This is a genomic window from Haloarcula sp. CBA1115, from assembly GCF_000827835.1.
Lineage (GTDB): Archaea > Halobacteriota > Halobacteria > Halobacteriales > Haloarculaceae > Haloarcula > Haloarcula hispanica.
The window spans coordinates 57672-170852 of record NZ_CP010530.1 but is presented as its reverse complement, the minus strand read 5'-3'; the positions used below and the strand labels follow the sequence as shown (position 1 = coordinate 170852).

112 protein-coding genes, 1 rRNA gene and 3 pseudogenes (2 of these 116 running past the window's edge) are annotated in these 113181 nt (G+C 61.6%); 49 read left to right on the top strand and 67 right to left on the bottom strand.

The annotated features are described in order from the left end of the window. The 3 genes in view from SG26_RS17830 to SG26_RS17820 are tightly spaced (each overlapping or abutting the next) and all read left to right on the top strand, a layout consistent with a single transcriptional unit that may run on beyond the window. Positions 1–1455: the 3' portion of a NosD domain-containing protein gene (locus SG26_RS17830; RefSeq protein WP_050038372.1), read on the top strand. The gene continues 459 nt to the left of window position 1, outside the view; the window shows 1455 of its 1914 coding nt (coding positions 460–1914); its start codon lies off the left edge, out of view; its stop codon occupies positions 1453–1455. Beyond that, positions 1452–2177, top strand: coding sequence for an ABC transporter ATP-binding protein (locus SG26_RS17825; protein ID WP_050038371.1), 726 nt, complete (start codon positions 1452–1454; stop codon positions 2175–2177). The genes SG26_RS17830 and SG26_RS17825 overlap by 4 nt, the downstream gene beginning before the upstream one ends. Beyond that, a complete protein-coding gene (locus tag SG26_RS17820; RefSeq protein ID WP_050038370.1) occupies positions 2174–2986 on the top strand; it encodes an ABC transporter permease in 813 nt (270 codons plus the stop codon). The genes SG26_RS17825 and SG26_RS17820 overlap by 4 nt, the downstream gene beginning before the upstream one ends. 2 nt (positions 2987–2988) lie before the next feature. On the opposite strand, the gene SG26_RS17815 is transcribed toward SG26_RS17820, so the two are convergent. The 5 genes from SG26_RS17815 to SG26_RS17795 all read right to left on the bottom strand — a co-directional run bounded on the left by SG26_RS17815 (position 2989) and on the right by SG26_RS17795 (position 5741). Further along, positions 2989–3516, bottom strand: coding sequence for a helix-turn-helix domain-containing protein (locus SG26_RS17815; RefSeq protein ID WP_050038369.1), 528 nt, complete (start codon positions 3514–3516; stop codon positions 2989–2991). A 70-nt stretch (positions 3517–3586) separates the two neighbouring features. After that, positions 3587–4147 (bottom strand): nitrous oxide reductase accessory protein NosL, encoded by a 561-nt coding sequence (locus tag SG26_RS17810; protein WP_050038368.1) that lies wholly within the window; start codon positions 4145–4147, stop codon positions 3587–3589. A 58-nt stretch (positions 4148–4205) separates the two neighbouring features. After that, on the bottom strand, positions 4206–4481 hold the full coding sequence (locus tag SG26_RS17805; RefSeq protein ID WP_004595131.1) for a hypothetical protein: 276 nt from the start codon (positions 4479–4481) through the stop codon (positions 4206–4208). A 187-nt stretch (positions 4482–4668) separates the two neighbouring features. Beyond that, entirely contained in the window at positions 4669–5091 is a 423-nt protein-coding gene (locus tag SG26_RS17800; protein WP_008311793.1) for a universal stress protein, read from the bottom strand. A 170-nt stretch (positions 5092–5261) separates the two neighbouring features. Beyond that, positions 5262–5741, bottom strand: coding sequence for a pyridoxamine 5'-phosphate oxidase family protein (locus tag SG26_RS17795; RefSeq protein ID WP_014031043.1), 480 nt, complete (start codon positions 5739–5741; stop codon positions 5262–5264). Positions 5742–5964: 223 nt separating this feature from the next. Between SG26_RS17795 and SG26_RS17790 the strand changes: the two genes are divergently transcribed. From SG26_RS17790 to SG26_RS17775, 4 genes are all read left to right on the top strand, one after another. After that, a complete protein-coding gene (locus SG26_RS17790; protein WP_050038367.1) occupies positions 5965–6447 on the top strand; it encodes a DUF2267 domain-containing protein in 483 nt (160 codons plus the stop codon). A gap of 220 nt (positions 6448–6667) precedes the next feature. Continuing rightward, positions 6668–7570 carry a universal stress protein gene (locus SG26_RS17785; protein WP_050038366.1) on the top strand — a complete coding sequence of 301 codons (903 nt, stop codon included), beginning with the start codon at positions 6668–6670 and terminating at the stop codon, positions 7568–7570. A gap of 126 nt (positions 7571–7696) precedes the next feature. Next, positions 7697–8131 (top strand): pyridoxamine 5'-phosphate oxidase family protein, encoded by a 435-nt coding sequence (locus tag SG26_RS17780; protein ID WP_014031046.1) that lies wholly within the window; start codon positions 7697–7699, stop codon positions 8129–8131. Positions 8132–8220: 89 nt separating this feature from the next. Beyond that, a complete protein-coding gene (locus tag SG26_RS17775) occupies positions 8221–10806 on the top strand; it encodes a calcium-translocating P-type ATPase, PMCA-type (RefSeq protein WP_050038365.1) in 2586 nt (861 codons plus the stop codon). Positions 10807–10968: 162 nt separating this feature from the next. Here SG26_RS17775 and SG26_RS17770 read toward each other — a convergent pair whose 3' ends face one another. From SG26_RS17770 to SG26_RS17735, 8 genes are all read right to left on the bottom strand, one after another. Continuing rightward, positions 10969–12393, bottom strand: coding sequence for an FAD-dependent oxidoreductase (locus SG26_RS17770; protein ID WP_014031048.1), 1425 nt, complete (start codon positions 12391–12393; stop codon positions 10969–10971). Between the two features lie 180 nt (positions 12394–12573). Then, positions 12574–13359 (bottom strand): sulfite exporter TauE/SafE family protein, encoded by a 786-nt coding sequence (locus SG26_RS17765; RefSeq protein WP_050038364.1) that lies wholly within the window; start codon positions 13357–13359, stop codon positions 12574–12576. A gap of 150 nt (positions 13360–13509) precedes the next feature. Continuing rightward, positions 13510–13866: a DsrE family protein gene (locus SG26_RS17760; protein WP_014031050.1), complete on the bottom strand. Its 357-nt coding sequence runs from the start codon at positions 13864–13866 to the stop codon at positions 13510–13512. A gap of 141 nt (positions 13867–14007) precedes the next feature. Then, the gene (gene trxA, locus SG26_RS17755) at positions 14008–14367 is read right to left on the bottom strand and encodes a thioredoxin (protein WP_050038363.1); all 360 of its coding nucleotides are present in this window, start codon (positions 14365–14367) and stop codon (positions 14008–14010) included. A gap of 162 nt (positions 14368–14529) precedes the next feature. After that, a complete protein-coding gene (locus SG26_RS17750; protein WP_014031052.1) occupies positions 14530–14934 on the bottom strand; it encodes a helix-turn-helix domain-containing protein in 405 nt (134 codons plus the stop codon). A gap of 143 nt (positions 14935–15077) precedes the next feature. Continuing rightward, positions 15078–15539 carry a YeeE/YedE family protein gene (locus SG26_RS17745; RefSeq protein ID WP_014031053.1) on the bottom strand — a complete coding sequence of 154 codons (462 nt, stop codon included), beginning with the start codon at positions 15537–15539 and terminating at the stop codon, positions 15078–15080. Positions 15540–15606: 67 nt separating this feature from the next. Continuing rightward, complete coding sequence (locus SG26_RS17740) at positions 15607–16098, bottom strand: YeeE/YedE family protein (RefSeq protein ID WP_014031054.1); 492 nt, start codon at positions 16096–16098, stop codon at positions 15607–15609. An 8-nt stretch (positions 16099–16106) separates the two neighbouring features. Then, positions 16107–17348, bottom strand: a complete 1242-nt coding sequence (locus SG26_RS17735; RefSeq protein WP_050038362.1) for an MBL fold metallo-hydrolase — start codon at positions 17346–17348, stop codon at positions 16107–16109. A 248-nt stretch (positions 17349–17596) separates the two neighbouring features. Between SG26_RS17735 and SG26_RS17730 the strand changes: the two genes are divergently transcribed. Together SG26_RS17730 and SG26_RS17725 are read left to right on the top strand one after the other, a co-directional pair. Continuing rightward, a complete protein-coding gene (locus tag SG26_RS17730) occupies positions 17597–17842 on the top strand; it encodes a sulfurtransferase TusA family protein (RefSeq protein WP_014031056.1) in 246 nt (81 codons plus the stop codon). Positions 17843–17844: 2 nt separating this feature from the next. After that, complete coding sequence (locus tag SG26_RS17725; RefSeq protein WP_050038361.1) at positions 17845–18417, top strand: DsrE/DsrF/DrsH-like family protein; 573 nt, start codon at positions 17845–17847, stop codon at positions 18415–18417. Between the two features lie 36 nt (positions 18418–18453). On the opposite strand, the gene SG26_RS17720 is transcribed toward SG26_RS17725, so the two are convergent. The 7 genes from SG26_RS17720 to trxA (SG26_RS17690) all read right to left on the bottom strand — a co-directional run bounded on the left by SG26_RS17720 (position 18454) and on the right by trxA (SG26_RS17690) (position 23447). Next, positions 18454–19080, bottom strand: coding sequence for a DUF1641 domain-containing protein (locus SG26_RS17720; RefSeq protein ID WP_014031058.1), 627 nt, complete (start codon positions 19078–19080; stop codon positions 18454–18456). A gap of 2 nt (positions 19081–19082) precedes the next feature. After that, on the bottom strand, positions 19083–20228 hold the full coding sequence (locus SG26_RS17715; protein WP_014031059.1) for an NAD(P)/FAD-dependent oxidoreductase: 1146 nt from the start codon (positions 20226–20228) through the stop codon (positions 19083–19085). Next, positions 20225–20461 carry a sulfurtransferase TusA family protein gene (locus SG26_RS17710; protein ID WP_008311828.1) on the bottom strand — a complete coding sequence of 79 codons (237 nt, stop codon included), beginning with the start codon at positions 20459–20461 and terminating at the stop codon, positions 20225–20227. The genes SG26_RS17715 and SG26_RS17710 overlap by 4 nt, the downstream gene beginning before the upstream one ends. Before the next feature lie 147 nt (positions 20462–20608). Further along, positions 20609–21202 (bottom strand): class I SAM-dependent methyltransferase, encoded by a 594-nt coding sequence (locus tag SG26_RS17705; RefSeq protein ID WP_014031061.1) that lies wholly within the window; start codon positions 21200–21202, stop codon positions 20609–20611. 2 nt (positions 21203–21204) lie between these two features. After that, on the bottom strand, positions 21205–21423 hold the full coding sequence (locus SG26_RS17700) for a DUF2892 domain-containing protein (protein ID WP_050038360.1): 219 nt from the start codon (positions 21421–21423) through the stop codon (positions 21205–21207). 94 nt (positions 21424–21517) lie between these two features. Further along, positions 21518–22768, bottom strand: coding sequence for a M20 family metallopeptidase (locus SG26_RS17695; RefSeq protein ID WP_050038359.1), 1251 nt, complete (start codon positions 22766–22768; stop codon positions 21518–21520). Between the two features lie 265 nt (positions 22769–23033). Then, entirely contained in the window at positions 23034–23447 is a 414-nt protein-coding gene (gene trxA, locus SG26_RS17690; protein WP_014031063.1) for a thioredoxin, read from the bottom strand. Positions 23448–23902: 455 nt separating this feature from the next. Here trxA (SG26_RS17690) and SG26_RS17685 point away from each other — a divergent pair, with 455 nt between their 5' ends. Continuing rightward, on the top strand, positions 23903–24343 hold the full coding sequence (locus SG26_RS17685) for a DUF302 domain-containing protein (RefSeq protein ID WP_014031064.1): 441 nt from the start codon (positions 23903–23905) through the stop codon (positions 24341–24343). A gap of 1 nt (position 24344) precedes the next feature. Then, the gene (locus SG26_RS17680) at positions 24345–24905 is read left to right on the top strand and encodes a class I SAM-dependent methyltransferase (RefSeq protein WP_050038358.1); all 561 of its coding nucleotides are present in this window, start codon (positions 24345–24347) and stop codon (positions 24903–24905) included. A 91-nt stretch (positions 24906–24996) separates the two neighbouring features. Here SG26_RS17680 and SG26_RS17675 read toward each other — a convergent pair whose 3' ends face one another. The 7 genes and pseudogenes from SG26_RS17675 to SG26_RS17645 all read right to left on the bottom strand — a co-directional run bounded on the left by SG26_RS17675 (position 24997) and on the right by SG26_RS17645 (position 30298). Then, the gene (locus SG26_RS17675; protein WP_014031066.1) at positions 24997–25686 is read right to left on the bottom strand and encodes an urease accessory protein UreF; all 690 of its coding nucleotides are present in this window, start codon (positions 25684–25686) and stop codon (positions 24997–24999) included. Continuing rightward, positions 25683–26264 (bottom strand): urease accessory protein UreE, encoded by a 582-nt coding sequence (locus tag SG26_RS17670; RefSeq protein ID WP_050038357.1) that lies wholly within the window; start codon positions 26262–26264, stop codon positions 25683–25685. Before SG26_RS17670 ends, SG26_RS17675 begins: the two co-directional genes overlap by 4 nt. After that, positions 26264–27162, bottom strand: a pseudogene (locus tag SG26_RS17665) (urease accessory protein UreD). Before SG26_RS17665 ends, SG26_RS17670 begins: the two are co-directional and overlap by 1 nt. Further along, entirely contained in the window at positions 27162–27785 is a 624-nt protein-coding gene (gene ureG / locus SG26_RS17660; protein ID WP_050038356.1) for an urease accessory protein UreG, read from the bottom strand. Before ureG ends, SG26_RS17665 begins: the two are co-directional and overlap by 1 nt. Then, entirely contained in the window at positions 27782–28195 is a 414-nt protein-coding gene (locus SG26_RS17655; protein WP_050038355.1) for an urease subunit gamma, read from the bottom strand. Before SG26_RS17655 ends, ureG begins: the two co-directional genes overlap by 4 nt. Beyond that, positions 28192–29898: an urease subunit alpha gene (gene ureC / locus SG26_RS17650; protein WP_050038354.1), complete on the bottom strand. Its 1707-nt coding sequence runs from the start codon at positions 29896–29898 to the stop codon at positions 28192–28194. The genes SG26_RS17655 and ureC overlap by 4 nt, the downstream gene beginning before the upstream one ends. Then, the gene (locus SG26_RS17645; RefSeq protein WP_050038353.1) at positions 29840–30298 is read right to left on the bottom strand and encodes an urease subunit beta; all 459 of its coding nucleotides are present in this window, start codon (positions 30296–30298) and stop codon (positions 29840–29842) included. The genes ureC and SG26_RS17645 overlap by 59 nt, the downstream gene beginning before the upstream one ends. 633 nt (positions 30299–30931) lie before the next feature. On the opposite strand from SG26_RS17645, the gene SG26_RS17640 reads away from it, so the two are divergent. The 7 genes from SG26_RS17640 (at position 30932) to SG26_RS17610 (ending at position 38079) form a co-directional block, all read left to right on the top strand. Continuing rightward, positions 30932–32239, top strand: a complete 1308-nt coding sequence (locus SG26_RS17640) for an urea ABC transporter substrate-binding protein (RefSeq protein ID WP_050038352.1) — start codon at positions 30932–30934, stop codon at positions 32237–32239. A gap of 2 nt (positions 32240–32241) precedes the next feature. Further along, positions 32242–33180 (top strand): urea ABC transporter, permease protein UrtB, encoded by a 939-nt coding sequence (urtB, locus tag SG26_RS17635; RefSeq protein ID WP_014031074.1) that lies wholly within the window; start codon positions 32242–32244, stop codon positions 33178–33180. Continuing rightward, a complete protein-coding gene (urtC, locus tag SG26_RS17630) occupies positions 33181–34335 on the top strand; it encodes an urea ABC transporter, permease protein UrtC (RefSeq protein ID WP_050038351.1) in 1155 nt (384 codons plus the stop codon). Continuing rightward, on the top strand, positions 34335–35141 hold the full coding sequence (locus tag SG26_RS17625; RefSeq protein WP_050038350.1) for an ABC transporter ATP-binding protein: 807 nt from the start codon (positions 34335–34337) through the stop codon (positions 35139–35141). Before urtC ends, SG26_RS17625 begins: the two co-directional genes overlap by 1 nt. Next, the gene (locus SG26_RS17620) at positions 35141–35839 is read left to right on the top strand and encodes an ABC transporter ATP-binding protein (RefSeq protein WP_050038349.1); all 699 of its coding nucleotides are present in this window, start codon (positions 35141–35143) and stop codon (positions 35837–35839) included. The genes SG26_RS17625 and SG26_RS17620 overlap by 1 nt, the downstream gene beginning before the upstream one ends. A 173-nt stretch (positions 35840–36012) precedes the next feature. Continuing rightward, positions 36013–37428: a sodium-dependent transporter gene (locus SG26_RS17615; RefSeq protein ID WP_014031078.1), complete on the top strand. Its 1416-nt coding sequence runs from the start codon at positions 36013–36015 to the stop codon at positions 37426–37428. Between the two features lie 207 nt (positions 37429–37635). Then, a complete protein-coding gene (locus tag SG26_RS17610; RefSeq protein ID WP_014031079.1) occupies positions 37636–38079 on the top strand; it encodes a MaoC family dehydratase in 444 nt (147 codons plus the stop codon). A gap of 254 nt (positions 38080–38333) precedes the next feature. Here SG26_RS17610 and SG26_RS17605 read toward each other — a convergent pair whose 3' ends face one another. Both SG26_RS17605 and SG26_RS17600 read right to left on the bottom strand, forming a co-directional pair. Then, positions 38334–39092 (bottom strand): creatininase family protein, encoded by a 759-nt coding sequence (locus SG26_RS17605; protein ID WP_050038348.1) that lies wholly within the window; start codon positions 39090–39092, stop codon positions 38334–38336. A gap of 893 nt (positions 39093–39985) precedes the next feature. Further along, positions 39986–40180, bottom strand: a pseudogene (locus SG26_RS17600) (DUF393 domain-containing protein); the annotation flags it as partial. Between the two features lie 227 nt (positions 40181–40407). Between SG26_RS17600 and SG26_RS22225 the strand changes: the two are divergent. Both SG26_RS22225 and SG26_RS17590 read left to right on the top strand, forming a co-directional pair. Beyond that, positions 40408–40923 (top strand): SHOCT domain-containing protein, encoded by a 516-nt coding sequence (locus SG26_RS22225; RefSeq protein WP_023842992.1) that lies wholly within the window; start codon positions 40408–40410, stop codon positions 40921–40923. A 319-nt stretch (positions 40924–41242) separates the two neighbouring features. Then, positions 41243–42541 carry a DUF6498-containing protein gene (locus SG26_RS17590; RefSeq protein ID WP_050038347.1) on the top strand — a complete coding sequence of 433 codons (1299 nt, stop codon included), beginning with the start codon at positions 41243–41245 and terminating at the stop codon, positions 42539–42541. 41 nt (positions 42542–42582) lie between these two features. Here the strand turns inward: SG26_RS17590 and SG26_RS17585 are convergent, their stop codons facing one another. Both SG26_RS17585 and SG26_RS17580 read right to left on the bottom strand, forming a co-directional pair. Next, the gene (locus tag SG26_RS17585; protein WP_044952865.1) at positions 42583–42966 is read right to left on the bottom strand and encodes a hypothetical protein; all 384 of its coding nucleotides are present in this window, start codon (positions 42964–42966) and stop codon (positions 42583–42585) included. A gap of 249 nt (positions 42967–43215) precedes the next feature. Further along, on the bottom strand, positions 43216–44406 hold the full coding sequence (locus SG26_RS17580) for a PQQ-binding-like beta-propeller repeat protein (protein WP_014031086.1): 1191 nt from the start codon (positions 44404–44406) through the stop codon (positions 43216–43218). 228 nt (positions 44407–44634) lie between these two features. Between SG26_RS17580 and SG26_RS17575 the strand changes: the two genes are divergently transcribed. Both SG26_RS17575 and SG26_RS17570 read left to right on the top strand, forming a co-directional pair. Next, the gene (locus SG26_RS17575; RefSeq protein ID WP_014031087.1) at positions 44635–44847 is read left to right on the top strand and encodes a hypothetical protein; all 213 of its coding nucleotides are present in this window, start codon (positions 44635–44637) and stop codon (positions 44845–44847) included. A gap of 61 nt (positions 44848–44908) precedes the next feature. Further along, the gene (locus tag SG26_RS17570) at positions 44909–45172 is read left to right on the top strand and encodes an MTH865 family protein (RefSeq protein WP_014031088.1); all 264 of its coding nucleotides are present in this window, start codon (positions 44909–44911) and stop codon (positions 45170–45172) included. A gap of 109 nt (positions 45173–45281) precedes the next feature. Here SG26_RS17570 and SG26_RS17565 read toward each other — a convergent pair whose 3' ends face one another. The 3 genes from SG26_RS17565 to SG26_RS17555 all read right to left on the bottom strand — a co-directional run bounded on the left by SG26_RS17565 (position 45282) and on the right by SG26_RS17555 (position 47844). Beyond that, positions 45282–45479, bottom strand: coding sequence for a heavy-metal-associated domain-containing protein (locus SG26_RS17565; RefSeq protein WP_014031089.1), 198 nt, complete (start codon positions 45477–45479; stop codon positions 45282–45284). A 454-nt stretch (positions 45480–45933) separates the two neighbouring features. Then, positions 45934–46326 carry a universal stress protein gene (locus tag SG26_RS17560; RefSeq protein WP_228841590.1) on the bottom strand — a complete coding sequence of 131 codons (393 nt, stop codon included), beginning with the start codon at positions 46324–46326 and terminating at the stop codon, positions 45934–45936. A gap of 162 nt (positions 46327–46488) precedes the next feature. Further along, a complete protein-coding gene (locus tag SG26_RS17555; protein WP_050038345.1) occupies positions 46489–47844 on the bottom strand; it encodes a sulfatase in 1356 nt (451 codons plus the stop codon). Between the two features lie 231 nt (positions 47845–48075). Here SG26_RS17555 and SG26_RS17550 point away from each other — a divergent pair, with 231 nt between their 5' ends. Continuing rightward, the gene (locus SG26_RS17550; protein ID WP_014031092.1) at positions 48076–48501 is read left to right on the top strand and encodes a ribbon-helix-helix domain-containing protein; all 426 of its coding nucleotides are present in this window, start codon (positions 48076–48078) and stop codon (positions 48499–48501) included. A 65-nt stretch (positions 48502–48566) separates the two neighbouring features. On the opposite strand, the gene SG26_RS17545 is transcribed toward SG26_RS17550, so the two are convergent. Further along, a complete protein-coding gene (locus SG26_RS17545; RefSeq protein ID WP_050007604.1) occupies positions 48567–49640 on the bottom strand; it encodes an NAD(P)/FAD-dependent oxidoreductase in 1074 nt (357 codons plus the stop codon). A 121-nt stretch (positions 49641–49761) separates the two neighbouring features. Then, entirely contained in the window at positions 49762–50436 is a 675-nt protein-coding gene (locus SG26_RS17540; RefSeq protein ID WP_014031094.1) for a ribonuclease HI family protein, read from the bottom strand. 157 nt (positions 50437–50593) lie between these two features. Here SG26_RS17540 and SG26_RS17535 point away from each other — a divergent pair, with 157 nt between their 5' ends. Together SG26_RS17535 and SG26_RS21710 are read left to right on the top strand one after the other, a co-directional pair. Next, positions 50594–51796 (top strand): PQQ-dependent sugar dehydrogenase, encoded by a 1203-nt coding sequence (locus tag SG26_RS17535; protein WP_050038344.1) that lies wholly within the window; start codon positions 50594–50596, stop codon positions 51794–51796. A 188-nt stretch (positions 51797–51984) separates the two neighbouring features. After that, the gene (locus SG26_RS21710; RefSeq protein ID WP_014031096.1) at positions 51985–52158 is read left to right on the top strand and encodes a hypothetical protein; all 174 of its coding nucleotides are present in this window, start codon (positions 51985–51987) and stop codon (positions 52156–52158) included. Between the two features lie 66 nt (positions 52159–52224). Here SG26_RS21710 and SG26_RS22030 read toward each other — a convergent pair whose 3' ends face one another. Next, positions 52225–52347 carry a hypothetical protein gene (locus SG26_RS22030; RefSeq protein ID WP_255355560.1) on the bottom strand — a complete coding sequence of 41 codons (123 nt, stop codon included), beginning with the start codon at positions 52345–52347 and terminating at the stop codon, positions 52225–52227. Positions 52348–52449: 102 nt separating this feature from the next. Here SG26_RS22030 and SG26_RS22025 point away from each other — a divergent pair, with 102 nt between their 5' ends. Together SG26_RS22025 and SG26_RS22020 are read left to right on the top strand one after the other, a co-directional pair. Next, positions 52450–53325, top strand: coding sequence for a TrkA family potassium uptake protein (locus SG26_RS22025; RefSeq protein ID WP_228841591.1), 876 nt, complete (start codon positions 52450–52452; stop codon positions 53323–53325). Between the two features lie 57 nt (positions 53326–53382). Continuing rightward, complete coding sequence (locus tag SG26_RS22020; protein ID WP_228841592.1) at positions 53383–54075, top strand: TrkA family potassium uptake protein; 693 nt, start codon at positions 53383–53385, stop codon at positions 54073–54075. An 80-nt stretch (positions 54076–54155) separates the two neighbouring features. Here SG26_RS22020 and SG26_RS17525 read toward each other — a convergent pair. Beyond that, positions 54156–55396 (bottom strand): annotated as a pseudogene (locus tag SG26_RS17525) (inorganic phosphate transporter). A 169-nt stretch (positions 55397–55565) separates the two neighbouring features. Here SG26_RS17525 and SG26_RS17520 point away from each other — a divergent pair. The 5 genes from SG26_RS17520 to SG26_RS17500 all read left to right on the top strand — a co-directional run bounded on the left by SG26_RS17520 (position 55566) and on the right by SG26_RS17500 (position 60033). Further along, positions 55566–56993, top strand: a complete 1428-nt coding sequence (locus SG26_RS17520; RefSeq protein WP_008311883.1) for an APC family permease — start codon at positions 55566–55568, stop codon at positions 56991–56993. A 2-nt stretch (positions 56994–56995) separates the two neighbouring features. After that, the gene (locus SG26_RS17515) at positions 56996–57730 is read left to right on the top strand and encodes a universal stress protein (protein ID WP_014031100.1); all 735 of its coding nucleotides are present in this window, start codon (positions 56996–56998) and stop codon (positions 57728–57730) included. 440 nt (positions 57731–58170) lie between these two features. Next, on the top strand, positions 58171–58848 hold the full coding sequence (locus SG26_RS17510; RefSeq protein ID WP_014031101.1) for an SCO family protein: 678 nt from the start codon (positions 58171–58173) through the stop codon (positions 58846–58848). After that, positions 58845–59372 (top strand): TlpA disulfide reductase family protein, encoded by a 528-nt coding sequence (locus SG26_RS17505; protein ID WP_050007886.1) that lies wholly within the window; start codon positions 58845–58847, stop codon positions 59370–59372. Before SG26_RS17510 ends, SG26_RS17505 begins: the two co-directional genes overlap by 4 nt. A gap of 1 nt (position 59373) precedes the next feature. Continuing rightward, positions 59374–60033, top strand: coding sequence for a cytochrome c biogenesis CcdA family protein (locus SG26_RS17500; protein ID WP_050007887.1), 660 nt, complete (start codon positions 59374–59376; stop codon positions 60031–60033). Positions 60034–60062: 29 nt separating this feature from the next. Here the strand turns inward: SG26_RS17500 and SG26_RS17495 are convergent, their stop codons facing one another. The 4 genes from SG26_RS17495 to SG26_RS17480 all read right to left on the bottom strand — a co-directional run bounded on the left by SG26_RS17495 (position 60063) and on the right by SG26_RS17480 (position 63897). After that, on the bottom strand, positions 60063–61622 hold the full coding sequence (locus tag SG26_RS17495) for a TrkH family potassium uptake protein (protein ID WP_014031104.1): 1560 nt from the start codon (positions 61620–61622) through the stop codon (positions 60063–60065). Positions 61623–61732: 110 nt separating this feature from the next. Beyond that, positions 61733–62443 carry a TrkA family potassium uptake protein gene (locus SG26_RS17490; RefSeq protein ID WP_014031105.1) on the bottom strand — a complete coding sequence of 237 codons (711 nt, stop codon included), beginning with the start codon at positions 62441–62443 and terminating at the stop codon, positions 61733–61735. A 44-nt stretch (positions 62444–62487) separates the two neighbouring features. Continuing rightward, positions 62488–62847, bottom strand: a complete 360-nt coding sequence (locus SG26_RS17485; protein WP_050038343.1) for a hypothetical protein — start codon at positions 62845–62847, stop codon at positions 62488–62490. A 285-nt stretch (positions 62848–63132) separates the two neighbouring features. Beyond that, the gene (locus SG26_RS17480) at positions 63133–63897 is read right to left on the bottom strand and encodes an Lrp/AsnC family transcriptional regulator (protein WP_014031107.1); all 765 of its coding nucleotides are present in this window, start codon (positions 63895–63897) and stop codon (positions 63133–63135) included. A 401-nt stretch (positions 63898–64298) separates the two neighbouring features. On the opposite strand from SG26_RS17480, the gene SG26_RS17475 reads away from it, so the two are divergent. Further along, the gene (locus SG26_RS17475) at positions 64299–65171 is read left to right on the top strand and encodes a universal stress protein (RefSeq protein WP_014031108.1); all 873 of its coding nucleotides are present in this window, start codon (positions 64299–64301) and stop codon (positions 65169–65171) included. 113 nt (positions 65172–65284) lie between these two features. On the opposite strand, the gene rrf is transcribed toward SG26_RS17475, so the two are convergent. The 4 genes from rrf to SG26_RS17455 all read right to left on the bottom strand — a co-directional run bounded on the left by rrf (position 65285) and on the right by SG26_RS17455 (position 68779). Next, a 5S ribosomal RNA gene (gene rrf, locus SG26_RS17470) occupies positions 65285–65407 on the bottom strand. Between the two features lie 250 nt (positions 65408–65657). Continuing rightward, entirely contained in the window at positions 65658–66275 is a 618-nt protein-coding gene (locus tag SG26_RS17465; RefSeq protein WP_014031109.1) for a nitroreductase family protein, read from the bottom strand. 161 nt (positions 66276–66436) lie between these two features. After that, positions 66437–67762: a hypothetical protein gene (locus SG26_RS17460; RefSeq protein ID WP_014031110.1), complete on the bottom strand. Its 1326-nt coding sequence runs from the start codon at positions 67760–67762 to the stop codon at positions 66437–66439. Positions 67763–67909: 147 nt separating this feature from the next. Next, positions 67910–68779, bottom strand: a complete 870-nt coding sequence (locus tag SG26_RS17455; RefSeq protein WP_014031111.1) for a winged helix-turn-helix domain-containing protein — start codon at positions 68777–68779, stop codon at positions 67910–67912. Between the two features lie 165 nt (positions 68780–68944). Between SG26_RS17455 and SG26_RS17450 the strand changes: the two genes are divergently transcribed. From SG26_RS17450 to SG26_RS17430, 5 genes are all read left to right on the top strand, one after another. Further along, the gene (locus tag SG26_RS17450) at positions 68945–69694 is read left to right on the top strand and encodes an ABC transporter ATP-binding protein (RefSeq protein ID WP_014031112.1); all 750 of its coding nucleotides are present in this window, start codon (positions 68945–68947) and stop codon (positions 69692–69694) included. Further along, positions 69687–71120: a hypothetical protein gene (locus tag SG26_RS17445; RefSeq protein WP_050038342.1), complete on the top strand. Its 1434-nt coding sequence runs from the start codon at positions 69687–69689 to the stop codon at positions 71118–71120. The genes SG26_RS17450 and SG26_RS17445 overlap by 8 nt, the downstream gene beginning before the upstream one ends. A gap of 167 nt (positions 71121–71287) precedes the next feature. Beyond that, on the top strand, positions 71288–71521 hold the full coding sequence (locus SG26_RS17440) for a DUF2249 domain-containing protein (protein ID WP_014031114.1): 234 nt from the start codon (positions 71288–71290) through the stop codon (positions 71519–71521). 66 nt (positions 71522–71587) lie between these two features. After that, entirely contained in the window at positions 71588–72421 is an 834-nt protein-coding gene (locus SG26_RS17435) for a hypothetical protein (protein ID WP_050006925.1), read from the top strand. 204 nt (positions 72422–72625) lie between these two features. Further along, entirely contained in the window at positions 72626–73177 is a 552-nt protein-coding gene (locus SG26_RS17430) for a hypothetical protein (RefSeq protein ID WP_050038341.1), read from the top strand. An 8-nt stretch (positions 73178–73185) separates the two neighbouring features. On the opposite strand, the gene SG26_RS17425 is transcribed toward SG26_RS17430, so the two are convergent. Beyond that, entirely contained in the window at positions 73186–73689 is a 504-nt protein-coding gene (locus SG26_RS17425) for a GbsR/MarR family transcriptional regulator (protein ID WP_014031117.1), read from the bottom strand. Positions 73690–73835: 146 nt separating this feature from the next. Between SG26_RS17425 and SG26_RS17420 the strand changes: the two genes are divergently transcribed. Together SG26_RS17420 and SG26_RS17415 are read left to right on the top strand one after the other, a co-directional pair. Further along, positions 73836–74189 (top strand): transcriptional regulator, encoded by a 354-nt coding sequence (locus SG26_RS17420; RefSeq protein WP_014031118.1) that lies wholly within the window; start codon positions 73836–73838, stop codon positions 74187–74189. A 121-nt stretch (positions 74190–74310) separates the two neighbouring features. After that, positions 74311–75186, top strand: coding sequence for a fructosamine kinase family protein (locus tag SG26_RS17415; protein WP_050038340.1), 876 nt, complete (start codon positions 74311–74313; stop codon positions 75184–75186). A gap of 42 nt (positions 75187–75228) precedes the next feature. Here SG26_RS17415 and SG26_RS17410 read toward each other — a convergent pair whose 3' ends face one another. The 5 genes from SG26_RS17410 to SG26_RS17390 all read right to left on the bottom strand — a co-directional run bounded on the left by SG26_RS17410 (position 75229) and on the right by SG26_RS17390 (position 80994). Next, entirely contained in the window at positions 75229–76608 is a 1380-nt protein-coding gene (locus tag SG26_RS17410) for a sugar porter family MFS transporter (RefSeq protein ID WP_050038339.1), read from the bottom strand. Positions 76609–76722: 114 nt separating this feature from the next. Further along, the gene (locus SG26_RS17405; protein WP_050038338.1) at positions 76723–77202 is read right to left on the bottom strand and encodes a universal stress protein; all 480 of its coding nucleotides are present in this window, start codon (positions 77200–77202) and stop codon (positions 76723–76725) included. Between the two features lie 158 nt (positions 77203–77360). Then, positions 77361–78560 carry an ABC transporter substrate-binding protein gene (locus SG26_RS17400; protein ID WP_050038337.1) on the bottom strand — a complete coding sequence of 400 codons (1200 nt, stop codon included), beginning with the start codon at positions 78558–78560 and terminating at the stop codon, positions 77361–77363. Further along, entirely contained in the window at positions 78557–79747 is a 1191-nt protein-coding gene (locus SG26_RS17395; protein ID WP_050038336.1) for an ABC transporter substrate-binding protein, read from the bottom strand. Before SG26_RS17395 ends, SG26_RS17400 begins: the two co-directional genes overlap by 4 nt. Then, on the bottom strand, positions 79744–80994 hold the full coding sequence (locus SG26_RS17390) for an ABC transporter substrate-binding protein (protein WP_369802699.1): 1251 nt from the start codon (positions 80992–80994) through the stop codon (positions 79744–79746). The genes SG26_RS17395 and SG26_RS17390 overlap by 4 nt, the downstream gene beginning before the upstream one ends. 278 nt (positions 80995–81272) lie before the next feature. On the opposite strand from SG26_RS17390, the gene SG26_RS17385 reads away from it, so the two are divergent. From SG26_RS17385 to SG26_RS17375, 3 genes are all read left to right on the top strand, one after another. Then, on the top strand, positions 81273–81746 hold the full coding sequence (locus SG26_RS17385) for an Lrp/AsnC family transcriptional regulator (RefSeq protein WP_014031125.1): 474 nt from the start codon (positions 81273–81275) through the stop codon (positions 81744–81746). A gap of 440 nt (positions 81747–82186) precedes the next feature. Further along, positions 82187–83674 (top strand): proton-conducting transporter membrane subunit, encoded by a 1488-nt coding sequence (locus SG26_RS17380; protein WP_050038335.1) that lies wholly within the window; start codon positions 82187–82189, stop codon positions 83672–83674. Further along, complete coding sequence (locus tag SG26_RS17375; RefSeq protein WP_050038334.1) at positions 83664–86069, top strand: DUF2309 domain-containing protein; 2406 nt, start codon at positions 83664–83666, stop codon at positions 86067–86069. The genes SG26_RS17380 and SG26_RS17375 overlap by 11 nt, the downstream gene beginning before the upstream one ends. Positions 86070–86330: 261 nt before the next feature. Here SG26_RS17375 and SG26_RS17370 read toward each other — a convergent pair whose 3' ends face one another. The 3 genes from SG26_RS17370 to dgoD form a co-directional block, all read right to left on the bottom strand. Beyond that, a complete protein-coding gene (locus SG26_RS17370) occupies positions 86331–87359 on the bottom strand; it encodes an LLM class flavin-dependent oxidoreductase (RefSeq protein WP_050038333.1) in 1029 nt (342 codons plus the stop codon). A gap of 432 nt (positions 87360–87791) precedes the next feature. Then, positions 87792–88823, bottom strand: a complete 1032-nt coding sequence (locus SG26_RS17365) for an NAD(P)-dependent alcohol dehydrogenase (RefSeq protein WP_050038332.1) — start codon at positions 88821–88823, stop codon at positions 87792–87794. A gap of 69 nt (positions 88824–88892) precedes the next feature. Further along, on the bottom strand, positions 88893–90044 hold the full coding sequence (gene dgoD, locus SG26_RS17360) for a galactonate dehydratase (protein ID WP_050038331.1): 1152 nt from the start codon (positions 90042–90044) through the stop codon (positions 88893–88895). A gap of 120 nt (positions 90045–90164) precedes the next feature. On the opposite strand from dgoD, the gene SG26_RS17355 reads away from it, so the two are divergent. Beyond that, positions 90165–90938, top strand: a complete 774-nt coding sequence (locus tag SG26_RS17355; protein ID WP_014031130.1) for an SDR family NAD(P)-dependent oxidoreductase — start codon at positions 90165–90167, stop codon at positions 90936–90938. 4 nt (positions 90939–90942) lie between these two features. Here SG26_RS17355 and SG26_RS17350 read toward each other — a convergent pair whose 3' ends face one another. The 6 genes from SG26_RS17350 to SG26_RS17325 form a co-directional block, all read right to left on the bottom strand. Next, complete coding sequence (locus tag SG26_RS17350; protein WP_050038330.1) at positions 90943–92418, bottom strand: rhamnulokinase family protein; 1476 nt, start codon at positions 92416–92418, stop codon at positions 90943–90945. A 32-nt stretch (positions 92419–92450) separates the two neighbouring features. After that, positions 92451–93104: a class II aldolase/adducin family protein gene (locus tag SG26_RS17345; RefSeq protein WP_050038329.1), complete on the bottom strand. Its 654-nt coding sequence runs from the start codon at positions 93102–93104 to the stop codon at positions 92451–92453. 54 nt (positions 93105–93158) lie between these two features. Further along, positions 93159–94319, bottom strand: coding sequence for an ABC transporter ATP-binding protein (locus SG26_RS17340; protein WP_014031133.1), 1161 nt, complete (start codon positions 94317–94319; stop codon positions 93159–93161). Between the two features lie 91 nt (positions 94320–94410). Continuing rightward, positions 94411–95289, bottom strand: coding sequence for a carbohydrate ABC transporter permease (locus SG26_RS17335; protein WP_050038457.1), 879 nt, complete (start codon positions 95287–95289; stop codon positions 94411–94413). Beyond that, positions 95289–96221 (bottom strand): carbohydrate ABC transporter permease, encoded by a 933-nt coding sequence (locus SG26_RS17330; protein ID WP_014031135.1) that lies wholly within the window; start codon positions 96219–96221, stop codon positions 95289–95291. Before SG26_RS17330 ends, SG26_RS17335 begins: the two co-directional genes overlap by 1 nt. A 36-nt stretch (positions 96222–96257) precedes the next feature. Beyond that, positions 96258–97691 (bottom strand): sugar ABC transporter substrate-binding protein, encoded by a 1434-nt coding sequence (locus SG26_RS17325; protein ID WP_050038328.1) that lies wholly within the window; start codon positions 97689–97691, stop codon positions 96258–96260. A gap of 346 nt (positions 97692–98037) precedes the next feature. Between SG26_RS17325 and SG26_RS17320 the strand changes: the two genes are divergently transcribed. Next, positions 98038–99072, top strand: a complete 1035-nt coding sequence (locus tag SG26_RS17320) for a galactitol-1-phosphate 5-dehydrogenase (protein ID WP_014031137.1) — start codon at positions 98038–98040, stop codon at positions 99070–99072. Between the two features lie 298 nt (positions 99073–99370). After that, complete coding sequence (locus tag SG26_RS17315; protein ID WP_050006930.1) at positions 99371–100138, top strand: IclR family transcriptional regulator; 768 nt, start codon at positions 99371–99373, stop codon at positions 100136–100138. A 607-nt stretch (positions 100139–100745) separates the two neighbouring features. Here the strand turns inward: SG26_RS17315 and SG26_RS17310 are convergent. Beyond that, on the bottom strand, positions 100746–101750 hold the full coding sequence (locus tag SG26_RS17310; protein WP_050038327.1) for a HEAT repeat domain-containing protein: 1005 nt from the start codon (positions 101748–101750) through the stop codon (positions 100746–100748). Positions 101751–102130: 380 nt separating this feature from the next. On the opposite strand from SG26_RS17310, the gene SG26_RS17305 reads away from it, so the two are divergent. Next, entirely contained in the window at positions 102131–102652 is a 522-nt protein-coding gene (locus tag SG26_RS17305; RefSeq protein WP_014031140.1) for an LUD domain-containing protein, read from the top strand. A 2-nt stretch (positions 102653–102654) separates the two neighbouring features. Further along, positions 102655–104835 (top strand): LUD domain-containing protein, encoded by a 2181-nt coding sequence (locus SG26_RS17300; protein ID WP_050006932.1) that lies wholly within the window; start codon positions 102655–102657, stop codon positions 104833–104835. Positions 104836–105045: 210 nt separating this feature from the next. On the opposite strand, the gene SG26_RS17295 is transcribed toward SG26_RS17300, so the two are convergent. The 3 genes from SG26_RS17295 to SG26_RS17285 form a co-directional block, all read right to left on the bottom strand. Then, positions 105046–106395: a DUF362 domain-containing protein gene (locus tag SG26_RS17295; protein WP_154020807.1), complete on the bottom strand. Its 1350-nt coding sequence runs from the start codon at positions 106393–106395 to the stop codon at positions 105046–105048. 81 nt (positions 106396–106476) lie between these two features. Next, positions 106477–107808, bottom strand: a complete 1332-nt coding sequence (locus SG26_RS17290) for a glycerate kinase (RefSeq protein WP_050038325.1) — start codon at positions 107806–107808, stop codon at positions 106477–106479. Between the two features lie 50 nt (positions 107809–107858). Next, on the bottom strand, positions 107859–108929 hold the full coding sequence (locus tag SG26_RS17285; protein ID WP_014031144.1) for a glycoside hydrolase family 88 protein: 1071 nt from the start codon (positions 108927–108929) through the stop codon (positions 107859–107861). A 399-nt stretch (positions 108930–109328) separates the two neighbouring features. Here SG26_RS17285 and SG26_RS17280 point away from each other — a divergent pair, with 399 nt between their 5' ends. Next, positions 109329–110486 (top strand): VCBS repeat-containing protein, encoded by a 1158-nt coding sequence (locus SG26_RS17280; protein WP_014031145.1) that lies wholly within the window; start codon positions 109329–109331, stop codon positions 110484–110486. Between the two features lie 33 nt (positions 110487–110519). Here SG26_RS17280 and SG26_RS17275 read toward each other — a convergent pair whose 3' ends face one another. Further along, the gene (locus SG26_RS17275; RefSeq protein WP_044952871.1) at positions 110520–111800 is read right to left on the bottom strand and encodes a nucleotide sugar dehydrogenase; all 1281 of its coding nucleotides are present in this window, start codon (positions 111798–111800) and stop codon (positions 110520–110522) included. Between the two features lie 82 nt (positions 111801–111882). Next, a protein-coding gene (locus SG26_RS17270) for a lipopolysaccharide biosynthesis protein (protein WP_228841596.1) crosses the window boundary here: on the bottom strand, positions 111883–113181 show its 3' portion. It continues 219 nt past the right edge of the window; only the last 1299 of its 1518 coding nucleotides appear in the window; its start codon lies beyond the right edge, outside the window — the gene reads right to left on this strand; it ends in the stop codon at positions 111883–111885.

Here is a 113181-nt window from a genome sequence, read left to right as displayed (position 1 = left end):
GTTCCCTTCGCCGACCGGGACGACGCTGCGGCGTTCGCGGAGACGTGCGGCGGACGAATTATCGACTGGGAGACGCTCAAGACTCGTTCGTTCGACCTCAAGCAAGCGGCGGCGGTCCGAAAGCAGGTCGGCCCGCGCCGAAGCAATGCCGATGCCACTGTGCAGGCGGCGCGAGAACGCCGAAACCGGCCTGTCTCGGTCGAAGTTGGAACTGACGCTCCGACGGTTCAGGCGGCCGTCGATGCGGCCCCGCCGAACACGACGGTCGTCGTCCCGGCAGGGACCTACGACGAGCAGGTGACGATAGACAAGCCACTCACCCTCAGCGGCCCCGGAGCGACGCTCGACGGGGGTGGGAGCGGCACCGTCGTGACCGTGACTGCCGACCGGGTCGGTGTCACCGGGTTCGACATCGTCGGTGTCGGAAACACGACGGTCGGTGATCCGACGAACGCCAGCGATAGCGCCTGGGACGCAACCGTGACGACCGCCTACGGCAACAGCGACGCCGCCGTTACCGGTCGCAACGCGTCCGGACTGTACGTCGCGAACCTCAGCGCCGAGACGCCCGCAAGCGGCGTCGTTCTGCGGCGGACACCCGGTGCGGTTGTCGAGAATGTCACGGTCAACGGGACGGCAGACTGGCAAGACGGGTTCATGGGCGTTATCGGGATGCACGGCCCGATTGTCGTGCAGGACTCGGTGTTCAACGGCGGGCGTGACGGCGTCTACCTCCACCGGGCCGACGGGACCGCTGTCCGGAACAACACGTTCAGGGACAATCGCTTCGGCGTCCACCTGATGTACACCTCCCGGTCGCTCGTTGCGGACAACGTCGCCCGGGGACAGGAGTACGCTGGCGTCGTCGTCATGACGAACCCTGTGGCCAACGCCATCGTCGGCAACGACGTGCGCCACTCCGGCAGTGGCGTCATGTTAGCTGGGTCCCGGAGCTATATCGCGCACAACGTGGTAGTCGACACCGACCAGGCGATGTCGACAAACGCCGACCGGTCCCTGTACGAGCACAACGTGCTCTACGGGAACGACATCGGCGTGCGAGCATCGACGGTCGTCCCGTCGAACATCGTCACCGAGAACGATTTCATCGCCAACGACCGCCACGCCGTCTCGGGACCGGGGCCGCTGCGCGTGTACACGCACGACGGCAGGGGGAACTACTGGAGCGGCGCGTACGATCTCACTGGCGGGACTGGCCCGGTGTTGGCCCAGTCCTACTCGCCCACCGATTCTGTCGACCGCCGTCTCCACCAGACCGACGCTGCGGTCGTCCTCAGGGCGGCACCGAGTGTCCGGGGGCTCCGGGCGCTCCGCGGCACCACGCCCGGCTTTCGCCGGGGAAGCATCGTCGACAGGGCACCCCTGACAGACCCTGCTAACCCCGGGGCCGTCAGGCATCTTCGAAACGAGACCTCGATGGAGGAGGCAGCATGACCGGGGAGACGTACCTCACGGCGGACGAGGTCACGAAGAAGTACGGCGATGTCACAGCCGTCTCGGAGGTGTCACTCGACGTGCCGTCCGACGCCGTGACTGGGTTCATCGGCCCGAACGGGTCCGGGAAATCGACGCTCCTGCGCGTGCTTCTGGGCGTCGAGCGACCGACCAGCGGCACCGTCTCGTACAGCGGGCCGGAGGCCGAACGACAGTTGGGCTACCTGCCCCAGCGGCCGACCTTCCGGCCGGGCTTTAGCGTCCGGGAGACCGCCGCGTTCTACGCGGACCTCGTCGACGACGACCCGGACCGGCTCCTGGAACGTGTCGGCCTCGAAGAAGTGGCCGGCCGTCCCGTGTCCGGGCTCTCCGGGGGGATGACGCGCCTCCTGGGAATCGCACAGGCACTGGCCGGTGACCCACCCATCGTGATGCTCGACGAACCGGCAAGCGGTCTCGACCCGGCAATGAGCCGACTGATATTCGACATCATCGAGTCGATTGCCGACGCCGGTCGTGCCGTGGTTCTTTGCTCGCACGAACTGCCGCTCGTCGAGGAGACAGCTGATCGACTGGTAGTGCTCGAATCCGGCCGCCTCGTGCGGACCGGGTCGGTTGACTCTCTGCGAGAACAGACCGGCGGGCCGCTCCACGAGACGTTCACAGCGCTTCTGGAACAGGACCGAGCCACTATCGCTGCACCGGAGGGAGAGCAGGCATGACGGAGGGCAACCGGTTCTGGACCGTTTTCGTGCGGGAAGTCCGCAGTGCGGTCAGGACACGCACCTATCTTGCGCTCGGGCTGGTCACGGGGATTGTCCTGTTCGGGCTCGCTCATGCCGGTGGCGGCCCCGCCGGCGGCTACGTTCCCACCGTCGTTGATACACTCGTTGCCGTCGAAGTCCTCGTACCGACGCTTGCCTTCGCTGTCGGCTATCGCGCCATCGCCGACCCCGCCGTCCGGGGAGAACTCGACATACTTGACACCTACCCGCTTTCGACGTGGTCGTACGTCGGCGGGGTGTACGCGGGCCGTGCCCTGCTGTTGATCACTATTGTTGTCGTCCCGTTGCTGGCGCTGGGCATCAACGTAGCGACGACTGCAGGACCGGAGACGACGGTGTTTGCGAGCCACCGCGGTGTCGATTCCCCGTTCCTGTTCATCCGATTCATCGCACTGACGGTCCTGTACGCGCTCACGTCCTTGACTATCGCGTTCCTGTTGTCGGCGCTCGCCCGAAGCCGGGGCCGAGCACTCGTGCTCGCACTCGCCGGGCTGCTTGTCCTCACCGTCGGCAGTGACCTCGCGGTGTTTGCAGCGCTCGACACCGGCGTCACGACGGGCACACTCGGCGGCGCGCTCTCCATGACTCCGGCGGGTGCGTATCGCGGACTCGTGTTCGATCAGGTCCTGTACGTCGCTGTTCCGGGCCGGTCAGCGTTCGTCCCGACGTGGGTCGCCGCCCTCTCGCTCCTATTCTGGTGGGGACTCACGTTCGTGGGGGCGATGCTTGCGACGGATGCGGCCTGATTTCAGCCGTCGTCCGTTGCGGCCGCGAGTCCGCCGTCGACCAGCCGCGTGAACCGGTCGATGAGACGGTCCGTGAGCGATGGACGGACTGCAGCGAGCAGCCGCCGTGTCTCGTCAGGGTCGGTCAGGGCCACGACGACACGCCCCCGTTCGCCGTACGACTTTTCGAGTATCCCCGCGTCGGCCAGTGCCGAAACGTGCCAGGAGACCGTACTCCGGGCGACTCCCAGCCGGTCGGTCAGTTCGTCTGCCGACAGGGACTCCGCTTCAAGCAGATGCAGGAGAATCGTGCGCGCAGTCTCGCGCCGGGCAAACGCGAGCACACGTCGCTCCCAGGGGTCGTACTCCCGGCTGTAATAGTGCGTCTTGCCCTGGATTTCCTCGGCAACCACGTCGCCGGCACGACGCAGTTTCCGCAGATGATACTGTGCCTGCCCAGTCGCGATATCGAGATCTGCCGCAAGCGCGTTGAAATGGACTCCCGGTTTGGACTCGACGTGGGAACGCACTTGCTCAGTAACCGTGGACATAGTCTTCAGTACGGCTTTCCAGCCTCCGGGACAACAGGGTATCGGACGTTCTCACTGCGCGGGAACTCGCCTACATCCCGCCCACCAGTTCTCGCGTTATGTCCTCGGCAGGGAGGGTCTGGCCGCCGTACTCCTCGGCGAACGACTCGGCGTCCGTGCTGTCGCTGAACGGGACGATAGCGGGTCCCATTGCCCCCTCTATCTCCGAATTTGCGACGACTGTGAGCTCTTCAGTCGAAGCGAACGCCTCTGACTCCAAGTGCCGGGAGATGATGGTCTTGCCCCCATCAGTCCGAACATCGTAGTCGGTTGTACTGTAGTCGGTCAGGAACGTCTCCGCAGGCGTCCACCCCGACTGTTCTTTGGCGAACCGATGCCGATACGTGCAGGTCGTACTGCAGAACCGTGCTGGTGGGTCGTGCCCCTCGGGCGTGTTGTCCTGATAGTACGTTTGGCCGACTGGACCCGGGTGCTGGTCGATGACCATCCCACACTGGTCACAGTTCTGTCCGCTCTCGATGGCGACCGGTTCCAGCTCTTCACTGGTCCCCAGACACCCCGAGAGCGACACGACTGTCGCGGTCCCGACGATGAAGTGCCGGCGTGTCAGCGCTGGTGCATAGTCAGACATACTAGATAGTACACTAGACGACACCAAATGGTTCGTGGTGCGACCGTCGAAACGCCGGTCAGTCGGGGACGCTCGGCGGCGCGACCGAGTAGATCGCACTCAGCACCAGCAGCGCGATGAGGAAGTCGAACCCGTGTTCGGTGAGGTGATGTACTACCATCGGGACAGCCCCGAGGACAGTCCCGATGCCGACCACGGACCGAAGGACCAGCAACCCGATAGCGACAGTCAACAGAACGTACGGCCGCGACCGGCGTCGGTGTGTACTGGCCGCCGCGACGAAAAACAGCGCCAGCGTTCCGAGCGTAGCGAGTCCCAGCACGGCGATTAACATTGCGGATTGACCGGGACTAATCCAGTCAGCCGTCGGTTGGAGCATCGCTCAGATCATAGATCAGACGGTGACACTGGAATCGGTTTCGGTCGCAGTCGTAGCTGTGCCCGTACCTGACGCCGAGGTGAGTGCTCTGAGACAGTTCCGCCGGTGTATGACCGTTTGAAAGGGTCTCTGTGTAACTCTCTCAGGTAGCCACCAGCACCGGTCGTCCCGCGTTCTGGACGACTCGGTCGGTCACGCTTCCCATTTGGCCAGTTTTCGTGTGAGAATGGCCGTGGTATCCGAGCACGATCAGGTCGGCGTCGACCTCGTCGGCATAGCTGATGATCTCCACGTACGGTTTCCCGTGACAGCAGCGAGTGGTGACCTCGACGCCGAGCGCGTCACCCCTCTCGGCGACCTCTGCGAGTTCATCGTTCCCCCATTCCTCGATTTCGATGGTCTCCAGTTCCATACTACTGAGGGCTGGCTCGGCGTGTCGGTCCGTATCGACAACAAAGACGGCGTGAAGCTCGGCACCGTGTTGCTCGGCCTGTTCGAGCGCGTGTGTCGCTGCGCGGTTCGCGTCAGCACTGCCGTCGGTCGCGACCACAATCGTGTCGTACATACTAAAAGAATGCACCGCTTCCTATTTCAATCCGCTGACCATTATCAAAAGCTAATAATCTATTGTTGTATTGGGTACCCGTCCACATATCGATCCGTTCGATTTTTGGAGGTGTCGCGTATCGTATTTACAACGGCTAAAACGTCATTCCCGTCCAAAGTCGGTGGCAATCACGGTTCGATGTTCTCCCGGAAGTCGGGTGCCAGTCCGGTCTGTCGGATCCCGGCAAGATCCGTTATCTCGAACTCGTAGAGTGCGACTCCGCCGGAGGTGGTGGCAGTCTGGAGCGTGTTGGGTCGCCAGGCGTTCTGTGTCATCGCCGTGATATCCGACCAGTCGTCCTCAGGCACACTGCTGATATCGCCGGCGAGCATCACGCTCTGCCACTCGAACGCGGTGTCGATGTCGTAGACGAGAAACCGGCCACGGCCGGCTCGCTCAGTCAGTTCCGCTTTCCGGCTCGATTCGCCGAGGAGGTAGGTGAAATAGAGGCAGGCTCCGTCGTCAAAGCCGTACGATAGTGGTAGCAGGTACGGGACGTCTGTCGTCGGCAGCCCCAAGACTCCGGTCGAGTGTGTGGCGAGGAATTCCCGAATCGCTTCGTCGTCCATCTGTTCGAGTCCGTACTCTTCTAATTGGTCGAGTGTCATAGGTCGCGTCTGATCATCCAGTTACGTATCACGAATGCAACCCCACGCTAAAAAAAGTAGAGCGGACTTCTCAGAGGGTGTGGCTGTTCACAATACGGCACAGATACTGTTATATCTATGAAATCTGCCGATACTCGTCGGACGGTAGTACGTATGCCTGCTGGTTTTCAGCCAGTGAGAAGTCCCACCGGACGCTATATTGTTGCACTGCCAACAAGAGTACATGGACTTCGATGAGTTCACCGGCGAGATACAGCACAGGCTTGAACTACCCGGTACTGGTGAGGCCGTTCGGGCGACCCGCGCGACACTGCTACCCCTGGGACAGCGCATACTCGCGGAGAACGCCGCGGACTTCGCTGCCTCCCTCCCGATGGAAATCAAGTGGTATATGACCGGCGCCGTCCGCGACCACGGGCAGCGGTTTGACTGGACGGAGTTCGTCGACCGTGTCGCCGAAATAGAAGGCGTTGAACCGTCGGACGCAGCGTACCACGCACGCGTCGTTGTTGACCTGATGCATACGGCGGTCCCGGCCGCCGATTTTCAGGACCTCCGCGGCCAACTCCCCGAAAGTGCGGACGAAGAAAACTGGCGCGAACTCTTCAGCATAGTCGATGCCGGTGGCTGGGGCGAGGCGGAAGAGGCGCAAACCGGCGGTGGTCCACAAAAGTCTGCTGAAGCCCCTCAGTGGGACAATCAGTAGCAGCTCTCATGTCGTTTTCAAACGAATATGCCTTGACATAATCTGGTAATAACTGTACGATTGTTACGCCCTCCCCTCATACTTTGGGGGTGTACCGGCGAGGACTGCTGGCAACGCAGTCTAACTATTCGAGACGCCGATCTCAGCCGCCGGATTTCTAATAGTGTGAGAATCGCGACTACAGTTTATTTACTGACAGCAACAATTTGTAAACACAGCAATGTTCGATTCAATACTGGTCCCGACTGACGGCAGCGAACACGCGACCCGGGCCGCCGAGCACGGGGCAGCGCTGGCTCGTGCATTCGGCGCGAGCCTGCACGTCATCGCTGTCATCGATACGCGAACAGCAGGCGGGCCGTTCAGCGGCGACGATCTCGAAGACGAGACACTCGACCGCATGACGGCCGACGCCGAAGACACAGTCGCGGCTATCACGGACGCGGTGGACGCCGCCGGAGCGATACAGACGACTATCCGCAAGGGAGATCCAGTTGACGAGATTTGCGCATACCGCGACGACCACGATGTGGACCTGATTGCGATGGGAACGCACGGCCGCACAGGCGTCGGGCGATATCTCGCCGGGAGCGTGACAGAGAGCGTCGTTCGGCAGGCTGACGTCCCTGTTCTCACCGTGCGCGCAACCGACCGGAGTCGCGACACCGCTCCCTACGACGATATCCTTGTCCCGACAGATGGAAGCGCGCCCGCAGCGGCCGCAATCGAGCCCGCATGCGAGATTGCGGCACAGTTCGATGCCCGCGTTCATGCCCTGAACGTCGTCAATCTCAGCAATATCGCAACCGGCTCCGAATACACGCTACCGAAAGACCTGATCGAGTCCCTGGAGTCGCAAGGGGAGAAAGTGACAGAGCGGATTGCGGCACGGGCACGCGAATCCGGAGTGGAAACTGTCACACGAGTCGTCAGTGGATTCCCGGCGGCAGATATCCTTGAGTACGCTGACGAGAACGACATCGATCTGATCGCCATGGGGACGGCCGGTCGGACCGGTCTCAATCGGTTCCTCGTGGGAAGTACGACAGAACGGATCATCAGACACGCCGATATGCCTGTCCTCGCAGTCAACGCCCGAGACCAGCGCGGTGACGAAGCCTGAAGACAGGCACGCGTCTTCCTGTCTGTCAGCGTCCGACTGCGTGCGGGGCCCGTCGTGTCCCCGGCGAGGCGGCAGTCAGACCGACACGACCATGCACTTATTACTGTTCCTGTCGTGACACTACCTATGGCTGCGGACAACCCGGTTACGATGACGGACGAGGAACGGGACGCGTTTCTGGACAACGGGGGGACGGGCATCCTTTCGCTCGCCGCCGGCGACGCGCCCCCGCATTCAGTCCCGGTTTCGTACGGGTACGACGCGCCCACCACCACATTTTACTTCCGGCTAGCGGTCGGTGTAGAGCGGTCGAAGGGCGAACTCGACGACCGCGCGGCGACGTTCGTGACTTATGACGAGACGGATTCGGGATGGCAAAGCGTGGTCGCGAACGGTCGGCTCGAAGACGTCGAACGGGAGGGAATCGAGACGGAAACACTGGAAGGACTGGAACACGTCGATATGCCCATGGTCGACATCTTCGAACGCCCCCTCCGCGAGGTTGACTTCGAATTCTACCGCCTCGTACCGAATGAGCTAACCGGACGGACCGAATCCTAGGGCGGACGGTTCTCCGCAGTACCGACTCGAAGAAGAACCACTGTACTGGATAAGGGAACTCATATCAACATAGCGGCAGATCACCCTCCATGTCCGAAGCCGCCCACACACAACCGACTGCCGACGTCATTTCGGGGCTCGACAGCGAGCCTGATGGGCTGTCGGCGTCGGAAGCCCGAACGCGGCGTGACAGACATGGCGAGAACGAGATCACGCAGGGGAGCAAACGGACACCACTCGACATCGCTATCGCCCAGTTCGACAGCGCCCTTATCTGGGTTCTCGTTGCGGCCGCGATACTGTCCGTGTGGGCGGGACACGCTGTCGACGCAGTCCTGATAGCCGTGATCGTGGTCGGGAACGGCCTGTTCGGCTTCGTCCAGGACTACCGCGCAGAGGGGACGCTCGAATCCTTGCGGGAACTGACCGCCCCAACCGCGACAGTCAGACGCGATGGGCAGTCCGTCGAGGTCGACGCGACCGAACTCGTTCCGGGCGACGTTATCGAACTGGAAAGTGGCGACGTCGTTCCGGCCGACGGTCGACTGATCGACTGTCTGTCTCTGGAGGTCGACGAAGCGGCGCTCACTGGAGAGAGTACGCCGGTCTCGAAGGGAACCGACCCGGTCGACGCCGACGCGCCGCTCGCGGAGCGAGAACCGATGGTGTACAAGGGAACGAACGTCACGCGCGGCTCGGGCGCTGCCGTCCTCACGGCGACTGGGATGGACACTGAGGTCGGCGCCATCGCCCGCCAACTCGCAGGAACGGAGGAAACTGACACACCGCTACAGACTGAACTCGACACGCTGGGCCGGACGCTCGGCGTCGGCGTGATGGTACTTGCTGCCCTCGTGGTTCCACTCCTCGTCTTCCGGGGGACCGAACTGGTACAGGCGGCACTCACCGCGATTTCACTCGCTGTGGCCGCGGTCCCCGAGGGACTGCCAGCGGTTGTGACGCTAACGCTGGCCCTCGGTGTCCGGAAAATGGCCGACGAGAACGCTCTCGTGCGGCGCTTGCCCGCCGTCGAGGCGCTGGGCTCCGTCGATGTCATCTGCACCGACAAGACCGGGACGCTGACCGAGGGGCGAATGTCAGTCAGTCGGATCTGGGTCAACGACGCTGTCGTCGACAGTGACGAAATAGAGGGGGAACCCCTGCCGGACCGCGTTGCCACGGTGCTCCGCGCCGGGACACTGTGTAGCGATGCGACGCTCGAAGCGGGGGACCCGACGGAGCAGGCCATCGTCATGGCGGCTGACGAGTGCGGAATCGATGTGGAACGCCTCCGCGAAGAGCATCCCAGAACGGATGAGATCCCGTTCTCATCCGAGCGCAAGTGGATGGGTACTGTCCACGACGACACGGTCTACGTAAAAGGCGCACCCGAAGTAATCCTCTCGAAGTGCTCTCGCGTCCTCACCGATACCGGCCCGGCGGACCTGACGCCCGACAGAGCCGAGCAGATCAGAGAGCAGGTCGGTGCGTTCGCTGACGACGCGCTCAGGGTGCTCGCAGTGGCGTACACGGAAGATACCTCCGTGGTAGAACGGAACGACACCACTGGCGAGGCCGACGATGTCAGTGCCGACCTGATCTTCGCCGGGTTGGTCGGCATGATCGACCCGGCCCGCGAGGAGGTCGCCGACGCGATTGCGGCGACCGAGCGTGCAGGCGTGGCCGTGAAGATGGTAACCGGCGACAACGTCCGGACCGCCGCGGCCATCGCCGGAGAACTCGGCCTGGGGCAGCGCGTGATGGAAGGCCGCGACGTCGAGGAATGCTCCGAAGAAGCGCTCCGAGACCGCGTCGAGACAGTCGACGTGTTCGCACGCACGTCTCCGGAGCACAAGGTCCGGATCCTGCAGGCGTTACAGGCGAACGGCCACACCGTCGCAATGACGGGCGACGGGGTCAACGACGCACCGGCGCTGAAAAACGCCGACATCGGCGTCGCGATGGGCGTCCGCGGAACTGACGTGGCCAAACAGGCCAGCGACGTTATCCTGCTGGATGATAACTACGCGACGATTGAACGGGCGATCGAGCGCGGGCGGGCGATCTTCGACAACGTCTGGAAGTTCGTCGGTTACCTGCTGAGTGCCAACGTGGCCGAAGTCGCCATCGTCTTTATCGCCTCACTGTTTGGCTACCTCGTCCTGCCGGCGGTCCAGTTGCTGTGGATCAATCTACTGACCGATGGTCTGCCAGCGCTTGCGCTCGGGGCCGACCCCAAAAGCGATGACGTGATGCAGCGACCGCCCAGAGACCCGGATCGCGGCATCGTCGACCACGATATGCTCGCGCTTATCGGGGGTACAGGCGTCATCTCGACAACTGTGATGCTCGGCCTGCTACTGGTCACGCTTGCCGGCGCACCCGCAGTCACGCCGTACGCGATGACGATGATATTCACCGGGTTCGTGTTCCTCGAATTCGAGAAACTGTACGTGATCCGCTGGCTCCGCGAGACACCGACGCTGTCGAATCGGTGGCTGGCGTCCGCAGTAGGCGGGTCGATACTCCTGCAACTCGCTGTGCTATACACCCCTCTCAACGTCTACTTCGGGACGGTCCCGCTCGGACTCACCGACTGGGGGCTGATCGGTGGCGTCCTCTTACTCGCCCTGCCACTGTACCTCGCTGTCGCCAGCGGTGTGAAACGCCTGTGACGCTCCGATCCGGTAGCACCGGCCGTTCGGTCTGGGTTTCCACATCTCGTTGCCGATTCCGCCAGGCGTGCGCCTGCAGACGGTGACCGGGCGGCCCTTTGCCCCGGAGTGATTGGCTATCGTTGGGCCGCTCCTCTCGAAAAGCCGTCTACCGTACCGCTCTCAATCCAGTTGTCCGTTGAGCACTTTGGCGGCGACCAGCACCGGGTCCCAGACGGGGCTGAACGGCGGTGCGTACGCCAGGTCCAGTCGTTCGAGCTCGTCGATGGTCATGTCCGCCTCGATGGCCGTCGCAAGCGTGTCGATACGTATCGCCGCCCGGTCTGCCCCGACGATTGCGCCGCCCAGCAGGCGACCGCTCTCCCGGTCGGCGACGAGCGTCACGTCGGTATCGTCGCCGCCGGGGTAGTACCCCGACCGAGAACCAGCCGTGACTGTCTTCGACACCGGGTCGAAGCCGGCGGCGCTGGCCTGTTCGTGGTCGAGGAGGCCGACGCGACCGCATTCGAGGTCGAACGCTTTGACGACGGCCGTTCCGGCGATGTCGCCGACGGGCGACGGGTCGCCCGCCACAGTCTGTCCGATCCCGCGACCGGCCCGGTTTGCGGTCAGTCCGAGCGGGACCCAGTCGGGCTCGCCGGTAACGGCGTGGGTGTCCTCGGCGCAGTCTCCGGCGGCGTAGACGCCGTCAACGCTCGTCGCACCGTACTCGTCGACCGCTATCGCACCGGAGGCCCCGAGTTCGACCGGTGTGTCTTCGACGAGGGCGGTGTTCGGCTTGATGCCGATACCGACAAGCGCGAGGTCCACATCGGTATTGCCGTCGCCGTGTACAACCGACGCGACGCGCCCGCCTTCGTCGCCGACGAGTTCCTCGACGGCGGTGTTCAGATGCAGTGTCACGCCCTGTTCCCGGAGGTGATCGGCAACGCGCTCGCCCACTGCTTCCCCGAACGGCGGCAGGAGGTGGCCTGACCGCTGGAAGAGGTGCGTTTCGACATCGTGGGCCCGGAACGCTTCGGCCATTTCCACGCCGACGTAGCCGCCGCCGACGATAGCGACTCGCTCCGGTGGCTCCCAGTCGGCGTACTTCTCGACGAGTGCTGTATCGACGTACTCGATGCTCGTGTCGACGGTAGAGTCGCCGGGTTCGGACAGCGCAGCGCGGACCGCGGCGGCCGAATCGAGCCCGTGCATCGTGAACGCGCCGTCGAGTTCCGCCCCCGGTATCGGCCCGGTCACCGCGTGTGCGCCCGTCGCGACCAGCAGGTCGCCGTATGGCTGGCTGAACGTCTCGCCGTCTTGTGCGACGGTGACCGTTTCTGCGTCGGTGTCGACGCCGACGACTTCGTGGTTCCGGCGGAGGTCGATACCGCGCTCAGACGCCTGCTCGGGCGACAGCGAGAGAAGGTCCGTCAGCCGCTCGACGGTCCCCTTCACGTAATACGGCGTCCCGCAGTGGGCATAGGATACCCACTCGCCTTTCTCGAAGACGATCACGTCACGGTCCGGTGCCTCTCGGGTGAACTTGCTCGCGGCGCTCAGTCCGGCCGCGTCGCCACCGATGACTACGAACGGGTCCGTCATACAGACCCTCGTATCGCTGCGGTACTAATGATTGCGTGAGGTTCGGGTAACTGCGTGGGCTACTGGAAGCGATTGTGTTCGGGACGGATTCGAACCAGCCAGTCGGTCTGTCCCCCCTCCAAGGTCGACCGTCACCACCATCTACGGCTGAACGTGGTTGAGGACATGCTGAGCCAACTTTCACACGACTCCAAGGCCACTGGCGACCAGTCTGAAGCCGATAATCGATAGTAAGGCTAGCACGGCGGCTCGACGGACCCGGTCACTGACAGCGGTTCTGAGTCGCTTCCCGACTGCGACACCGGCAACGGCCGGCACGGCTGCGAGAACGGACGTTCCAGCGACAACCGCGTTGGGATAGAGCCCGAAGACGCCGGCAAAAGCGACCCGCGTGACGCTGAGTCCCAGAAACACCAGCGCGACGACGCCGACGAACACGCTGTGCGAGAGGTCGAAACTCCGGAGATACGCGACGAGCTGGACGCCGACGTTCGTTCCGCCGAACAGCGCCCCCGAAACGCCGCCGATGCCGACCATCGCAAGCGGTGTCTTCCCGAGGTCGCTGTTGCCCACTGACACCCATCCGGGAAGCGGCACCCGCTGCTGGGCGGTCGCCACAAACCCCAGGGTCAGCAGACCGAGTCCGATACGGAGTGGCGCTTCCGGGAGCCTGTCGAGTACAGCCATCCCGACAACAGTCCCGACAAGCGCCGCAGCGATAAGCGGTCCGAACCGCTGGCTACAGGTACGCAGTTCACGCCGTGAGAGGTCCCGAACCAGTGAAACGTTCACCGCGAGAATGGGGAGAATCATGAACACGACGGCTGTCGCCGGGTCGATGACCGTCGCAAGCGCCATCGTCCCGACGACGGCGAAGCCGAAGCCAGCAAGCCCGTTTGTCGCCCCGGCGACGAGGACGATAGCCGTCACTATCACGACCATCGTCCACGAGACTGGCAGAATCATATGGTATCAGGGTCCTGTGCGACGCCCACAGCGGCCCGTAACCGACTTCGGGCTGGGCAGTGGTTCTTGTGAAGTAATCACACGGCCCTGGATAAAGCCGCGTCGTGTTTCACTACAGTGGGGTCGAACGTGACCGCCCCGCTGTCGGGATCAGAACGTGATAACTTCGTAGTCGTCGTCGACGAGCGAGCGAATGCTCGGGTGGCCGTCGTGCTCGTCCAGCGTGACGAGTCCGGAGTCGGCGACGGCGTCTTCGACGCCGAATGCACCGGAACAGTAGTCACAGACGGCCGTATCCTCTTTGACGGTCTGGTACAGTTCATGGTAGTCGCTGTCCTCGTCTTCGAGTTCCGGAATCCACTGTGTTCCGGCCCCGTCGAAGATGAGTTCGAGGTCGTCCTCGTCGTTTTCCGCGAACTCCGTTGCTGCTTCGAGGCCGTTTGCGAGTCGGCCGAGATTCTCGTGTCCCTCTGTCCCTGCGAGGATGATGACGGCTGCTTTCGTCATTACGTGGCGTAATAGCGCTCTCGCTAATATATTATGAGTGGGTGCGTGCGACGGCGCTGAACTCGCACCAAGTGTTTATTAACCAGTGCCACCCGGGCAGTGAATAAGTCGATATACGGGGTGTCGTCTACAGATATGGCCTTATTCAGCGTAGGATTCGATGAGCGATCGGAGCGCTTCTTCTCCTTCGAGGCCGACGACTTCCTCTACTTGCTCGCCATCGGCGAACAGGATGAGTGTTGGAACGCCACGGACGCCGTAGGACTGTGCGAGTTGCTGGTTAGCGTCGACATCGACTTTGGCGACGGTCGCGGTGGTCTCTGCGGCCAGCGTCTCGACGATCGGTTCGAGCATCTGGCACGGGCCACACCAGTCGGCATAGAAGTCCGTGAGGACGACGTCGTGCTTGTCGACGACATCGTCGAGATGGTCCGTTCCGTCGATGTGAAGCGGTTCGTCCGTCGCGGTCGTCTCGGCGTCGGATGCAGTATCGGTTGCCATCAATAGACTGTACGCGGCAGCGACAAATAAGAGTTTGCACAAAATATACAATACTATGAAATACTATAATGAGCCAGAAGTAGTGAGACATTTTAACGCTTCACAAGTAGAAATCGGCTCGGCTCGTGAGCGACAGAGTGTAATAGAGAGAAGACGGCGGCGTTAGCTTTCGACAGTCGGGGCCGAGGACTCGGACTGTTCGTACTTGTTCTCGAACTCCTGAATCAGTTGGCCCATCTTCGCGTACCAGTCGTTGAGCATGCGCTGCATCTCGTCTGCTATCTGGGACGGGTCCGTCGGCGAGTAGACGTGGTAGTAGCCGCCCTGGTCGTAGTTGATCTGGTCTTTCTCGATAAAGCCCGTCTGGAGGAGTCGCTGGACGGCGCGATACGCGGTCGAGCGCTCGCGGTCGACTGCCTCGGCGAGTTCGTCGACGGTCAGTGGTTCCTCGGCCTCGACGAGCGCCCGAAAGCACTCCTTGTCGAGTTCTTTGAGTCCGTGGAAGCATTCCAACAGCCCCTCACACTGCATATCCCGGCGGAGTTGTTCAGACATCGAATCTGGCATCGTTATCACCTCTCTGTAGTTACTACCCAGATATAAGACTTGTGTACGGTTCGCACAAATGCACGCACGATCCGGCAAAAACTGCCCTCGGATGGGTGGTCAAGGCCGTTCACCTCACAGCCGACACACATGCCTGCGAACTGTTAGTCTGCGCCCGTCGCGGCTGTATCGCTGGTCTCGCTCCGGGTTCGCCAGTAGCCTTGGAGATATGCGCCGAGAAACATCCCGGCGAGCGCCCAGAGGATGGTGACGTTGCCGATACCGAGGCTCGCGTAGGCGGCCCCCGGACAGATACCGGACAGTCCCCACCCGACGCCGAAGATGGCACCGCCGACCAGAACGTTCCGGTCGAAGGACTTCAGACGCCGTTCGAAGGTGTCGCCGGTCAGCGGCGCGCGGCCGAGGAGGCGGGGTCCGAGAACGAAGGCCACCCCTGTCACGGCAGCGCCGCCGAACATCACGAACACCAGCCCGAAGTCCTCGAACTGGAGGAAATCCAGAACGACTTCCGGGCGCGCCATGTGGCTGTACGCGAGTCCGAACCCGAAGATGAGCCCGCCGACGAGAATCAGCGGCATGAACGCGGGGTGGCGGTCGTCACTCATGTGTCGTTCCCTCCGGCCGCTCCCGGTCGCTCGCTTCGAGACTCTCGTTCCGCTCGTGTCTCGCAGCTCACGGACTCACCCCCAGTGCCGAAACCAGTTGTGCAGTGATGATGGCGACGGCGAGGAACGTCAGGACGCCGGCTATCGACGTTTTCGACGCGGAGCCGACGCCACAGACGCCGTGGCCTGACGTACAGCCCTTGCCGACGCGCGTCCCGATACCGACGAATACCCCGCCGAGGAGGAGTCGCCACGGCTGGACGTCCGTGGTCCACGCGCCGCCCTGATAGACGACCGCGTACACGGCCGCCCCGAGGATAATGCCGAGCGTGAACACGACACGCCAGTCACGGGAGCTGACATACTGCTGGAACCGGGACCGGTCCGAGACGTACGACAGCGTCGACTCCAGAAACGTGCTCGCGCCGGCGCTGATGCCGGTTCCGAGGTAGATGACGACAGTCCCAAGCCCCACCAGCAAGCCACCGACGGCGTAGCGACTGATGCCGTTCGGAAACAGTTCGGCGGTTGCCTGCAGTGGGAGTGCCTCAATCACCATTGGCGTCGTTAGTCACCCGCAAGGGATTCCTGGCTAGCGGCGCAGTTATTCGGCCCGAGTTCCAGCGTGAACGCTTCCTCGTCGTCGACGGCGTTCTGCCCGAGGTTCGTCGCGATGATCTCCTCGTAGTTGGCCGGCCGCGGCGGCATATCCGAGAGGACGAGCTCGACGAACGCGTCCTCGTCCATGGTGAGCGCGTCCATCTCTTCGACGAGCGCACTGATTGGGGCGGTAAATGTACTGTCCTCTGCGGGTTCGGCCGCGTCGCTGAAGTGCGCGCCGCCGATAAGCGTGCCATCAGGCAGTGTTAGCACACGCTCTTGAAGGGACTCGTAGAGCATACGCGCGGCTTCGGGCGCGCCCTCGTCGCCCTCTTCGAGGTCGGGGCGAGCGACGCTCTCGATGAAGAGCCCGTCACCGGTCGCGAGCAGGCTCCCGTCGACGAGATAGGAGGTCATCCCGGTCGTGTGGCCGGGCGTGGAGACTGTCTCGATAGTCGCGTCGCCGACCTGAAACGTGTCGCCGTCTTCGGCAGTCGTCAGGTCGTCGGTGTCCTGCCGAGCTTGCGAGGCAGGGCCCGTGGAGCCTTGCTCCGCGGCGTAGGTGACGCCGCGGTCGACGGCGGCCTCTGGAATGACGCCCTCGACGCCTTCTGCGTCGAGGTCGCGAACGCCGGAGATGTGGTCGGCGTGGATGTGCGTATCGAGTGCATACTTGAGTTCGACACCGAGTTCAGCGGCGTCATCGAGATACCGGTCGGTGAACGCCCGCAGCGGGTCGATGATGGCGGCTTCGCCGTCGTCGTAAAGGAGATAGGCCAGACAGCCGGAGGACGGGCGCTGGTACTGCAGGAGTGTGCCGGCGCCGTCGTAGCGTTCGACCTCGACGGCCTCGTAGATGCTCGCCCACCCGTTCATGCCGTCTTCGAGATGGTTGACGTCGTAGCCGTGTTCTGCGAGCGTGCCCGCGACGTACTCGCTTGCGCCGCCTTTCGCACACAGGACGGTCACTTCGTGGTCGTCGGGGATCTGAGCGAGGACGTCGCCGTCGATGTCGTCCTCAAGGAACTCGAAGTACGGGATGTTGAGCGAGGTGACGTTTTCGCCGTCGATGCGCCACTCGTCGTAGTCTGATTGCATACGCGCGTCGAGAAGCGTCACGTCTTCACCAGCGTCAATGCGGTCTTTGAGCGATTCCGGATCGGTCGTTTCCACGTCGACGTCTGGCGTCGGAAAGTCGTCAGCGTTCATTTTGTGCACTCGTTTCTACCGGGCGGACGCACAAAAGCATTTGCATAGTAATCCACATTCTAAACAATACTATCGGCCAAACAGACCCACGAGTAAATAAAATATGGCCTGAATTAGCATAATAGGGCATTTGAGGCCGGAAATTAGGTGAGTAGTTGTTTGCTAAACTCACAAGAATCGACAATCTTTTACTTGACCGGGCGGTATTGTGCGTTAGCTCCAAGACAACTCAACGGAGCGAATAACCAATGAACGCTGAATTCGATATCGCGGAGACGCTCGACGTGAAAGGTGCATCGTGTCCCATGCCAGTGGTGAAGACGAAGTCGGCTACCGACGACCTCGCCGAGGGTGACGTCCTCGAAGTACTAGCGACCGACCCGGGCAGCATGAGCGACATCGACGGTTGGGCGGCCGGTACTGAGGGCGTCGAACTCGTCGACCAGGAGGAGGGCGACGACGTGTACAAGCACTACGTCCGCAAGACGGAGTAACGATGAGCACGGACACACCAGACGCGGCGTCCGACGACACGCCCTCGCGTGCGGAGCTGGCCGCCCGCGTCGACGAACTGGAAGACGCGCTCGCGGAGGCCACGAGCGAGGACGACACGAAGAAGATGAGCATCATTGCGACGAAGGGCACGCTCGACATGGCGTACCCCCCGCTCATCCTCGCCAGCACCGCCGCTGCGTTCGGGTACGAGGTGACTGTCTTCCACACGTTCTGGGGGCTAGACATCCTCCACGAGGAACGCTCGAAGAACCTCAAACTGAGCTCCGTCGGGAATCCGAATATGCCGATGCCGAACGCGGTCGCCGCGATTCCCGGCATGGACCGCGTAACGACGAAGATGATGGAAAAGCGCATCGCGAACAACGACACCGCGACGATTGAGGAGCTGCTGGAGACGAGCCTCGATATGGGCGTGGAGTTCCAGGCCTGCCAGATGACCATCGACCTGATGGATTACGACGAGGCCGACTTCTACGACGGCGTTACCACCGGTGTCGGCGCTGCGACAGCGCTGCAGGACATGGCCGACGCCGACATCCAACTTCTTGTCTGAAACGACCAATCGCGCACAGCTAGCTGCGGCAGACAACTATTCTGTCTTTTCCTCGGCGCGCTCACGGCCGACTGCGCCGGCAAGCGCCAGCAAGTAGCCGAGCCCGTACTGAACGTCCGGGTCGCGTAGCCCGCGAAGCAGACCGACGGGACCGACCGGCTCGGCCGGTTCGCGCTCCGCTTCACCGAGGCCCGCCAGTAGCGTCTCGATACCGTCGCGGGTGTCGTCGTCTGCTGCCGTCTGTGCGACTTCGCCGAGCGCGGCACCGGTACCGGCCAGCGACGTGACCATCTCGTCGTCGAGCGCGGCGGTCGCCAGCGAGCCGACTTCGGCGAGTTCGGCCAGTTCGTCGAGCGTGCCGCTTCGCTGGAGCGCGAGCAGGGTTTCCAGCGCGTCCTGCAACTCATCGCCGTTCTCACCGACGGTCTCGGCCAGGGAGACGGTCTCGTCGGTCGCAAGCCCGTCTGCAGACTCGGCAAGGGTCGAGCCGGTGGCCGAGAGCTCACGCACCATCTCATCGGAGAGCGCACTCTCGCCGAGCGAGAGCACGTCCAGCAACTCGTTGACGGCGTCGAGGTGTTCGACGAACTCCGCGACGGCCTCGGGATTCTGCTGGATTGCCGCTTCGAGGTCGGTCTGCTCGGAAACCTCTTCTCCGGACATGGTCAGAGCAACCCCCGTGCGGTGAGCCAGTAGGACTCGTTGTACGCCAGCTTCGACCAGTGGAGTTTCTCCGAGGGCGGCGCCGGCGACGGCTGGTTCTCGTAGTCGAACTCGACGAACGACGCCGCGTCCATCCCCGTTTCGATGAAACACAGCGTCTTCCCGTCGTAGGTCGCTGTTGCCGGACGGCCGCGGATTTCACTGGCGAGGCGCTGCCCGACGACGCCGGCCTGGTAGTGGGCGACGCTCCCAGCGTTCGGGACGCCGGTATCGGCGGTATCGCCGAGCGCGTAGACGTTCTCGGCGGCTTCGGCTTCGAGCGTGTGCTTGTCGACGTCGACCCACCCGTCGTCGCCGAGCCCCGCCTCTTCGATGAGGTCGATACCGCCGTGGGGCGGAATCGTCACGAGGAGGTCGTAGTCGAGGTCGGTCCCCTCCATCGAGGTGAGCGTCTCCGAATCCGGGTCGACTTCCTCGGCGTTGAAGAACGTCTCGACCTCGATGCCGCGTTCGTCCATAATCGGTCGGGCCCATTCGGCGATATGGGGGTTGCCGTGGACGCGCTGGATCGGGTATGTGTAGGTGATGTCGACGTCGTCGCGGAGCCCGCGCTCGCGGAGCCAGTCGTCGGCCATGAAGACGAACTCCAGTGGTGCCGCCGGGCACATGTGGGGCGACCCGATGACGCTCAACACGAGGTGCCCCTCGGTGAACCCAAGCAGTTCGTCACGGAGGGCGGTCGAGCCCGACTCGCTGTAGTAATCGTGCCCACCGTCCGCGAGGCCGGGTATCCGTTCGGGCTCTAGCGTCGACCCGGTCGCCAGCACGAGGTAGTCGTAGTCGACTGCCGGAGCGGTGCCGTTGAACCGCAGTCGCTGGGCTTCGGTGTCGATTGCGGTCACGCGGTCGATTCGAAGGTCGACGGCGTCGTCGACGAGCTCGTCGAGCGGTCGCCGACCGTCTGCCGGTTCGCGTTGTCCGAACGGCACGTACAGCCAGACCGGCTTATATACGTGGTCAGGTCCGTCGTTGATCAGCGTGATTCGGACGTCGTCGGCGGCAAGCTCGACGTCCAGTCGGTCGGCGAGGTCGTTCGCGAGGACGGTGCCACCGGTCCCACCACCGACGATGACGACGTGCTCGGTCATGCTTTCTCCACGTAGAACGCGTTGTGGTCGTCGAGCTCCTCGATAGCGAGCAGTTCGTTGCCGGCCTCTTCGGCCCACTCCGGAACGTCGGTGAGCGACTGGTCGGTGTCGCTCAGGAGCCGAACCACGTCACCGGCTTCGGCATCTCGGATCTGTCCGATGAGGTCCATCAGCGGACCGGGACAGGCCGCGCCTCGGGCGTCGACGGTTTCGTCGGGTTCGATGTCAGTCATGGGAGTCTCACAGGAGGTAGTTGGAGCTCACCTGTATTAGTATTGTGCGTAAATTCCAAGATTATGAAAACAGATGAGTCCGGCGCAGTGGAGCAAGCGTATCGATCGTACGGCGAGTACGGAACCGCCGGGAGCGCGCCGCTATCTCTATCGGGTGAACACGAGGGCGTAGTGGTACGGCGGCAGTTCGACCTGCCGCTCAAGCGTGAACTCCGACGCCGAGAGCACCGCATCCTCGGTTGCCGCTGGGGGCATCCGAAGCCCCGTCGGCGGCCCTCGCGGTTCGCCCGCAACGGTCGTGGTTTCGCGCGGACGGTCGTGCCAGTTCACGACGAGTAGGCTCCCGCCAGCCTCAATCGCCCGGAAGGCCTGTCGGATAAAGCCGGACTGGTCGTCGACGCCGTGCAACGTGTTTGCTATCATGAGCGTGTCGACGCGGGCAGTGAGCGCCGAAGGCAGGTTCCGAGCATCGCCGTGGATTGGGACGACGTTCTCGATCTCCTGTTGGTCGGCGAGATCTTCGAGTTCGTCGAGGAGGGCCGCATCCAGATCGAGCGCGTACACCGGCTCGGGCTCGACGATGCGGGCGGCTGGGAGCGCAAAGTACCCGCTTCCACAGCCGACCTCGGCGACCGACTCGCCGGACGCGACACCGAGTGTCCGGAGCGTCGCGCCGGGCGTCGGCCAGAGTTTGCCCCACCAGTCCCAGTCGGGCTGGCCGGTGTTCTGGAACCGGTCCATCCCTAGCGGGAACCCGACGTGTCGATACCCAGCAGTCGGTACAGGAGGCACATCCGGACGAGGCCAGTCGCGACGAGGACGACACCAAGCAGTGTCGCGACCGCGCCGACCGTCGTTCCGAAGCCCAGCAGACCGCCGAGCGTCGCCAGTCCAGCAACTGCCAGCACGAGGCCAACAGCGATGCGGGTCAGTCTATCCGAGGACCCAATATTGCGCTTCATATCCACAAATACACAATACAAGCACCTAAGTCTTACTCGATGCACGGCGGCCACCAGAGCAGTCGCGCCGACAAAATCACACCGCAACGGACTGCTACGGTGCTGTCTGTGACGCCCACACTGCCGGCAGTCTCGTGTAGACGGCTGCATTGTCGACGAGCACATCGACCGGGACGTACTCGTCGGGGGTGTGGACGGTATCGGTCCCGAGCGCAAACTCGACGGTCGGAATGCCCGCGTTCCGGAGCGTCTTGGCATCGCCGCCGCCCGTGGCACTCCGTCGGAAGACGCGTTCACCTGTGACGTCCGCCGCCGTCGACGTGACCGCTTCGACGAGCGGGCTGTCGGACTCCTCGGCAGTCCCGACGCTCCAGGAGACATCGGTAATCGTAATCCCCTCACAGTCGGTGACACAGGACCGGATCTCCGAGAGCACGTCGGGCGTCTCCACCCCGGCGGTCAGTCGGATATCGATTTCGGCGCGGGCGGACTGCGGGACGCTGTTTATCGCATCGCCGCCTTCGAGAACACCGAGGTTGATAGAGGGGTACCGGAACAGATCACGAGCGACATCCTCGCCCAGCGACGGGGCGTAGTATTCGACCGACTCGTCGACGATCGGTTCCACTTCGGGGGCGATATCGAGTCGTCTAGAACCAAAGCGGTCCCGCAGCGTCTCGACGGCGTCGTAGAGTCGGTCGACCGCGTTGATGCCCAGCATCGGCCGGGAACCGTGGGCCCCCTCGCCGCTGGCTTCGAGTGTCAACCAGATGCTGCCCCGGTCAGCAACCGTGACGGAATGCCGGCCCGCCTCGCAGGTCGGTTCGCCGATCACGCACGCGTCCGCGTCGAGTTTCCCGGACTCCAACAGTGCGGGAAGGCCGGCGTCACCGCCCACTTCCTCGTCGCTCACGAAGGCAAACAGGAGCGTGACAGGCGGTTCAGCGTCGGTTGCGGCGAAAGCCTGGATGGCAAGCAGCATCGATGCCACGGCACCTTTCATATCGGTCGCGCCGCGGCCGTACACGCGGTCGTCGACGCGCTCGCCGAGCGGAGCGTGAGTCCATGCGTCGGCCTCGAAGGGCACCGTATCGAGATGCCCGTTGTACAGCAGCGTTCGGTCCGACTCACCGGGAATCCCAACGAGGAGGTTCGGCTTCGCCGGGTCGACTGCGAACCGCTTGACGTCGACCGGCAGCGGGTCGAGGAATCCCTCGATCTCGGTCACAATCGCACGCGTATCCCCGGGCGGGTTCGACGTGTCTATCGCCAGGAGGTCGAGGGCGAGTGTGACCAGTTCCTCGCGGCGGTCTCGAACGTAGGTGAGGGGAACAGCGGGACTCATGTGTGGCCGAATATACCGTTAACGTCCTTTGCTGTCGTCCAGGCCGTTTCTGGGTGGGTGAAAACCAACGTCATATCTTATAATAGAATCAGTGTGCGCAAAAGTATTTCGCAGATATTACAATACTGTGTAGTATTATACGTGGAGCCCGGCCGTGGAGAGAAACGACTACAGAACGGAGTCCAGATGAACCGCTACGAGTCCCCCACGCTTGTAAGACGGGATTTGCCTCCGTTTCTCTCAGGGAAACTCGCTACCGCCCGAATCACGCGTACTTTTCGATTACGGCACGCAGTTGTGATTCGTCCTGCATTCCGACGAGTCGCTCGACCGGCTCCCCGTCGGCAAACAGAAGCAGCGTCGGGACTCCCCGAACGCCGTACTCGGCGGCGAGCTCCTGGTTCGCGTCGACGTCGATTTTCGCCACTGTCGCGGCGGTCTCGGCCGCGACGGTTTCGACGACGGGTTCGAGCATTTGGCACGGCCCACACCAGTCGGCGTAGAAGTCGACCAGAACCACGTCGTGATCGGTAGTCGTGTCGGACAACTCGGCTTTTCCATCGACCGTAATCGGCTCAGAGGGGTCTCCTGATTCAGATTCGTTGGTACTACCCGACTCACCCCGGGTACGAAGCTCGTCCAGTTTTTGTCGTCTGATCTCCTCTAGCTCGTCAGTCATCACTCCGACATTCGGACCGGATCGACTTATTTGTTTTGTACACCCTTTGCAATACTGGGTTGCACTGCGGGAGTCTATACGAAAGTCAAGAGTGTGATCTGACCAGCAGTCGATTCTCACCCTCGGCGTCACAGCCGTCGGTTCTCTCAAACGGTAACCGGGGCCGGCCAGTCTCATATATGACAACAAGTCGGTGTGGCCTATCGTGTGGGGTTCACAGGTAGAATTGCCTCAGTACCCGTGGAAGTGGTCGGTAATGGCGTACTTTACTAGCCATTTGATAGCCACATCGATTCCGACGTACCACATAACAAGACATACTCCGCCGACGAGCTACGGTTGCAATATCGACGAGTGGCGACCCCACTTCTCGATCCGGTACTCGAAAATTCTCTCCGTCCTTTCGACACCGTATCCGAAGAGACTTTGCTCTGTAGGCACAATACAACACACGAATGGTACTCCCAATCGACCCGAGCCAGATCGACCCCGAAGACATCGGCGAACAACAGGCGACGCTCGAAATGAGCCACGAAGACGCCATCGAACACGTCCGAGACGTGTTCACCGACGCCGGGTTCGGTGTCCCCGTCGAGTTCTCGCCCTCCGAAATGCTCAACGAGAAGATCGATGCGGACCGTGACCCCTACTACGTGTTGGGGGCCTGTAACCCCGAAGTCGCTGACCGCGCTCTCGATGCGACAGACAACAAACTCGGTGCGCTCATGGCCTGTAACGTCGTCATTTGGGAAGAAGAACCCGGACAACAGCGCGTCTATCACGTCTCGATTATGCGAATCGCCCGCCTCGTCGGGATGGCTCCCGACAACGAGGAGATGGCGGACATCGTCGCCGACACCGGCGAAATCGTCGACGAGGCGTTCCGGAACCTCTAACATGGGGTATCACACGTTCGACGCCGGCCGGGCCGACAAACTCGAAGACGCCCAGCAACGGTACCGCTCACTCTCTGCAGAAGAGTTGCACTGGGCGCTCTCACCCGAGAGTGACGAGACGGTCACGGACCTCGGGAGCGGGACCGGGTTCTACACCGACGACATCGCACCGGCCGTCGAATCAGTGTACGCTGTCGACATTCAGGAAGCGATGCACGACTACTATCGGGAGAAAGGCGTCCCTGACAACGTCGACCTCGTGACGAGTGCGGTCGACGACCTCCCGTTCGATACCGGCAGTCTCGACGGGGCGTTCTCGACGATGACGTACCACGAATTCGCTAGCGACGGGGCGCTGAACGAGGTCGCACGGGTGCTCAACTCAGGCGGGACGTTCGCCATCGCCGATTGGGCGGCCTCCGGCAGTGGTCGCAACGGCCCGCCCGTCGACGAGCGGTTTTCCGCTACTGAGGCAACGGACGCGCTCCGCCAGCACGGATTCACAATCGAGTTCGAGGCGGTGCGACCGGAGACGTTCCTGCTCGTTGCGAGTGCCGAATAACAGAACTGGCTACCGGTCACGTCATTTCTGCTCTGGCCGAGTGCAACTCGGACCCTCCGGGTCAAGGGATTCCGCCGTCGTGGGTCGGCCGTTAACTGGCGAACAGCCGCCGCTCCGCACGTTCGTGCTCGGCGGCCAGCACATCCACCAGCGGTGCGAACGGTGTCATCTCGTCTATCCCCTGATCCGCGCTATCGTCGACTGCGGCCGTCATCACCGGCTGTAGGTCATCCAGGATTCGCTGGGCGTCCGTGTGGCCGAGCGAGAGGAGGCGCTGGGCTGCCCCCAACAGTCCGGTGACGAACCCGTGACAGCACAGCAAGCAGGCGTCACGGACAGCCACATCGGCCAGGGCTGTCGCAACGCCGAGCACCACGGCGTAGTTGCCGGGCGCTTCGTCGGCGTCGACGCGTTCGGCGTAGCGGTCCAGCAGCGCCTCCTCACACAGTTCTGTCTGAAGCGAGAGCAGTCGGTCGCCGGACTGCTGGGCGCTCTCGCGGAACTCCGCGGCCAGCGTCACGGCCGAAAGCCGCCGGTCGGCCCGACAGACCGCTTCGAAATTCCCATCGGCTGCGGCGGCGTGTGCAGCCCGGAGCGCGACGAGTTCGGCGGGTCCGACTTGCTGGCGGAGGTACGTCGACAGGAGCGCTTCGAGGTCTGCCGCGTCTTCGACCCGGTCGTCCTGAATGAACTGTTCCAGTCCGTAGGAGACGGTGTAGGTCCCGACCGGGAGGAACGAGTCCGCGAGCCGGAACGATTCGAGCGCTGCGGCGTCGCTCATTGGTCGCCCCCATCGATAGTCCGGACGCCGTGGTCGTGGGCGTGGCCGCCGCCGTGACTGTGGCCGCCGCCGTCGTGCATGCCGGTACCGTCGCGGTGCGTGTGGTCAACCCCTTCATCATCGAACGTCGTCGGCGGAACGTGTTCGTACCGCGTCGGCACGTCTGCGGGCAGCAGTTCTGCGACAGTCGTCTCCATCCGTTCCTTCGAGTCGGTCACGGGGAACAGGGTCTCTCGGTCGCGGACCGCGAGGTTCCAGTGTCTGTTCCCGACTGCGTGACCGAGTTCCAGCGCCGCGGTCGGTGAAACATCGCTGTCGGCGAAATCGAGCACGAGGGCCTCGATGGCGGCGAGTTCGACGACGACGAGTGTGCCGTCTTCAGCTTCCAGCACGTCGCCGTCAGCGAGGTCGCGGGCGACCACGATACCGAGGTCACAGCCGTCTGTCGTCTCAGTGCGGACTCGCGAGCGTTGGCGTTCGGTGTCAGAGAGCACAACCGTCGCGTGGTCCGACGTAGCGACGGCCCCGGCGGTGGCATCGTCGTCGCGGTGACCGAGATAGGTGTCTGCGACCAGCATCAGTACTTCCTCCCGGACGGCGCGGGCGCGTCCAGCAGTTCCTGTCTGGCGTGGTCCCAGGCCGCGTGGAGCGCCGCCTGGACGGTCTCGGCCCGGTCACCCAGAGCACGGACCGCAACGCCGGCCCCGTTGGGGAGTGCTGTCGCACCGGCCCGGGCCTCGTCGTCGGTGACGGCCGCATGTAGCGCGTCACTCAGTTCGGATTCGTCGTGGTCCGGCGCGAGGACGAACGTCGTCCCGTAGACGGTGAACTCGCCGAGAACGCCGGGTACTGTCGGGTACCTGTCTTCCGGCGTCAGATGAGTTGCGTCCTCGAACAAGAGTCCGTCAGGCCCGGTCCCGCGCACGCGGGAGAGATATCGCTCGAACTCGAAGCGCTCGCCCGAGCGAGGCGTCCAGGGACAACCACGTCACTGACGACGGCGGTTGCGCCGGGCGACAGGTCTACCGTCATCTCCTGCACGTATCTTGAATCGGCGTGGAGAATCGTCGGTTCGGGCACGTAATCCAGGTGGCCGCCGGCGCCGACGCTGAGGGTCGTGTCGGCGGCGGCGTAGTTGCACGTCATCGTCTGGACTTTCGTCGAACTCTGTGTCGAGACGTGCGCGACGGCCTCGTCTCCGACAGTTATCGACACGTCGTGGCGGTCGCCCTGTGCGACGCCGCCGGTCGGTGACTGGATGAAAACTGTGTCAGCGTCGGGATGTGGGTCGTGTCCCAGCGTTCCCGAGACGTGGAACGGGACCGTGGCGTAGTCGTGGACCAGGGTCGTCCCGTCGGCCGTCCGCTCGAAGGTCAGTTCGAGCACGCCGTCTTTCCCCGGCGACCCTACGGCGGCCTGTGGCACGGCCTCGGTCGCATACCCCTCGAACGCCGGATGGGGCGCGTCGGCGGCCATCAGGCGAACAGCACCCCCTCGCGGACGTGTGACAGCACCTCGTCGATGTTCGTCTCGTCCTTACAGTTGGTGAAGACGACCGGCCCGTCCCGGACCTCGTCGGCGTCCCGCTCCATCACGTCGAGGTCGACGCCGACGTGGGGCGCGAGGTCCGTCTTGTTGATGACGAGCAGGTCACAATCGACCACTCCCGGCCCGCGCTTTCGAGGGATGTCTTCCCCTTCCGCGACCGAGATGACGTACAGCGAGTAGTCGGCGAGTTCGGGGTTGAACGTCGCCGCGAGGTTGTCGCCGCCGCTCTCGACCAGCACCAGGTCAAGTTCCGGGTGGTCAGCCAGGAACGAGTCGATCTGCTGGAGGTTCATCGACGGGTCTTCACGGATGCCCGTATGTGGGCACGCCCCGGTCTCGACGCCGGCCACAAGGTCCTCGGGGACGACTCCGGCGAAGCGCTCGCGTAGCACGTCTGCGTCCTCCTGGGTGAGGATGTCGTTGGCGATGACGCCCACGTCCAGGCCCTGTTCGCGCAGTTTCGGGACGAGCGCGGTCAGCAGCGAGGTCTTTCCGGAGCCGACCGGGCCGCCGATACCGACCGTCGCCACGTCGCGGTGTGTGAGGCTCATTCGTCCCTGTCCGTTCGTTCGTCGCCGCTGTCGGTTGTAACGCCGTGACCGCCATCAGTCGCCGCCTCTGCCTCTTCCACATCATCGTCGGCTGACCCGACGCTGTCGGACCGGATCGGGTCGTGAACCGTGACCAGTTTCGTCCCGTCAGGGAAAACGGGTTCGACCTGAATCATGTCGATCATCTCCGGGACGCCGTCCATCACGTCCTCGCGGCCGAGCAGTTTCGACGCGCCGGAGCGGATTTCGGCGACCGACTGGCCGTCCCGTCCGCGCTCGATGCACCAGTCGCTGATGTAGGCGACGGCTTCGGGGTGGTTCAGCGGGACGCCGCGTTCCTTGCGCCGCCGCGCGACCTCTGCTGCGGTGAAGACCGTGAGTCGTTCCTGTTCTTTGGCTGTGAGTTTCATAGCATGTACCGCTGTGCGAGTGGGAGTTCGGAAGACGGTTCGCAGGTAACGTGGTCACCGTCGACCCGGACCTCGAAGGTCTCGGGGTCGACTTCGATGTCGTCGGGGCAGTAGCTGTTGTACACCATGTCGTCCTTGCCGGGCGTCCGTGCGCCCTCGATTGGCACGACGCGGGAGTCGAGCCCGTACTCCTCGTCGATGCCGGCCTCGGCGGCCGCCGGAGAGACGAACGACAGCGAAATGGCGTGCTTGGCTTTGCCGACCGCACCGGCGCGTTCGCGCTGGAGAATCGGCTCGCAGGTCATCAGTGACCCGTTGGCCTCGCCCATCTCCGAGTGGACCGGGAAGCCGCCCTTGAACGTCATCGCCGGCTTGACGCCGAAGAACGCAGGGTCCCACAGGCAGATATCGGCGAGCTTGCCGGGTTCGAGCGTTCCGACGTGCTTCTCGATGCCCGCGCTGATAGCTGGGTTGACGGTGTACTTCGCGATGTAGCGCTTGATGCGGTGGTTGTCCGCGCCGGTCCCCTCGTCCTCGGAGAGCGGGCCGCGCTGGGACTTCATCTTCGAGGCCGTCTGCCACGTCCGCGGGATGACTTCGGCCATCCGGCCCATCGCCTGCGAGTCGGAGGTCATCATCGATATCGCGCCCATGTCGTGAAGCACGTCCTCGGCGGCGATTGTCTCTGCGCGAACGCGGGACTCGGCGAAGGCCACGTCCTCCGGCACGTCGGGGTTGAGGTGATGACACACCATTACCATGTCCAGATGTTCATCGAACGTGTTGTCGGTGTAGGGCATCGAGGGGTTCGTCGACGACGGCAGCATGTTCGGCTCGCCGACCATCTCCATGATGTCCGGGGCGTGGCCGCCGCCCGCGCCCTCGATGTGGAACAGGTGCATGGTCCGGCCGTCGACGGCACCGAACGTGTTCTCGAGGAATCCGGCTTCGTTCAGCGTGTCCGTGTGCATACACACCTGCACGTCCTCGTCCTCGGCGACTTCGAGACAGGTGTTGATCGTCTCGGGCGTCGACCCCCAGTCTTCGTGGAGTTTCAGCCCGCAGGCACCGGCCTCGACCTGCTCGCGGAGCGGGCCGGGGTCGGAGGCGTTGCCCTTCCCGTAGAAGCCAACGTTGACCGGCCACGCTTCGGCGGCCTGCAGGAAGCGTTTGACGTTCTCTGGGCCGGTCGTGGTCGTCGTCGCGCCGCCGCCGTACCCGCCACCGAGCATTGTCGTGATACCGCCCGAGAGCGCGTGTTCGTGGAGCTGTGCGGAGTTGAAGTGGATGTGGATGTCGAGGCCGCCAGCGGTGGCAATCTTCCCCTCGGCGGGGTAGACGTCCGTCGACGGGCCGACGACCATGTCGACGCCGTCCATCGTGTCGGGGTTCCCGGCCTTCCCGATGCCGGCGATCTCGCCGTTCCGGATGCCGATGTCGGCGGCGACGATACCGAGAACGGGGTCGATTATCGTCGCGTTCGTCAGCACCCAGTCGAGCGCGCCCTCCGCCTGCGTGATGCCGGGAGCCATTCCCAGGCCGTCGCGGAGCGTCTTGCCGCCGCCGAACACCGCCTCGTCGCCGTGGGTCCGCAGGTCGTCCTCGACTTCGGCGAACAGTTCCGTGTCACCCAGGCGGACCTTGTCACCCGTCGTTGGCCCGTACAGCTCGGCGTAGTTCTCGCGGTCGATGTCGCGTGTCACTCCGCTCCCTCCTCGTCGCCGTCGGCCCGGTGTCCCGGAACCCGGCCGCCCGCATGCGTTCGACCGCGTCGCCCGTATCGCCGTCGACGCTCCCGTTGACAAGTCCGTTCATCCCGTGGGCGCGTCGCTTCCCACCGATTTCGACGAGTTCGACCGTTTGCTCGTCACCAGGTTCGAACCGGACAGCCGTGCCGGCAGGGATGTTCAGCCGCATCCCCATGGCCGCCTCGCGGTCGAACTCCAGGGCCGCATTAGCCTCGAAGAAGTGGAAGTGCGACCCGACTTGCGAGGGTCTGTCGCCCGTGTTCCCGACGGTCACCTCGGTCGTTTCCCGGCCCTCGTTCAGCGTCACTGTCCCTTCGTCCGGGATGACCTCGCCGGGAACGAGTCCGTCACTCATCGCGCCACCGCCCCGAGTATTTCTGACTGTTTGTCTATCATCTGTCCTTCTCTTTGAATACACATACTAAAATGATTGCTCTCTGCGCAAGTGACGCCTCTATATCGAGAACCGGATTAAATGCTAAAGTTTCGGCCCTACATAAAGGGGTTCGACTATCGAACTGTCCTACTTCCCGAAGCCAACACGACTCACGTCCAGTCTGCTGGCAGTGCCGACGATAGGTGGCTCCTGTAGCGCGGGCGAGAATATGACGGGCGATTTGGAGGGGCAAGAGCACAAAACTCGCCGACTGCGGCAAGACAAACCGCTGCGACGGAAAAATACCATTATTTTCTATTTTTGCCGCATTGACTAGAAACATGCTAAAATTACTAAATAATGCAAATTTGCACGCCAATTCTAGTGATTTCGATGCCTATTCGTCATATCCTTTGACGACCTTATACTCTCCAGACTGTATGGCGGACAATATAAGATAAGAGTGGTAAACCTTATTTTCCCCCTCCCGGACGGCAACACTGTGATCGAAATCATGGACGAACGTTCGGATATCACGAACAAAGGACGAGATATGAACAAGGAATGTGGGTATAATAGCTCCAACAACAATCAGAAACTGGTGGTGAAAGCATGAGTCGTCCGTCTGTCAGTCGTCGCCAGTTCCTCGGCGCGAGCGGGGCCGCACTCGTCACTGGCCTCGCCGGCTGTTCGGCCGGTGAAGGTGGAACTTCGACCGATACCGCGAGCAGCGCCGAGACACTCAAAATCGGCGTCCTCGAGGATCAGTCCGGGAACTTCGCCCTCGTTGGCGACCCGAAAGCAAAGGCGTCGATGCTCGCTATCGAGGAAATCAACGCCAACGGCGGTATCGACGGGAAGCAAATCGAGACGTTCCAGCGCGACCCACAGTCGGACAATCAGCGCTATCAGGAACTCACCCGAACGGCCATCAACGAGGAGAACGTCGACGCGCTGTGGGCCGGCTACTCCTCGGCAACCCGGGAGGCAATCCGCCCGATAATCGACCGCAACGAACAACTCTACTTCTACACCACCCAGTACGAAGGCGGTGTCTGTGACGAGTTCACCTTCGCGGTCGGCCCGACCGCGCGCCAGCAACTCGGCATCGTCCTCCCGTACCTGGTCGAGGAGTTCGGCCCGGACATCTACACTATCGCGGCTGACTACAACTTCGGCCAGCTCTCCGCGGACTGGGTGAAGGTGCTGGCCAACGAAAACGACGCGAACGTCCTCGGCGAGGAGTTCATCCCGCTGAGCGAGTCCTCCTTCGGGTCGACCATCAACCGGATTCAGGAGGCCGACCCGGACTTCGTGATGTCGATGCTCGTCGGGGCGAACCACACGTCGTTCTACGAGCAGAAGGCCTCGGCCGGGCTCGACGTGCCAATCGGTACCTCGACGGCGATGGCGCAGGGGTACGAGCACCGACGGCTCGATGCCCCGGCGATGGCCAACATCTACGCCGGCGTCAACTACATGGAGGAAGTTCCGACCGACAGCAACACGCGCGACGGTGGCTTCGTCGACCGGTACTTCGAGATGTACCCCGACGCCCCCTACCTCAACGAGGAGGCGGAGACCAACTACTTCTCGACGTATATGTACAAGAAAGCCGTCGAGCAGGCCGGGACCACCGAACAGCCGGAAGTCATCGACGCTCTGGAGTCGGGCATCGAACTCGGCACCGAGGAGGCACCTGAAGCACCGGAGGGTGAGACAATCCGTCTTGACGGCGCGACCCACCACGTCGACCACCACATGTGGATTATGCGCGCTGACGAGGACCACAACGTCGAAGCCGTCGAGAACCGAAAGATTCCGGAGACGTTCCTCTCGGAGACGGCCGGCTGTAACCTCCCAGAGAACCCGGAGCAGACCCAGTACACCCCGGTCGACTACTACGAGGAGGCCGAATAGGGATGGTAAACGGCATCAACCTCGCGTTACAGTTCCTCGACAGCTTCGCGTTCATCGTGCTCGCCGCGGCGGGGTTGGCCATCATCTTCGGGATAATGGGCGTCATCAATCTGGCCCACGGGGAGTTCATCCTCATCGGGGCCTACACCGCGACGCTGGCCGTGACGCAACTCGGCCTCCCGCTCGTCGTGGCGATGGTCGCCGGCGGCCTGGTCACCGGCCTGTTCGGGATTCTGACCGAGCGGGTCATCATCTCCGGGGCGTGGCCCAACTGGGTCAGCCAGCGGACCCTCGGCCGTGACATCATCGAGCCGCTGTACGACCGGCTGGCCGACTCGATGGTCGCCACGTTCGGGCTCAGCCTGATACTGACCCAGGGGACCCGAATCGCCTACGGCAACTCCATCGACGGCCTCTCGACGCCCTTTGGCCCCATCGAGTACGGTGCGTTCTCCTACTCGACGTACCGAATCGTCCTCGCCGGCGTCAGCATCGGGCTGCTCGTCGCCACCTACTACCTGTTCACCCGGACCGACTTCGGGATGCGCGCCCGGGCGACGATACAGGACAAGGAGACCGCACAGGCGATGGGCGTCAACACCGAGCGCATGTACATGCTGACGTTCGGCATCGGGTCGGCACTGGCGGGACTGACGGGCGCGCTCTTCGCGCCGGTCGTCACGATGCGGCCGACGCTCGGGGACCAGTTCCTCGTCGAGTCGTTCGTCGCCGTCGTGGTCGGGGGCCCGAGCGTCGTCCTCGGGACCGCGCTGTCGGGGGGCGTCCTCGGGGCGATACTGGCCGTGTTCTCGAACCTCTACGGGACGTTCATCGGCCGCATCGCGTTGCTCGTGGCCGCGCTCGTCGCGCTGCGGTTCCTCCCCGACGGCATCACCGGGTTCATCGAACAACTACGGAAACGGAGACAGGAGAGCGAGTAAATGTCGACAGACACTGCACACGGCGAGGCGAACAGTTCGCTCCCGAGTCGGCTCCGCAGTCGGTTCGAGGGGCCGAACACCATCGGCGACTCGCGGGGGTTCTGGGTCGGCTTCCTCGTCGCCGTCGCGGCGCTTGCGGTCTACCCGCTGTTCGGCGACGGGTCCCAGCTGTCGCTGTTCATGGTACTGGCCCTGCTGGGGCTCTCGCTGTCGGTCGTCTGGGGCTACTCGGGCGTGCTGAGCTTCGGCCAGGTCGTCTTCTTCGGCATCGGGGCCTACACGTTCGGCGTCGTCTCGATCAACTATGCGACCCCGGGCGGTATCACGGCTGCTGTCATCGCCGGCATCGTCGGCGGTGGCGTCAGCGCGGCGATACTGGGCTACTTCATGTTCTACGGCGGGGTGCGCGACGTCTACGTGACCATCATCACGCTCGTCTCGACAATCGTGCTGCACACGTTCATGGCCCAGACCGCCGGGTCCGAGTGGGCCATCGGCGAGGCGGCGCTGGGCGGCTTCAACGGGATGCCGGACATCCCCCTGTTGACCCTCGGCGTCGGCGGGGCGTCCTACCAGTTCATCTACAACCCGTTCCCGATGCGGATAATCGGCATCGGGGCGGTCGAGATCAGCCCGTTCTACTACCTCGTGCTGACGTTGCTGGTCGGGGCGTACCTCGGGCTGCGCGCCCTGGTCAACTCGGACTACGGCCGCGTGATGGTCGCCGTCCGCGAGGACGAGGACCGGACCGAGATGTTCGGCTACAACGTGACCCGCGTCAAGTTCGTCGTGTTCACGCTCGGGGGCGCGCTGGCGGGCCTTTCCGGCGTGCTGTACGCCGCACGGAACGTCTACATCGATCCGACCGTGTTCTCGCTGCTGTTCGCGACGCTGCCGGTCATCTGGGTGAGCCTCGGCGGCCGAAAGAGCCTGCTCGGGGCCGTCGTCGCCACGCTGGGCGTCGAATACCTCCGCATCTCGATGGCCGGAGAGCTGGCGCTGGTCCTGCTGGGGTCCCTGTTGCTGGTGACGATTCTGGTGCTCCCCGGCGGGTTCGTCCCGTGGGTCCACCAGCAGATCGTCGAAGCCCGGCTCGGTCCGGGCGAGGCCGGCGGGGCTGACGCACCCGACGCGTCGAGTGAGGTGAGTGACTAATGAGTGATACTGAAACCGAATCCGACATCGATTCGCTCGGACCGAACGTCCGACAGACCGCCGCGGAACTGGCAACGGGTGACAGAACGGAGACGCTGCTGCAGACCGACGGGCTCGTGAAGCAGTTCGGCGGGTTCACCGCCACGGACGACGTTGACTTCTCGGTCGCCGAGGAGGAGCTACGCTGTCTCATCGGTCCCAACGGCGCCGGTAAGTCGACGTTGCTGAACCTGATTACCGGCTCGTACGAGGCCACTGACGGCAGTATCTACTACAACGGTCACGACATCACCGATCTCGACCCACACGAGCGGGTCTCACGCGGGATCAGTATGAAATTCCAGGTCCCGTCCGTCTACGGTGACCTGAGCGTCAGAGAGAACGTTAGGCTTCCCGTTCAGCAGTTCGCCGACGGGGAGGAGCGACGGCGGCTGGTCGCCGAGGCCATCGAGGCCGCGGGGCTCACCGGCTACGAGGACGTCGATGCCGGCCAACTCTCGCACGGTCAGCAACAGCAACTGGAGATCGGGATGGCCGCCGCGCTCGAACCCGACCTCCTCCTGTTGGACGAGCCGGTCGCCGGCCTCGACGTGGCCGAGCGCGAAGCCATCGCTGAGCGGATCACCCGGCTCAACGAGGAGCAAGGCATCGCCTTCGTCGTCATCGAACACGACACCGACTTCGTCGCGAACATCGCCGAAGAAGTGACTGTGCTGCACAACGGCGAGGTGTTCCGTGAAGGGCCAATCGAGGAGATAGAGTCGGACCCCGAGGTCCAGCGGATATATCTGGGGGGTGAGTCGTGATGCTCGAACTCGACGAGGTTTCTGCAGCCTACGACACAACGCCGATACTGCGGGATGTGGACCTCTCCGTCGAGGAGGGAGAAATCGTCGGGGTGATGGGGAAAAACGGCGTCGGCAAGACGACGCTCCTGAAGACGGTGATGGGCTTGCTGGAGCCCAGCAACGGGGCCATCCGGTACAACGGCACCGACCTGACGACTACCTCGGCCGACGAGCGCGCACGGGCCGGCATCGGCTACATACCGCAGGGCCGGGACGTGTTCCCCAAGCTAACCGTCGAGCAGAACATCAAGATGGGCGAGACCATCCGGTCGGACAGCGACGAGACGCTGTACGACCAGATATACGAGTACTTCCCGGTCCTCGAAGAGCGGGCCAGTCAGGAGGCTGGGACGCTCTCGGGCGGACAACAGCAGATGCTTGCCATCGGCCGGGCACTGGTCTCGAACCCCGACCTGCTCCTGCTTGACGAACCGAGCGAGGGCATCCAGCCATCTATCGTTGACCAAATCAGCCAGGACATGCAGACGATTAACGAGGACCTCGGGACGACGATTCTGTTCGTCGAGCAGAACCTCGGGGTCATCCGCGAGATGGCCGACCGCTGTTACGCGATGGAGCGTGGGACGGTCGTCGATGAACTCGGTCCGTCGACAATCGCCGACGAGGACGCGATTGCGGAGTACCTCGCGGTCTGAGGCGGATTACGGGATTTTCGCGCCAGGTGGCTGGTGTGCTGGCAGTCGATACGGACTGCTGTGGCATAGTCGGCATACGGGCCCGGCTGTTGTCTATCTGATAACTTCATAATCACGGGCAAGCAACCGAATCAACAGGGATTTGAGTACCCACTGTACAGACGTGTACACGAATGTCCGATCGTGATTCATGGATATCGAACCTCGGCTTCGTGCTGGCCGCCGTCGGCGGTGCCGCGGGCCTCGGGAACATCTGGCGGTTCCCGTGGCTGACCGCCGGGAACGGTGGCAGCGCGTTCCTCATCGTCTACCTGCTCGTCGTCGTCGGCATCGGCGTCCCGGGACTGCTCGCTGAGTTCGTCCTCGGACGCTGTGGCCGACAGACGCCGACCGCGGCGCTTCGCTCGCTCACCGGCTCCCGCTGGGGGTCGTGGCTGGGCGCGTTCAACGTCCTCACGACGCTCGTCATCCTTTCGTTCTACTCTGTCGTGGGTGGGTGGATCCTTCGCTACACGCTGGTCTCGCCGGTCGGGGCGTACTTCGGGCAGCCCCAGCAGTACTTCGGGGCAATGAGCTTCGGCCTCGAAGCGGTCGCCTTTCACCTGCTGTTTCTCGGGAGCGTCGCCGGGATCGTCTTCTTCGGCGTGAGCCACGGTATCGAACGCGTCTCGAAGGTGATGCTGCCCGGCGTCGTGCTAATCCTGCTCGGCCTCGCGGTATGGACGGCCACCCAGCCGGGTACGGCCGCCGGCTACGCGTTCTATCTCAGCTTCGACGCCGAGTATCTCGCCGCCAACTTCCTGAGCGTTATCGGGCCAGCGGCGGGCCAGGCGCTGTTCACGCTCTCGCTCGGCGCTGGGGTAATGCTGACGTACGCCTCGTATCTCGACGACAACGCATCCCTTCCGCGAGATACGCTGGTCATCGCTGTCTCGAACACGTTCATCGGTGTCCTCGCCGGCTTGGTCGTCATTCCGCTGCTGTTTTCCCAGGGTGTCGACCCCGGACAGGGCGGCCCTGGCGCGTTGTTCGTCGCGCTCGCGACGGCTTTTGCGACGCTTCCGGGCGGGGAACTCGTCGCGACGGCGTTCTTCGCGACCGTGTTGATGGCCGCGGTGACCAGCGGTATCAGCCTGCTCGAAACGCCGGTCGCCACGCTCGTCGATAGCTTCGGCGTCCCGCGACGCCGGGCAACGGTCTTGGTCTCGGCCCTGCTTGCGGCCACCGGGAGCGGGCTGGCACTCACGAGCCCGGTGTTCCAGTTCGTCTCCGGCACGCTCGCAGACTTAATGTTGACCGTCGGACTGTTCGCGTTCACCGTCATCGTCGGCTGGCTACTGCGCGGGGAAGCGCTGACGGAGTTCCGCGCCGGAACCGAAAGCTTCGGGTGGTTGGCCAGGCCGTGGCTCCTGACGGTCAGTTGGGTTCTCCCCGTCGTCGTGCTGTTCCTGCTGACGAACACGCTCGCGTCGCTCGCTGGGATGTCGCTGGGACTCGGCGGCCGAGCGCTTATCGCTGTGGTCGGCACTGTTGCCCTCGCCGTCGCAGTTACGAGCGGAAACTGGAGCGACCGACTGAGTTCGAGCTAAGTACGCCGCGCTTGATTCCGCTGCTATTCTGAGCACGGCACCACCGAGAGGGTTTGTTCGCCGCTTTGGCTTACTGCATATTGTTCGCCAGCGACTCTCGAACGCATCGCAATAATTCCTGAATCCGGTATTGCTGCCATACCCACGGAACTGCATTCTGTCGGTGATCGCGCCGGTTTTTTGTTTGTGCACCCTGTGCATGATCGTATGAAACTTTACGAGGATGTTTCGGTTGGCGACGTACGACAATCCGATGGATACACTGTGTCGAAATCCGAGATCGTAGAATTCGGCGAGAAGTACGATCCGCAACCGTTCCACACCGATGCGGACGCAGCGAAGGACTCCGTCTTCGGCGGGCTAGTCGCTTCCGGGTGGCAGACCGCCGCGATCTGTATGCGTCTCAACGTCGAGAACAGCGAGGATATGGCAACACAGGCTGGCGTCGGTGTCGACGATCTCCGCTGGCATCAACCGCTCCAACCCGGTGACACGCTACGACTACGAACCGAAATCATCGACAAGCGACCCTCCGACAGCGACCCGAGTCGTGGGTACATCACCACCCGCCACGAAGGACTGAATCAGGACGACGAACTGGTTATTTCATATGAGGCGACAGCCATGATCCGCCGCGAGACCGACGAGTGACGACACAGCCAAGCTGTGGGATACGTGCCAGTAACGTGGAGACCGCTCGTTTTTAGCCGTGTTCTGGCCCATAGCTGAGACGGCATCGCTCCCACCGGAACAATCTGAGACAGCCTGCGAGATTGCCACGTACGCACTCAGGTGTTGACGTGTATTCGAGTCGTAGTCACAAACTAGTATGCATCGGCGAGGCCTGCTGGTATCCGTTTTCTCTCAGCCAGCGCCCAAGTGGACACACACTCTCACGCCTTCGACTACACTGCGTTGCGTTCGGTCTCGACTGCCTCGACGTACGCCTCGACGACGTTCTCGATAATCGCTTCTCCGGCCTCGGTGGTCGCCGCTGTCGGATCACCGAGGACACCGTTTTCGGTGATTGATTTGAACCCTTCACTTAGCAGCCGAGCCGGCGAAATGTCACCTTCAGGCCCGGGTTCGATATTCTCCGTCCTGACGAGACCCTCATCGATGGCCAGCACAATCGCTGTTTCGGCGGCCCCGGCGTGGATTACATCCTGTTTGTACTCGATACCGGCCTTGCTGAGACCCTCATTCAGCAACTGCATGTGTTCGTCGAGGTCAGCGAGCGGGATCACCGAGGCTTCGAGTTCACGTGCAATGTCAGGAGCCACGGTTTTGACCGGCCCGAAGTTTCCACCGTGAGTCGGGACGAGAACGATGTGTTCGAAGCCATGGGTGTCGAGGGATCTGCAGTACGACCGGATGACATCCATCAATGTCTCGGGTGGCACGGTTATTGTGCCGGGGAATTCCATATGATGTCCCGAACATCCGGGGCGAATTGTGGGGGCGGCAAGAGCATCACCCATTTCGACCGCCATTCGGCGCGAGAGTTCGTCCCCGTCCAGCGTATCCATGTTCAGTGGCAGGTGTCGGCCGTGTTGTTCGATCGAGCCGACAGCGATGATAACCGTCCGTGTTCCGTTGTCGAGGGCAGATTCTATCTCCGGCCATACCATCTCCTCAAGACACACTGACCTGCGAGAAGCCATCACTGAGAGATGATAGCTATCGGATAAATATATGTCGAAAGCTGGATACTATTCCCTATCAGTCGGCAGCGGATCTGTTGCTGGCTCGGCTCTCTGTACTGATTATTTTCATCTGCAACCGAACGGTCACGGATATTGCCGTCATTGCTCGATATTGACCGCGATGATACTGTCTACGAACCGCTTCGCTGAGGGTAGTAACTATAGTAGCCATTGAAAACCAACGCACACCTGATCGCACGACGGCAGTGCGATCAGTGTGTACATCGTTTCAATTGTTACTATAGAAGAACCGGCTTTCGTCTCGTCAGGACTATGAATGACTTTACGCTTCTAAACAGTCAGTGCAGCGGCCAGCACCGGGTAGTGAGGGCCCACCACATTCTGTGCAAGCATCAAGGTTTGTGGTGCTATCATCCCGTGAGAGAGGTATCGTTTCCAGCGCTTTTCGCAACCGCCTCTTCATGTAGTTCGGTATTGTGTTGAACTATCTTAATATTTGGGGAAGTAATTCGGATAGGATGAGTAACTAGTGTATTAACTGCTATATGGTGAGCAGGATTAAAAATTATAGCGGGAATTTCTATATATTCAATCAAATAAGGGTATGTCCCCATCATACCGACGCTGCATTCCTTCCAGAAGGATACCAGAAGCGGAGTGCCAGAACTTGTTACTTGCCAGCCCGAATGGGTAGTATGGCGATTGACCCACTAACAAACGACGAGGTTCTGGCAGGACTCGAAGACTGTGAGGCGACGGCGGTCCCGACAGCCCAATCTCTGTACGCCTTGCGGCCCCGAAACCGTATGTCACGACACATCTCCAGCAACTCACCCTGAAAGGCTTGGTCGGGTTCAACACACACCGAGAGGTCCGGCGCTGGCGGCTCACACCTGCTTTGCCGGCTGATCGATCAGTACCATCGCGAACGGTGGGTCGTCGAACTGGGCCGTCAGAAACGACTGGGCCGACTCTTCATACCACGAGATGGCACCGATATCCTCGACCTGTTCGAGGGCTTTCGCAGCCACCGAGCAGTACGGACACTCCCCGTCGTAACTGAGAACCGAGCCATATCTGGCCATACACATATTAGGGGTTCTCGCCGAATATATCGTTGGATTGGAGACCACACTCGGTCGAGTCAATCGTTCAGAGCACGTCCGGAGTGACTGTTACGCCGCCCAGCAACGGTCCAGATTTTACACTGTCACATTGGCTGTGCTGCGTGTCTCCGTTATCGTCACAGCCACCAATCCGGTCGATCAGGTGGTATGAGAAAACATTTTGTATCAACAACGTGTTCTTTGATATGAATGTCCTCCAAAGATATCCCGGACAGAACGAAGTCATGTATAATCGGATAGCTCGGTTAATTCCCGAACATCCACGGAAGCGGGCTAATTTGGCTGTATCTGGCTTCGTGATCGGTGTGATATTCCTGAGTAGCTGGCTTATCAGAGTCGGAAACTATGTCCTCCATCCTAGTTATGTGTCAGCGAGTGCGTTTATCTCGTTCCTCCTTGGGTCCGGATTCATTCTGAGTTCGATATATCTGTTCTACACGCTTAGTGAGCAATCGAACACTACTGACCGAGGCACAGAAGACGAAGATACCGCTTCAGCGATCGATATACTTCGCAAGCAGTACGCAACGGGGGCAATCACTGACGAGGAATTCGAACATCGGTTGAATACGCTGCTCCAATCCGAAGACACTGATCAGCGTGACCAGTCAGAACCGACACCGCTTGACAATTTAGTAGATAGCGCGGCCAGCGCTGATTCTCCATCCACAGCAGAACTGAACACTGAACAAAGCCGGTGAGTCAGTTTCCGTGTAACTAGACTGGCGGTTAGCTCAGGATGGGACCCAGACTTTGGCAAGCGTACGGCCTGTACTGACCGCTACCGACCTGTTCTGACCGGTAATTGGAATGCGAGCGTATCTGCTGTCTCTGACACGCAAGCCCTGATGAGACCAACAGTGCATACGAAGCGTTCTATAATCCATTCGATGGCAGTGCGTAGCCAGTCTTATCCGCGATTCAGGAGGTCGCCAGCGTACTGAAACTCCGCTTGTAGCGTAGCACACTGCTGGCCGTGCAATCGTTTCGTTCATATGCCATTAGCCGTCACCACGGATAATGCCCTTCACCAGACGGGTTCTCTACGCGGAGAATAGCCGTCGGACAGAACTCCTCAGCACCATCGTCTCGAATTCTCTCCCCGTCGTTGGCGTCGGGTTGTTTGACTGGAGTGCGGCTGCATTGCTGTTTCTGTACTGGTTCGAGCTCGGCGTCGACTCGGTCTGGGCACTCGTTCGGGCAGTGTTCGCTGGTCGCCCGCCGGATATTGAGACCAGCACCTTGCTTATGGGCCCGCTGGCGGAACGACAGTTCGCCCTCTCCGTCCCGCGAACCGGTTTACGAGTCTATCTCACGACGCTACTCGCGCTCCCAATTACCGTTCTAATTCTGGCAGTCGTTTGGTTGTTTACTGGGGGCCTGCTCATCGGTCCACTGCCGGAACCCAGTACAGAGACGGTAACTGGTGTGCTGCTGGCGACTATCGGGATTTTCGTTCTGACGGGAATCACAACGGTACGGAATTACTTTTACAACGGGGAGTATCGGAAACACAACTCGACGACGGCGTTTCGAGGACTGTTACCTCGGATCGTAACCGTCTTTTTCGGCGGCATACTCACGCTGGCACTGATAACAGCAGCTACGGAGGGGCCTGAAGCAGAACTCGGCAGTTTTGATCCGACTGTCGTCGGACTGCCACTGCTACTCATGGTCGTCTGTTTCAAATTCACGTCCGACCTCCTGGGCGTCTACAGCGACCGTCTTGTCGTCTATTTCAAGACATACGATGAGGAATACGGCTGGCAAACGGCCCCGCCGAAGGCTCGCTCCGTCGACGGGACGCTCACTGATGCACCTGAGCGGGTGCGTCCAGTTTGCTGGGGACGGGTCATCGGCGGCCTCCTCCGGTTTCCGTATCACCCAGGAAGCCTGTTTCTCGGTGGCATGGGGCTGCTCGTTGCGGTCCTGTTTGCAATTGGCAGTGCGTGGGACATCGTCGCCGTGATCGTTCTCGCAAGCGTTAGCATCCCGGCTCTCCTGCTGTGTCTCGATCAGCTATTGCGATACGGGACAATCGAATACCGGATTGACCCTGACGCTGGTGCGCTCGTCGCATATGACTGTCTGTTCGGCACGGCACTCTGGCGCATCGAGTCGTGGGAGGAAAGTGGCCTCCGCGTCGAGCAGACGCCGCTCGATTCGCTGCTCGGAACAGAGACGGTTACTATCGAACACGCTGAGGGGGAGTATATACTACCACATCTACCCGATGCCGCCTCGGTCGTCGCGGTGTTTGACCGACAACCCGAGCGTTCAGAACAGGTAATCCCTGGTCGGGCTGGGTTACTTGGGTGAGTCGGCTGTTCGTTGTCTGGAACAGGTCGCCGTTGGCCCCGTTATCTTTCCTCGGAGACGGTGTTGTCGGTCCACAGGTCGTAGCCGACGACAAGCGCCATGCCACTCGTCGGGATAATCAACAGCAGCCTGCCAACGGGTGAGAAGTCGACACCTGCCATCGAGAGACCGATGTACGCAACAGCGAGTACTGGTGGGACAGTGAGGGCGGCACCGAGTCGAGTACTGTCTGCCCGCAGGTAGCCGATGCCCCAGCCGACGAGTCCCAGGATTACGAACGGGATCGCAAGAGCCCAGATGAGGAAGGCGGTTATTTCTCTCCCGATATCGTTTGTGCCGGCTGTGGTGAACAACAGCGTTCCAAGCACACAGCCGCCAGTCCCAAAGAGAGCGCCGAATGCGAACGCGCGCTGCAAGCGAGACATCGACGCGCTGTCACGCCTGAGTACTGTGCTCAGCCCGACTAACAGCAGCGCATTCGCGCTTATGATGAGTCCCGGCCTGAGCGTCCGTTGTACCCAAATTGCGCTAAACGCCGGTGGGTTGAACACATACGAATCACCCGGCCGCGGTGTCGGCCAGAGTTCGAGCGGCACCGCGGTGATGAGCAGACAGACTGCACTCAAACCGAGGATCGGACCGGCGAGCCGATATGAGCGACGCCACATAGCGGATCACTCACCTCCGAGAGCCACGACGGTTCCGTCCGGCGACACGCTCACGATTCCGCCATCGAGTACCGCCAGTGAGACAGCCTGATACTCGGCCGGATACTGCCATACTGCCTCGCCGAGGCGCGTGGTGAACGCGGTGAGGCCATCGTCACTCTGGAATGTGAACACAGCGTCGTCAGCCGCGGCAGTCACCGCGCCACCGATATTGATTTCGGAGCACCACCGGGGCTTCGGTGGCCCGTTATCGACGCGGTCGAAGGCGAACGTCGCGCTGGATGACTCACCGGGGCGCTCGATTGCGTACACGCTATCGGGCGTCACGACCGGAAATTCGAGTGACCGTCTGTCGTCGAGACGCCACTGCTCGGTCCCGTCGGTGAGTGACCGACCTATCAGGTCGCCGTACGTACCGCTCACATAAACGGTCCCGTCAGAGACGACGGGGTATCCCGAAGGTCGGTCCGAGTGTTCCCACTGGACCTCGCCGGCTGCGGCATCCACTGCCGTTATCTTCTCACCGGCGATGACGACGGTACTGTCGGCTGCGGCCAGCCTCGTCCCGTCGGCGGTCGCCGTCCACTGCCGGCGTCCGTCGTCGGTCGCAAATCTCGCTACCCCGTCAGTCGTGGGAACGAACAGGGCGTCATCAGTCACTGTCGGAACGCCTGCCCCGGCCGTGTCGGTGTTTCGCCACGCAACAGATCCATCTCCAATTTCAAGTGCAGTGACACTGTCCGCTGTCGCGAGAAAGACGCGACTGTTGGATATTACCGGCGGCGCTGGTTCGTCTCCAATGTCGACCACTGACGGAACTGTCGCCGGTGTGAGATCGCGCCGCCACTGTTCTGTGCCGTCACGGAGCGATAGGGCGACGACACCGGTCGCTGTCGTTAGCACGACAGTTCCGTCGGCGACAACCCCCGCGCTTGCACCGGCGGTTTCACCGCCACCAGACGATGTTGAAATATCTGCGTGCCATCTGACCGACGGCGTCGTGGTTTCCATCCCGACCGGCGCATAGCCTGTGTTCGTCGTGTCAAACCGCGGCAACGGCCACGAGCCGTCGGGCACTGTCTCGAAGCCGGCGCTGTTGACTCCCGGGTCAACTGTATGCGATGGGTCTGGTGCGCCGTCGTCAGGGCACGACGACGAACAGCCAGCGATGCTGGCGACTGATCCAGTGGCGACCATTCCGAGGAATGTCCGCCGCAACGTGGAGGGCATCGACTGCTCATTTCGATAGCTCAATAAAAAATGTTAATATGATATCTCAATATGCAAGAATTTCAGCTTCCGGTTTTCCAGAAGACTCACACACACACTCTGAGCAACAGTGTGGGAGACTCTCTCCTATTAATCAAGGCTCACTTCACGGGCAAATCCAGCAAAACTTAGTAAATCACTCCCAATAGCGGTTCTATGGCTGAAACGACACTCGCCACAATTGACGAACTGCTGGAGGGCGCTTTCGACGACGTGGACGACCCCGATGTCCGATACAAACTCAGAAGTGCGCGACAGCTTCTCCAAGTAGTGCAACAGCGACAGGATATCGTGGACGAAGCCATCGATACTGCCGTTGAAGACGAAGAGATCCTGAAAAACCTCCGCGACCTCGGCTATACCGAGTGATCCGCTACTCCTACCGTTGTCACAGAACAAGCCTTTTGTCTTTCTCAACCAAGTCTCCACTATGACAGAAGACACTGCCGAACAGCTTAGAGCGGAATTAGAGGCAGTTTTCACCAGCGCCGAATACCCCGTCGAGGAACCGATGGAGCTGGTGCCAGTTCTGCCGGACGGCCCAAGTACGACGTTCGAAGCAGGGGACGTCAGCGTGGGGGTGATGGATTTTGGCACAGAATACGCTGAGTATCAGGACTATCCCTACGAGACAGCTGCAGCCCTTATCGACGATCTGATGGTTGGCTTTCGGGAAGAGGGGCTGTTTGACTGAGCGGGACTTTCCTCACACCGCCTGACTGCGTGATGGGTAGTCGCTACTCAGCAGTAGCTAACGAAGTCGTGTCGACAACAGCTACAACAGTATTCGCGGTGGGACTGCCTCAGGCCTTTGCGTCATACCCCGCGTCCTCCACAGCGGCGATGAGTTGTTCTGTGCTGACGTCGCCGTCGACAGACACCTGCTCGGCGTCTTTGTCGGCTTCAGCGCCTTGGACACCAGCGAGCGCCTCGATGGCCTCCTCGACGGTTTGCTCGCAGTGACCACAACTCATCCCTTCGACGGTCAACGTCGTAGACATAGCAGTTTTGACGAAGGATGCGCAGAACTTCTGGGTTACGACTTACCCGCCAGAACAGCACCTAATAGTGACATCTGGATAAGTATAGTTGGTTTCAACAATTCAATACATAGTGCTTCTATATGAGATTATTATCAATACTTGGATCTATACTCAACACAGAGAAGTATCGAACCGTTCCAGATTTACGCCCAGTAGCGCTCGGCCAGTCTCGCCGATAGCGGAACTCATCTCAGTATCCGGTTCTGACCGACAATAAGTACCGCCGAGGCGTGTCCATAGCTCTCACAGCCGATTGGCAGCGGGTCTAGTCCAAGAGCGACGCGGCTGCTGGAACTTTTAAGCGACGGGTGATGGGATTGTTCTGGCCTGCTCAAGTCGCACCACGGTCCGTCGAGCCCGTAACAATCGCTACCGCCGGAGAACTGCTTGCGGCCAGTGTGTGACTACACACCTAGTCCGACTCGGAAACGTCAACAGTGAGTACCGGAACGGACGACTTCGTGACGACCTTCTGCGCTGTGCTCCCGAGCATGTTCTTTTCGTACTTGTCTGCCTGCGTTCCCATCGTAATCAGGTCGATGTCGGCGTCAGCAACGTACGATACGATGCGGTCTGCTGGTTTGCCCCGCTGGATAGCCGTCGAGACCTCGATTCCTTCCTGTTCCAGCGTGTCTCGGACGACCGACGTGGCCTCTTCGCCCTCCGTTCGCAGGTTCTCTAGCACCTCGTCCTGCATCTCGTCATCCATCGACAGGAACGCTCGGTCGTCGACGACATACAGCGCGTGGACGGTGACGTCCCGCCCGTCGGCAATATCGATTGTGTGTTCCAGTACCTGCTTCATTGACGCACTCCCATCCGTTGGAACGAGAATATCGCTATACATCGTTCGTACAAATCAAGTTGTCACAAACATCCCTTTCGATTCTGTTCAGGCATCGCAAACACGGCAGCCGTACCACGATTGTGGCGGACGATGCTCGGTGCAGGCCTGCGTGGCACCGACTTAGAGATAGCCGAGTCGCTCCAACCGCGACTCGAGGTCGACGTCGTCGAAGCCATCGATATCGTATTCTGCCATTTCGTCCTCCCCGGCAGCGAGTTCGGTGATGTCGAGTGTCTCACTTTGCTCTGCGGAGTCAGCGACAACGTCTGACGGTGGGCGATCGATAGGTGTGCCGTCGCTGGGCTCGGACCGCCGGCCCCGCACGACCGCTTCGTACTCATCCGCTCCCCACGCTGCGCGCTTGTATACGGTGTCACCGGGTCCGTTCTGGTACACGAGCGACGCCGGCTGTTGGAACCGGTCCGGCTCGTCAGTGTACTGCTCGGCGTACTCTGCCGTCTGCCCGGTCGGTGGTGCCTGGTACGCAGTCGTCTGCCCGTCTGGTGCGACGAACCACCCGGAGTCGTCCACTTCCCCGTCGAAGGCAGCCAACACGGCGTCAGGAAACCGCGACAGCGTCGCCAGGGACTCGATTCGCCGCCCCTCGGTCTGCCCCGGACCTCGGACGACCAGTGGGACGTGAAACAGTTCCTCCTGTGTCCCCATCCCGTGCATGACGGCCGGTGGCTCGGTAGCCGCCTGTGGCGGTTCTCCGAACCCGTCACCGTGGTCCGCCGTGATGACGACCAGCGTGTCGTCTAAAACGCCGCGTGCTTCCAGGTCACCAATCACCTGCTCCAGAATAGCGTCAGTCTGTCGAATCGCGCCGTCGTACAGCGGTTCGAGCAGCTGTCCGACGCCCGGCGGGAGTTGCTCTCCGTAGACGCTCCACTCCCACTTGATCGGGAGTTCGTCGTGCATTCCCCAGTACAGGTCCGCGCCCCACTCGTCGTAGGCGTCCCGCGTCGCGTACGGCATGTGCGCGTCCATCAGATTGAGGCACGCGGCCCAGGACTCAGTTTGCTCGTCGACCCACTCAGTCAGCTCGTCGGCGTACCAGAAGCCGTCGACACCGTTGCGGGTTTCGGACGGGTCGTCAACGTCTGTTGAATCGGGCCGTTCCGTGACGACGGTCTCGAAGCTGTCGCTGAGCCCGGATGGATGAACGGTGAGATACGGGTTCTCGGTGAATACGCCAGTTTCGTATCCTTCCTTGTGGAGGAAATCAAAGATCGTCTGGCCGGGCTGCAGCCGTTCGGTAATCTTGAGCGTGTGGCCCTCCGCCGGAACTCCGGTGAACAGGCTCGTATGAGCCGGCAACGACCAGCTCGCGGTTGTCCGTGCCTGCGTGTACACCGTCGCCTCACGACCGAACGCTTCGAGAAAGGGGGTGGTTCTGCGTCGATGACCCAACAGCGAGGTGTTCGCCGCACGGACACAATCAAGAACGACGAGTAACACGTTCGGGCGACCCATTGTCAGGCTTTAGAAGGTATCCACGGCAAAAGTATGTTCTGTAACCGCTATCTTTCACGACAGCACCAGTGACCAGCACCGAGATCTTCTACCAGTACGCGTCTGATTTGTCTCTCGCTGCGATACAAGACGCTCGCGATATTCTCACCACTTCGAGGTAGTTCGTCGCTGCTGGAGCTACGCTATGCTCTCAAGACGCACTGGGTCGGGCCTCGCGTGAGTATATTTTATATGGGTCGACAGTCTGATACCAACAACGTGGTCAAATCGACGGTCCGGTTTCCCGAAACGGTGATGGACTGCGTCGAGGAGATGGTAGCGGAGGGTGTCTTCTCGAACAAGTCCGAGTTTCAACGCTTCGCTGTCGAGTACGTCCTTTCGGAGATCGAGGACTACGAGCCCGAGATGGTTGATTTCGACGAGCTACAGAAAGAGGTCTTCCAGCACCAGCCGGCTTCCAGCGGGGCCGAGATGTCGCCGGAGATCAACGAGAACTTCTACGAAAACGCGGCGCGCGTCCGGCAGTTCGCGATCCGCGGTGACATCGAGACGGCAGAGGAGTATATCGACACTGCGTACCCCGTCACCGACCCCCGCTGTTTGCTCCTTGACGACTTGCTCGAACCCTACCGACAGCGCGAAACCGAAGACGAATAGGTCGTTTCCCGGAGCCGGTACTCGGCTCCCTCGTCGCCTCTCCGGTTGAACTATTCTACGGCGCGTCAGTCGTCGTCAGCGCGGGCTTCTGGCGTCGCCTCCGAATGTGGCCCGGCGGCGTGTCCTTCGTGCGTCAGCGCTGTCGCGAACAGTTCTTCGGAGACCGCGGGAACGTCCACGTCCTCGACCGCACCCTCGGACTTGATGTCGTCGACTGAACGGGGGTACTTCCTGAGGTCTTTGTGGATCGCGATGCCCGCGTCCGCGCCCTCACCCATGGCGATTGGGATCTGATTGTGGCCCGGCGTCAGATCTCCGACGGCGTAGACGCCGGAGATACTGGTCTCGCCGTGGTCGTCGACGGCCACAGTCCCGTCGTCGTTTCTATCGAGTCCCAGTTCGTCGGCTAGCTCCGCGTGATAGTCTGACCCGAGCATCGGGAAGCCGCCTTTGTACTCCCGAACGCTCCCGTCCTCGAACTCGTAGGCCGATAGCCAGCCGTCGTCGTCAGTCCGCTTGCCCGACAGCTCTGTATCGACGATATCGACCGGGTGATTGTCGAGCATCGTCTGCGTCTCGTCGCTCCACTCCGGCTCGTCGCCGCGAGTCAGTATGTCCACGTCGTCGGTGTAATTCAGCATAATCATCGCGACGTGGGCCGCGGCTTCGCCGGTGCCCATGACGAAGACGGGCTCGCCGACGAACATGAACGCGTCACAGTGGAGACACCAGTGCAGCCCTTTCCCGGTCCGCGGCAGCGGCGGATCCGGACGCTCGTCGGCGAACCCGGTCGCAAGGACGACTCGCTTTACTGCCAACTCATCGTCGCTCGTCGTCACGGTGAACCCGTCCTCGTTCCCGTCGGCGAGTGGTTCGACCGATTCGACGAAGCCCCGCTCGTAGGTCCCGCCGTAATCCTGCACCTGCTCGCGTGCAGTTTCTAAGAATTCGTTCCCCGAAACGTCCTCGGTGACGCCGATGACGTTGTGCGTGTCGGTCATCATCGCGGCGCGGCCGCCACCGCGGTTGATAACGATCGTGTCCATCCCCAGTCGGGTGGTGTACAGTGCGCTCGTCAGCCCGGCCGGCCCGCCGCCGACCACGGCCACGTCATAGTCGTACCGCCCATCGGTGTACATTAACACAGAATACGTGCTCGAGGAATAAAAACAGCAGAACAGCGGCCATCTACACAGCAATTCGACGCTGGTGTTACGCTCCGCGAGCGACGCGAACGACAGGCTCGCTGGCACCCCTGTCTCACCCAGGGCCGAGGGCTGCGATGTCGGCCCCGACCGTCGCCTGTGCATCAGCCGGGTTCGGATCACTGTCGGCCAGATGCGTCCATTCGTGGGCGGGCAGCGCCGACAGGTGGTCAGTGATCGCCGTGCTGTACGGCGTCGCTTTCACGGTGCTCTCTTTGTTACCCCAGATGTGGTTGATGACGGTCATCGAATCGATGCGTATCTCGACCGTCTCTGGGTCACACCGTGCCGCCAGTGCCCGCAGTCCGAGATGGAGGGCGGCGTATTCGGCGACGTTGTTGTTCGTCCGAGAGCCGACCGGACGCCCGAGTCGGGCAATCGGTGTCTCATCGGCCTGAATCACAGCACCGGCACCGGCCGGCCCGTTACTGTGTGCGCTGCCGTCCACATAGAGCACTACCTGTGCCACGTCGGAGGTAGCCGCGCCCTGCTGTGACGGGGGCGGGCCAGATACAACAAGCTCGTCGATTGCGGTCCGTATTTCATCGGCGGATGTCTCCGGGTCGAACAGGCCACCGTAGCCAGCGACGGCAGCATTGATCGCATCGATAGCGGGGGTGAGTTCGTATCGATACAGGGCCAGCAGCTCGTCGACCCGCGTCGCCAGCGGCGAGAGCGTCTCCGCTGGCAGACGCTCTCTCTCACCTGCTGGCTGATTGTGACGGTCCATCAATAATGCGTAGCTGCGGGTGGCTAAAAGACACTTCGCCGCGATAGGCGAGGGATGGCAGGATGCGTCCCGTGAGTACCGGCTACTGACGAGTCGGGTTTCTGATAAACCAATCGGGACCGCAGTTAACAGCCCCGCGACCGTAGCTGTAGCTACAATGGACCGACGGACGTTCCTCGCTGTGAGCGGGCTCACGGCCGCTGGAACACTCGCAGGCTGTAGTGCCCCCAGTGACGACCAGCAAGGGGACGGCGCGACAGCGACGGCTTCCGGACAGGCCGACGGTTCAGAGACGGCTGTCGAGACCGTCGCCGACGGACTCGAATCGCCCTGGAGCGTCACGCCGCTGCCCGACGGCTCACAGTTGCTAGTCACAGAGCGCGTCGGCCGCGTGGTGGTGGTCGATTCGGCCGACGGAACAATTACGCCTGTCACTGGCGCACCGTCGGTGTACGCGAGCGGTCAGGGCGGGATGCTCGATGCGGCGCTCCACCCCGACTTTCCGGACCCGGCCTGGGTGTATCTGACATATTCGAAAGCCAACGACAGCGGTGCGTCGGCGACACATCTGGGCCGTGGTCGCCTGAACGCCGCTGACGCGCAGTTCGAGACGTTTGAACAACTGCACGTCGCGGAGCCCTTTATCGACTCTGACGGGCACTTCGGGTCTCGCGTCGTGTTCGGCCCGGACGGGTTGGTGTACGTGACTGTCGGCGACAGACAGTTCAAGGACTTCGGGCCCGACCACGTCGCGCAGGACAGGACGAACGAACTCGGGACCACGCTTCGGCTGACGCCCTCGGGTGGGATTCCCGACGCGAACCCGTTCACCGACGACCCGGACGCGGTCGATTCGATATTCAGCTACGGCCACCGCAACGCCCAGGGGATGACCGTCCACCCCGATACCGGCGACATCTGGCAGACCGAGTTCGGCGAGCAGGACGGCGACGAAATCAACATCGTCGAACGGGGCGCCAACTACGGCTGGCCGGTCGCCGACGAGGGCTGTACCTACGGCAGCGGCGATCCGATCGGCGTCAGCCACGCGGAGCGCGACGACGTTGTTGCACCAGTGTATTCGTGGGACTGCGGATTGGGTGGCTTCCCGCCCAGCGGCACGACGTTCTACACCGGTGACGCCTTCACGGAGTGGACCGGCGACTTGCTCGTCGGCGGGCTGGCTTCACAGTATCTCGCCCGGTTCACCGTCGATGGGCGAACAGTCGAAGAAGCGACGCCCCTCCTCGCCGACCGCGGGTGGCGCATCCGCGACGTGGTGGTCGAGCCCGAAACCGGACACGTCCTCGCTGCAATCGACTCGTCTGACGCACCTATCGTGCGACTCCGCCCCGCCTGAATCGAGTGATTCGGCGACAACCGTGTGGGCTGGCGACCTGTGTCCGTAATCTGAATTAGTGTTGGAGCGATGCACCAACGGTGATCGGGGCCGTTCTGGTCCCATACTCCCACAGATCCCTATCGATCAGACTCGACCAGCGAGGCCGGTACCGCGCCATTTTTGCTTCTGAACCCGCTACACTGGCTGTGAACCAGACTGCGATTCTGCACGCCGCGTTCGGAGTACTGATCGTCGCAGGGTTCCTCGTCTCGGCACCTCTGAGCTATGGCCTCTACGGGCTGGGGGCTGCCTGTTTCATTGCCGGCATCCTACTCGCACGGCGGGATAGCGACGGATCGGAAACCGCCGATAGCGTCTGATATCGGAAACGCGACATGGGGTCCGGTATCAGGATGAGGTAGAGCGGTTTGCGGGGCTGTACTGCTCTACCGATATGAACGCCTGTGAGGGTAGTCGTCGGCGGGCGTCTCGGCTTCCTCGGTGGAACCGAGCGGTTCCTTGGGCTTGATCGGGTCGCCCGATTCGAGTCCCTTTTCGGCGAGTGCCACACTCCCCATGACCTCGATGATGAGTCGGTTGGCAGCTCACCGGTGATTGAACCGCTCCCTCTCGGGAGTGGCTATTATGGGTCTGACACCTGATGCCGAAGCATGGACCGGCGAACGCGGCTCATCGTCTATTATCTCGCCATCGTCGTCAGCGTGCTCTCTGGGTTCGTGGTTCTCTACAACTACGGGATGGCTACATGGGAGGGGCGGCCCCAGCCGTTGTACCGCTCGGTAGAGGTCGTCGTTCAAACGGTCACCACCGTCGGCTACGGCGGGGACGCCCCGTGGACGAGCCCGCAGATGAACTACCTCGTCTCACTCATGGCACTCTCGGGACTCGTGCTTATTTTCGCGGCCCTCCCGGTGCTCGTGGTCCCGCTCTTCGAGGACGCGTTCACCTCCAGTGCCCCCGCCTCGGTTCGTGGGCTCGATAACCACGTCGTCCTCTGTAACTACGGGCCCCGTGAAGAAGTTCTCATCGACGAACTCACCGCACGCGGCGTCCAGTACGTCATCATCAAGCAGGATCGGGAAGCCGCGGACGAACTCCACGCGGCAGGGTATACGGTTATGTCCGGAGATCCGGAGTCGGACGCGGCCCTCAAGCGTGCCCGACTCGAGCACGCCGACGCCCTGATCGCAAACGTCGACGACGAAACCAATCCGAGCGTCCTCCTCTCGGCTCGGGAGGTCGATTCCGAGGTACGGACGGTCAGCCTGACTGAAGATCCGACCACCGCGGACTACCATCGGTTCGCCGGGGCCGATCATGTCCTCTCGCCCAAGCGAATACTGGGCGAACAGCTCGCGGGCAAAGCCATCGGCACGTTCGACCCCGAAGCTATCGAAGGCGTCGAAATCGACGAAGACTTCGACATCGCGGAGTTCCCGCTCCAGAGCGGCAGCGAACTGATCGGCCAGACCATCGCCGAGAGCGGTATCTTCGAGCGGACAGGTGCCGCCATCATCGGGGTGTAGGTTCGGGGGAATTTCCACAGTCCACCCCCGCCGGATGTCCGATTTGACGCCCGAAGTGTGCTCGTTGCGACCGGGCGAGAGACGGAACTCGACCAGTTGAAGGAGATGACGCTGTTCGAGGGCCGGCACCGTCGGGGAGACGTCGTCATCGCGGGGATGGGTGTCGTTGGACGGTCCGTCACGAGCTCGCTCACAGATGCCGGGTTCGAATACACGACCATTGACCCCGAGGACCACCCAACGGTCGACGTGGTCGGCGATGCGACGGACCGCGATGTCCTCCGTAAGGCGGACATTATGGACGCCGGCACTGTCGTCCTCGCGTTGCCCGACGACACGGCTGCTATCTTCGCGACGTTCGCGATTCGTGAACTGAACCCCCGGATAGAAATCATCGCCCGAGCGAACGAGCACGAAAACGTGTCGAAACTGTACCGCGCCGGTGCCGACTACGTGCTCTCGCTCGCCGCCGTCAGCGGGCGGATGCTCGCGTCAATCGTACTCGACGAGGAAATCCTCTTCCCGGGAACGCAACTGAAACTCATTCGAACGACAGTCACGGACGCTGTCGGCAAATCGCTCGCTGATGCCGACATCCGTAACCGGACCGGCTGTACCGTCGTCGCCGCCGAACGGGAGAGGCGTGTCATCACGAACCCTGCCGCGTCGTTCGTGATCGAATCCGGGGACGAACTCATCGTCGCCGGAATCGACGAGAACATCAGTCGGTTCCAGTCGACATTCGTCTGACGGGCTCTCCTGCGGACCGAGGGCGGCCCCTGGGTCCAAGTACTTCCCAAATCACCGACGGGGCCGGTCGGATGACCGGCTCACAGCAGGAGAGCGAAGAGGAGGTACGACCCGACGACAGACAGCGACGGCGTGAGGACCCAGAGAATGACGATCCGGCTCGTCGCTGCCGGATCGAACAGGTTCTCGGCGGTCAGTTCCTCGATGTCCTCCTCGCCAATGGCTGGGACTGATGGAGACGTCTCGGGGGTAGGGGACTCTCCGGCTGCGAGTTCGCCCACAGTTGGACCCGCTGGCTTCTCTTCCTCGGTTGATGGGGCGGCGAGAGCGCCAGTACTGAGATTCGGCCCCGGATTGGACTCGGATGGTGGCGTCGCGAGTTCCGTAAGCGTGACAGCGCGACTCGCTCGGCCCCACCCTAGACCGATGATACAGCAGGTCGTGCTCACCGCGAGGCTCGCTGGAATGCCGTAGTACGAGAGGACGGTGATGATCGTCGCACCGACGGAGGAGACGATGAGGGCTGCCAGAATCGGTAGGTCAGTAATGCCGTCGCCGACGGTTGCGAGAGTGCGTCTGGCGATGGTGAACCCACCGAGGCTGATGGCTGCGACCGCGAGGAGCACGCCCTGATCGATACTGACGGCCCCGTTGCCGACCAGCGGGGCGACTGCGTTCGCAGCGTTCGAGGCCCCCGCGCTGAAACCCATGTAACAGGCGATGGCCAACACCAGCGCCGACCCGATGAGGTCACGGGGGACGCGTTTCTGTTGAGGCGGAGGCGGGGGAACCGGCCCGACCGGTCGATCTGTACCAACTGCCGTTCGAGGCGCGTAAACGACAGTCGAGCTTCGAGTTGCGGATAGGCGTACCGACCGATGGCCGCCCCGATGACGAGGCCGATGAGCGGGGCGACGATCCACGCGGAGACGATTGTAAACATCAACGCCTCGTTGAGCGATCCCGTCGCGAGTCCGAGCCCCACAATCGCCCCCACAGCCGTCATCGAGGTCGAGGCGGGGACGCCATAGATGTTTGAAACCAGCAGCGAGAGGCCAGTGAAAAACAGGACGCCGACACCGGCTACCGGGGTGAACTGTGCGGCCGGTACGATCCCCTCGCTCATCGTGACGATGACGTTGCGGCCGACTGTCCACGCTCCGATGAACGCGAACACGCTGAACAGTGCCGCCGCTGTTACCTTTCTGACCAGCTTGCTCCCGACAGCCGGCCCGAACGCGACGCCTGTTGACGAACCGCCGATGTTAAATCCCACAAACCCGGCGACGAGTAAGCCGAGGACGAGAAGCAGCGAGACCATGAATATGATCCTCTACGGACCATTTCGGATACAGGCATAATGGCCTGTTCATCTGTCTTCGGTGCTGAGAGGTTTCATCCTGTACGAGGCTGCCGACCAGTGCTACCCGCGGCGTCGGTCACACATTCCGTCGGCGGTTTTATCCGACAGGTGAAACTATCCCTGTCATATGACTGACCAGCCTGTCGACGTCGAACCGGGAGGCGAGAACGTCGCCGGTGAGGCACCCGCCGAGGAGCCGGAATCCGTCACCGACGACGCGGTCGTCCACGACGACGTCGAACTCGAACGGACTATCGGGCTCGTTGGCGGGCTGGCAATCGGAATCGGGACGATGATCGGGGCCGGAATCTTCGTGTTTCCAGGGCTGGCGGCCGCCAACGCTGGGCTCGCAGCCACGCTCTCCTTTGCGATCGGCGGCCTGATCGCGTTGCTTGTGGCGCTGCCGACCTCCGAACTCGCCACGGCGATGCCCCGAAGTGGTGGCGGCTACTACTTCATCTCGCGGGGGATGGGGACGGCCTACGGCGCAATCGTCGGCCTCGGGCTGTGGCTGGGCCTGATGTTCGCTTCGGCGTTCTATCTGGTCGGGCTCGGTCACTACGCGAGCGCTGTGTTCGCCGAGCTCAACGTCGCGCTCCCGTTCAGTCCGGTCATCGGCATCGGACTGTTGTTCGGGGCCGCACTGACTGCATTGAGTATCGGCGGCACGGAAAATACCGCGAAGATTCAGAACGTGGTGGTCGGGGTTCTCCTCGTCGTACTCACGGGCTTCCTTTCCTACGGTGTCCTCGACGCTGTTGGCGTATTCGGTGGCGGCACCGTGCCGGAGCAGTTCTTCTCGAAAGGGTACCTCCCAGTATTGACGACCGCTGCGCTCGTGTTCACGTCGTATCTGGGGTTCGCTCAGGTCGCAACTGTCGCGGGTGAAATCAAGCAACCGGGTCGGAACCTCCCGCTGGCGATGGTCGGCTCGGTCCTGATCGTTACCGTCTTTTATGTTGTCACGATTTTCGTCGCGACCAGCGCGTTCGGTGCTGATCGGCTGGGGGAATTCGGGGAGACTGCGATGGTCGAAGTCGCCCGTGACTTCCTCGGGCTACCCGGTGCGGTCGCGATCCTGGGTGCCGGGCTGTTGGCGACGTTTTCGAGCGCGAACGCGTCGATTCTCAGTGCCTCGCGGGCAGTGTACGCTCTGAGCCGCGATGCGTTGCTCCCCAGAAAGGCGAGCGAGGTCAACCTCCGCTACGGCACACCACACGTCGCACTGCTCTCCGCTGGCGGCCCGATCCTCGTCCTCGTCGCGACTGGGCGGGTCGAACTCCTCGCCGAAGTCGCTTCGTTCCTCCACCTGATTATGTACGGGCTGATGTGTATCGCCCTGATCGTGTTGCGCCGTCGGAACCCGGAATGGTACTCGCCAAGCTATCAGGTGCCGGGCTATCCGGTGGTCCCGGTCGTGGGCGCGCTCGCGAGTTTCGGACTAATCGTCTTCATGCAGCCCGCGTCAATCGGTATCGGCATCGTGGTCATGCTCGCCTCGTATCTCTGGTACCGTTATTACGCTGGGGACGTGACACTCAAAGGAGACATCTGATTATGACGGACCGACCATCAATACTCGTTCCGCTCCGCGTGCTCGAAGGGGAATCGGTCCCCGAGGGTGTCCCCGAACTTCTCGCACACGCTCACATTGTCCTGCTGGGGTATCACGTCATCCCGGAACAGACTGCTCCCGGACAGGCGCGGATGCAGTTCGAGGACCGGGCCCTGGAACGGCTCGATGACTACGAAGCCATGTTCGAGGGAGCCGGAGCCACTGTCGAGCGGCGGCTCGTGTTCACCCACGACGGCCAGAAGACCATCGACCGTATGATTGCTGAGCACGACTGCATGGCTGTCCTCGTTCCGAACGCGACGGGGCCGGTCGAAGACGTGCTAGTCCCAGTCCGAGGGGCCATCGGGGTCGACCGCCTCGCCCGTGTCGTCGCGAGTGTGTTCGGAGAGATGGACGCCGACGTAACGTTGTATCACGTTGCGGATGAAGACACGACGGACGACGATATCCAGACACTCCTCGGGGGGATGGCGGATCGGTTGGCGGAGTTCGGGATGGACCCCTTGAGGGTCGAGACCCGTATCGACCGCGATCAGGATCCCCTCGACGCGATTGCAGACATAGCTGACTCGTTCGATACGGTTGTCATGGGTGAAACCGACCCGTCCCTGGCGACGTTCGTGTTCGGGATGCCTGCCGACCAGATCGCCGAGCGATTTCTCGGGCCGGTGTTCGTGGTCCAGCGCGAACCCGCTCCGGAGGACGAGGACGAGTAACTCACCCAGTCGGCTGAGTGGTCGGTGGTGCATGATAGCCCTCCCGGGTTCAGTTCACCACCGACCACGGATAGACGCCTGCCACGCTCACGTCCATGTTATCTCACGGTACAGTGAGGACGACATATCGGTTCAGTGGGCGTCCGGAGACGCTGACGGTGCCACACTGCGAACGGCCAGTATCCTTTGGGAGGAACTGTAAAACACGGCTGTGCTCGCCAGATAGTGCGAGGTACACGGCTTCTCGGTAAGCTGTGATACGTACTCCCAATACAGGAGTCACTCCAAGGCACCGGAGTCACACCGGGCCGGAATCCATTTCCTTTGCTTCGCTGTACTTTTACCGTTCCCAGAGTCCGAAACCACGCGAAAGCAGGCGCAAGACGGTTTACGAGAGTCACACCAGATTAGCCAAATATTAGAGGGCGCAAGTACCGCATATGCGCCGACGGACGGTTCTCAAATCGACCGGTGCGGTTGGAACGATTGTTGGAGTCGCCGGGTGTCTCGGTGGTGGTCGCTTCGGGGATTCGAACCCCGATGTCGTCCTCGAAGAGCCCGACCGCGAGTTCGAGAGCAGCGACGTTCCGTATCCTGCGTGGGGCGAGCAGATTCCGGACGTGAGTGTCCCTGCGCCGGCCGAATCCACAGAGATTCGACTGCGCGACGTTGAAACCCCAGCCCTCCTCACGTTTTTTTACAGCCACTGCCAGACCGTGTGCCCCGTTCTCATCTCGACCCAGCGGAACATTCAGAGCCACGCACAGAACAACGGCTACGCTGATGCGGTCCGGTTCCTCCCGATGACCTTCGACCCCGCTCGTGACACTGCAGAACGACTCGGGGCGTACGCGGACGAGATGAACGTCGACGTCGATAGCGAGAACTGGCAGTTCCTTCGGCCAGCGTCGAAGCAGCGAGCCAAGGATGTCATACAGGAACAGTTCGGGGTTGTGTTCCAGCGAACCGAACCTGAGGACATGGATATGTACATGTTCACGCACACAGCACTGACGCTCCTGGTCAACGCTGATGGGTTCGTCGAGCGTGCCTACCGCTCGAAGTCGCCGGACGAAGAAACCATCATTTCCGACCTGAACACGGTGAGAAACGCGTGAACCGCCGACAGGTCGTGGCAGCGATGGCAGGGCTCGGTCTCACCGGTGGGAGTCTATGGGTTGCCCAGAACGGGCTGTCGGGTAGCCAGACCGGGAACACAGAACAGCTTCCGATCCGCGTGGAGACGCTAGATGCACACGGCTCGTCGGCAGGCGAGACAGCCGTGCCGACCCCGGGAACTGTCACGGTGATCGACCTCTTCGCTACGTGGTGTGCGCCCTGTGACGACCAACTCCGGATACTAAACGCGATGCAGCCCGAGTACACTGACGTGTCGTTCGTCTCAGTGACGAACGAGCGGCCCAGCGAGACACTGACGAGGGCTGACATCAGCGCGTGGTGGAACCGGAACGGCGGTGTCTGGACTGTCGGCCTCGACCCCGGAAGCGAGTTGCTGGCGGCACTCGGGGCGGACGGACTCCCGTACATCGCGATTACTGACGAGAGCGGGACCGTCCAGTTCGGCCACAGCGGACTCGCCGGGGAAGGGACGCTTCGAGACGAACTCGACGCACTGGTGTGAGATGGCCGGAGCTGCCGTACTCGGGACACTCGCGTTCGCCGCGGGCGCAGGCATCACGACGTTTTTCGCGCCGTGTGCGTTCCCGCTGCTCCCGGGGTATATCGGGTACTACATGAACGAGAGCGACCGAGATGTCGGTATGCTACCACCTGCCACCGCCGCTGCTGGTGGGGCACTCCTTGCGCTTACCCTCGTCGCGCTGCTCGTCCTCGCACTCGGGCAGCCACTGAAAAACGCACTCCCGATGCTCGAACCGGTAATCGGACTCGGTCTGATCGCGTTCGGCGTCGTGATGCTCCTGAACAGTGAGCCAGAACTCCGCGTCCCGTTACCAGCACGACCGGCGTCGGTAACCGGGTTCGGTGTGTTCGGTGCTGTGTACGCGGTCGCTGCAGCGGGCTGTGTCATCCCGTTGTTCTTCGGTGTGGTCTCTCAGGCCCTCGCGTTGCCACTCCGCACAAGCGTTCTCGTACTGGCGGTGTACGCGCTCGGGGTAGCAATTCCGCTTGTCGGTGTGACACTCCTTGCGGGCGCTGGCATCGAACTCTGGCGCACCGTTGGTACGCACCTGCAACGAATGCACCAGCTTGCAGCCGTCGTGATGATAGTAGCCGGCGGCGGACAGATTTATCTCGCAGTGTTCGAACTCGGTGTCTTGTAGTCCGCGCTACGTTCGCGTGGATGCACTGGTCACCCGCGTCGGTACAAATCGAGTCGCTGCAGGACCGACCCGATCAGTACGGCGATGGGAATGATTTCGAGCCGGCCGACCCACATATTGAGTATCAGCATAGCCTTCGCAGTGTCGGGCATATCTGGCCCAGTGATGCCACTGCTGAGGCCGACGTTGCTCTGTGCGCTCATCACGTCGAAAATGACGTATTCGAGCGGGTGAGCCGGTGAGAGAACGCGGAGCAGGACCGCGACACCGATGACGAGGAACGTAATCCAGAGGATGAACACGACCGTCGCTTCGGTGTACTCGCGCTGTGCCTGTTCTTCGCTGAGACGGCGTTCGCCGATCTGCAAGTACTTGATAGCGGTTTGCGGGCGGAACACGTCCTGTATCTGCCAGACGGTCCCCTTGACTAATGTTACCACGCGGATGAGCTTGAGGCCGCTGACTGTCGACCCTGCTGCACCGCCAGTGAGCATCCCGAGACAGGCCCACAGTGTCGCGCCCGCACTCCATACCTGCTCGGTCCCGCCGCCGATTGACGCGCTTCCGAAGCCGGTGTTTGAGGTCGCGGAGACGAACTGGAACAGCGCAACCCTGAACGTCTCTTCGAGTGTCGCGTACTGACCGTTCGCGTATAGAATCCCCGTCAGGACGAGGGAGCCAGCGGTAAACCAGATAAACACCCACCGGGTCTGTAAGTCGGCGTACAGGTTCCGTATTTCGCCTTTGAAGATCAGATAGTGGATGGGGAAGGCGATACTACCCGCGACCATGACGGGCACCGTCGCGTACTCGATCAACGGGCTGTCGTAGAAGCCAATCGACGCCGAGTGAACGGAGAAGCCGCCCGTCGCAATACCGGTCATCCCGTGGTTGATAGCGTCCCATAACGGCATGCCAGCCAGCAGGAACAGGGCAATCGAGCCGAGTGTCAGTCCGACGAAGATCTTCCAGATCTCCCGGACGGTGGTGACGATGCTCGGATGAATCTTCTCGGAGCGGGCCTCACTCTCGTAGAGCGTATACGAGCCACTGCTCCCGCCGCCGCGTTGAAGAATAGCGACGGTCAGGACAATCACGCCGACGCCACCGACCCACTCGATGAACGACCGCCACCAGTGCAGCGACCGCGGCAGTTGCTCTTCGGTTTCGGCCACCGTAAGCCCGGTTCCGGTGAAACCGCTCATGCTTTCGAACACGGCATCCAGCGGGTTGAGAAACACAGCTGTGGTCTCATCCATCGCTGGCGTGTTCATCCAGACGGGGAGCGGGTCGAGCTGGATGGTCCATGCGATGAGGAGGAACGGGAGGCCGCCGAGGATACCGATAAGTCCCCATGCTGTGGCTGCGGTGACCATCGCCTCGCGTTTCTCCGGCGGCTCGGCATCCTGATAGCGCCAGACGAGTCCGCTCCCGAGAGCGGCCATGACGAGCGCCGAGATGATGAAGGCCGGAACCGCGAAGAACTCGCCGTTTACCGCTGCGACGAGAACCGAGATCACCATCATCAACGATATGGCTTGCACGATGCGACCGACGTCACGTCCGACGGTTCGTCCGTTTACAATCATGTTAGCAATAACGACTAGGCCGACAACCGAGGCGGAAACAGCGGCGTAATCGAAGTCTCATCATCGGCATATCGGTCACCGGATTCTCAGAGTGGTGGGCAACGGACTGCTCATAGGCCGAACCCGTTCGAATCGTTCGTTGCGTGGTCTTCGTAATGGCCGAAGATGTCCGTCACCTCGGGCGTCGCCCCCGATCCGGAGTACACCGTCAACAGGTCGCCTGCTTCGATACGGGTCTGCCCTCGGGGCGTGATGGGTGCGTCGGCGTCTTTCCGTTCAATCGCGACAACGAGCGTATCGGCATCCAACAGTCCCTCCTCGTCGGCTTCAATGAGTGTCAGCCCGGCAATCGGTGCCGCCTCGGTGACTGTAATCTCGAACACTTCGGCAACGTCGCCGACCCGCATGTAGTCAACAATCGATGGCCGGTCGACGGACCGGAAGAGTGACTCCGCAATGAGGCGCTGTGGGTTCTCCATCGTATTGACGCCGATCTGCTTAAAGAGGTTCATGTGCTCCGGATTGTGGACGACCGAGACGATTGCGGGGATTTCCAGTTCCTGTGCCAGGAGGGACACCATGACGTTGGTCGCATCCTGGTCCGTCGTCGTGATGATGGCATCCGCGCGGTCGGCACCGGCATCCTCAAGCGTCTCTTTGACGGTCGCATCCGCGTTGAGGACCATACAGTCGAACTCGCTGGCGACTTCGTCCGCCCTCGCCGCGTCCCGCTCGATGACGACGACTTCGTTTCCGGTTCCCGTTGCAATCTCGATGAGCGGCGTTCCGATATCGCCTGCTCCGACAGTGATTATGTACATATGTTCTGTGTGCTAGGTGCTGTAAAATCCGCAGACACCAGGGATCACGCCTCACTCACCGTCCGCTCCGAATCGAAGACTTCCCCGAGATAGTGCCACCGGTACTTGCCGCCCTCACCCTCGATATCGGGTTCCCACTGGACACGGTAGGCGAAGGGGCCACGCCCCTCTCCGGTCTCGTCAGGCCGTTCGACGACGACAATCGTGTATGCCCCGTGGTCCTCCGTCCGAACGAGTGTCTCGCCCTCCCGGGCTTCGATAGCCTCAGTGAGCGGCGGGTGTTCGCGGAGCAACTGCTGTGCGTAATGGACAATATCGCTGAGTTGGCTGTCACTACTGTCCTGCAGTGCAGTGATCGCTTCCTCGGGGACGCTTTCAGGCGGTTGGGTATCGAGTACAGTCATATATTCGTTGCGTACCTCGTACGGACAGTCGGCGCATCTTCCGGCCTCCTATCCCTGCTGTTGCTGAGATCGTAGTCACTGCTAGAATACTGACTCATAATAAGTGTTGCCGATTAACTACTGAATACGTATTTTATGCCTACTAAATTCAGCACTCCAAAATACTGTCAATTTGTATATGGTATCAGCGCTTGTAGTGGCTGCCTGCTCGAACGCGGTCAAAAAAAGCGCGATGTGCAATTCAGTACAAAACCCTGCGTCGGGAGAACGGTCACCAGACAGGGTTTACGACGGCGTAATCGGTTCGTTCGTCTCACCGAACGCGTCCAGCGTCGACTCGGGTACCCCGTCCCGAGCAAACACGGAGATAAGGTCGCCGGCACGGATTTCTGTATCGCCTTTCGGCGTAATCATCTCGTCACCTCGTTCGATAGCGATGATAAGGACCTCTTCGTCGAGTAGTGACTGTTCGTTCGCATCACGAAGTGTCGTGTCCACAATCGGGGCTTCCGGACTGACGGTCACGTCGACCACTTCCGCGCCGCCGGAGAGTGACACCATGTCGGTCATCGCCCCCTGCTTGCTCGCGCCGTCCGGCCCGAACGGTTCGTAGGGCGTGAAATACTCCTCCTGAATCAGGTCCTCGTCCTCGATCTCCAGGCCGAGCTTGCTGAGCTGGTGGGCGATCCGGGTGAGGTCACTCATTTCCTCGCCGACGGCCTTGATCTGGAGGTTGCCGCGGCCGGTCCGGAGTTCCCGAACGTTCACCACACCGGGGACCGTGAGCGCCTTTCTGGCCAGGTTCTCCCGCTCGCTCGCAGAGGTGTTACAGACGAACAGATTGGTCAAGCGACTCTCACACCGCTCGTAGTCGATATCGGCGTGATACCCCTTGATAATGCCCGCATCTTCGAGCTGATTGATGCGGTTGCGAATCGTCCCCGGAGAGACGTCCATCTCCTCCGCGACCATCGGGGCCGAGATGTTCCGAGCGTCCTGCTGCAGCGCGTGGATGATGCGCCTGTCGATTTCGTCGAGACGCCGACTCATACGGGGACTACAGGGTGCGTGCCAATCCCTTTTTCCCCTGAGCGCGACGGACGCCGGCCTGTGGTTCGAAATCACGACGAGCGGATGCTGACGCTGACAGCGTGATAACGTTTGTGGCGGTGCACAGCGGTCGTGCAGTTCTCAAATACTGGTATCCAGGCCGGGTCGGCGTCCGGAACTCTGGAAGCGGCAAACTACATTTCCGCTGGACTATTCATCGGGACAGCTTTTGCAACCGAACTGGCCCCGAGTTCCGGTCTACGGGTCACCATTCACTACGCTCGCTTGTGCTCGGGTGTCGCTGCCGCCGCTCTTTGGCGAATATGGATTTCATTCGATATATACTACGGCATGCACAATCTACCGGCGTATTTATTGCGGATAAACAATCAGTACGTAGCATGGCTCACGCTGAAACTAGTCTGCAGGAGTTTCTGGAGCGGTCCGATACCGCGCCACCACAACGAATCCTCTATCCGATTTTCGGGACACACGACGACTTCACGTTCGAGACGGCACTGAACATTGCAGACGGTGTCGGCGGGGAACTGCTCGTTCTCGATCTGTTCACGGGTGATGCTACCCGGAGTTCGGAGACCACGTCCGTCGGTCGAAAGCTACTGCAGGCGCGACTGGACGAGACGCACACCGCTGACGCGCATTTGATCGTCGAAGAGACCGACACGCCACTCAAGACAGCAATCAACGTCGCACAGCAGCGCCACGTCCAGTTGGCTGTACTGGACGAGCACACGCCCGAATTATTCGGCGAGGGGCTCCGAGGTGACGCAGCCGACCGGATGCGAAAGAAAGCATCGTGTGATGTGGTCTCAGTCACGTACTCACGGGCTGACTCGGGAATTTCGTCGGTACTTGTCCCGATTGCAGAGGGCACGCATTCCGCCCTCGGCGTTGTCGTCGGCGGCGCGTTAGCGATGGGTGCAGATGCACCTGTCGACCTCTTCCATGTGTCCGAAACGAAAGACGAGACTGCGGTGGCACGAGCATCGACGCTGTTCGAAACAGCACGAAGCCGCCTCCCCGAGGCAGTCACAGTAGATACGTGGCATCTCGAAGCACCCGATGTCGCGGAGGCAATTATCAACGAGTCCGCCCACTACAATGTCACAGTGATGGGCAAACCGACCCAGAGCCGCCTCCGGGAGTTCGTCACGGGCTCGGTGACTGCGGCCGTCACGGACGAATCCGAAAACGCAGTACTGACCGTCCAGCGAGATGGCGGTGATGAGGGATTCGGCTTCGAGCGAAACTGACCGATTCAGGCTGAGTGCTCCGGAACTTGACCTTGCTGTGATGCTGGTCTCCGCGGCGCGACTGTCCTACAGCGAGGCCGCGTCGCTCGCCAGTTCGTATGAACAGATATGAATGGTGGCGGCGAACCGGATTTCCCAGAGGCTCGCGCACTCCAGTACTCCCCGGAACGCTGGTGGGCTTATCTTCCGTGTTCGGGATGGGTACGGGAGGCAACCCCACCGCTGTGGCCGCCTATACGATACCTCTGACGGCCACAGGTATAAGAGTAGCTACTTGGAGACGGGAGCCGTCGAAATATCGTCCAGTCACTCAACGGAACAGGTCTGTACGGAACACGAGACCGTCCCAATCGGTTCGTAATCGCGTTCCGGTCCGCTAATCCACTTCTCAGGACTACCGGTGGATTCGATATCATCGGTGGGAGTCCTGATCTCGCCACGGCCAGTGTGAACGTTCAGGCTAGTGTTTAGATCTCAGTCCATCGCTCACTCGAACTGGCCGCTGAAGACTATTTCGTCAAGTGGTTTCCGACCGCTCGGCTTTTCGTGCTCTTTGAGGTCCTCAGGTAACGTCTCGGGATCAGCCCGTTCACCGACGGCGATCATTGCTTCGGCGTCGAATTCGTCTTCTGGGACGCCCAGAGCTTCGTGGATCCGATCCCAGTCGAAGCCCGCCATCGGGTGAACAGCCAAGTCGCGCCGGGCGCCCTCCAGAGCGAGATTCTGCCACGCAGCACCGGTATCGAACGAACGCGTCCCAGCGGACTCGCCGTTGTGCTCGAGGGTGACCTTCGAGAAAACGGCAATGAGCGCGCCAGCATTGCGTGCCCATGAGCGGTTGGCTTCGTTCAGCAGGCCGAGGAACGACTCCCATTCGTCGTCCTCACGGGTGGCGTAGACGAATCGCCAATGCTGATTGTTGAATGCGGACGGTGCCCAGCGCGCGGCTTCAAACAGCGGCAGCAGGTCATCTTCAGCAAGCGAATCACCAGCCATCGCACGCGGCGACCAGCGATTAACGAAGAGCGGGTCGACGTCGTGAGCAGGGTCCCGGTGTTCCGAAATCTCGTCGTCGAGGCTACGGCTGTAATACGTCTGTGACATCGTGTACGGTCGTTCGGTACGCCCGCTTATGTATTGATGGCAACACAGCCACAATCAGGTGACACCGACGCTATCAGTCAGTATCTGTCGAGTAATAAGATACGAAGTGCCACAGCCACACACGGCTGAGCAACTCACTGCGACTGCAGCCTGCGGATCGGTCAGTGGGCCGATGATGGAACGCCGAGCGAGACGCCGGTGAGGAATATCGGGAGGCCGGCGATAGCAACGACGGCGGCGCTGGCTGTGGCAATAGGGACAAAAAGCACGCCCAGTCCGAACGGCGCAGGCAGTACCGGGAGTACCGGTAGCATCGACAGTACGAACCCGATAGCGGCCGTTTTCATCGCTAACCGACGGTTCCCGTGGCCGACTGCGTACCCGGCCGGGAGAAGCACGAACGCGGGTCCAAGAACTAACAGCGCCGACACCGGGGGCGTGAATCCGTCCGTGACGACCATCGGAGCCGCCACTATCGTCGCCCCCAGCGCGATGCCCGCTCCGACTACTGCACCGCCAACGACCGCACGATAGCTCGCACGCTCACGGACACGCCGCTGTGAAAGTGCTATTCCACACACGAACAGCGCAGTGCCACCACCGAACAGCGGTGCCGCTATCCCACCCAACCGCAAAACGCCCGTCGCTCCAAGCAGCGACAGGGCAGTCGCTAACGCGCCGAACCCGGCGAATGCGACGCCTGCGGAGTCCCGGACTCGTTTGAGGTCCCAATCGAGCCAAGAGAGCCCTCCAGCGGCCGCGCCGATCAAGAGGGTAAACACCGCTGCGGGGAGCGTGATGTATGCGAGCGCCTTCACCGCCATCACGGGACCGAGAAGTGTTCCGACCGCGAGGAGACTCAACACCGGCCCAACGGCCGTATCACGGGGGACGAACGTCACGACACGCCCGTCGTTCAGTTCGGTCAGCGTCATCCGCTGGCCGTCGTCTGAGACGGTCGCGCCGTCAATGGTCCGCCCGACTCGCATCCCATCGGGGGCAACGATGACGAGGCGGTCAGCGCCGAGGCCGTCGAGGTTTCGATAGCCGTAGGCTTCGGTAAACTCGCCAGTGCGGACCGCCCCGCCGACAGACTGCTCGGCGAAATCGGCCTCGCGGTAGCGCAGCGTTATGACGCCGTCGCCGGAGACGTTCGCGCTCAGAAGCTCGGTGTCCCACATCGCTCTGTCGGCGATAGCGGTTCGGAGGCTCTCGTTCGCCCGGAGACGTGCAACCCCATCTGAGTCGGACAGGCGGTTGTGGACGACCCACGTTGCGCTTCCGTTGGCGTTGACGGCGACGGTAGCGTTGCTGTGGGTGACAGTGACCGAGACGCCGTGGGACTCGGCCGTCGATTCGAACGTGTCACCGCAGGCGTCACACAGCGGCCGCGGCGGCGGCGCTGCACCAGCGGGCATGGCAGTGACGAGGAGCGACGCACAGACCAGACAGAGGAGGGCGAGGTGGTGGAGTCGATGCGGGGCCATATAACATATCTACCTTGTCATGTGTTAAGAGCTATCGATTACTCAAACAACAGTTATACCAACACGGACGGCGAGTGACACTTCGGCCAAAACATCTCTGACAATTGTACCGTCTAATACATATCGCGTGGACGATTCAGGCCGTATTCAAGTATCGGCGGTGTCAGTGTGGTGGCTGAGCGGAGCGGCCGCCGTTTGGGCCTCGTCGATTACTCCTGCTGCCCACCCGATCACATCGGGGTGCGTACAGCGGATGATATCGAATCCGATGTCGCGCTCCCGGTCGATGGTCAGAAACACCGTTTCGCCGTCGATGAGGTCGATACTGCAGGGAACAGATTCGTCGAGACTGTAGTACGTCACGGACGCCGTCGCGGCCTCGATAGTCTGCCAGCGGCCACGGAGGTCAGCGTCTGAAAGCATCGTCTCGGTCAGGTCGGTGTCGAACACGACGGTCCCATCCGCTTCGTTGCCTGCCCGTACCGCCTCCTCGTACGTGTACATCGGGAGCGCGATGAACGTTCCTAGGAGCGAGCGGAACGACGACGCGTTCTGGATAGCGTTAGCGACGATGCGGGCCGCGGCGAGTGGGTCGGCACTCTGGTCGGCCACGAGTTGTCCCTCGGCGAGACACCGCAGATCGAAGTCGAACCAGTCTGTCGGCAGTCGCTGGACGACGTCGGGATACTCCTGTCCGATGGAAACCGTCCCGAGTAACTGCGTGAAATCGTCGTAAACAAGCTTTCCCAGGCCGGTTAGCGCGTACACCTTCTCCCCGTTCCGTCGCGTGATCCAGTCACGGTCCTCTAAGTCACCGAGGATTCGACTGAGCGTCACGCGCGTCACCCCCGTCCGGTCGCTCAGTTCGTCACGACTGCAGGGACCGTCAGACAAGAGTTCGAGGACGCGAAGGCGGTGTTCCGAGCGGGCGAGGAACGCCACCGCTTCGATGGCATCGCTCGACAGCCCCTCGGCGGACCGGGCCGCTGTTCCGTTCTGCAGGTTTGCGGTCGTCATTTGGGTATCCAGCGATAGTTTAGGACCGCCTAAAACAGTTTCTCCTTCGGCCTGTTGTCCGAGTTTAGATGTACATATCCACGAAACCGGTGTCTGATTATCTGGGATGTTCTTATTCAGTATAACAACTTATATCGACAGAACCACGATGGTAGGCAGAACGCCGTGACAGCAATCGAGATCGAGTCGCTCAGGAAGTCGTACGGCGACGTGACTGCGATACCGGACCTCTCGCTCAGCATCGACGACGGCGAGTTTTTCGGGTTGCTCGGGCCGAACGGCGCTGGCAAGACCACGACGATGGAGATACTCACCGGACAGCTCAGTCCGGACGGTGGACAGGTGTCGGTACTCGGTGTCGACCCGGCGACGCAGCCAACAGCGGTCCGCGAACGAGCGGGAATCCTCCCGGAGAAGGAGTCACCACCGAGTTTCATGACGCCGCGCGAGTACTTCGACTTCGTCGGTGCTATCCGGGATATGCCCGACGACGCGGTGACCGAGCAGACCGAGTCGTGGGCCGACCGTCTCGGCTTTACCGAGAAACTCGATACACTGTCATCGGACCTTTCGCGGGGCCAACAGCAGAAAGTGATGATCGCCGGCGCGTTCTTCCACGAGCCAGCCGTCGTGTTCATCGACGAACCGCTGGCGAACCTCGACCCGATCGTTCAGGAGCGGGTCAAGCGCTTCCTGCGCTCCTACCGGGACGACGGCAACACAATCGTCGTCACCACACACGACGTAGACGTCGCCGCCGAACTCTGTTCGCGGGTCGGCATCATGTACGGCGGCGACCTCGTCGCCGACGTCCGTCCGGCGGAACTCGACGCCGATGTAACGCTCCTCGACGTGTTTCTGGACAACGTCGACGCAACAGTGGACCGGGGAGCCAACCCGCTGACACATGAGTGACGGTCGGGCGCGCAGGGTGTTCGTCGAGATGCTCCGCGAGGAGTGGCGACTCCACAGTCGGCTCTTCCGCGGCAGTCACTTCTCCCTGTTTCCGGTGTTCATCTGCCTGCTCGTTGGCGGCGCAGCCAAGCTTCTCGCTGTTACCGGGACCGAACCGAAAACCGTGTTCGCCGGGCTCCACGCACTGGTGTTCGTCTTCGGTCTCCACACGGGGTCTCTCGGATTTGTGGGACGGGATGCCCTCCGGAACCTCCTCGGTGACGTGACGCTGCTGGTGTTCTCTGCCCGCACGCTCCCGCTGTCGCAGAACACGTTGCTGGGGCTGTTCGTCGTCAAGGACAGTGTCTACTACGCAGTGCTGTTTCTGCTGCCGATCTCTCTGGGAACGGTGCTTGCAGCCCATGGCGTCGCCGGGCCTCTCCTCGTCGCTACGACTGTCTCCCTTCTGTGGATGACCCTGGCACTGACGTTCGTCCTCGGGATGGGAACGACGATTGCGGCCCTCGGTCTCACCGGCCGCGGCGTTCCCGGTCTGGCACTACTCGCGGCCCCACTCGTCGCAGTCGGTGCAGCGCTGGCCGGCAGTGTCGATGTCGTCTCCTACACCCCCTACGGCCTGTTTCTCGCTCAGACTCCCCTGCGGGTCGGCGCGACAGCGACCGTCATCCTCGGCGTCTTTCTGCTCGGGGCTCTCACCTTTGACGCGACCGCGCCTCGCTCCGCTCGAACAGTCGAACCGGCCTTCCGCCGGTGGTGGCGACGGATCGGTGACCCAGTTGCAACGAAGAGCCTGCTCGACATCCACCGGAGCGCAGGCGGGTTCGGGAAGGTCCTTTTCTCGGCGGCGGTGCTGTTCGGTGTCACCGCCGCGCTGGTCGATTTCGCCGGCCAGATAACGGGCGTGCCACCGTCGACCGGAATCTCGTTCGGTGCGATTCTCGGGCTCTCGGGATTTACGACGTATAACTGGCTCACGCAATCCGACGACGTTACCCTGTACTTCGCCCATCCCCTCTCTGTGAACGCCGTTTTCGCGGGGAAGTTCCGGGCGTTCCTCCTGCTCGGCCCGCTGGTCGGACTCGCGTTCTACGGACTCGCACTGGCCTGGCGTGGCGGGCCGGTCGCCGAGGCGGTCGTCGGGGCCGTCCTGCTCGTCGGTGTCGCCTGCTACATCTTCGGCACCACCGTGTACCTCACCGGCCTCTCTCCGAACGAGTTCCTCTTCGACACGGCCCTGTTCGCTGTTTTCGGCGCGGCAATGGTCCTCCCGCTGGTCCCGATCCTCATCGCCGGGTTCGCCATCTCACCGCTGTCCGGGCCCCTGCTTGCCGCGCTCGGTGGGTCTGGTGGCGTCCTGGGCGCTGTCGGCGTCGGCCTTTACCGTCGGTCGTTACCGAAGTGGGCGACGCGGTATCAACAGGCGTGAACTGCAAAACAGCTGTCCGTGACGACGAATCGGACACAAGCCACCGAAATGTATCGGTAATGCGGTCGACGTAACCGAATGCGGGCTCTGTGTCGTCACTGCCGGATTCCCGCGCTGAATATATTCGCACAAAGGCTCTCTACGGCAGCTAGCGACCGATAGATCGTATGGCAGAACAGCAACTCGATCTCCGAGAGATTCCACCGCCGAAGCGACACCCGAAGATCTTCGACGCGTTCGAGGAACTGGACAGCGGAGAGGCACTGACGATTGTCAACGACCACAAGCCGACGCCGCTCTATCACCAGATGGCCGCGGAGCGACAATCGTTCGACGCCGAGGGCTACACTGTCGACCGCATCGGGCCGAACGAGTTCATCGCGACCCTCCCGAAGAAGTAGCGACAAACTCGGAGTCCAAGTCCCGGTTTCCGAATCGCTTTTGTTGGTCAGTATTGGTACTCGGATATGGACCGCCGTACCGCGAGACTACTGAACGGTGTGCTAGCGCTATGCTGTCTCGCGCTTGTCTTCGCTGCCGTGTATCCGTTCAGTACTGCGAGCCCACACGCGGAAAACCCGGTCGACGAACGGTTTACCGTTCCCGAGTCCGATGAATACCGGGCGTCGGGAGCGATTGTCGCGGATAGTGAAACAGCGCTCGAATTCGAGGGCGCTGTGACCGCTGACGGCGGCCGCTACCTGTTCATTGACGAGGGTGATGTCCGAACCGAACAGTATCAGGCGTCGCCGGGCGACCCGGTCTACAGTCGTATCGTCGTCGACGACGACGGCAGTACCGACCGCCGGCGAGAGCAGATCCAGAGCGATACCGATCGGGAACTCCTTCAGGAGACCCGGACTGACGGGGCCGTCACGTTCATCCTCAAGCAGGAGTCAGAGGATGTGGCGGACGATGTCTCGGGCGCGGCGTCGGTAGTCGTCAGGAGCCTGTACCTCGTCGAATACGAACGGGAAGCCGACGCCGCTCAGGTAGCGACCGTCTACAAGCCGAAAAACGGCTGGTACGAGGGGCGGGAAACGTACCACGTCACCGGGGCTACGGGGACAGTGCGAACAGTCGGTGACACGACTGACGTTCGCTCCGCGACAGTTACGTGGGACCTGACGAAGTCCGCGGGGACGTATGCAGAACTCGCCTTGGGCAGACTGGCAGGGAAGGCACCGGAAACATACGACCTCTCCTTCGAGTTCGATTCGGGCGAGACGACAGTGAATCGACCGGCGTGGGTCACCGACGCCCGTACTGAACGTAGCGGACAGTCACAGGACGCGTCGTAACGGCAGGGCTGTCGTGTACGGTCTGTATGGAGCCGCCAGCCCTCGGCGACCCGTCTAAGAGTGAAGACTAAGCGCTGTAGAGACTGGGACTGCAGGCAGTAGAGCAGAAAACTGCGGTTGTCTTCCCCTCGACGGGCTGAAAGTGCCACATTCGCCGCGTGTATGGCCGGTTTTTATTTTCTTCCCCGCGAACTACCGGACAGAATGGCATCCTACGAGGCGTTTGACCCAGCCGTCGAAATCAACGGGCAAACGGTACTCACGATAGTCGAGGAGGCGATGGGGAAGTTCTCAGACGAGTACCGGGAACGAGCGCTAACGGCGCTCGATGCGGAGGGAATCACCGACCCGGCGGCCGACGAGTGGTACCCACAACAGGCCTGGCTGAACGCGTTCGAGACGATTGCCGACGACCTGCAACCGCACGTCCTCGACCGACTCGGCGAACAGATCCCGCGTGTCGCTGACTGGCCGAACGATTTCGATTCTGTTCCGGAGGGGCTCCAGTCGATAGACGAGGCCTACCAGCGCAATCACCGTGGCGGGGATATCGGGCACTATCGCTTCGAATCCGTGGGCGAGCGGACCGGCAAGGTGACGTGTGAGAACCCGTATCCGTGCCCGTTCGACCGTGGCCTCATCCGGGGTGTCGCCCAGCAATACGCGCCGGTCGGCGCGTTCGTGTTCATCGAAGAAACGGGTCAGACGTGTCGTCGGAACGGTGACGATACGTGTACGTACACCGTCTACTGGTAACGCGGTGACTACCGCTCGTAGGACTCGAGCGCCTCGCGGAGTTCTGCGGCGGAGTACTCCGACGCGAGCTGTACGATCTCCTCCAGGTCTTCGTACGTTTCACGGAGATTTCGAACGCGCTCTTGCTCGCGAGTCTCTGCTGATACCTGCTCTTCCGCCCGGCGGATGGTCCTGAGCGTCGTCTGGACTTCCCGTTGGATGTACTGCTGGAACACGTCCTGCAGGATGAACCAGACCTCACGTTCGGCCTCGAACCGGACTCGTCTGCCGCCCCCTGCAGACGACCTGCGGTGGATGAGCCCGATACGCGACAGCGTCCGTGTGACGTTACTCACCGTCGATTTCGCGTAGCCGGTTTCTTCGACGAGTTCTGGGATGGAGAGGGGGTCCGATGCGAAGTACAGCACGCCGTAGATGCGCCCGGCGCTTCGGCTGAGGCCGTACACCTCGGCCGATTGCTCCATCGATTCGATGACGCGTTCGCGTGCGACCGCGCTGTCGTCATCACTCATGCATCCGAACTGGCTGCCCTGTTTGCCGCGTGTCCTGCTGCGTCATACCTCAGGCTATTTATTCCGTAAGTATTAAATTGTTTGATTGGTTTGTTCGGATTGAGCCGAACAAATAGAAGCGAACGTCAATACCCTCCCTACAATCCATGGCAAGCGTCTTCCCCCATCACCCGCCAGTTGACTATGCACCCCGAGAGCAGACGAACGTCGTAGTCAACGGTACCGAACCGACTGACGTCCTTCAGATTCTCTCGTCTGAGGCTGCTCAGGAGATACTGGGGGCAGTCAGGAACGAACCGCGGACCGCGTCGGATATCGCCGATGCAGTCGACCGCTCGCTCCAGAGCGTCTCCTATCACCTCGACCGTCTCTGTGAAGCTGACCTTATCGAACCCGCCGAAACGTGGTACTCGGAGAAGGGGACAGAGATGACAGTGTACGCTCTCGCCACGGAACGCCTCGTCGTGCAGTTCGGTGACAGCACCGACCGATCCGTGTAGCGTCACCACTCGTTTCGAGTGCTGCCTGTAATCGGAGTCTGCAGTGAGGTTCGGATGGCTTTGTTTTCGCTGCTGAGACAGAGACAAACAGACCTATTGGACGCCTTATCGTATGCCGAATATGGACGAGGAGACGGGCGCGGAACAGATGACGGCGACAGTGCGACAACGGGTTTCGAGCGTACTGGACGCCGACGCTCAAAGCGCGACGGCACTCGACGGCGGGGAAGTCGGGTCGGTCTACCGTGTGACGTTTCGCGACCGTCCTGACGTGGCGGTGAAAGTCGACGACTCGCCGCTCGGAATCGAGGCGGCAATGCTTCAGTACCTCGACCGTGACACGCCGCTCCCCGTTCCGGACGTCCTCCACGTCGAACCGGAACTGCTCGTGCTGTCGTTCGTCCGCGGAGACGGCCGATTCGGTGAACGGGCCGAACGCGACCTCGCGCGCCACGTCGCGTCTCTCCATGACGTCTCGGCCGACGCGTTCGGCTTTCCGTTCGATACCCTCTCGGGGCCGTTCAGCCAGTCGAACCCGTGGACCGAGTCGTGGATCGACTTCTTCCGCGAGCGACGGCTTCTCCCGTTCGCAAGGACTGCGCGGGACGCTGGGGCTCTGCCAGCCACCGAGTTCGACCGGGTGCAGCGACTGGCGGAAACGCTCGATACTCGTCTCGTCGAGCCGGCCACGCCGTCGCTGCTGCACGGCGACATCCACCCCGGAAACGTTGTCGTGGCTGACGGAACCGTTCGGGCCGTCCTCGATCCAGCGATATATTTCGGCCACGCTGAAGTAGACCTGGCGTACGTCGACCGACTGGACTCGATCGGCGCTGCGTTCTACAATGAGTACCGCCGCCACCGCAATATCTCCGAGCGGTACTTCGACGAACGGCGCGACGTGTATATCGCCTTCCACGCCCTGGAGAACGTCCGGTTTTTCGGCGACGACGGACTCCCGAGGCTCGACAGCGCGTTAGACCGCCTTGGGGTGTAAAAAACGGGAGCGGTGGACCCGCCCGCCGTTCCGATGGTCGACTCAGTCAGCCAGCGAGATGTTCTGCCGGAGGTCGTCTTCGATTGCCTCCAGCGTCCGGCCCTTGGTTTCGGGGACGTAGCGGTAAACGAACACCAACCCTACGAGGCTGCAGAGGCCGAACAGCCAGAACGTCGCAGAGGTTCCGACGCCGTCAGTCAGGACGGGGAAGGTCAGCGACACGAGGAGATTCGCACCCCAGTTGGCGACGGTGACGACGCCCATCGCTGACCCGCGAACGGAAAGCGGGTATATCTCAGAGATCAGGAGCCAGAAAACCGGGCCGAGACCGATTGCGAAGAAGGACACGAACAGCATCAGACTGATCGTGGCGATGACGCCGAGGCCCCCGCCGAGACCGGGAAGGTAGAACACAGTACCGAGGACGGCGAGCGTCGCGACCATCCCGCCGACACCGACGAGGAGCAGTCGACGACGACCGACACGGTCGACGAGCAGGATCGCCACGATGGTCATCACCACGTTGATCGTTCCGATACCGACTGTCGCAAGGATTGAGGCCACGTTTCCCAGCCCGGTGGATTCGAGAATCGTCGGGGCGTAGTAAATGACCGCGTTGATGCCGGTGATCTGCTGGAACACGGCGAGTCCGAGCCCGACCACGAGCGCTGGGCGGAGCCACGGAGCCAGCAGGTCCCGGACGCCGGTTTCGGACTGTGTCTCGACGGTCTCCTCGATATCACCGAGTTCTTCCTCGACGCCGCCGGACCGCGTCCGCTTGAGGACGGCTCTCGCCTCGTCTTTCCGTCCGTGCTCGAAGAGCCAGCGTGGGCTTTCGGGCATCTTCAGAATGCCGATAGCGAGGACGACGGCTGGGACCATCCCGGCACCGAGCATCCAGCGCCACGCGCCCGCGTCGGCGAACGCGTAGTTGACGAAATACGAGAGGAGGATTCCGGTGGTCACCATGAGCTGATTGAGGGAGGTGAGCCCGCCGCGAATCCTGGGCGGCGCGATTTCGGAGATGTACAGCGGGCCGACAATCGACGCGAAACCGATAGCGACGCCGTCGATAAGCCGACCGGCGACGAGGACGGGGACGTTCGGCGCGACAGCCATCGTGAACGACCCGACGAAGAACACGATGGCCGCGATGAGGATGAGGCGGCGGCGACCGAGGCGGTCGGCTAACTGGCCGCCGACGGCCGCACCGGCCGCGGCCCCGGCCATCGCACCACTGACGATGATTCCCTCGACGAGCGGCGACATGACGAACGAGTCCTGGATGAACAGGAACGCGCCCGAGATGATCCCGGTGTCGAACCCGAACAATAGTCCGTTCAGCGCGGCTAACGCGGAGACGACGTAGACGAACCGGTCGCCGTCACCGCTGAGGACGTTCCGTATGGTGGCTGTGGACATCCGTGTAAAAATGAACTCGAATCTGTGTAAAAGTCTTTCCAAGTCTTTTCGTACCACGGCGAAGCCACTGGGAGCGGGCGGCGTCGGGTAAGGCCCGGAACGCAGTCTGCCCGGTCATCGGTCGCGAACGAACGTAACCGGGCACGGGGCGTTCAACATCACCTCCTGAGCCGTGCTCCCGAAGATAGCCTTCCCCGCCGGAGAGCGCTGCCGCCCGCCGACAATCACGCGGTCGGCGGACACGTCTCTCGCGATGGAAACGATACCTTCCCCACTCGTCCCAGTCGTCGCACGGGGGACAGTCGTCACCGACTCGGCTTCCAGCTCGTCGATGATCTCCTGGGTGACCGACATCTGTGCGGCCAGCTCGTCCGGGTCGATGTTTTCGTCTGGCGTTTCGAGCAGTTGCTCTACCGCCTCCCGGTACGAGTCCGGATCGAACACATGTGCGATGATTACTGTCGCGTCTGTCGGCACCGTGACTTCAGTAACGGCATCGACGAGCGTGTCGACTCGGGCGTCGTCGCGGCTACCGACCGCGAGTAGCACGGTTTCGAGGCCGCGCGTATCGGTCGCTGCTGTCACTTCAGTCATCAGCACTGAGCTTCGCTGCCGGGGTAAATAGAAGCTGCTATGAGTTTACTATAATTATAGTAATTATTTGTATTCAGCTATACGACCCGCTTCCACCGCGACGGGGACATCCACCTACTCCTCTGAGAGCGGGTGTCGCGGTGGCACGGACCTGTCTCTCACTCGGCAACTCCTTCTGTAATAATCCTCGCGAGGCGTTCTCGGTCGAACAACTGCGCCTCTGTGAACGTCTCGGGGAAGTAGCGCTTCGCGTACCGTTCGATCATGAATAGGTTGTGCAACGGGCCGGTGTAGATCGGACCGCCGCGAAACACCCTGTCGTTCTGGACGGCCCTCAACCGGCTGCCCACTTCGTGCTCTTTCATATGGGCGAGCACTGAGTTCTCGAACTCCTCACGGGTCTTCCCCTCGCGATGGTATCGCAGAAGGAGTGAGTCTGGATCTATCTCCAGCAACGCTTCGTAATCGAGCGACTCCGAGCCGGAGTACCCCTCGATTCCGGTGTCGGAGAACGCGTCGGCAATTCCGAGCGTTTGGAAGTGTTCCTTGTTGGCCCCGTTCCCGCTGATCCGATACGGCGTGAACGCTTCCGGCTCCTCGCCGGCGAACATGAGCGCGGCGTTCGGTCGCTCCTCTGGTGCCGGGAGCCGAGCCTGCACCGTTTCGGCTAGCTCGTCATGGATTGAACGGATCGCCTCGAAGCGCGCCCGTTCCTGAACCATCTCAGCCACCTTCTCGAAAGCCTCGTACAGGCTGTAGTACCGGTAGTTGTGCCAGTCGTCAGTCCGTCGGAAAACGAGGTTTCCAATAAACGGAGCGACGTTCTCCCGGACTTCCGTGAGGTCGGACTGTTCCCATGCTTTGAGCCAGTGTGTCAGTGCGTGCGGATCGATGAGATGCAGATCCGCGTCCATCTCGTAGAACGCCTCCTTCGAGACGCCGTCGCTCCAGAGCTGTGTGAGGGCGTTGAGGTCTATAGACACTCCATCGAGTTCCTCGTAGTGCAGCGTCTTGTACCGTCCACGGTACCAGATTGATTGTACTGCGTCGCCGTGACCGAGCGCGACCAGCATATCGATGTAGTCCGCGGTGAAGGGGGCGATTGTCTCGGGCACAGTTTCGAACTCGACGGTTCCGACTGGCTCCATCGTCACCGAATACGTTCCGTCGGAAGTCGCTGGCCCGGTAGCGCTCGGTTCGGTATCCGTGGCCCTGTCGCCGGTCCCGGCTTCCGAAGATTCCTGACTGCTGTTGCCCAAACATCCGGCGAGTAGTCCACCGAGGGCGAGTGTACCACCGCCTTTCACGACTTCTCTCCGCGTCGGTCGTTCGAACGTTGCTCCGTCCGGGCCACTCATTCGAACTCACCCGTGACGATATCGGCGATTCGCTCCCGGTCGAAGAGTTCGGTGTCTGAGGTCACGTCGCCGAAGATATCGGGATAGAGTTGTTGGGCCGCCCGTTCTGTCAGGAAGAAATTGTGAATCGGACCCTGTCGGAGGTAGCCACCGCGATACACGCGTCCGTTCTGTACCGCGGTCAGTTGGCTCCCGACGCTGTGGTCCTGCATGAACTGTAGAACGGTCTCCCGGAACTCGGTCGCAGATTTTCGCTCGTGGCCGCGGACGAGGATAACGTCCGGATCGACTGAGAGAAGCGTTTCGTAGTCGTACTCGCCCCGATTGGTCGTGCTGAGGTTCTCGATATCGGTTCCGGCAAGCGCGTCGGTGACGCCGAGATCACGCCACTGCTTCTTGCTCGTGCCGTTGTCGTTCAGCCGATAGGGCGAGAACGACTCCGGTTCGTCGGTGCCCTCGAACGTAAGGAGGACGTTCGGACGCTCCTCAGCTGGCGGGAGCTGACTCTGCAGGTCCGCGATAAAGTCGTCGTGTAGCTGTTTGAACGCCTTGTACCGAGCCTGTTCCTGGAAGACCTCAGCAACCTTCTCGAAGGCTTGATACAGGGTGTAGTACCGGTAGTCGTGCCACTCGTCGGAGCGACGGAAGATCAGATTCCCGATGAACGGAGCGACGTTTTCGGCGATTTCGTCGACGTCCGACTGCGACCAGTCGAACCAGTTGATGAGCATCCCTGGGTCATAGAGGTGCACGTCGCTGTCGAGTTCGTAAAACTCCTCTTTCGTTCGGACCTCCGGATTCGCGTCAATCGTCTCCTGGTCGACGGACACACCGGGAAGCTCATCGTAGACGTACGTGTAGTAGCGGTCCGCCCCGCCGATACCTGTGAGGCCATCGGCCTGCCCGAGTGCCACGCCCATATCGGCGTAAGTGCCACCGTAGGGGAGCCATCGCTCGGGAACCGTCTGGAACGTAACGTCGCCCACCGGCTCCATATTGACAGTGTATGATTCAGTCTCAGTCGCTGTTGGGGTCTCGGTTGTCTCCGTTGGCTCAGTCGCGGTAGAGTCCGTGGCGGAGTTGCTCGAACACCCGGCGAGCAAACTGCCGCCCGCAATCAGCCCGGCTCCCTTGATATAATCTCTGCGTGTCGGCTGTTCAAGCGCCGGTCTACCGGGGTCAGTCACTGTCCCTCACCCGTGATTACGTCAGCGACACGCTGGCGGTCAAACAGCTGTTCCTCGACGGGGAGTTCGGGGTATGGCTCGCCGTCGACGTAGCCCGGCCACTCACCGAACTGGTCGGGGTACAGTTGTTTCGCGGTCATTTCAGTCTGAAACAGGTTCAGGATCGGACCCTGCCGACGGGCACCTTGAGCGTATATCCGCCCCTCTTGGACGGCAGTTATCTTTCTCAGTACCTCGTCGTCTGCCAGTTGTGACCGAATGTCGTCGAGATTGTGGTACCCCGTCATCGGCCCGAGGACGAGTAACACGTCCGGGTCGGCGTCGAGAAGCAGTTCGGAGTCGAGCGTGATATTCCGCCCGTCGTCGCCGTACTCGTCACCAACGGCGTCGGCTAACGCATCGGTAGCACCCAGCGGGCGGGTGTGGGCAGCGTAGTAGCCCGGATGGTTCATTTTGTACCCCCATATTTTCTCGTCGGATGTGGAGAACAGGACCATGGCCGCGCTCGGCCGCTCCTGTTCCGGGGGCAGGCCCGCTCTGATAGTCTGCAGCATCGATTCGCGGACCGATGTGAGTGCCTCGTACCGGTCGCTCTCTCGGAACACCTGCGCGATCTTTCCGAAGATCTCCCAGAGCGTATAGTATTCGTACGCATCAGCCCAGCCTGATGGCGGTTTCTGATGAGTGCCGCTGAGCGTGTTCCCGAACCACGGGCCGACGTTCGAGCCTATCTCTTCGAGGCTACTGTCGTCCCATCCCTCGGCCGTCGCAACCTTCGCTGGGTCCGCTATATGGACATCGCTATCGAGTTCGTACAGTTTCTCTTTCGACGGCGGCCACGAAGAGTACAGGTCATCCCAGTCGATTGAGACTCCCTCCAGTCGGTGGAGGAACTTCTGATACAGCGATTGGTGGTATTCAGGCGCGTGCATCGCGTTGATCGCGTCGCCTCGCCCAAGCGCGACCAGCATGTCTACGTGGTGGCCCAGTATCGTGAACACACTCTGGGGGACCGTTTCGAACTCGACGGTTCCCATGGGCGACATTGTAACCAAGTACCCGTCATCAGCCGTGGTTGGTTCGGCCATTGAGGTCGACCCGTCGCCTGTGCCTCGCTCGCTCGGAGTTGACTTGGAGTCGGATTGACCTACACAGCCCGCCAACAACCCCCCACCTATCACCGCGCCACCATACTTCATGTAGTCACGTCTAGTCGGGGACTTGTGGTTTGTATCATCTCTCGACATGATTGTTAGGCCCACCTAAAAATATATAACTGCTTCGGAATTTAGGCGCGCCTGAAAACTGGCCGCCGTCACGGACTCCGGTCGGTTGTCCCGGCAGTCCGTGTCACGTATGCTCGTCGAGAGCGCAACTTCCCCGCTGTTATCCACCCTGAGACATGCTGCATCTATTCACAAGCTGCGGCTGGCGCGTTCGAGACCTCGCTGCTACCGCTGACAGCCACAACAGCGGATCGGGGGAACGTACAACAGTAAAGTGTCCTTGCTGTGGACACACTAGTATGGCTGACGAGGAAATCGACGACGTGGACAGGGCAATCCTGTACGCATTACAGGAGGATGCTCGAAACATGTCGTCCGGGGACATCGCAGAGCGAACCGATACGTCCGACAGCACCGTCCGCAAGCGCATTAACCATCTCGAGTCCAGCGAGGTGATTAAGGGCTACAGCGCTGACGTCGACTATCAGCAGGCGGGCTATCCGCTCCGGATGCTGCTTTACTGCACTGCGTCGATTCCCGAGCGAGGCGATTTAATCCCGAAAATTCTGGATATAGACGGTGTGGTATCGGTACAGGAACTGGTCACCGGCGAGGAGAATCTCCTCGTGACGGCTGTCGGCGAATCGGATAGCGATATCACCCCTGTCGCACAGGCACTTCTCGATATGGGCCTGACAGTGGCCGACGAAGTACTCGTTCGGAGCCATGAGACGACGCCTTTCGGTAAGTTCGATTCCGAAAACGGTAGCTAGCTGACGACGCCGCCGCGACCACAGGGTTACGCTCTGGACACCTGCGTGCCCGGGACGACGCGGTCAGACAGGGTATGAGAGTAACCGTCTCATGCCCGGCAACGATCTGCTTTCCTGAGCAGCCTCTCCGAACAGTTTGGTAATATCGCTCCATCTCAATACTCACTCGGTCCCTCATAGTCGAATCTGTGTACGTGTGTACAGCGGACTCGTAATCGAACGGTGTTGCCAGCACAGGCCGCGAGGTACCCGCTTACTCCCCTGGCGGTGGTTCTCGACCGAGCTTCAACCACAAAAACATAATGTTCTATAATCTACTATTTTAGGAACAAATTGGTAGTATAGAAGGATTTAATAATCAGTCCGTTCGCACTAGGGATGAAGACAACCGGAACTGGTCAATCACATTCCGTGATTGCCGTGATCAGTCACGAAAAACGATGTCAGGACACAACTCACCGAAGACGGTTGGATCACTCCCGGACACGACGGCTGACTCGCCGCTCGTACCCGTCGCACTCACATGGCTCGTGTGGTCGATGTTTGCCGCGAGCATTGCTGTGCTTGCCGTTCGGGTCCGAACCGGAGTCGCGTGGGAGATACCCGGCGTTGTTGCTGTCGATGGGCTGACCGTCCTGATGTGGGTGGTCGCCACCTTCTTCAGCGGTATCGTTCACAGCTACTCGCGCCGCTACCTGGCAGGCAGCCGCCTCAAAACGGGCTTTTTCGCCACTGTATTCGGTTTCACGGTGGTCGTGATGGGACTGGTCGCGGCTGACCACCTTGCCCTGTTCGGGGCGCTGTGGCTCGCGATGGGGCTGCTGATGGCGAAACTCATCGGAATCGTCGGCGGCTGGGACCAGGCACAGGCGGCTGCGACGGTCGCCCGCAAGTACTTCATCGCCAGCAGCGCGCTTCTCGCCGTCGCGCTAACGGCGCTGTGGTGGACGACCGATGCGACCACAGTCACCGGAGTTACGGCGGCTGCCGACGCACTCGGTGGCCCGGTGTGGCTGGTCGCCGCCGGCGCGCTCGTGCTCGCAGCGATGATTCAGTCCGCTCTGCTCCCGTTCCACGGCTGGCTTCTCTCTTCGATGACCGCACCGACGCCCGCCTCGGCGCTGATGCACGCTGGATTCGTCAACGCCGGCGGCATCCTGTTGACCCGCTTCGCCCCAGTCATCACTGTCGACCCTGCGCTCATGCTCGCAATCGTCGCCGTCGGCGGTGCAAGCGCCATCGGCGGGAAACTCCTGAAGTCGGTCCAGACCGACATCAAGGGTAAACTCGGCTGTTCGACGGTCGGCCAGATGGGATTCATGATCATGCAGGCCGGCCTCGGCTTCTTCGGGGCTGCTATTACCCACCTCATCCTCCACGGCTTCTACAAGGCCTACCAGTTCCTCAGTGCCGGCGGCCAAATTGAACACACTAGCCCCAGCGAGGGGACGCCGCACACGGTAGGAACGACGACGAGCATCATCGGTGTCATCGTCACACTGCTGACCGGCATCGCCGGCGGCGCAGTGTTCGCGGTGCTGACGGGGAAAGGGACGAAGGTCGACAGCGGCCTCCTGCTGACGTTCTTTGTGGTGTTCACGACGCTCCACGCGGCCCGTAGCGCCGTACAGCATACCTCGCTTCCAACGGCGGCCCGCTACGGGGCCGTCCCAGTGGTCTTCTTCCCGGCTATCGTCATCTACGCCGCGGTCTATACGGGCGTCTCGGGGCTCATGCCTGTCAGCCCGGCAACGACCGAACTGACCCTGCTCCACGGCATTATCGCCGTCGTCTTCGTCGGCATCTACACCGGCATCGAGACCGGGGTTCACGAGCGCAGCCAGCGCCTCTACGTGGCGCTGCTGAACGCCGGTCAACCGGCAGCCGACACTGTGCTAACTGCTACGGAGGACTACAATGAGTACTGAATCCACCATCCACGACAGTATCGACACCGCAGCGACCACCGTCGGCTCCCTCTGGCCCATCCACTCGTTCGTGACAGCAAACCCCCTCACGGGGTTCGAGGACCAGCCGTTCAGTGAGGCAGTCACGCAGGCAGCCGACCTGTTGGGCGGCCGTGGCTACCCCAGCGCAGAGACGTTCCGTGCGGCGCTACAACACGGCCAGATAGACCCGGAGATTCTCGACGCGGAACTCTCCGAGGCCGGCTACGAGAACGACCCCGAGGTACTGCTCGACCGGATGGCCACAGCGACCGATGCCTCGAAAGGCGATTCCGACACCGCCACCGACCGCGTCGACCAGGTGCTGACGAAGTGGCTGTCGACGTTCCTCGACGAGGGGAGCGCCCACTGGTCGATGCCGAACCGCGAAGCGGGATTCTACACAGCTTTCCGCGGAGTGGCTGAGCACGACAGCGAAATCCCCGACGAGGGAATTATTACTGATCTGCCCGAAACGCCGACTGCGGCCATCGAAGCGGTGCTCGCACCGTACCCGGTGAGTCAGTGGGTGCCGGTTTTCGAGGAGCAACTGACCGCCCTCCCGGGCTGGACAGGACTCATCAAGCAGCGTGCCGACGACGAGGGCGTGTGGCAGTCGGCGTACCCGATTTCACTGGCGGGGTACCTCGCGGCGCGTCTGGCCCTGCTAGATGCCGTCGGTGCTGATATCGCCCCCTCGAACGACAGCATCGACCCGGACCCGGCCGCCGAACTCGCCGGGGCGTTCCTGCGCGCCTGGGAGGCGACCTACCGCGGCGACCTCGTCGAGACCGTCGCCGCGGAGAGCCAGTCGCTCGCCGACAGTGACAAATCGGGCTGCCCGGACGCACAGATGGTCTTCTGTATCGACACGCGCTCGGAGATCATCCGCCGTCACATCGAGGCCGCGGGCGACTACGAGACCCATGGGTACGCCGGTTTCTTCGGGATCCCGATGGAGTACCAGGGATACGACACCGACGTGTCTGTCAATGCCTGTCCACCGATTCTCGACCCGCAGCACCACGTCACCGACGTGCCGACCGACGACGACACCCAGGCGAGCCACGACCGCTTGTCGGGCATCCGCGAGACCGCCGACGAAATCATCGAAACGGTAGAGGCCAACGCCGCCACAGCTTACGGCTACGTCGAGACTGCCGGGAGCGGGTACGGCCTCGCGCTCGCAGCCCGCACGCTCGTCCCCGGGTGCGTGCATGACCTGTTCGACGCGGTCGACGACTCGGTACCCGATGAACACGAGTTCTGTGACCCGCTCGTCCACCACCAGCACACCTACGCCGGTGACCTGCCGGTGGGACTGACCACCGACGAGAAAGTCGAGTACGCCGCCACCGCGTTCGACCTGATGGGCTGGGAGACGTTCAGCCGCCTCGTCGTCTTCACCGGGCATGCCAGTGAGACGACCAACAATCCCTACGATTCGAGTCTGGACTGTGGGGCCTGCGCCGGAAATCCCGGCGGCCCGAACGCCCGCGTGCTGGCGAAAATCTGCAACGACGACGAGGTCAAGGCCGCGCTCCGCGACCGCGGTTTCGAAATCCCCGGAGACACCGTCTTCCTCGCTGGCGAACACAACACGACGACTGACGAGGTGGAACTGTACGACAGCGACGTACCCGAGAGCCACGCTGCCGATCTCGACCAGTTGCGCGCCGACCTCGCCACTGCCCGCGAGAACGCGGCCGCCGAGCGTGCCGAGTCCATGGGTGCCGACACCTCATCAGGGGTCACCGAGACGGAGCGCCGCGCCGCCGACTGGGCCGAGACCCGCCCCGAGTGGGGCCTGGCCGGCAACGCCGGCTTCGTCGTCGGCCCCCGCGAACTGACGAGTGATGTCGACCTCGGCGGCCGCGCGTTCCTCCACTCCTACGACTGGTCGACTGACGCTGACGGCGAGGCGCTGGAAGCGATACTCACCGGCCCGATGGTCGTCACGCAGTGGATCAACACCCAGTACTACTTCTCGACGGTCGACAACGCCGTCTACGGGAGCGGCTCGAAGGTGACCCACAACCCCGTCGGCAACGTCGGCGTCTACCAGGGCAACGGCGGCGACCTGATGACCGGCCTGCCGCTCCAGTCGCTGATGGCGGCCGACGACGACCCGTACCACCAGCCGCTCCGCCTCTCGACGGTCATCCACGCTCCGGTCGACCGCGTCAACGGCGTCCTCGCTGAACACCCGGAACTGGCAGACCTACTCGACAACAACTGGCTCTCGTTGACAGTCGTCGATCCCACGCAGGACCACCGTGCCTTCGAGTACGAGCGTGACCTAGAGTGGTCGCCGGTGTCTGACCTGTCAGAAGCTGAAGCGACGGAACCGTTCGCACCCGCGGCCGCAAACGACTAAGCTGGCCCGAACAGCCGGTATCTGGAACTGCTGGCACACTAACTTTTGAACTTATATAAAAGACACTCAAAATAGAAAACCACTCCAAAATAACCCTATCTATGTAATTTGTCTACAATCAGAAATAGATACTTCCATATATGGTAAATAGTGGTGTAAACAACGCAAATAGAGGCTATCAAGCGAATATTTAGTGGCATAAACTGGACTTTTGATAGTATAACATAGAACTCCGTTTACATCCCACGCCAATAGAGAGAGTCAGCGTGGTGTGAGGCCGACACCATCTGCGAGCAACTCGTGGGAGCGGAGTGCGTCAGCGTGGTTGCCGACGACGTGCTGAATCATCACCTCATCGACGCCAACACGGTCAGACAGTTGTTCGAGTATGTCGCTGAGTGTCTCTGGACTGCCGGAAATCGCCCGCGGCCACTCACCGGCATCCAGCGTGGCAGGCGTCGGTTCGGGCACAGCCCCGAGCTCGTCGATTGCTTCCTCGACAGATGGTGTCGTGCCGACAACCCCGCGTTCCATCCGCTTGAATGACGCTTCCGCCACGGCGCGGAGCCGCGCCGCTTCCTCGTCGGTTTCGGCACAGACCGCGTTTACCGCGACCATTCCCTGTGGCTCGTCGACGCCGCCGGCCAACTGCGAGGATTCGAAGTGGGTTCGGTATTCCTCGAAGGAACGGGTGGCTAACCCCGGTCGGATGAACGCGGCGAAACAGTAGCGCAGACCAAGCTCGCCGGCCAGCGCGGCGCTCGACGGACTTGACCCGAGAACCCACGGGACTGGTGTCTCCCCACCTGACCGGGGGATTTCAAGATCACTGTACGCGTGTCCATCCGGGTAGCCGTCGTAGAGGTGCGAAACGACGGCTTCGATTTTTTCGGCGTGGTCTTCGTCGGGGTTCCGGACACGTCGGTTCGTCCCGAGTGCCTGGTCGACGGCCGGAGAGCCGTTGGCCCGCCCAAGCCCCGCGTCGATGCGTCCCGGCGCGAGCGCGTCGAGCGAACCGAACAGTTCTGCGACCTTGAACGGACTGTAGTGATTGAGCAGGACTGCTCCCGATCCGAGGCGGATTGAGTCGGTTTCGGCGGCGAGGCTGCCGAGCAGTACCTCGGGTGTTGTTCCTGCGAGCTTGTTTCCCATCCCGTGGTGTTCCGCCACCCAGAACCGGGAATAGCCGAGGCGTTCGGCCTGCTGGGCCGCGTCGACGGTGTTCGAATACGCGTCAGCCGCAGTTCCGTCATTCGGGACCGGAGAGAGATCGACGATTGAGAGGTCCATATCCGCCCACAACGGTGGCGAGGTTTAACCGTTCGGCTACTCACAGTGCGTGAGTATCTCACTCGGGCACGCCGCTCTGATGGAACGTCCCACCCGGATATAACTGATATCTAGAAAAAGCAATAGTTTCATGCAATACTATAATAAACAGAATATCTCACTTCGCTATACTGGCTATTTCTGGGCAGTGTGAAGGTCGGAGAATTATATCTCTCGGGCACCTGCCGAAACCCTCCGGATCCCAAATACATGGGCCTCAAGCGCTATGAGGCCGTACATTCAGATAATATACCGCCTCATTAATTGTTTCAGAATCGCGTCACGGGGTCGTGCGTACAACGGGCCTGCTGAAATTACTACCAATATTCAGTAATACCTGTATATCTATCATATCGCGCTTTTTCCGGGACAGTCTTCTCAATGCAGTGCCGGTTACGAATCAAGTGATATCATGCCCTTGACCACAGTCGGCTCCATCGCTCGGCGGAACGCGTCGTCGATATCTTCGAGTTCGGATTCGAAGTCGATGATTCCCTCAACGTCGACTTCGCCGTCGGCCAACAGGTCGACAGCCGCGTCATAGGTGTTCTTGTACCGGAACGAGCCGTGGACGTCGACCTCGTTGTCGATGAGTTCCAGCACGTCGATTGGGACCTCCGCTTCGCTGGCGAGTCCGACCAGAACGACCGTGCCGCCCCGACGGACCACGTCGATTGTCGACTTGATCGACGGCTCCGCGCCGGAGGCTTCGACGACCACATCAGCACCGACGCCGTCCGTGTACTCGGCGACCGCCGCATCGAGATCCGTTTCGGTAACGTTGACGGTCAGGTCCGCTCCCCGTTCTTCGGCGAAGGTCAGCTTTTCGTCGACGACATCGGTCAGTATTACGTCCGTCGCGCCCGCGGCACGCGCGGCCTCCAGCACCATCAGCCCAATCGGCCCGGCGCCGGTTATCAGCACTGTATCCCCGGTTCCGACGCTGCCGCGGCGGCAGGCGTGGATGCCGACCGAAAGCGGCTCGCACAGTGCCCCTTCAGCAGTGGAAACGGCCTCCGGGAGCGTGTAGGCGAAGTCGGCCGGCCACGAGACGTACTCCGTGAACGCGCCGTCGTGTGGCGGCGTCGCCATGAACGTCACTTCCTCACAGAGGTGGTAGTCGCCGCGCTTGCAGTGGGCACAGCGCCGGCACGGAACACCGGGTTCGAGCGCGACCCGGTCGCCCGGTTCGTGGTGCGTAACGTTCTCGCCCACTTCGACGACTTCACCGGCGCTCTCGTGTCCGAGGACGAGCGGGTCTTCGACGACGTAGTCGCCGATACGACCGTGTTCGTAGTAGTGGACGTCGGAGCCACAGATACCCACGTCGCGCACGGCAACAAGAACGTCGTCGGGCCCGGGCGACGGTCTGGGACGGTCCTTCAGCTCGAACTCATTTGGTTCTACCAGTACAGCAGTTCGCATACCTGTTGGCACGGAACAGAGCCATAAAAATACACAGGGTGGGCCGCCCCATTGGGTTGCCGTGTCCAGCTACCACTCCGCGACGCTCCCGTCCTCGTGGTGCCATACCGGGTTGTACCAGTTGACCTCTGTCTGTGCCAGTTCACGGATGAGAGTCTCGTCGAGATCGATACCGAGTCCGGGGCCGGTCGGCCGTTTGACGTAGCCGTCTTCGAACTGGAACGTCTTCGGGTCCTCCAGGACCTTGAGTCGCTGGCTCGTCGTCGGGTCGTGTAGATCGAGGTCCTGTTCGTGCAGCACGACGTTCTGGGCGCAGAACCCGACCTGCAGGCTCGCCGCGAACGCGACGGGGCCGAGCGGACAGTGTGGAACGACGGCTACGTCGAACGTTTCCGCCATCGACGCGACCTTGCGCATCTCGCTGATGCCACCGACGTGGGTCACGTCGGGCTGGAGTATCGACACCCCGTCGTCAACGAGGAGGCGCTTGAAGTCATAACGCGAATAAAACCGTTCGCCAGTCGCTATCGGAACAGTCGTCCGCTCGGCGATACTGGCAAACGAGTCGTCGTGTTCGGGGAGCAGCGGCTGGTCGATGAACATCAGATCGAACTGTTCGAGTCGCTCGACGAGATCCGCGGCCATCGGTTTCGAGACGCGGCCGTGGAAGTCGACTCCGACGAGGGCGTCGTCACCGACGGCGTCACGGATTGCAGCCACACGCTCAACCGCATGATCGACAGCGTTCGGCGTCTCAATCGGCCGAAACTCCCGGGCGAAATTGAACTTGAACGCTCTGTAGCCGCGTTCTCGGTCCTCTTTCGCGGCCGCGGCCACGTCTTGCGGATCATCGCCACCGAGCCACTGGTAGACGAGTAGCTTATCGCGGACGTGCCCGCCGAGTAGTTCGTGCACCGGTGCGCCGTAGTGCCGCCCCTTGATGTCCCAGAGCGCGTGGTCGATGCCCGCGAGCGCGCTCATGAGTATCGGCCCGCCGCGGAAGTACCCGCTCTGATAGAGCTTCCGCCAGTGATACTCGGTTCGAAGTGGGTCGGCCCCAAGGAGATACGCCTCGATAAGCTCGGTAACAGCGGCACGGACTGTCTCCAACCGGCCCTGAACGATGGGCTCGCCCCAGCCGACGATCCCCTCGTCAGTCTCCAGTTTAAGAAGCAACCACCGCGGCGGCACGGCGAACAGTTCGAAGTCGGTGATTTGCATAGCTATGTTATCTGCGAGGGAGTACTTGTAATGACTGGCTGCCGATATCGGCCCGACAAAGACTGTAACAAAAATAGGCGTACATTTATGCTGGAGGCTACCGGAGCACCAAGCGTACGCATGAGTGTAGTTGACAGCTTCTCCCTCGACGGAGAGACGGCTATCGTCACCGGTGCGGCGCAGGGTCTCGGCAAACAGATGGCGACCGGGCTCACCGAGATGGGGGCCGACGTGGCTATCGCGGACGTGAACATCGAGAAAGCGGAACGGACGGCCGCAGAACTCGACGGTCAAACGGACGTCGTCGCGACGGAGGTCGACGTGACGGACGAAGCCTCGGTCGAGGCGATGGTCGAAGACGTGACCGACCGCCTCGGACCGATTGACGTACTGGTCAACAATGCCGGGATCGTCGAGAACTCCCCTGCGGAGGAGACGAGCATCGAGTCATGGCGGCGGGTCGTATCGGTCAACCTCGACGGTGTCTTTCTCTGTGCCAAACACGTCGGCCAGCAGATGCTCGAACGGGGCGAGGGCCGCATCGTCAACGTCTCCTCGATGTCAGGCTTCGACGTGAACGTCCCGCAGAAACAGGCCAGCTACAACACGACGAAAGCCGGCGTCAGGATGCTGACCCAGTCACTGGCGGTCGAGTGGGGCGAGCAGGGCGTCCGCGTCAACGCTATTGCGCCCGGCTACATGCGGACCGAACTCGTCGACGAAGTGCTCGAAGAGAGCCCCGAGATGGAAGAAACGTGGCTCGAGAACACGCCGATGGGCCGACTCGGTCGACCGGAGGAACTGAAAGAACTCGTCGTCTACCTCGCGTCGGACGCGTCGTCGTACATGACGGGGTCGACCGTCGTGATGGACGGCGGCTACACCTCGCGGTGAGGTGTCAGGCCTCGGGCGACGAGGCGTCGGTCAGTGCGGCCAACCGGTCTTTTACGTCGGCCCACTCGCCAGCGGTACCCGGTTCGTATGTCGTCGTCTCGAACGCCGATTCGACCAACTGCCGCCCGGTTTCGATGTCAGAAACCGTTCCGGCGGCGACGGCCTGTGTGAGGACGTTGCCGACAGCCGTCGCCTCGACTGGGCCAGTCGACACTGGGCGGTTGGTGGCGTCGGCCAGTAGCTGACAGAACAGCTCGTTTCTAACACCGCCGCCACCGAGCACGATATGCGATGGCGGGTCGTCGACGACTGCCGCGAGCGCGTCGAGTTCCAGCGCCGTTTTCGCCGCCAGGCTGTCGAGGAGACAGCGGACGATGCTGCCCTGCCCCGTCGGGACGGGCTGGTCCGTTCGGCGGCAGTAGGCCCGGATCTGCTCGGGCATCGGCTCGTCGATGCCGAACGTCTCGGCATCCGTATCGACGAGTGCGGCCCGTGGCGGGGCCTCCTCGGCGGCCGACAACAGCGTCTCGTACTCCAGCGGTTCGCCCGCTTCGCGCCACGCTTTGCGGCATTCTTCGAGCATGAAGAAGCCGTTGATGTTTTTCAGGAGCCGGACACTCCCGTCGACGCCGAGTTCGTTCGAAACGCCGTGTTCGAAGGCGTCGTCTGTCCGCACTGGTGCATCGCGCTCGACGCCGAGGATGAACCACGAGCCAGTGTTGAGGAACGCGGCGTCCTCGACGAGCGGGAGGCCGGCGACGGCCGCCGCCGTGTCGTGGCTCGCCGGGGTCACGATCTCCGGCGTGGAAGACAACCCCGAGACGACGTCGTCATCGACCGCCCCGAGACATTGTCCGGGTTCAGACAGCGGCGGGAGCAGGTCCGTTGGAACCGACAGCTCGTCGAGCAGGTCGATGGCCCACGTTCGCGCCTCGGGATCGATCATCTGCGTGGTCGAGGCGATCGTCACGTCGCCCGCCGGCCGGCCCCCTATCCGTGCCGAAAGGAGCTGTGGCATCATGAGCAGGCCGTCGCTCGCTTCGAGGAGTTCCGGCTCGCGCTCGGCGATGGTATGGAGCTGCCACAGCGTGTTCGGGGTGTTCCAGTTCGTGATGCCGGTCGCGTCGAACAGCCGCCGCTTGCCGACGGCCTCGAACACTTGCTCGCGTGTGGCCGTCGACTCGGGGTCGCGGTAGGAGACCGGGTCCCGGAGCAGTTCGCCGTCGGCCAGGAGTCCGAAGTCGAGCCCCCAGGTGTCGATACCGACCGTGTCGAGGCCGTCGGCGCGGTCGTCGGCCGCACGGAGCCCGTCGCCGATGTGGTCGACCAGCGCGTCGACGTCCCAGACGTAGCGGCCGTCCCGTTCGACGGGTCGGTTGTCGAACCGGTGGACCTCCTGTACCGCGAACGAGGACTCGGTCACCTCGCCGAGGAACACCGTCCCGCCGCTCGCGCCGATGTCGATTGCGACGTGGTTCATGGGATGCTCTCAGGTGTGGTTCGCACGAGTGGTCACTGTCCGTAGCTGTCGAGCTTATCGGCCAGCCGGTCGATCTCCTCGTCCGGGAGGATCTCCGGCTCGCCGATGGCCCGGGCCTGATGGTGGATGCGGGCGCAGTACTCGACCATCAACGCGACCGTGTAGGCGTCGTCCAGCGACTCGTCGGCGGTCAGCACGCCGTGGTTGCGCAACAGCGTGGCGTTGAACGACTCGCCCAGCGCGTCGACGGCGGCCTCGCCGAGTTTCTCGGTCGCGTGCGTTTCGTATTCGGCGACTGGGACCTCCGTCCCGGTGAACGAGAGGAGGTAGTGGGAGGCGGGAATCGCCTCCCCGAGCGAGGCAAACGTCGTCGCGTACGGCGAGTGGGTGTGGACGACGCCACCGACCGCGGGCCGCTCGCGGTAGACCGCCAGATGCATCGGTAGCTCCGTCGACGGCTCGACGTCGCCCTCAACGACAGTGCCATCCATCCGTACAACAGGAACGTCTTCCGGTTCGATCTCCTCGTAGGGGATTCCCGACGGGCTGATCGCGATGTGGTTCTCGTCGAGTCGGGCACTCAGGTTTCCACCGGTCCCGGTTGTCAGATCGTCGTCGAGCAGGCTCCGGCCGTACTCGCAGATAGCGGTTCGCGTCTCGTAGTGCGCAATGTCTTGATCTGTCATGTGTCGTGTGTAGATATCGGTCGGTCGCAGCGGGTGCGACGACGTGTATCGCCGTCACTCGGCGGGCTTCATCTGCTCTTCGAGTGCCATCTCGGCGTCATCACCGAGCTGGCGCTGGTGGATCGTCTCGCCGCTGGCGGGGTCGAACAGGTGGACGTCCCGGTCCGGAATCTCGACGTAGACGTGTTGGCCCTCGCTGATGGGGCGCTGTCCGTCCGTCTCGACGATGAACGTCTGCTCGTGGCTCTGTGACCGGGCCTGGAGATAGACGTAGGAGATGCTCCCCATCGGTTCGACGACGTCGACGACGGCCTCGAACTCGTGGCCCGAGTTCGCCCGGTCGTGAAGCGTCATATCCTCCGGCCGAATACCGAGGACGAGTTCGTTTCGACTCCCAACAGCGGACTGCATCCGCTCGGTCAGGTCGAAGTCGAAGCCGTCCGCGCGGAGGGTTCCGCCCTCGACGGTGCCCTCGAAGAAGTTCATCGACGGCGAGCCGAGGAAGCCGGCCACGAACTGGTTGGCCGGGCGGTAGAAACACTCCAGCGGCGTGCCGACCTGCTGGAGTTCCCCGTAGTTGAGGACGACGAGCCGGTCGCCCATCGTCATCGCCTCCGTCTGGTCGTGGGTGACGTACAGCGTCGTCACGTCGAGGTCGTTCTGGAGCCGGTTGATCTCGGTGCGCATCTCCGCCCGGAGCTTCGCGTCCAGGTTCGACAGCGGCTCGTCCATCAGGAAGACGTTCGGGTCACGGACGATAGCGCGGCCGAGCGCGACACGCTGTTGTTGTCCCCCGGAGAGTTCGCCGGGCTTGTCGTCCAACAGCATGTCGATGTCCATCATCTCGGCGGCGGACGTGACGGCTTCCTCGATCTCGTCGGCGGACATGTCCGTCGACATCTTCAGCCCGAAGGACATGTTCTCCTCGACGGTCATGTTGGGGTACAGCGCGTAGTTCTGGAATACCATCGCAATATCCCGGGCGCGCGGGCCGAGTTGATTGACCACCTTATCGCCGATTCTGATATCGCCCTCGGATTGCGTTTCCAGCCCTGCGACGATGCGCATGAGCGTCGACTTCCCGCTCCCGGACGGACCGACGAAGACGATAAACTCGCCATCGCGGATGTCCAGCGAGACGTCGTCGACCGCGACGATTGACTCATCTCCTTCACCGAATCGCTTCGTAACGTCGTCGATTGTGATCTTTGCCATTATCTTGCCTCCGATGTGCGGCTAAGTGAAGCTACCGCCGCCGCAGGGGCGTCGTTTGCGAGCGATACGTGTCGTGGTGTGGACAGCGTCGTCATTCTTTGATCACCACGCCGAAGCTGAGCCCGGCCGCGAGGTACTTGTTGACCGCGATGAGGAAGATGACGACCGGAACGATCATCGCTGTCGAGGCGGCCGCGAGCATCCCCCATTCGATCGAGCGCGAGCCGATGAACGAGTAGACGAACAGCGTCACCGGTACGGCCTCGAAGCTCGTCAGCACGAGCCCGAACAGCAGCTCGATCCACGCGAAGATGAAGCTGATGATGGCGACCGAGAAAATGCCGGGCTTGGCCGCCGGGAGGACGACCTTCCTGAAGCCCTGGAACTGGGTCGCGCCATCGACACGGGCCGCCTCTTCCAGCGTCTCGGGGATGCCGTCGAAGAACGCTTTCATCACCCAGACGACGAGCGAGAGGTTGATGCTGACGTACATCAGCACCATCCCGACCCGCGTGTCGAACAGATTGAGCTCCCGGAAGATGATGAAGAAGGGGAGCACGACGGCAATCGGCGGAAGCATCCGTGAGGAAAGTATCCACACGAGCACGTCCCGCTCCATGGGGATATCGTACCGCGAGAGCACATACGCGGCGGGGACGCCGATCAACAGCACGAGGACGACCGACGCGGATACCATGACGAGGCTGTTGGCGAACGCCGCGACGAACCCGGAATCCTGGATCAACTGGATGTAGTTGTACACCGTCGGCAGGAAGATCCAGTCCGGGGGCAGCGAATTCGCTGTTCCGGGGGGCTTCAGCGACATCGAAGCGAGCCAGTACAGCGGGAACAGCACGATGAACGACCACGTCAGGAGAATTGTGTGTCGAGCGGCCGTGACGAGTTTCTCCCGCGTATCCTTGTCAAGCCGCTGTGACGCGGTCGCAGAGTCGCTATCTGTTGTCGCCATCAGTCCCACACCCCCTCGAAGCCGACCTTCGCAATGATGACGTTACACAGTGCAACGACGAGGACGAGGTAGACGACGGCGATCGCTGCGGCCACGGTGATCTGGTTGTTGATGAACATCTGTTCGTAGATGTTGATGCTCACGAGCTGGGTCGCCGTCCCGGGGCCGCCGCCCGTGAGCCCGTACACCACGCCGAACGTTCGGAACAGGTCGATTAACCGGATGAGTGTCGCGACGAACACGACTGGCTTCATGTAGGGGATGATGACGTGGACGTAGCGACGCCACATCGGCGCACCGTCGACGCGCGACGCTTCGATGAGCGTCTTCGGCACCGACGAGAGGCCGGCGTAGAAGATGATGAACATGAACGGCGTCCAGTTCCACGCGTCTAAGAGAATAACCGTCAGCAGCGGGATTTCCGAGAGGAAATTCGGCGCTGCGAACGGCGTGCCGGTGTTTATGACGTACGGAATAATTCCGATTTCGCTGTTCAGCATGATCCGGCCGATGGTCGCGAGCGAGACGGGGGCGACGGCCATCGGAATGATGAACAACACCCGGTAGAACGACTTCGCCCGGCCGGAGCCGACGCCGGCGACGAGCGCGGCCAGGACGAACCCGAGGATAGTTTCGAGGAGCAGCGCGCTGACGACGACAGTAATCGTAATGACGAACGAGTGGATCGCGCCGCCGCGGGTAAACGCCGTCTCGAAGTTGCGCAGCCCCACGAAATCAGCTGCGAATACATCGAGTGTCGGCTCCGCGATCAGGCTGAGATACAGGTCGTAGGCACCGGGGAAGAAGGTGATCATCACCATCACCGCCACCATCGGTGCCATGAACCAGTACGGGAGGTAGTCGTTCCACAGGTCCCGCAGCCTGGCGAAGGTCGATTGAGGTGTCGTTTCCGTTTGCGTTGGTGTACTCATTTGTGGGATGTGTTGTGGCGCAGGTGTGGCTGAGACTTAATTGCTGTAGATGTCTTCTGCGATGGATGCCGCCTGTGTCATCGCCTCCTCAGCGGACTTCTGCCCGGCGATGGCGCGCTGCAGTTCCTCCGAGTACCGCTGGCCCCATTCGGGGTACTTCCGGTCGAACGGGTCCGGCGCTGCTTCCTGCAGGGATTCGAGGGTGACCTGTGCGAAGTTCTCGCCGACGCGAGAGCGGAACTCGTCGTTCTCCCAGACGGACTGTCGGACGGAGAAGGCGGCGTCGCCCTCGACGTGCATCCAGGTGTTGGTCGGCTGTGAGGACGCCCACACCATGAACAGGAACGCCTGTTCGGAGTTCTGGGCGTTCTTGGACGTGGAGATCTGCCAGTTGAACGCGTTGGGCGAGAACTGGCCGTCGGCCGGGCTGGGCACCTTCGCGATACCGACGTTATCCGCAACTGAGGAGTCAGAGCCGGTGAGTCCGGGCCAGAACAGGTTCGCGTCGGAGACGATGTGGCCGGCGCGGCCCTCCTGCATCGTCGAGAGCACGTCCGACCAGGTCTGGGTCGAGGCCCCTTCGGGACCGTAGTCCTGCAGCAGGCTGACGTACCAGTCCGCCGCGTTGATGACGCCGTCGGAGTCCAGTCCGGAATCGTCCGGGAAACTGTCCCAGAGCTCTGCGCCGTTCTGGCGCAGGAACGTGTTCAGGACGTAGATGTTCATCCCGTAGCCCTTGTCGCCACGGCCGACGGTGCCGACGACGTCCGACTCGTTCTCGTGGATGGTCTGTGCGTTCTGACGGAACTCTTCGAGCGTCTCCGCGACCTCTAGGTCGTGCTTGTCGTAGAGGTCTTTGCGGTAGAACTGCGTTTGGACTTCGACGGTAATCGGCATCCCGGTCCATGTGTCGCTGTAGCCGCCACCGTGAGCCTGCCACCGCGACGCTTCGAAGAGGTCGTCTGGATCGTACCAGTCCTCGTCGAAGAGGCTCTCATCATCGAAGAACGGGTCGAGCGGCTGGATCCAGCCTTCCTCGCGGAACTGGTTGACGACCTGATCCATGTAGAAAACGTCGAACTGCCCAGCGCCGGTACTGACGTCCGTCTGGCGCTTGGTCCGGAACTGCTGTTCGGGCAGGACGTTCCAGACGACGTCGATCCCGGTCAGTTCCTCGAAGACCGGGACCGCGGGTTTGATGGCCGAAACCCAGGGGTGCTGGACGGCCCCGATGTTGATCGAGGACCCCTCGAACTGTCGCCAGTCGATATCGGCGTCCTCGTACTCGCTGAGTGGAATCGCGAGCTCGCCATCGCTTCCGTCGGTGCTGGTTCCGCCATCACTACCCCCACTTGAGCCGTCACTTCCGCTCCCATCTGAGCCATCGCCGCCTCGTGTACAGCCAGCGAGACCGCTGAGTAGTCCGACACCTGTCGCTTTCAGAAACGTCCGCCTGTTGGAGTTGGTCATGCCAGTTTGCCTCGTCACTACCGAATTACCGATGCATAATAAAGGTAATCATCTGTAAGGTAGAATACCCATCCCACTGGGGGAGATCCGACGGTTTGCAGTACTAGGACGCCTCTATCTACGAATTCCTCTGTCGCCCGATTACGGGAGACCGTGGCAAGATTTTAATACACGGTCCGAAAACATCGATAGTACGGATCGTGGCTGAGTCCGCTGTGTGCGTCCAGCTCGGCTGGACCAGTGACAACGGGCTACGGCCCAGACCACTCATGACCCGACCCACACCAACTCACGACCGAGGTACTGCTGTAGTGACGACCGCGACCCGACCGTCGGAGGACGACTGATGCGCGCCAGCACGTTGACCGATGTCGGCGAAATTACCGTCGAAGAGCGTGACCGACCGGACCCTGCGGATGACGAGGTTCTCGTTCAGGTCGGCGCCTGTAGCGTCTGCATGACCGACTATCATATGTACCACGGCACCTTCGCCGCAGAGACACCGCTGGTCCTGGGCCACGAAGGTGCCGGGACCGTTGCGGAAGTCGGTGCCGACGTTGAGGGCTTCGCGGTCGGAGACCGCGTCGCAATCAACCCCACCGTCCCCTGTAACGCCTGCTCGTACTGCAAGAAAGGGGAGACGCACCTCTGTGAGAACAACACGAGCATCGGCGGTGCCGGTGACACCATCCTCGACGGTGCCTTCGCTGAATACGTCCGCGTCCCGGCGATCAACGTCGAGGACATCGGCGAGATGTCATTCGAACGGGCCGCACTCGCCGAACCGCTCGCCTGCTGTGTCCACGGCGTCGAGCAGACAGACATCAAACCCGGAGACAGCGTCGGTATTATCGGCGCTGGCCCGATTGGCTTGCTGCTCCTGCAGGCGTTCCGCAATGCAGGCGCTGCCCCAATCGTGGTTTCCGAACTTGATGACGAACGACGAGAGCTGGCTGCCGACCTCGGCGCAGATGCCGTCGTCGACCCCAACGAAGAAGATCCCGAGGAGGCGATCTGTGCGGCGGCCGGCGGACCGGTCGACGTCGGCGCCGAGGCTATTGGGCTCGTCCCGACAATCAAGCAGGCCAACGCTGTGACTGCGTCCGGTGGCTCGACACTCATCTTCGGCGTCCCTGACCAAGAAGCGACAATGGAAATCAGCCCGTTCGATGTCTTCTTCGACGAGGTCGACTACCGCGGCTCGTTCTCCCTGACGACCGAGGACTTCGAGCGAGCGATAACACTGCTCAGACACGAACGCATCGATGCCGAGACGCTCATCACCGAACGTATCGGGCTCGACGATCTCCCGACAGCGTTTGAACGGATGGGCAACGCTGAGGGGCTGAAGAAAGTAGTCGTTCCAGGGGATTCCGAGTGAGCGAGTACGACCTCCTCGATACTGTCCGGAAATGCGGTCGTCGTGGCGCTTGACCACGGTATCGCTATGGAAGCAATTCGTGAACTCGAACAGTACAGTCCACACTTGACGCGGTGCCTTGCAACCGGCCGCAGTTGTTCTGGAGAGAAGAACGAATAAATTTCGACAGTCGGAACTCGTAGCGATCCAGAAAATAGTGATAAATAATGTAGGATATCTTCTGGGCCTACTGCACATGCCACCATCTGTTCTGCTCTAGTGAACAGGCTTTTGTCGCGGCGGGTCGAAACGACGGTCAATGACCGACGAACCACAGTATGCAGTCGAAGCAACCCAGACATCGGTGGCTATCCTCGAAGCGCTTGTCGACGCGACGGGGCCTGTCGGCGTTACAGAGCTTGCCAATCTCGTCGGGGTTTCCAAGAGCGTCGCCCATAACCACCTCTCGACGTTGCGTGCGGCCGGATACGTGGTCAAGCGCGCAGAGAAGTACGAGGCGTCGCTCCGCCCGTTGTTTCTCGGTGAGCGAACGCGTGATGGACTCAGTTTCTATCAGGCGGCGAAACAACAACTGGACAATCTCGCGACGGCAACAGGGGAGACAGCGACACTGTTCGTCCTCGAAGAAACGGCCGGTGTCCCGGTGTCGATCTCCGAACCCGAGGACGGCTGGGCAGTCCCGTTCCACGCGGGCGAACGGTTGCCACTCCATGTCAACGCACCGGGAAAGGCACTGCTGTCGTCGCTCCCGAGTGATCGCGTCGAATCGGTTCTCGATGAAAGAGAGCTTGTCGCACCGACTGACGCAACTCTCGTCGACCCAGATGAACTCATCGAGGAACTGCGCCGGGTTCGTGATGACGGCATTGCGTTCTGTAGAGGAGAACAGTACGAGGGGATTATCGGTGTTGCCGCCCCGCTACCTGACGTCAGTGGTGATCGGATCGCTGCACTGGGCATCTGTGGCCCCGTCGAGCGTTTGAACGGCCGATACCTCAGGGAGGATATCACCGGGCAAGTCCTCAGCACGACAAAATCCATTCAGGTGGCCCTTACATCGAATTGATGGGTTCCTGAATAACGGGCGTACTACTGTTATTCTATTCTGTTGGTGGCCGCCATCGGAATGGACGAACGGCCTCACTGCCACACACCGCTACCGACGACGCCTGATCTTCATGCGTCGAAAAAATAGTTTCCGGTCACCCCGGCATCAGAAGTAATCTCACGAAGGAATCGCGGATCACTTTATGCCCCTCTGTACTGACTGTGAGATTAAGCACCATCGTGTGAGTGCTACTGCTGTCAATCGCGTGCTGTTCTCTACAGCAGAACAGGCCGCAGGATTGAACAGCGAGGTGTTGTGGGGACAGTCCCACCGACTACAACAGCGGCTATTGGTCTCTAACTCACGTCCACCGCCAATATGAATATATAATTGACACATTTCCGGTCATATATCTCAAAATTGGAGATGGAATTGCCAGATATACGTCTATTCCATCCAAGTCTGTATGTCCCATACGCAACATCTGATCTTCCACGGAAGTAGATAGCTCTGATGGGTATCGCTACGAGACGACGCAGCACCAGATAACTACTGCAACCGTGACCCTGTCAGAGACGGAGACAATGCGGTTTCTGTGGGAACTGCAGGAAAACCGACTGTGCCCTCACAATGGGGTGCCACAGCCCGGGCACAGCGGGGGGCCGGATTCGGGGAGCGAAAGCCCGCAGTGTGGGCACCCGTCATCGCCTTCCGGCGTCCGGATCTCCGAGACAATGTCGGATGTCTGTGTGCGGATTGCATCTCTCGCGGCTATTCCTGTAAAGCCATCAGCAGGTTCCGCCCCGCGATACTGGGAGAGAGCGAACCGGGCTCGCTCGGCAACAAACTCCTCGTCCACAGTGAACTCTTCGAGTTGTGCTTCCGGGAACGCTTCCACGCTCTTAGTGCCGGCAAGCAACCCCAGCGCTTCGGCTGCCCGCCCGCGGACGTATCTGCTTTGGTCTTCGAGACACGAGACGAGTGCTTCCCTGGCGTCTGTAAGCCGTTCGGGACACGCAGAGCCGATAACGACGAGAGCTGTGCTCAGGTGATATCGAACCAGTTCGCTGTCCGCTCGAAGATGCTCGGCGAGCGAGTCGACCTGATAGCGGAGTCTGTCGGGACGGCCCATGGCGACGTGGGCCAGCGCCTTCGCTAATTTCTCCCTAACTTCTGGTTTGTCGAACTCCAGGCCGATGCGCAGGTCTGCCACGACCTCAGGTGAGACGACGGCATCGGGATGGTCGACGGCGACGTAGCCCAGTGCCTCTGCACACCGGGCGCGAACGTAGTAGAACTCCGACTCATCCGCCAGTCGCTCGGCAAGCGTCGGGACAACCGGAACCACGCTGTCCGGCGCGCTCTCGCTGACCGTGACGAACAATTTCGCTGTCGTGAGCCGTGTTGGCCGCTCGCTATTCTGCAAAAACACAGTGAGCGACGTCAGTACGCCGTCGAACAGTTTCGGCTGGTCGTCAGCAGCCGCTTTGAGTGACCGCAAGCACGCCTGCTGGTCAGCCGCTCCGGCCATCGAAAGCCGCTCAAGTGCTGTCAGTGCGTCAGCTTTCTCTCCTTGTTCGAGTAACGTCACAATCTCTGAAACTGGAGGTGCACCGGATTGGTCGTCCATCGGTCCGTTGTCGGCATTTCTCGGAGAACCCACAAAACCCCTTGCCTCCCGGGTATTACTCGATCCGACATAACCGCACACCGTTGAAACTGTGATACCGCTATTAACGCCATATATGGTAATGTATCTATGGATTATACACCTATTTATGAGAGATACCGTTAGAGAGTACCGATATTTGGATGTATTGGTGTGACGGATCTATTAACCCGCTTACACCGGGCGAGTGGCAATATAAGTAAATACAGTAACTGTCTGCTGATCTAGTAAAACGATGCCCAGTGCAGCTGGATATACGCGGCAGCCCACTGGATTTGTCGGACTTCCGCCCGTTTCAGACAAAAACTAAATGATGATGTAGGTTTTCGGTTCGCGCATAGATGAAAAGCAAACGCGCGTCGTTCGAGGACGCTCTCGAAGCATTGGGTGTGACAGTTTCAAGCACTGCCGAGTCCGACCTCGAAGCCGCTGTTACGGAGGCAGTCACGGAGCCTGCAGTCGGGATCGCGCTCGACAAAACGGCCGGGGACGAGGCGTTTTCTCTCACGGGGACGCCGGTCACGGTCGACCCCACTCCGGTCGCGCTTCGCGAAGCGACCACCGGCGTAACCGGTGCTGAACTCGGCATCGGCGACTACGGTTCGCTCGTCCTCTCGATGACCGAAGAGGCCAGCGAACTCCTGAGCCTGTTTGTCGAGCGTCACGTCGCCATTCTTCACGAGGAAGACATCCAGCCCGATATGGACGCGGCAGTGGCAGAACTGGACGAACGGTTCAACGAAACCGGTGGGAGCGCGATCATCGCAACAGGACCGAGCGCGACAGCCGATATGGGCGCGCTCGTCAAAGGCGCACACGGACCCAAGGAAGTCCACGTCATCATCGTCGAGGAGGGTGCGTGACGATGGCGACCGCCGACGAACTCCGCGAACTGATGCGGACCGAGGGCGCGGCAGTCGCGGAGAACACGCAGGGGTTCAACACGGGGCGCTACGACTCTGTCGCGGACCTGGGAGACTACGAGGAACTCAAGCAAGCGGCCCGGAGTATCAAGGAGGACGCCATCGAGGAACTTCCAGATCTCCTCGACCAACTGACGGAGGCCGTCGAAGCGAACGGGGGAACGGTGTACATCGCCGACGACGCCGCCGACGCGAACGACTACATTCGCGATGTCGTCGACGAACGAGCGGCTGACCGGGTCGTCAAGAGCAAGTCGATGACCAGCGAGGAGATCGAGGTCAACGAAGCGCTCGAAGCAGATGGCGTGGACGTGGTCGAGACGGACCTAGGCGAGTGGGTGTTGCAGGTCGCCGACGAAGCCCCTTCTCACATCGTCGCCCCGGCGATTCACAAGTCCCGCGAGAGCATCGCGGAGCTGTTCAACGAACGGTTCGAGCCCGACGAGCCGCTGGAGACGGCCGAGGAACTGACCCGCTTCGCCCGGAAAAAGCTGGGCGAGCAGATCATCGACGCGGAAGTCGGCATCACCGGTGCGAACTTCGTCACGGCCGATACCGGGACGATGGCGCTGGTCACCAGTGAGGGCAACGCCCGCAAAACCGTGGCCGCGACGGACACGCACGTCGCAGTGGCCGGCGTCGAGAAGGTCATCCCGACGGTTGGAGACCTCCACCCGTTCATCGAACTCATCGGTCGCTCGGGCACCGGACAGGACATCACGTCGTACGTCTCGCTGCTGACTCCGCCAGTCGACACGCCGGTCGTCGATTTCACCGACGACGAAACACCGCTGTCGGAATTCGATTCCGACCGCGATTTCCATCTCGTGTTGATCGACAACGGCCGACTGGAGATGCGAGATGACGAGCAGCTTCGGGAGACGCTGTACTGCATCCGATGTTCCGCCTGTTCGAACTCGTGTGCGAACTTTCAGAGCGTCGGCGGCCACGCCTTCGGCGGGGAGACGTATTCGGGTGGCATTGCGACGGGCTGGGAGGCCGGCATCGAAGGGCTGGACGTGGCCGAGGAGTTCAACGACCTCTGTACCGGGTGTACCCGCTGCGTGAACGCCTGCCCGGTCGGCATCGATATCCCATGGATCAACACCGTCGTCCGGGACCGGATCAACCGCGACAAGGACGCTCCCGGAGAGTGGCTCGTCGACGGACTCACGCCCGACGAGGAGGACGACGGTGCGCCACTGCAAAAGCGCTTCTTCGGCAACTTCGAGACCGTCGCAAAGCTCGGCAGCGCCACCGCACCGGTGTCGAACTGGCTGGCCGACACGACAGTCGCACAGCAAGCGATGGCCCGAATTCTGGGTATCGACCCGCGACGTGACCTCCCGACGTTCGAGCGGGAGACGCTCGTCGACTGGGCCGCTGCCCGTGACTCACAGGTCACAAACCCCGAGCGCCGGGCGGTGCTCTACCCGGACCTGTACACGAATCACGTACAGGTCGAGCGCGGCAAAGCCGCGGTGAAGGTGCTCGAATCGCTGGGCGTCGATGTGGTGGTCCCACCGGTACCATCCAGCGGCCGCGCGCCGCTGTCACAGGGTATGGTTGCGACGGCGACAGACCACGCTGAGCGGGTCACAGAGGCCCTCGAACCTCATATCGAAGACGGCCGCGATGTGGTCGTTATCGAACCGAGCGACCACGCGATGTTCACACGGGAGTACGAGCGCCTCCTCGACGAGTCGGCGTTCACCGACATCGCGGAGAACAGCTACGAGGTCTTCGAATACGTGTTCGGGCTGCTCGACAACGGGGCGTCCGTCGAGTCGCTCTCGACAGTCACCGGCGCTGAAATCGCGTACCACAGCCACTGCCAGCAGCGGACGCTCGGGCTCGAAGCTCACACTGTCGCTGTGCTCGAAGAGTGTGGCTACGACGTCGTCACGTCCGATGTGGAGTGCTGTGGCATGGCCGGGAGCTTCGGGTACAAGTCCGATTACTACGAACTGAGCATGGACGTTGGCGACCGGCTCCGGACGCAGTTGCGCGAGGACGGTGTCCAAGACCGCCCCGTCGTCGCAAGCGGGACTTCCTGTCTCGAACAGATCGACGCCCTGCTGGAACGGCAGCCGCGCCATCCTATCGAGCTGTTGGCGACATAAACTGAGAACCGCGTGCAGGCAACAGGACACAGCCCCTAACGCGTGTACGGCCGTTATTTATCCCGTATTTATACCTCTTGCGCGTGTTGGGCTACGTATTGGAATGGACACCACGACCCGAGATGTCGTGCGTGCCGGTGTGACGCGTGCGTATCGTGTCTTGTCCTGTCTGCGGTCTGCAGTGCACGTATGCAGGTCCGCTACCGACAGCTATTCGCGGAGTGGCGGCGCGGCGAGCTGTCCGTTGTCGAACTCGATCGGCGACGGCGCTTCGACGACTCGGAGGTCGTCACGGTCGCGTGCGGCCTCGACCAGCGCGGGTGACGCGTAGAGCTGGTGGAGATGCATCGTGTCGGCCGCACGGAGCACGCGAACGGTGTCGGTGTCGACGACCCCTATCGTCGACAGTGCGGCGACGATGCCGGCGCGGTCGGTTTCGACCACTGGCGGTACTTTCACCCCGCGAATCGTGCTCGCGGTGAGCGCGTTGATCAGCGACGTCTGCGCGTCGAGTTCCGCGACGACATCTTCGTGGACGACATCGGCTGAACCGACGCCCATCGCGTTCCCGTGAGTCTTCTCTGTCAGCCCGCGTGTGAAGATGCGCTTGATGTCTGGCGTCTCCGGAGCCGGCTCGTTTATCGAGAACGGTCGGCGGCCGATGACGTTAGTATCGAGTCCCTGGCCGCTGATTTCCTTCCCCTGGCGGTCGAATACCACGAGATCGAGTTCATCGAACGGGAGCTTGGGCATCAGTTCGTAGGCGGTCTCTAACAGTTCCGCCTCGCGGTCGAGGAAGCCACTTGGCGGCACACCCTCTATCAGCGTCGTCTCGTCGTGCTGGTCCTCGACGATTGCGACGCCGCCGACAATCGGCAACTCGTCGAGCAACTGCCCGGTGATCTCTGGAATCATCCGCCGGAACGACCAGTCGACGGCCCACTTGTGCGCGATCTGTGCGCCGCGTTGCTTGCCCATGCCGATGACGAGCATCTTCGAGAGCCCGCTCTCGACTGGCCCGTCGAAGTCCGTATGCGGTTTGACGCGGTTGATGGGAATGATTGCATCAGCCGCCACAGCCGTATCGTCTGCGACGACGGGCACGTCCCGGTCCGGCGTTCGCCCGACCTCGACCACGTCCATGGTCGACCGGATTTCACAGCCGATAGCCGACTCGGTCACGCCGAGTTCGTTCAGCATCGTTCGCTGGCCCTCGCCGGTAGCCCCACCGTGGCTCCCCATGGCCGGGAAGACGAACGGCTCGTAGCCGGCGTCGGAAACTGCGTCGGCGACACCGGCGACAATAGTGGGCAGGTTCGCGATACCACGGCTGCCGACGCCCAGCGCGACTTCGCCGCCTTCTGGCACGTCGGCAAAGGACAGGGACTCGACCGCCCGGGCCGCGTGTGTTGCGACGTCGTCCGGCGCTATCGGGTCCGTCTCCCAGTTCTGTTCGATGACGCCGAGTTCGGGGAGCTGTGGATCACCACAGGCCTCGACGATTGTCTCTTCCGGCAAGGAAAGCGCGCTGGCCGCGATCTGTTGATCGCTTGCGTCCATACGTGACGTATCAGCGCGTCCGGTCATAAACGTGACCCAAAGGCTCGATGAACCAGCTCTCGGGCACGGCAAACGCAGTCGTCACTCGGTCGAGTCAGGAACTACGAGAACGGCCACGTCGTTGACGTTCGTGCCGGTCGGCCCGGTCTCGACCGTCGCCCCGACCGCCGAGAGGTACGAGCCGGCGTCGTTTGCGAGCAGCGCCTCACGAGCGCGCTCGCGGTCGTCGATGACGGTCGCGTCGGCGATGGCACCGGCCACGACGGAGCTCCCGTCTTCGCCGTCAGTGTCGACGGCCGCGATGACCGCGTCGCCGCCGTGGTCCAGTGCGCCGGAGCGGACGAACTCCTGATTGGGACCGCCCTGCCCCCCGTCTCCGGTCACGGTGACTGTCGTTTCTCCCCCGGCGAGGAGGACGGCCGGCGGCTCGACCGGAGTCCCCGTCGATGTGGCCTCCTCGGCGATAGCAACGAGCGGCTTCGCCACCTCCCGGGCCTCCCCGCGCAGGCGAGATGTGAGTACGAGCGGGTCGTACCCGGCATCCCGTGCGACGACAGCGGCGGCTTCGAGTGCGGTCGCATTGTCGCCGACGAGATAGTTCCGGACCCTGTCGAAGGCCGGGTCGTCTGGAAACGGCGTCTCAGGAATTTTTCCGTCCCGTCCGGCTTCGAGGTGTTTGCGAACCGCTGGTGGTGGGGTGAGATCGTATCTATCGAACACGGCGAGCGCGTCCTCGTACGTGGTCTCGTCCGGGACCGACGGACCGCTGCCGATGGTCGAGCGGTCGTTGCCGACCACGTCACTGAGAAGCAGGCCGGCGACGGTTGCGGGAGCCGCACGCCGCGCTATCTGCCCGCCTTTCAGGTCCGAGAGGTGCTTGCGGACGGCGTTGATCTCCTCGATCGCAACGCCGCCGCTCAGGAGCCTGTCCGTCGTCTGGAGGGCTTCCAGCGTCAGCTCTCCGGCCGGGGCCGACAGAAGGGCGCTCGCACCGCCGGTCAGGACGAACAGAACGAGCGTGTCCTCGTCGGCGTCGTCGACTGTTTCGAGAATATCGGTCGTGGCCTCGACGTTGCGGTCAGACGGTAACGGGTGGTCCCCGACGGAACTCCTGACCGTGTCGGTGTCGGCAGCCTGCTTGACGACGACGTGCCCGCCGCTGAGACGGTCACCGAGAATGGATTCCAGTGCGCGCGTCACACCGCCGGCGGCCTTCCCACCGCCGACGACGACAACGTCGCTGTAGCTGTCGAGATCGTACGTCGTCTCACCGATAGTGAGCGTCTCACCCTCACGGCTTACGGCCGACCGGGTGGCAACATCCGGCGCAGCCGCATCGATGGCGGCCTCGATACAGTCGAGTGCCACCTCGTGTGCGGAGCTTGCTGCAAGCGTCGCTCGGTTTCGGATCATACCACTGTTTCCGCCCGGGCCGGTAAAAAATCTGCCTCGCCGGGGCGGGGTCAGCGCGCGCTATCGGCGGCCATGAGATACCAGCCCTGCCCGTACGGCGTCACCGTCAGCGGCGCTTCGGGTCCGCCCGGGGGACCGGCGACGCGGCCGACCGCGCCCTCGTCGTCGACGACATGCGTCACAGCATCGAGCGCGTCATCCGCTGAATCGCGGTACTGCGACTCGTCGAGAAGTCCGAGTTCGATGCCGCGGTTGAACGCGTAGGCAAACATCAGCGTCCCAGATGACTCAAGGGGCGTATCCGTGTCGTCGACGAGGTTGTGCCAGAAGCCGCTCCCGTCTTGCAGTGGGAGCAGGCTCTCACAGTGATCCCTGAAGCGCTCGACCAGATCCTCGCGCTGATCGTGGTCGTCCGGCAAGCGGTCGAGGATTTCGACGGCCGCCGCGGCGGCCCAGCCGTTGCCCCGCGCCCAGAACGCCCCTTGCGGGTAGTGATCCGGCGTTTCGACCCAGATGTGTCGGAACAGTCCAGTCCGGGGATCGCGGAGATGCTCGGCGTGAACCAGATACTGCGTGACGGCTTCGTCGTGGGCCGCTGGCTCGTCTGCGGCCTCGGCGTATCGGCTGAAGAACGGGCACATCATATACACCGAATCGATCCACAGCGATTTGATTCCGGCAACCTCCGGGTCGTGGTGGGGGATACCCCCCGTTTCCGTCCGGTCGACTGACTGGAGCCACTCGTACTCGCCCCTCGCCGCGTCGAGGTATCGCTCGTCGCCCGTCCGCTCGTAAAAGTCGAGCACGCCGTGGCCGATAGCGGTCGTGTTGTTGGTGTTCATGCACTTTTTCACCGTGAGCTCCCAGCTGGCCTCGTACTCCCGGCCGTGGCTGAACACCTCGATGGGGTAGCTCGGTCCGTATCCCAACTGTCCGTTGTCGTCCTGTGTCGCGACGGCCCTGTCGACGAGGTCTTTCGCAGCCGTGACGGACTGCTCGCTCCCCTCGGCGAGGAGGCCGTTTATGGCGACGCCGGTGATCCACGACTTGCCGTCGAGGTCGAGCGTTCTGAGATGCGACGCTGCACGTGTTGCTGGCTGTGTGGCGTTGTCTGACGACATCTGATCGCTACATCTACCTGCCAGCCGTACTAATAAAAAAGTATGTGTCCGATAGCTATCGCGGGCTGACGAACGCCTGAGACGTGTTTGTTTCGAACGGCATACTGTAGAGAAGAGTACCTCCTGTTAACTGAGATAGGTCGTCCAGTATCTATATATTTGACCTGGTGTCATGGCTACTGAAAATTGGGTTTTGGGATTATATTCTCATTATACCATTTCCTATGCTGCCAATATAGAACTGTATTCTCATATGTGGTATCATTCTAATGATTGTCTATTGTAACATAGCGCATTACGGATATAGGATGGCCAGGTCCGGACTCAATAAGACATCCTATCAATCTCTAATCTGTACCCCTGTGATCCTTCCCTGATAGGGTTAGAATAACAATACCGGTGTCCCTCGAATCCGTCGACATGGAGTTCTCTCACGAACGTATCGATGACGACCCGCCATGTAGCAAACTAAGTAGTCTTGAAACCACGGACCTGACTGGCAACGGTCGACCAGATATCATCGTAACGGGGATGGGCGGAAATCCGACAATTTCGGTCGCGGGCAATCGAATTCAGGTTCCGACACACGGGCCACTCAGTCGAGTCACACCTCGGCTTGAGACGAACATCTTCTGGTACGAGAACCCGGGGTGGGAACGGCACACGCTTGCGACGGAGACCGATCTCCACCCTGGCGTCGGAACCGACCTCGCAGACATCGACGGCGATGGAAACGTCGACCTCGTCGTCGGACAGGGATTCGGACGGTCGAATGTGTACTGGTACGAGCAACCGGAATCGCCGACGGATCCCTGGCAACAGCATCTGATATCCGATCGGTTCGAGAAGTACCACGACCTGCTCGTCGCTGATGTCGACAACGATGGGGACGCCGAACTGATCGGACTCTCACAGGACAGCGAAACCGTCTTCTACTACGATATTCCGGCTGCTCCGTCCCAGGAACCGTGGCCTGATTCGAACGCTCACATCATCGACGAAGACATCCGTATCGAGGGGCTCGCTGTGGCCGACATCGACGGCGACGGAACGAAGGAGGTGGTTGCTGGGACGAACGTATATCACCACGACAACGGCGACTGGGTTCGTTCAGATGTCTGTACGGGCTGGGACGATACGCGGGTCACCGTTGCCGATCTCGATCAAGACGGCACGCCGGAAATCATTCTCTCTGAGGGTGATTCACCAACGTACGGGACGCATCCGGGTCGCCTCGCTGTGGTCGAGTATCCGGCGGGGTCGCCGACGGTTCTCAAAGACGATCTGTTCTGTCCACATAGCCTTCAAACCGCAGATTTGACCGGGAACGGATATCCCGACATCTACGTCGGTGAGATGTCGCTCGGGGAAAACGCCAGTCCCGAGCAGTTGGTTTTCGAAAACCTCGGGGACGGAGAGTTCCGGGACCACACCGTCGTTTCCGGGATTCCCACGCACGAAGCACAGTTAGTTGATATGAACGGTGACGGAAAGCTGGATATCGTCGGCAAGTCCTACGGTCCGGCCCACCACGTCGATGTCTGGTATCGGCACTGACACTGGAACGGGTTTCAACCCCGCACCCTGTCCTTAAATACGCAGCAGGTCGAACCCCGCTTCCGTCCACGCTTCCGAGTCGAGGACATCGAGCGTGTCAAAAATTACGCGGGTATCGAGGAGCGAACCGACCCGCTCCGGCGAAAGGTCTGCGAACTCATCGTGTGCTGTCGCCAGTACCGCCGCGTCTGCTCCGTCTAGAGCATCGGAAAGCGGTTCCAAATCGTACCGACTGTTCGATACATAGGGGTCACATAAACGGAGCGAAGTAGTATCTTGCCGGTCTGGTTCAAGACTGGGGGCCTCGCTCTCGGCGCCCACTATCGTCCGTGCAATCTCGAGTCCTGGGCTGTTCCTCGTATCGTCGACATTCCCTTTGTATGCGACGCCCAAGATAGCAATCGTCTTGTCGTCGAGCGGTCCCAGTTCCTCAGCGAGTCTGTCGACGACGTAATGTGGCATGCGCTGATTCACTTGCCTTGCCGTGTCGATCAGGTCAGTATTATCCGAATTAGCGCCCAAAAAGAACGGGTCTACAGGGAGGCAATGACCGCCGACACCCGGTCCAGGGTTTAGAATATCGACTCGTGGATGACTGTTCGCTAATTCGATTGCATCGCGTACATTAACTCCATAGTCTCTGGCTATGAGCGCTAAGGCGTTGGCGTACGCGATATTGACATCCCGGAACGCGTTCTGTACGAGTTTGACGAATTCAGCAGTTGTAGCGTCAGGGGCAACGTTGAGACTGCCCGTGGGAACCGCCTCATACAGGTTCTTGATTGCGGCAGTAGATGCACTGTCGTATCCGCCGAGGATCCGGTCGTTTGAACGTAATTCGGTGATCGCGTTCCCCGGGAGCATGGTTTCGGGGACGTATCCCAGTCCGATGTCTTCGCCGGGTTCTAATCCCGACTGAGAGAGTATCGGTGCAACCACTGTTGCCGTCGTGCTGGGGGGAACGGTCGACTCAAGGACGACGACATCGTTGGGGCGTAGCAACGAGCTGACAGTCTGGGAGGCTTCTTTGACGTATCGGAGATCAGCACTGCCGGCCGATTTGTCATACGGTGTCGGGACGCAGATAATGTGATATGCAGCCGGCACCGGCTCATCACTTATCGTCAGGCCCGAATCGATTGCCGCTCGGACATAGGATTCGAGTTGGTCTTCCGAAACATCTGGCTCGCCTCGTTTGAGTTGGCTGCGGACTCGGTCATCGGTATCGAATCCGACTACGTCGTGGCCGTTGTTCGCAAACAACGACGCAGTGGCCATCCCGATGTACCCGAGTCCGTGAACGCAGACTCTCATCGATAGCATTCTGGTCGTTTCACTACTCTGTTATATGTTGGATACTGGCATATAGACTGTTAGAATATTACGGCCACAGCTATCAGATAGTCCTTACTAGTGACCGCAACTCGTTGATGATCCCCCACTCGCTGCCAGCCTCCATCAACAAAACGGATACCGCGTATGTAGCCGCACCTACGACGACAAGCACCGCGAACTCTACGATTGGAATGACTGAGATCATCTCTTGTACCCACAGCACTACTGCGGCCATTGCCGCTGCCCCTGGAAGCGGGTAGGCGAACTCAATGGCTAACCGTTGGAGACTCCCCTCGACAGCAGCAGCAGCGAGATACATGTCCAAAGGCACCATAATGAATACGTACACACCCACGACTGTCGCCGCAACACCTGCAATCCCAAACTCGGTTGCGGCTGGGTATATCGGGATGGCGATGAGGCCGATAGTCAGCGCCTGTAGCTTGACCAGATAATCTTGGTTCCCAGTTGCACGCCAGACAGAGCCAAATGAAGCGATGTACCCGCGGATCAAGCCATAGATAGCGAGGATCTGCATCGGCAGGACCATCGGCAACCACTGCTCACCCAGAAACGCGAGGACAAACGGCTCAGCGACGACTGCGATGCCAACGGCCATCGGAGCGACCAAAAACGTCGACAGCCGAATCGTTCGGTAGAACCCGGCCCGTAGCGCTTCCATGTCGTCTTGGATCTTCGAATACGCCGGAAACGTAACGCGGGAAATCACATGTGTTACTTCGGTTGCAGGGGCGTTCGAGAGCCGATACGCGAATTGATAGAACCCGAGAGTTGCTGACCCCAACAGCCAGCCGACGAAGATGTCGTCACCCTCGTTGCTGATGTAGTTCAGGATACTTGAGCCAGTGATCCACTTCCCGTAGTCTATCATTTCACGCGCCAGGTCCGTATCGAAGGACGGCCACGGCCGGTACTCATGGAGCAGATACGAGAGCCCGAACCGGGCGACGTTTCGAGCTATATATGCAAATGCAAGGGCCCAAACTGTGGGGTTCACGAGCGCGTACGCGAACGCGACGATGAAGTACACGGCTTCAGCTCCGACTTCGTACGCGAACTCCTTATGGAAGTTCAGGTCCTTCTTGAAGTAGACAATCGCCGGGTTCTGAAAGCCCATGACAACCGAACCGATTGCCATTGCGCGTACAATACTGATTAGCGCCGGTTCTGAAAAGAACTGGCCGATGAGTGGCGCAGCGACAAAGACGAGACCACCGATGACAAGCCCACGAACTCCTTTCATCACAAGGACGGTGTTGAGATATCTATCGACGTTCTCGTCTTTATTGTAGATGAGAGCGTCGTCGAGACCGAGCTTCGAGACACGTCGGAGGCCGAC

Bases quoted from the DNA above. Each gene is read 5' to 3' on its own strand.
- SG26_RS17570 (WP_014031088.1), top strand. From the start codon at position 44,909: ATGACAGAAGACACTGCCGAACAGCTTAGAGCGGAATTAGAGGCAGTT.
- SG26_RS17290 (WP_050038325.1), bottom strand. From the start codon at position 107,808: ATGATCCGAAACCGAGCGACGCTTGCAGCAAGCTCCGCACACGAGGTG.
- dgoD (WP_050038331.1), bottom strand. From the start codon at position 90,044: ATGCAAATCACCGACTTCGAACTGTTCGCCGTGCCGCCGCGGTGGTTG.
- SG26_RS17430 (WP_050038341.1), top strand. From the start codon at position 72,626: ATGGCATCCTACGAGGCGTTTGACCCAGCCGTCGAAATCAACGGGCAA.
- SG26_RS17565 (WP_014031089.1), bottom strand. From the start codon at position 45,479: ATGTCTACGACGTTGACCGTCGAAGGGATGAGTTGTGGTCACTGCGAG.
- SG26_RS17590 (WP_050038347.1), top strand. From the start codon at position 41,243: ATGCCCTTCACCAGACGGGTTCTCTACGCGGAGAATAGCCGTCGGACA.
- SG26_RS17380 (WP_050038335.1), top strand. From the start codon at position 82,187: ATGTCAGGACACAACTCACCGAAGACGGTTGGATCACTCCCGGACACG.
- SG26_RS17645 (WP_050038353.1), bottom strand. From the start codon at position 30,298: ATGAGTGACGGACTCGTTCCCGGCGAGGTCATCCCGGACGAAGGGACA.
- SG26_RS17510 (WP_014031101.1), top strand. From the start codon at position 58,171: ATGCGCCGACGGACGGTTCTCAAATCGACCGGTGCGGTTGGAACGATT.
- SG26_RS17710 (WP_008311828.1), bottom strand. From the start codon at position 20,461: ATGACTGACATCGAACCCGACGAAACCGTCGACGCCCGAGGCGCGGCC.
- SG26_RS17415 (WP_050038340.1), top strand. From the start codon at position 74,311: ATGGACGAGGAGACGGGCGCGGAACAGATGACGGCGACAGTGCGACAA.
- SG26_RS17300 (WP_050006932.1), top strand. From the start codon at position 102,655: ATGGCGACCGCCGACGAACTCCGCGAACTGATGCGGACCGAGGGCGCG.
- SG26_RS17295 (WP_154020807.1), bottom strand. From the start codon at position 106,395: ATGGACGCAAGCGATCAACAGATCGCGGCCAGCGCGCTTTCCTTGCCG.
- trxA (WP_014031063.1), bottom strand. From the start codon at position 23,447: ATGACTGACGAGCTAGAGGAGATCAGACGACAAAAACTGGACGAGCTT.
- SG26_RS17555 (WP_050038345.1), bottom strand. From the start codon at position 47,844: ATGGGTCGCCCGAACGTGTTACTCGTCGTTCTTGATTGTGTCCGTGCG.
- SG26_RS17795 (WP_014031043.1), bottom strand. From the start codon at position 5,741: ATGACACTCGACCAATTAGAAGAGTACGGACTCGAACAGATGGACGAC.
- SG26_RS17670 (WP_050038357.1), bottom strand. From the start codon at position 26,264: ATGCTGGTCGCAGACACCTATCTCGGTCACCGCGACGACGATGCCACC.
- SG26_RS17495 (WP_014031104.1), bottom strand. From the start codon at position 61,622: ATGATTGTAAACGGACGAACCGTCGGACGTGACGTCGGTCGCATCGTG.
- SG26_RS17355 (WP_014031130.1), top strand. From the start codon at position 90,165: ATGAGTGTAGTTGACAGCTTCTCCCTCGACGGAGAGACGGCTATCGTC.
- SG26_RS17335 (WP_050038457.1), bottom strand. From the start codon at position 95,289: ATGGCGACAACAGATAGCGACTCTGCGACCGCGTCACAGCGGCTTGAC.
- SG26_RS17815 (WP_050038369.1), bottom strand. From the start codon at position 3,516: ATGTCCACGGTTACTGAGCAAGTGCGTTCCCACGTCGAGTCCAAACCG.
- SG26_RS17765 (WP_050038364.1), bottom strand. From the start codon at position 13,359: ATGATTCTGCCAGTCTCGTGGACGATGGTCGTGATAGTGACGGCTATC.
- SG26_RS17730 (WP_014031056.1), top strand. From the start codon at position 17,597: ATGAACGCTGAATTCGATATCGCGGAGACGCTCGACGTGAAAGGTGCA.
- SG26_RS17680 (WP_050038358.1), top strand. From the start codon at position 24,345: ATGGGGTATCACACGTTCGACGCCGGCCGGGCCGACAAACTCGAAGAC.
- SG26_RS17515 (WP_014031100.1), top strand. From the start codon at position 56,996: ATGACGGACCGACCATCAATACTCGTTCCGCTCCGCGTGCTCGAAGGG.
- SG26_RS17770 (WP_014031048.1), bottom strand. From the start codon at position 12,393: ATGACGGACCCGTTCGTAGTCATCGGTGGCGACGCGGCCGGACTGAGC.
- SG26_RS17695 (WP_050038359.1), bottom strand. From the start codon at position 22,768: ATGAGTCCCGCTGTTCCCCTCACCTACGTTCGAGACCGCCGCGAGGAA.
- SG26_RS17780 (WP_014031046.1), top strand. From the start codon at position 7,697: ATGGCTGCGGACAACCCGGTTACGATGACGGACGAGGAACGGGACGCG.
- SG26_RS17455 (WP_014031111.1), bottom strand. From the start codon at position 68,779: ATGACGACCGCAAACCTGCAGAACGGAACAGCGGCCCGGTCCGCCGAG.
- SG26_RS17410 (WP_050038339.1), bottom strand. From the start codon at position 76,608: ATGTCCACAGCCACCATACGGAACGTCCTCAGCGGTGACGGCGACCGG.
- SG26_RS17685 (WP_014031064.1), top strand. From the start codon at position 23,903: ATGGTACTCCCAATCGACCCGAGCCAGATCGACCCCGAAGACATCGGC.
- SG26_RS17705 (WP_014031061.1), bottom strand. From the start codon at position 21,202: ATGGACCGGTTCCAGAACACCGGCCAGCCCGACTGGGACTGGTGGGGC.
- SG26_RS17445 (WP_050038342.1), top strand. From the start codon at position 69,687: ATGAGTGACGGTCGGGCGCGCAGGGTGTTCGTCGAGATGCTCCGCGAG.
- SG26_RS17460 (WP_014031110.1), bottom strand. From the start codon at position 67,762: ATGGCCCCGCATCGACTCCACCACCTCGCCCTCCTCTGTCTGGTCTGT.
- SG26_RS17675 (WP_014031066.1), bottom strand. From the start codon at position 25,686: ATGAGCGACGCCGCAGCGCTCGAATCGTTCCGGCTCGCGGACTCGTTC.
- SG26_RS17550 (WP_014031092.1), top strand. From the start codon at position 48,076: ATGGGTCGACAGTCTGATACCAACAACGTGGTCAAATCGACGGTCCGG.
- SG26_RS17350 (WP_050038330.1), bottom strand. From the start codon at position 92,418: ATGAACCACGTCGCAATCGACATCGGCGCGAGCGGCGGGACGGTGTTC.
- SG26_RS17365 (WP_050038332.1), bottom strand. From the start codon at position 88,823: ATGCGAACTGCTGTACTGGTAGAACCAAATGAGTTCGAGCTGAAGGAC.
- SG26_RS17425 (WP_014031117.1), bottom strand. From the start codon at position 73,689: ATGAGTGATGACGACAGCGCGGTCGCACGCGAACGCGTCATCGAATCG.
- SG26_RS17720 (WP_014031058.1), bottom strand. From the start codon at position 19,080: ATGTCCGGAGAAGAGGTTTCCGAGCAGACCGACCTCGAAGCGGCAATC.
- SG26_RS17385 (WP_014031125.1), top strand. From the start codon at position 81,273: ATGGCTGACGAGGAAATCGACGACGTGGACAGGGCAATCCTGTACGCA.
- SG26_RS17500 (WP_050007887.1), top strand. From the start codon at position 59,374: ATGGCCGGAGCTGCCGTACTCGGGACACTCGCGTTCGCCGCGGGCGCA.
- SG26_RS17700 (WP_050038360.1), bottom strand. From the start codon at position 21,423: ATGAAGCGCAATATTGGGTCCTCGGATAGACTGACCCGCATCGCTGTT.
- SG26_RS17330 (WP_014031135.1), bottom strand. From the start codon at position 96,221: ATGAGTACACCAACGCAAACGGAAACGACACCTCAATCGACCTTCGCC.
- SG26_RS17610 (WP_014031079.1), top strand. From the start codon at position 37,636: ATGAAACTTTACGAGGATGTTTCGGTTGGCGACGTACGACAATCCGAT.
- SG26_RS17405 (WP_050038338.1), bottom strand. From the start codon at position 77,202: ATGACTGAAGTGACAGCAGCGACCGATACGCGCGGCCTCGAAACCGTG.
- SG26_RS17820 (WP_050038370.1), top strand. From the start codon at position 2,174: ATGACGGAGGGCAACCGGTTCTGGACCGTTTTCGTGCGGGAAGTCCGC.
- SG26_RS17340 (WP_014031133.1), bottom strand. From the start codon at position 94,319: ATGGCAAAGATCACAATCGACGACGTTACGAAGCGATTCGGTGAAGGA.
- SG26_RS17480 (WP_014031107.1), bottom strand. From the start codon at position 63,897: ATGAGTCGGCGTCTCGACGAAATCGACAGGCGCATCATCCACGCGCTG.
- SG26_RS17400 (WP_050038337.1), bottom strand. From the start codon at position 78,560: ATGAGTGGCCCGGACGGAGCAACGTTCGAACGACCGACGCGGAGAGAA.
- SG26_RS17545 (WP_050007604.1), bottom strand. From the start codon at position 49,640: ATGTACACCGATGGGCGGTACGACTATGACGTGGCCGTGGTCGGCGGC.
- SG26_RS17370 (WP_050038333.1), bottom strand. From the start codon at position 87,359: ATGGACCTCTCAATCGTCGATCTCTCTCCGGTCCCGAATGACGGAACT.
- SG26_RS17320 (WP_014031137.1), top strand. From the start codon at position 98,038: ATGCGCGCCAGCACGTTGACCGATGTCGGCGAAATTACCGTCGAAGAG.
- SG26_RS17585 (WP_044952865.1), bottom strand. From the start codon at position 42,966: ATGTCTCGCTTGCAGCGCGCGTTCGCATTCGGCGCTCTCTTTGGGACT.
- SG26_RS17640 (WP_050038352.1), top strand. From the start codon at position 30,932: ATGAGTCGTCCGTCTGTCAGTCGTCGCCAGTTCCTCGGCGCGAGCGGG.
- SG26_RS17725 (WP_050038361.1), top strand. From the start codon at position 17,845: ATGAGCACGGACACACCAGACGCGGCGTCCGACGACACGCCCTCGCGT.
- SG26_RS17810 (WP_050038368.1), bottom strand. From the start codon at position 4,147: ATGTCTGACTATGCACCAGCGCTGACACGCCGGCACTTCATCGTCGGG.
- SG26_RS17560 (WP_228841590.1), bottom strand. From the start codon at position 46,326: ATGAAGCAGGTACTGGAACACACAATCGATATTGCCGACGGGCGGGAC.
- SG26_RS17465 (WP_014031109.1), bottom strand. From the start codon at position 66,275: ATGTCACAGACGTATTACAGCCGTAGCCTCGACGACGAGATTTCGGAA.
- SG26_RS17325 (WP_050038328.1), bottom strand. From the start codon at position 97,691: ATGACCAACTCCAACAGGCGGACGTTTCTGAAAGCGACAGGTGTCGGA.
- SG26_RS17520 (WP_008311883.1), top strand. From the start codon at position 55,566: ATGACTGACCAGCCTGTCGACGTCGAACCGGGAGGCGAGAACGTCGCC.
- SG26_RS17275 (WP_044952871.1), bottom strand. From the start codon at position 111,800: ATGAGAGTCTGCGTTCACGGACTCGGGTACATCGGGATGGCCACTGCG.
- SG26_RS17575 (WP_014031087.1), top strand. From the start codon at position 44,635: ATGGCTGAAACGACACTCGCCACAATTGACGAACTGCTGGAGGGCGCT.
- SG26_RS17440 (WP_014031114.1), top strand. From the start codon at position 71,288: ATGGCAGAACAGCAACTCGATCTCCGAGAGATTCCACCGCCGAAGCGA.
- SG26_RS17825 (WP_050038371.1), top strand. From the start codon at position 1,452: ATGACCGGGGAGACGTACCTCACGGCGGACGAGGTCACGAAGAAGTAC.
- SG26_RS17735 (WP_050038362.1), bottom strand. From the start codon at position 17,348: ATGAACGCTGACGACTTTCCGACGCCAGACGTCGACGTGGAAACGACC.
- SG26_RS17475 (WP_014031108.1), top strand. From the start codon at position 64,299: ATGGCTCACGCTGAAACTAGTCTGCAGGAGTTTCTGGAGCGGTCCGAT.
- SG26_RS17420 (WP_014031118.1), top strand. From the start codon at position 73,836: ATGGCAAGCGTCTTCCCCCATCACCCGCCAGTTGACTATGCACCCCGA.
- SG26_RS17805 (WP_004595131.1), bottom strand. From the start codon at position 4,481: ATGTTAATCGCCGTGCTGGGACTCGCTACGCTCGGAACGCTGGCGCTG.
- trxA (WP_050038363.1), bottom strand. From the start codon at position 14,367: ATGGCAACCGATACTGCATCCGACGCCGAGACGACCGCGACGGACGAA.
- SG26_RS17800 (WP_008311793.1), bottom strand. From the start codon at position 5,091: ATGTACGACACGATTGTGGTCGCGACCGACGGCAGTGCTGACGCGAAC.
- SG26_RS17375 (WP_050038334.1), top strand. From the start codon at position 83,664: ATGAGTACTGAATCCACCATCCACGACAGTATCGACACCGCAGCGACC.
- SG26_RS17345 (WP_050038329.1), bottom strand. From the start codon at position 93,104: ATGACAGATCAAGACATTGCGCACTACGAGACGCGAACCGCTATCTGC.
- SG26_RS17620 (WP_050038349.1), top strand. From the start codon at position 35,141: ATGCTCGAACTCGACGAGGTTTCTGCAGCCTACGACACAACGCCGATA.
- SG26_RS22225 (WP_023842992.1), top strand. From the start codon at position 40,408: ATGAATGTCCTCCAAAGATATCCCGGACAGAACGAAGTCATGTATAAT.
- ureG (WP_050038356.1), bottom strand. From the start codon at position 27,785: ATGAGCCTCACACACCGCGACGTGGCGACGGTCGGTATCGGCGGCCCG.
- SG26_RS17540 (WP_014031094.1), bottom strand. From the start codon at position 50,436: ATGGACCGTCACAATCAGCCAGCAGGTGAGAGAGAGCGTCTGCCAGCG.
- SG26_RS17790 (WP_050038367.1), top strand. From the start codon at position 5,965: ATGGACTTCGATGAGTTCACCGGCGAGATACAGCACAGGCTTGAACTA.
- urtC (WP_050038351.1), top strand. From the start codon at position 33,181: ATGTCGACAGACACTGCACACGGCGAGGCGAACAGTTCGCTCCCGAGT.
- SG26_RS17390 (WP_369802699.1), bottom strand. From the start codon at position 80,994: ATGTCGAGAGATGATACAAACCACAAGTCCCCGACTAGACGTGACTAC.
- SG26_RS22025 (WP_228841591.1), top strand. From the start codon at position 52,450: ATGGACCGGCGAACGCGGCTCATCGTCTATTATCTCGCCATCGTCGTC.
- SG26_RS17580 (WP_014031086.1), bottom strand. From the start codon at position 44,406: ATGGTCGCCACTGGATCAGTCGCCAGCATCGCTGGCTGTTCGTCGTCG.
- SG26_RS17655 (WP_050038355.1), bottom strand. From the start codon at position 28,195: ATGAAACTCACAGCCAAAGAACAGGAACGACTCACGGTCTTCACCGCA.
- SG26_RS17435 (WP_050006925.1), top strand. From the start codon at position 71,588: ATGGACCGCCGTACCGCGAGACTACTGAACGGTGTGCTAGCGCTATGC.
- SG26_RS17285 (WP_014031144.1), bottom strand. From the start codon at position 108,929: ATGTCGTCAGACAACGCCACACAGCCAGCAACACGTGCAGCGTCGCAT.
- urtB (WP_014031074.1), top strand. From the start codon at position 32,242: ATGGTAAACGGCATCAACCTCGCGTTACAGTTCCTCGACAGCTTCGCG.
- SG26_RS17625 (WP_050038350.1), top strand. From the start codon at position 34,335: ATGAGTGATACTGAAACCGAATCCGACATCGATTCGCTCGGACCGAAC.
- SG26_RS17750 (WP_014031052.1), bottom strand. From the start codon at position 14,934: ATGCCAGATTCGATGTCTGAACAACTCCGCCGGGATATGCAGTGTGAG.
- SG26_RS17315 (WP_050006930.1), top strand. From the start codon at position 99,371: ATGACCGACGAACCACAGTATGCAGTCGAAGCAACCCAGACATCGGTG.
- SG26_RS17310 (WP_050038327.1), bottom strand. From the start codon at position 101,750: ATGGACGACCAATCCGGTGCACCTCCAGTTTCAGAGATTGTGACGTTA.
- SG26_RS17775 (WP_050038365.1), top strand. From the start codon at position 8,221: ATGTCCGAAGCCGCCCACACACAACCGACTGCCGACGTCATTTCGGGG.
- SG26_RS17760 (WP_014031050.1), bottom strand. From the start codon at position 13,866: ATGACGAAAGCAGCCGTCATCATCCTCGCAGGGACAGAGGGACACGAG.
- SG26_RS17785 (WP_050038366.1), top strand. From the start codon at position 6,668: ATGTTCGATTCAATACTGGTCCCGACTGACGGCAGCGAACACGCGACC.
- SG26_RS17305 (WP_014031140.1), top strand. From the start codon at position 102,131: ATGAAAAGCAAACGCGCGTCGTTCGAGGACGCTCTCGAAGCATTGGGT.
- SG26_RS17715 (WP_014031059.1), bottom strand. From the start codon at position 20,228: ATGACCGAGCACGTCGTCATCGTCGGTGGTGGGACCGGTGGCACCGTC.
- SG26_RS17615 (WP_014031078.1), top strand. From the start codon at position 36,013: ATGTCCGATCGTGATTCATGGATATCGAACCTCGGCTTCGTGCTGGCC.
- SG26_RS17485 (WP_050038343.1), bottom strand. From the start codon at position 62,847: ATGACTGTACTCGATACCCAACCGCCTGAAAGCGTCCCCGAGGAAGCG.
- SG26_RS17745 (WP_014031053.1), bottom strand. From the start codon at position 15,539: ATGAGTGACGACCGCCACCCCGCGTTCATGCCGCTGATTCTCGTCGGC.
- SG26_RS17490 (WP_014031105.1), bottom strand. From the start codon at position 62,443: ATGTACATAATCACTGTCGGAGCAGGCGATATCGGAACGCCGCTCATC.
- SG26_RS17740 (WP_014031054.1), bottom strand. From the start codon at position 16,098: ATGGTGATTGAGGCACTCCCACTGCAGGCAACCGCCGAACTGTTTCCG.
- SG26_RS17535 (WP_050038344.1), top strand. From the start codon at position 50,594: ATGGACCGACGGACGTTCCTCGCTGTGAGCGGGCTCACGGCCGCTGGA.
- SG26_RS17605 (WP_050038348.1), bottom strand. From the start codon at position 39,092: ATGGCTTCTCGCAGGTCAGTGTGTCTTGAGGAGATGGTATGGCCGGAG.